93 protein-coding genes, 1 tRNA gene and 2 pseudogenes (2 of these 96 only partly in view) are annotated in these 115,343 nt (G+C 41.9%); 21 read left to right on the top strand and 75 right to left on the bottom strand.

The window, feature by feature from the left end:
- Window positions 1-612, bottom strand: partial view of an ECF transporter S component gene (locus GKZ87_06225; GenBank protein QSI25106.1) — the 5' portion only. The gene continues 21 nt to the left of window position 1, outside the view; 612 of the gene's 633 nt are visible here — the first part of the coding sequence; the start codon lies at window positions 610-612; its stop codon lies beyond the left edge, outside the window.
- Between the two features lie 236 nt (window positions 613-848).
- Here GKZ87_06225 and GKZ87_06220 point away from each other — a divergent pair, with 236 nt between their 5' ends.
- Window positions 849-1,316 carry a GNAT family N-acetyltransferase gene (locus tag GKZ87_06220; protein ID QSI25105.1) on the top strand — a complete coding sequence of 156 codons (468 nt, stop codon included), beginning with the start codon at window positions 849-851 and terminating at the stop codon, window positions 1,314-1,316.
- A gap of 170 nt (window positions 1,317-1,486) precedes the next feature.
- Here GKZ87_06220 and GKZ87_06215 read toward each other — a convergent pair whose 3' ends face one another.
- Window positions 1,487-2,236 (bottom strand): hypothetical protein, encoded by a 750-nt coding sequence (locus GKZ87_06215; GenBank protein QSI25104.1) that lies wholly within the window; start codon window positions 2,234-2,236, stop codon window positions 1,487-1,489.
- Entirely contained in the window at window positions 2,233-3,195 is a 963-nt protein-coding gene (locus GKZ87_06210; protein ID QSI25103.1) for a peptidase S58 family protein, read from the bottom strand. The genes GKZ87_06215 and GKZ87_06210 overlap by 4 nt, the downstream gene beginning before the upstream one ends.
- Before the next feature lie 209 nt (window positions 3,196-3,404).
- Here GKZ87_06210 and GKZ87_06205 point away from each other — a divergent pair, with 209 nt between their 5' ends.
- Window positions 3,405-3,848, top strand: a complete 444-nt coding sequence (locus GKZ87_06205) for a hypothetical protein (GenBank protein QSI25102.1) — start codon at window positions 3,405-3,407, stop codon at window positions 3,846-3,848.
- Between the two features lie 57 nt (window positions 3,849-3,905).
- Here GKZ87_06205 and GKZ87_06200 read toward each other — a convergent pair whose 3' ends face one another.
- The 4 genes from GKZ87_06200 to GKZ87_06185 all read right to left on the bottom strand — a co-directional run bounded on the left by GKZ87_06200 (window position 3,906) and on the right by GKZ87_06185 (window position 10,538).
- Window positions 3,906-6,155: a cell adhesion protein gene (locus GKZ87_06200; protein ID QSI25101.1), complete on the bottom strand. Its 2,250-nt coding sequence runs from the start codon at window positions 6,153-6,155 to the stop codon at window positions 3,906-3,908.
- A 393-nt stretch (window positions 6,156-6,548) separates the two neighbouring features.
- Entirely contained in the window at window positions 6,549-7,673 is a 1,125-nt protein-coding gene (nagA, locus tag GKZ87_06195; protein ID QSI25100.1) for an N-acetylglucosamine-6-phosphate deacetylase, read from the bottom strand.
- Between the two features lie 96 nt (window positions 7,674-7,769).
- Window positions 7,770-9,854, bottom strand: coding sequence for an elongation factor G (locus tag GKZ87_06190; GenBank protein ID QSI25099.1), 2,085 nt, complete (start codon window positions 9,852-9,854; stop codon window positions 7,770-7,772).
- A gap of 12 nt (window positions 9,855-9,866) precedes the next feature.
- Window positions 9,867-10,538, bottom strand: coding sequence for an ankyrin repeat domain-containing protein (locus GKZ87_06185; protein QSI25098.1), 672 nt, complete (start codon window positions 10,536-10,538; stop codon window positions 9,867-9,869).
- Between the two features lie 402 nt (window positions 10,539-10,940).
- Here GKZ87_06185 and GKZ87_06180 point away from each other — a divergent pair, with 402 nt between their 5' ends.
- Genes GKZ87_06180 through ytvI form a run of 5 tightly spaced genes read left to right on the top strand, consistent with a single transcriptional unit; the run spans window position 10,941 to window position 14,483 of the window.
- Window positions 10,941-11,399 carry a MarR family transcriptional regulator gene (locus GKZ87_06180; GenBank protein ID QSI25097.1) on the top strand — a complete coding sequence of 153 codons (459 nt, stop codon included), beginning with the start codon at window positions 10,941-10,943 and terminating at the stop codon, window positions 11,397-11,399.
- A complete protein-coding gene (locus GKZ87_06175; protein ID QSI25096.1) occupies window positions 11,396-12,031 on the top strand; it encodes an HAD-IA family hydrolase in 636 nt (211 codons plus the stop codon). The genes GKZ87_06180 and GKZ87_06175 overlap by 4 nt, the downstream gene beginning before the upstream one ends.
- Before the next feature lie 8 nt (window positions 12,032-12,039).
- The gene (locus GKZ87_06170) at window positions 12,040-12,852 is read left to right on the top strand and encodes a hypothetical protein (GenBank protein QSI25095.1); all 813 of its coding nucleotides are present in this window, start codon (window positions 12,040-12,042) and stop codon (window positions 12,850-12,852) included.
- On the top strand, window positions 12,849-13,391 hold the full coding sequence (locus tag GKZ87_06165) for a CDP-alcohol phosphatidyltransferase family protein (protein QSI25094.1): 543 nt from the start codon (window positions 12,849-12,851) through the stop codon (window positions 13,389-13,391). Before GKZ87_06170 ends, GKZ87_06165 begins: the two co-directional genes overlap by 4 nt.
- 15 nt (window positions 13,392-13,406) lie before the next feature.
- Window positions 13,407-14,483: a sporulation integral membrane protein YtvI gene (gene ytvI / locus GKZ87_06160; GenBank protein ID QSI25093.1), complete on the top strand. Its 1,077-nt coding sequence runs from the start codon at window positions 13,407-13,409 to the stop codon at window positions 14,481-14,483.
- Between the two features lie 907 nt (window positions 14,484-15,390).
- Here ytvI and GKZ87_06155 read toward each other — a convergent pair.
- Window positions 15,391-16,014, bottom strand: a complete 624-nt coding sequence (locus GKZ87_06155; protein QSI25092.1) for a flavin reductase — start codon at window positions 16,012-16,014, stop codon at window positions 15,391-15,393.
- Window positions 16,015-16,273: 259 nt separating this feature from the next.
- Here GKZ87_06155 and GKZ87_06150 point away from each other — a divergent pair, with 259 nt between their 5' ends.
- From GKZ87_06150 to GKZ87_06130, 5 genes are all read left to right on the top strand, one after another.
- The gene (locus GKZ87_06150; GenBank protein ID QSI25091.1) at window positions 16,274-16,765 is read left to right on the top strand and encodes a sigma-70 family RNA polymerase sigma factor; all 492 of its coding nucleotides are present in this window, start codon (window positions 16,274-16,276) and stop codon (window positions 16,763-16,765) included.
- A complete protein-coding gene (locus GKZ87_06145; protein QSI25090.1) occupies window positions 16,762-17,634 on the top strand; it encodes a DUF3298 domain-containing protein in 873 nt (290 codons plus the stop codon). Before GKZ87_06150 ends, GKZ87_06145 begins: the two co-directional genes overlap by 4 nt.
- Window positions 17,634-19,004, top strand: coding sequence for a polysaccharide deacetylase family protein (locus GKZ87_06140; protein ID QSI25089.1), 1,371 nt, complete (start codon window positions 17,634-17,636; stop codon window positions 19,002-19,004). The genes GKZ87_06145 and GKZ87_06140 overlap by 1 nt, the downstream gene beginning before the upstream one ends.
- 466 nt (window positions 19,005-19,470) lie before the next feature.
- Complete coding sequence (locus GKZ87_06135; GenBank protein QSI25088.1) at window positions 19,471-20,838, top strand: polysaccharide deacetylase family protein; 1,368 nt, start codon at window positions 19,471-19,473, stop codon at window positions 20,836-20,838.
- 352 nt (window positions 20,839-21,190) lie between these two features.
- The gene (locus GKZ87_06130; GenBank protein QSI25087.1) at window positions 21,191-21,691 is read left to right on the top strand and encodes a nitroreductase family protein; all 501 of its coding nucleotides are present in this window, start codon (window positions 21,191-21,193) and stop codon (window positions 21,689-21,691) included.
- A gap of 342 nt (window positions 21,692-22,033) precedes the next feature.
- Here the strand turns inward: GKZ87_06130 and GKZ87_06125 are convergent, their stop codons facing one another.
- The 13 genes from GKZ87_06125 to GKZ87_06065 form a co-directional block, all read right to left on the bottom strand.
- Complete coding sequence (locus GKZ87_06125) at window positions 22,034-22,474, bottom strand: glyoxalase (GenBank protein ID QSI27902.1); 441 nt, start codon at window positions 22,472-22,474, stop codon at window positions 22,034-22,036.
- 1 nt (window position 22,475) lies between these two features.
- Window positions 22,476-23,393, bottom strand: coding sequence for a N(4)-(beta-N-acetylglucosaminyl)-L-asparaginase (locus GKZ87_06120; GenBank protein QSI25086.1), 918 nt, complete (start codon window positions 23,391-23,393; stop codon window positions 22,476-22,478).
- Window positions 23,394-24,096: 703 nt separating this feature from the next.
- A complete protein-coding gene (locus GKZ87_06115) occupies window positions 24,097-24,603 on the bottom strand; it encodes a hypothetical protein (protein ID QSI25085.1) in 507 nt (168 codons plus the stop codon).
- A 1,020-nt stretch (window positions 24,604-25,623) separates the two neighbouring features.
- On the bottom strand, window positions 25,624-26,574 hold the full coding sequence (locus tag GKZ87_06110; GenBank protein QSI25084.1) for an L-lactate dehydrogenase: 951 nt from the start codon (window positions 26,572-26,574) through the stop codon (window positions 25,624-25,626).
- Window positions 26,575-26,678: 104 nt separating this feature from the next.
- Window positions 26,679-27,629 (bottom strand): L-lactate dehydrogenase, encoded by a 951-nt coding sequence (locus tag GKZ87_06105; protein QSI25083.1) that lies wholly within the window; start codon window positions 27,627-27,629, stop codon window positions 26,679-26,681.
- Window positions 27,630-27,796: 167 nt separating this feature from the next.
- On the bottom strand, window positions 27,797-28,147 hold the full coding sequence (locus GKZ87_06100) for a nrdI protein (protein QSI25082.1): 351 nt from the start codon (window positions 28,145-28,147) through the stop codon (window positions 27,797-27,799).
- A gap of 444 nt (window positions 28,148-28,591) precedes the next feature.
- The gene (locus GKZ87_06095; GenBank protein QSI25081.1) at window positions 28,592-29,635 is read right to left on the bottom strand and encodes a ribonucleotide-diphosphate reductase subunit beta; all 1,044 of its coding nucleotides are present in this window, start codon (window positions 29,633-29,635) and stop codon (window positions 28,592-28,594) included.
- A gap of 12 nt (window positions 29,636-29,647) precedes the next feature.
- Window positions 29,648-32,164 (bottom strand): ribonucleoside-diphosphate reductase subunit alpha, encoded by a 2,517-nt coding sequence (locus GKZ87_06090; protein QSI25080.1) that lies wholly within the window; start codon window positions 32,162-32,164, stop codon window positions 29,648-29,650.
- 610 nt (window positions 32,165-32,774) lie between these two features.
- Window positions 32,775-33,110 carry a nucleotide pyrophosphohydrolase gene (locus GKZ87_06085; GenBank protein QSI25079.1) on the bottom strand — a complete coding sequence of 112 codons (336 nt, stop codon included), beginning with the start codon at window positions 33,108-33,110 and terminating at the stop codon, window positions 32,775-32,777.
- A gap of 314 nt (window positions 33,111-33,424) precedes the next feature.
- A complete protein-coding gene (locus GKZ87_06080) occupies window positions 33,425-36,859 on the bottom strand; it encodes an EAL domain-containing protein (protein ID QSI27901.1) in 3,435 nt (1,144 codons plus the stop codon).
- A 1,068-nt stretch (window positions 36,860-37,927) separates the two neighbouring features.
- Complete coding sequence (locus GKZ87_06075; GenBank protein QSI25078.1) at window positions 37,928-38,569, bottom strand: hypothetical protein; 642 nt, start codon at window positions 38,567-38,569, stop codon at window positions 37,928-37,930.
- A 191-nt stretch (window positions 38,570-38,760) separates the two neighbouring features.
- Entirely contained in the window at window positions 38,761-41,388 is a 2,628-nt protein-coding gene (locus GKZ87_06070) for a heavy metal translocating P-type ATPase (protein QSI25077.1), read from the bottom strand.
- 16 nt (window positions 41,389-41,404) lie between these two features.
- Window positions 41,405-41,668 (bottom strand): metal-sensing transcriptional repressor, encoded by a 264-nt coding sequence (locus GKZ87_06065; GenBank protein ID QSI25076.1) that lies wholly within the window; start codon window positions 41,666-41,668, stop codon window positions 41,405-41,407.
- A 186-nt stretch (window positions 41,669-41,854) separates the two neighbouring features.
- Here GKZ87_06065 and GKZ87_06060 point away from each other — a divergent pair, with 186 nt between their 5' ends.
- Both GKZ87_06060 and pepF read left to right on the top strand, forming a co-directional pair.
- Entirely contained in the window at window positions 41,855-44,665 is a 2,811-nt protein-coding gene (locus GKZ87_06060) for a cell wall-binding protein (protein ID QSI25075.1), read from the top strand.
- A gap of 95 nt (window positions 44,666-44,760) precedes the next feature.
- Window positions 44,761-46,527 (top strand): oligoendopeptidase F, encoded by a 1,767-nt coding sequence (gene pepF, locus GKZ87_06055; protein QSI25074.1) that lies wholly within the window; start codon window positions 44,761-44,763, stop codon window positions 46,525-46,527.
- 244 nt (window positions 46,528-46,771) lie between these two features.
- Here the strand turns inward: pepF and GKZ87_06050 are convergent, their stop codons facing one another.
- The 3 genes from GKZ87_06050 to GKZ87_06040 form a co-directional block, all read right to left on the bottom strand.
- Window positions 46,772-47,728, bottom strand: a complete 957-nt coding sequence (locus GKZ87_06050; protein ID QSI25073.1) for a phosphoribosylaminoimidazolesuccinocarboxamide synthase — start codon at window positions 47,726-47,728, stop codon at window positions 46,772-46,774.
- A gap of 670 nt (window positions 47,729-48,398) precedes the next feature.
- Window positions 48,399-49,388: a serine hydrolase gene (locus GKZ87_06045; GenBank protein ID QSI25072.1), complete on the bottom strand. Its 990-nt coding sequence runs from the start codon at window positions 49,386-49,388 to the stop codon at window positions 48,399-48,401.
- Window positions 49,389-49,757: 369 nt separating this feature from the next.
- Window positions 49,758-51,203, bottom strand: a complete 1,446-nt coding sequence (locus GKZ87_06040) for a Rab family protein (GenBank protein ID QSI25071.1) — start codon at window positions 51,201-51,203, stop codon at window positions 49,758-49,760.
- Between the two features lie 302 nt (window positions 51,204-51,505).
- Between GKZ87_06040 and GKZ87_06035 the strand changes: the two genes are divergently transcribed.
- Together GKZ87_06035 and GKZ87_06030 are read left to right on the top strand one after the other, a co-directional pair.
- A complete protein-coding gene (locus GKZ87_06035) occupies window positions 51,506-51,706 on the top strand; it encodes a cold-shock protein (GenBank protein ID QSI25070.1) in 201 nt (66 codons plus the stop codon).
- 99 nt (window positions 51,707-51,805) lie between these two features.
- Window positions 51,806-52,285 (top strand): HD domain-containing protein, encoded by a 480-nt coding sequence (locus tag GKZ87_06030; protein ID QSI25069.1) that lies wholly within the window; start codon window positions 51,806-51,808, stop codon window positions 52,283-52,285.
- 35 nt (window positions 52,286-52,320) lie between these two features.
- Here the strand turns inward: GKZ87_06030 and GKZ87_06025 are convergent, their stop codons facing one another.
- Window positions 52,321-53,655, bottom strand: coding sequence for an MATE family efflux transporter (locus GKZ87_06025; protein ID QSI25068.1), 1,335 nt, complete (start codon window positions 53,653-53,655; stop codon window positions 52,321-52,323).
- Window positions 53,656-53,718: 63 nt separating this feature from the next.
- Here GKZ87_06025 and GKZ87_06020 point away from each other — a divergent pair, with 63 nt between their 5' ends.
- On the top strand, window positions 53,719-54,513 hold the full coding sequence (locus GKZ87_06020) for a MerR family transcriptional regulator (protein QSI25067.1): 795 nt from the start codon (window positions 53,719-53,721) through the stop codon (window positions 54,511-54,513).
- Between the two features lie 142 nt (window positions 54,514-54,655).
- Here the strand turns inward: GKZ87_06020 and GKZ87_06015 are convergent, their stop codons facing one another.
- From GKZ87_06015 to GKZ87_05990, 6 genes are all read right to left on the bottom strand, one after another.
- Window positions 54,656-55,111: a hypothetical protein gene (locus tag GKZ87_06015; protein QSI25066.1), complete on the bottom strand. Its 456-nt coding sequence runs from the start codon at window positions 55,109-55,111 to the stop codon at window positions 54,656-54,658.
- Window positions 55,112-55,444: 333 nt separating this feature from the next.
- Window positions 55,445-56,536 (bottom strand): sn-glycerol-3-phosphate ABC transporter ATP-binding protein UgpC, encoded by a 1,092-nt coding sequence (gene ugpC / locus GKZ87_06010; GenBank protein ID QSI25065.1) that lies wholly within the window; start codon window positions 56,534-56,536, stop codon window positions 55,445-55,447.
- A 185-nt stretch (window positions 56,537-56,721) separates the two neighbouring features.
- The gene (gene gnpA, locus GKZ87_06005) at window positions 56,722-58,893 is read right to left on the bottom strand and encodes a 1,3-beta-galactosyl-N-acetylhexosamine phosphorylase (protein ID QSI25064.1); all 2,172 of its coding nucleotides are present in this window, start codon (window positions 58,891-58,893) and stop codon (window positions 56,722-56,724) included.
- Between the two features lie 13 nt (window positions 58,894-58,906).
- A complete protein-coding gene (locus GKZ87_06000; protein QSI25063.1) occupies window positions 58,907-59,773 on the bottom strand; it encodes an ABC transporter permease subunit in 867 nt (288 codons plus the stop codon).
- Between the two features lie 12 nt (window positions 59,774-59,785).
- Complete coding sequence (locus tag GKZ87_05995) at window positions 59,786-60,667, bottom strand: ABC transporter permease subunit (GenBank protein ID QSI25062.1); 882 nt, start codon at window positions 60,665-60,667, stop codon at window positions 59,786-59,788.
- 73 nt (window positions 60,668-60,740) lie between these two features.
- The gene (locus tag GKZ87_05990) at window positions 60,741-62,075 is read right to left on the bottom strand and encodes a carbohydrate ABC transporter substrate-binding protein (GenBank protein ID QSI25061.1); all 1,335 of its coding nucleotides are present in this window, start codon (window positions 62,073-62,075) and stop codon (window positions 60,741-60,743) included.
- Window positions 62,076-62,519: 444 nt separating this feature from the next.
- Here GKZ87_05990 and GKZ87_05985 point away from each other — a divergent pair, with 444 nt between their 5' ends.
- Both GKZ87_05985 and GKZ87_05980 read left to right on the top strand, forming a co-directional pair.
- Complete coding sequence (locus GKZ87_05985; protein QSI25060.1) at window positions 62,520-62,834, top strand: hypothetical protein; 315 nt, start codon at window positions 62,520-62,522, stop codon at window positions 62,832-62,834.
- A 139-nt stretch (window positions 62,835-62,973) separates the two neighbouring features.
- Window positions 62,974-64,431: an arylsulfatase gene (locus tag GKZ87_05980; protein ID QSI25059.1), complete on the top strand. Its 1,458-nt coding sequence runs from the start codon at window positions 62,974-62,976 to the stop codon at window positions 64,429-64,431.
- A 285-nt stretch (window positions 64,432-64,716) separates the two neighbouring features.
- Here the strand turns inward: GKZ87_05980 and GKZ87_05975 are convergent, their stop codons facing one another.
- The 25 genes from GKZ87_05975 to serC form a co-directional block, all read right to left on the bottom strand.
- Window positions 64,717-66,114 carry a HAMP domain-containing protein gene (locus tag GKZ87_05975; protein QSI25058.1) on the bottom strand — a complete coding sequence of 466 codons (1,398 nt, stop codon included), beginning with the start codon at window positions 66,112-66,114 and terminating at the stop codon, window positions 64,717-64,719.
- Complete coding sequence (locus tag GKZ87_05970; GenBank protein ID QSI27900.1) at window positions 66,114-66,773, bottom strand: response regulator; 660 nt, start codon at window positions 66,771-66,773, stop codon at window positions 66,114-66,116. Before GKZ87_05970 ends, GKZ87_05975 begins: the two co-directional genes overlap by 1 nt.
- Before the next feature lie 291 nt (window positions 66,774-67,064).
- Entirely contained in the window at window positions 67,065-68,072 is a 1,008-nt protein-coding gene (locus GKZ87_05965) for an SIS domain-containing protein (protein ID QSI25057.1), read from the bottom strand.
- A 33-nt stretch (window positions 68,073-68,105) separates the two neighbouring features.
- Entirely contained in the window at window positions 68,106-68,594 is a 489-nt protein-coding gene (locus GKZ87_05960) for a hypothetical protein (GenBank protein QSI25056.1), read from the bottom strand.
- On the bottom strand, window positions 68,594-69,004 hold the full coding sequence (locus GKZ87_05955) for a PTS mannose transporter subunit IIC (protein ID QSI25055.1): 411 nt from the start codon (window positions 69,002-69,004) through the stop codon (window positions 68,594-68,596). Before GKZ87_05955 ends, GKZ87_05960 begins: the two co-directional genes overlap by 1 nt.
- Window positions 68,997-69,443 carry a PRD domain-containing protein gene (locus GKZ87_05950; GenBank protein QSI25054.1) on the bottom strand — a complete coding sequence of 149 codons (447 nt, stop codon included), beginning with the start codon at window positions 69,441-69,443 and terminating at the stop codon, window positions 68,997-68,999. The genes GKZ87_05955 and GKZ87_05950 overlap by 8 nt, the downstream gene beginning before the upstream one ends.
- Window positions 69,444-69,599: 156 nt before the next feature.
- A complete protein-coding gene (locus GKZ87_05945; GenBank protein ID QSI25053.1) occupies window positions 69,600-71,666 on the bottom strand; it encodes a hypothetical protein in 2,067 nt (688 codons plus the stop codon).
- Window positions 71,667-71,718: 52 nt separating this feature from the next.
- Complete coding sequence (locus tag GKZ87_05940) at window positions 71,719-72,783, bottom strand: SIS domain-containing protein (protein QSI25052.1); 1,065 nt, start codon at window positions 72,781-72,783, stop codon at window positions 71,719-71,721.
- Window positions 72,780-73,613 carry a PTS mannose transporter subunit IID gene (locus GKZ87_05935; GenBank protein QSI25051.1) on the bottom strand — a complete coding sequence of 278 codons (834 nt, stop codon included), beginning with the start codon at window positions 73,611-73,613 and terminating at the stop codon, window positions 72,780-72,782. The genes GKZ87_05940 and GKZ87_05935 overlap by 4 nt, the downstream gene beginning before the upstream one ends.
- Window positions 73,591-74,397 carry a PTS sugar transporter gene (locus tag GKZ87_05930; protein QSI25050.1) on the bottom strand — a complete coding sequence of 269 codons (807 nt, stop codon included), beginning with the start codon at window positions 74,395-74,397 and terminating at the stop codon, window positions 73,591-73,593. Before GKZ87_05930 ends, GKZ87_05935 begins: the two co-directional genes overlap by 23 nt.
- Window positions 74,394-74,879, bottom strand: a complete 486-nt coding sequence (locus GKZ87_05925; protein QSI25049.1) for a PTS mannose/fructose/sorbose transporter subunit IIB — start codon at window positions 74,877-74,879, stop codon at window positions 74,394-74,396. Before GKZ87_05925 ends, GKZ87_05930 begins: the two co-directional genes overlap by 4 nt.
- A 398-nt stretch (window positions 74,880-75,277) precedes the next feature.
- Window positions 75,278-76,612: a phosphoglucosamine mutase gene (locus GKZ87_05920; GenBank protein QSI25048.1), complete on the bottom strand. Its 1,335-nt coding sequence runs from the start codon at window positions 76,610-76,612 to the stop codon at window positions 75,278-75,280.
- A 23-nt stretch (window positions 76,613-76,635) separates the two neighbouring features.
- Window positions 76,636-78,018 (bottom strand): hypothetical protein, encoded by a 1,383-nt coding sequence (locus tag GKZ87_05915; GenBank protein ID QSI25047.1) that lies wholly within the window; start codon window positions 78,016-78,018, stop codon window positions 76,636-76,638.
- A complete protein-coding gene (locus GKZ87_05910; GenBank protein QSI25046.1) occupies window positions 78,018-79,415 on the bottom strand; it encodes a TIGR00159 family protein in 1,398 nt (465 codons plus the stop codon). Before GKZ87_05910 ends, GKZ87_05915 begins: the two co-directional genes overlap by 1 nt.
- Before the next feature lie 301 nt (window positions 79,416-79,716).
- Window positions 79,717-80,352 (bottom strand): hypothetical protein, encoded by a 636-nt coding sequence (locus GKZ87_05905; GenBank protein ID QSI25045.1) that lies wholly within the window; start codon window positions 80,350-80,352, stop codon window positions 79,717-79,719.
- Window positions 80,345-81,040, bottom strand: a complete 696-nt coding sequence (locus tag GKZ87_05900) for a hypothetical protein (GenBank protein ID QSI25044.1) — start codon at window positions 81,038-81,040, stop codon at window positions 80,345-80,347. The genes GKZ87_05905 and GKZ87_05900 overlap by 8 nt, the downstream gene beginning before the upstream one ends.
- Complete coding sequence (locus tag GKZ87_05895) at window positions 81,027-81,368, bottom strand: PadR family transcriptional regulator (protein ID QSI27899.1); 342 nt, start codon at window positions 81,366-81,368, stop codon at window positions 81,027-81,029. The genes GKZ87_05900 and GKZ87_05895 overlap by 14 nt, the downstream gene beginning before the upstream one ends.
- A gap of 502 nt (window positions 81,369-81,870) precedes the next feature.
- Window positions 81,871-84,294 carry a DUF2207 domain-containing protein gene (locus GKZ87_05890; protein QSI25043.1) on the bottom strand — a complete coding sequence of 808 codons (2,424 nt, stop codon included), beginning with the start codon at window positions 84,292-84,294 and terminating at the stop codon, window positions 81,871-81,873.
- Between the two features lie 385 nt (window positions 84,295-84,679).
- Entirely contained in the window at window positions 84,680-85,471 is a 792-nt protein-coding gene (locus GKZ87_05885; protein QSI25042.1) for an HAD-IIB family hydrolase, read from the bottom strand.
- Between the two features lie 353 nt (window positions 85,472-85,824).
- Window positions 85,825-86,982, bottom strand: a complete 1,158-nt coding sequence (locus GKZ87_05880) for a hypothetical protein (protein ID QSI25041.1) — start codon at window positions 86,980-86,982, stop codon at window positions 85,825-85,827.
- Window positions 86,960-87,472 carry a sigma-70 family RNA polymerase sigma factor gene (locus GKZ87_05875; GenBank protein QSI25040.1) on the bottom strand — a complete coding sequence of 171 codons (513 nt, stop codon included), beginning with the start codon at window positions 87,470-87,472 and terminating at the stop codon, window positions 86,960-86,962. The genes GKZ87_05880 and GKZ87_05875 overlap by 23 nt, the downstream gene beginning before the upstream one ends.
- Window positions 87,473-87,892: 420 nt before the next feature.
- Window positions 87,893-90,061 (bottom strand): DNA topoisomerase III, encoded by a 2,169-nt coding sequence (locus tag GKZ87_05870; protein ID QSI25039.1) that lies wholly within the window; start codon window positions 90,059-90,061, stop codon window positions 87,893-87,895.
- A 470-nt stretch (window positions 90,062-90,531) separates the two neighbouring features.
- Window positions 90,532-90,960 (bottom strand): hypothetical protein, encoded by a 429-nt coding sequence (locus GKZ87_05865; protein ID QSI25038.1) that lies wholly within the window; start codon window positions 90,958-90,960, stop codon window positions 90,532-90,534.
- Between the two features lie 421 nt (window positions 90,961-91,381).
- Window positions 91,382-92,548 carry a 3-phosphoglycerate dehydrogenase gene (locus GKZ87_05860; protein QSI25037.1) on the bottom strand — a complete coding sequence of 389 codons (1,167 nt, stop codon included), beginning with the start codon at window positions 92,546-92,548 and terminating at the stop codon, window positions 91,382-91,384.
- A gap of 16 nt (window positions 92,549-92,564) precedes the next feature.
- Complete coding sequence (gene serC / locus GKZ87_05855; protein ID QSI25036.1) at window positions 92,565-93,650, bottom strand: 3-phosphoserine/phosphohydroxythreonine transaminase; 1,086 nt, start codon at window positions 93,648-93,650, stop codon at window positions 92,565-92,567.
- A gap of 361 nt (window positions 93,651-94,011) precedes the next feature.
- Between serC and GKZ87_05850 the strand changes: the two genes are divergently transcribed.
- The gene (locus GKZ87_05850) at window positions 94,012-94,890 is read left to right on the top strand and encodes a LysR family transcriptional regulator (protein QSI25035.1); all 879 of its coding nucleotides are present in this window, start codon (window positions 94,012-94,014) and stop codon (window positions 94,888-94,890) included.
- 12 nt (window positions 94,891-94,902) lie between these two features.
- Here the strand turns inward: GKZ87_05850 and GKZ87_05845 are convergent, their stop codons facing one another.
- From GKZ87_05845 to GKZ87_05830, 4 genes and pseudogenes are all read right to left on the bottom strand, one after another.
- Complete coding sequence (locus GKZ87_05845; GenBank protein ID QSI27898.1) at window positions 94,903-96,477, bottom strand: asparagine synthase B; 1,575 nt, start codon at window positions 96,475-96,477, stop codon at window positions 94,903-94,905.
- 150 nt (window positions 96,478-96,627) lie between these two features.
- Complete coding sequence (locus GKZ87_05840) at window positions 96,628-96,960, bottom strand: branched-chain amino acid transporter AzlD (GenBank protein ID QSI25034.1); 333 nt, start codon at window positions 96,958-96,960, stop codon at window positions 96,628-96,630.
- Window positions 96,957-97,646, bottom strand: coding sequence for a branched-chain amino acid transporter AzlC (locus GKZ87_05835; GenBank protein ID QSI25033.1), 690 nt, complete (start codon window positions 97,644-97,646; stop codon window positions 96,957-96,959). Before GKZ87_05835 ends, GKZ87_05840 begins: the two co-directional genes overlap by 4 nt.
- Before the next feature lie 399 nt (window positions 97,647-98,045).
- Window positions 98,046-99,055: pseudogene (locus GKZ87_05830) on the bottom strand (Rpn family recombination-promoting nuclease/putative transposase).
- Between the two features lie 230 nt (window positions 99,056-99,285).
- Between GKZ87_05830 and GKZ87_05825 the strand changes: the two are divergent.
- Window positions 99,286-99,361 (top strand) — tRNA-Ala (locus tag GKZ87_05825).
- A gap of 188 nt (window positions 99,362-99,549) precedes the next feature.
- Here GKZ87_05825 and GKZ87_05820 read toward each other — a convergent pair.
- The 15 genes and pseudogenes from GKZ87_05820 to dat all read right to left on the bottom strand — a co-directional run.
- Window positions 99,550-100,605: an ATP-binding cassette domain-containing protein gene (locus tag GKZ87_05820; protein QSI25032.1), complete on the bottom strand. Its 1,056-nt coding sequence runs from the start codon at window positions 100,603-100,605 to the stop codon at window positions 99,550-99,552.
- 686 nt (window positions 100,606-101,291) lie between these two features.
- Window positions 101,292-102,535: pseudogene (locus GKZ87_05815) on the bottom strand (hypothetical protein).
- Between the two features lie 198 nt (window positions 102,536-102,733).
- The gene (locus tag GKZ87_05810) at window positions 102,734-103,564 is read right to left on the bottom strand and encodes a hypothetical protein (protein ID QSI25031.1); all 831 of its coding nucleotides are present in this window, start codon (window positions 103,562-103,564) and stop codon (window positions 102,734-102,736) included.
- Between the two features lie 49 nt (window positions 103,565-103,613).
- Entirely contained in the window at window positions 103,614-104,267 is a 654-nt protein-coding gene (locus GKZ87_05805; protein QSI25030.1) for a hypothetical protein, read from the bottom strand.
- A gap of 169 nt (window positions 104,268-104,436) precedes the next feature.
- Window positions 104,437-106,230 carry a M24 family metallopeptidase gene (locus GKZ87_05800; protein QSI25029.1) on the bottom strand — a complete coding sequence of 598 codons (1,794 nt, stop codon included), beginning with the start codon at window positions 106,228-106,230 and terminating at the stop codon, window positions 104,437-104,439.
- Window positions 106,231-106,342: 112 nt separating this feature from the next.
- Window positions 106,343-106,774 (bottom strand): hypothetical protein, encoded by a 432-nt coding sequence (locus tag GKZ87_05795; protein QSI25028.1) that lies wholly within the window; start codon window positions 106,772-106,774, stop codon window positions 106,343-106,345.
- A 48-nt stretch (window positions 106,775-106,822) separates the two neighbouring features.
- Window positions 106,823-107,647: a signal peptidase I gene (locus tag GKZ87_05790; GenBank protein ID QSI25027.1), complete on the bottom strand. Its 825-nt coding sequence runs from the start codon at window positions 107,645-107,647 to the stop codon at window positions 106,823-106,825.
- A 97-nt stretch (window positions 107,648-107,744) separates the two neighbouring features.
- Window positions 107,745-108,227, bottom strand: coding sequence for a hypothetical protein (locus tag GKZ87_05785; GenBank protein QSI25026.1), 483 nt, complete (start codon window positions 108,225-108,227; stop codon window positions 107,745-107,747).
- A gap of 135 nt (window positions 108,228-108,362) precedes the next feature.
- Window positions 108,363-109,280 (bottom strand): LysR family transcriptional regulator, encoded by a 918-nt coding sequence (locus tag GKZ87_05780; GenBank protein QSI25025.1) that lies wholly within the window; start codon window positions 109,278-109,280, stop codon window positions 108,363-108,365.
- Between the two features lie 93 nt (window positions 109,281-109,373).
- Window positions 109,374-109,814, bottom strand: coding sequence for a PaaI family thioesterase (locus tag GKZ87_05775; protein ID QSI25024.1), 441 nt, complete (start codon window positions 109,812-109,814; stop codon window positions 109,374-109,376).
- Between the two features lie 66 nt (window positions 109,815-109,880).
- Window positions 109,881-112,067 (bottom strand): hypothetical protein, encoded by a 2,187-nt coding sequence (locus GKZ87_05770; protein QSI25023.1) that lies wholly within the window; start codon window positions 112,065-112,067, stop codon window positions 109,881-109,883.
- Between the two features lie 220 nt (window positions 112,068-112,287).
- Window positions 112,288-112,788, bottom strand: coding sequence for a hypothetical protein (locus GKZ87_05765; protein ID QSI25022.1), 501 nt, complete (start codon window positions 112,786-112,788; stop codon window positions 112,288-112,290).
- Between the two features lie 5 nt (window positions 112,789-112,793).
- The gene (locus tag GKZ87_05760; GenBank protein ID QSI25021.1) at window positions 112,794-113,666 is read right to left on the bottom strand and encodes a DUF2179 domain-containing protein; all 873 of its coding nucleotides are present in this window, start codon (window positions 113,664-113,666) and stop codon (window positions 112,794-112,796) included.
- Window positions 113,663-114,802, bottom strand: a complete 1,140-nt coding sequence (alr, locus tag GKZ87_05755; GenBank protein ID QSI27897.1) for an alanine racemase — start codon at window positions 114,800-114,802, stop codon at window positions 113,663-113,665. The genes GKZ87_05760 and alr overlap by 4 nt, the downstream gene beginning before the upstream one ends.
- A gap of 4 nt (window positions 114,803-114,806) precedes the next feature.
- Window positions 114,807-115,343 carry the 3' portion of a D-amino-acid transaminase gene (gene dat / locus GKZ87_05750; GenBank protein QSI25020.1) on the bottom strand. The gene runs 351 nt beyond the window's last position, so the window shows 537 of its 888 coding nt (coding positions 352-888); the start codon falls outside the window, past its right edge; its stop codon occupies window positions 114,807-114,809.

Raw genomic sequence — 115,343 nt, 5'->3', positions numbered from 1 at the left:
TTTTCTTGTAATCGGCTTAATCGCCTTGCATACAAGCAATGTCGCAACAGCCCCCAAAACAGCCTCTGCAATTCCATTGGTCGCCACAACCCCTAATAACACGGCTATCAGAGTATCATAAGCCACCTTTATGGCATCCGCATACGCAGAGCCAAAGAATATATAAATACCACCTAACACCAGCACAGTGTTCGTAATCGCACCTGTTAATGCTCCTGCAACAATTCCAACAGATTCATTTACACCCCGTTTGCATAGCTTTTCATAAACCAGACCTGCCAGGTAGCCAAGCAGTATACGCGGAATAAATGCAATCAGCAGGCTCATCCAGTTTCCCCCGATACCGCCAATGGTTACAAACGGGGAAAAGCAAAAGGAAGTCAGTGTTGGACGAAAGGTCGCATTCAGCACACTTGTTAAACCAAATACAAAGCCAAGCTGAGCACCCGCCTTCTTTCCTAAAGCAATTCCTGCAATGATAACCGGAATATGCATTGTCGTTGCACTGATTGGACCAATGGGAAGATAGCCCAGAGGTGTGACTACCAGGATGATCTGGATAGCCAAAAACATGGCCATAATGGACATGTACTGCGTTTTTTTCGATTTCATATGTGTCCTCCTACTCTCGCTCTCTTACAGATGCGATGTTTATCGAAAGATGTCCATCCATATTGTCCCATTTCTTACAGGTCACAAGCGGATCCTGCAGAAATATCTTCTGTATATGAAGGACGCCTTTATTATAATACAATTCCCAATGTCTGCCAATCAATTTGTGCAATAATTCACATGATACCGATTACATTTTATATGCTATACTGTTTTTGAAACAGGGAGGTTTTTCAATGAATGCAAACGATATTTCTATTATCACTCTGCAGGAGCAGCCACACCTTCTGCATACAGCCGCAACTTGGTTTCATGAAAAATGGGGCATCCCTTTATCTGTCTATGAGGAAAGCATGCAGGCATCTATTGACAGCACCTCTTTACTACCGCGCTGGTACATGCTTGTGGATACTTGCGGAGCGGTGATTGCAGGTGCTGGTTTGATCGCCAACGATTTTCATGAGTGTACGGAATTGACGCCTAATATCTGTGCGTTGTATGTGGAAGCCACCTGGCGGGGAAAGGGGCTGGCAAAAAGGCTGCTGGATTATATCCGAAAGGATGCCGGCTCCTATGATATTTCGCGACTTTATTTAATTACCAGTCATACCCGGTTTTATGAAGCCTGCGGATGGGAGTTTTTTTCAATGATTAAAGAAAATGACGGCACAGTAACGCGTATGTACACCGCCTCTACTCTGTAAATTCGCAAGCAGACGCTCAATACAACTGTCATTCCCGTATGCTTCTGTTTACCTGATGCATCTGTTTTTTCAATCTACACCTTATTCATGCAGCAATCAACAAGTAAAAAAAGGACAGTATCCATTGCATGAAACAAAAAGGATACTGCCTTTATTTAGAAAGTGAATTCCTATATCGTTAACACCTTTTCCATCAGATGCAGACGGGCGTAGCCCTCTAGCTCCTGCAGCAAGCCCAGATCACGATATCCGTGATTTATAAACCATTGCATAGGGCCATTGGGAAATGTACCAAGCTCATCACTGATGACAAGTATTCGCTGATAGCTCTTTTTCAATTCTGCTTCCAGCTGTTTCAAGGGCCAGGATTTATAATCTGCCTGTTCACTGGAATGATATACGCATGTTAGAAATGCAGTATGTGCATCCCTAGGTATCGGATAAGGAACCTTTAAAGACGGCAGCCATTCCACACCGCCCACAACATTTCCATCAATCCGATGCAGTAAGCCAAAGCGTGATACGCCACAGGAGCAAAGAAACGCTGCTTTTTCCTCCATTTGTCCATGCTGTTCACACAAGGTACAGCCCTGCCCTGCCAGCTGTATGGTGTCTTTTGTCAGAGGAATCAGCTCTCCTCTTGCCTCATGATTAGATTGCGATAGTAAAAACGGCTCCTCCTTTATTAGCTTTTTATTTCGAACTGCTTCCAATATTTCTGCATTCACCGGGCCGTACCAGGGGATGGTATCATTAAACACGGTGAGAAACGGATAATACAGCTGCTTCTGTAAGGCGACATCCTCACGCTTTGTAAAATCTATACAGGTTACCATATCCTTCCTATCCTTGTGAAACAGCTCAAGCATTTCCACAATGATTGGACACTGGACGCCCCAATGATAAAACGTTATCTTCATACAATATCCTGATGGGCAGGTAGTCCGTAAGCACTCTGCGCATGCAGAACAGCGCGTTTGATAGCTTTTGCCATCATTTCCGTTGCCAGCATACCGACAGCATCTGCCATAACTTCAACCTCTCCGCTGCTCAATACAAAAATAGAATCTCCATCACTCATGGTATGTACAGGATGAATGGCTCTTGCATAGCCGTTGTGTGCTATTCCTGCGATTTTTGTACACTGCGCCTTATCCAGCTTTGCGTTGGTAACGATGCATCCGATTGTCGTATTTCCCTCCGGCAGCTTACGCATGGCATCCATTTGTTGAAATAATACATCCTCTGCCTTTAACATGGTGTTACTATTCGCATCATAAACACCGGCAAGCAGTTCATTTGTCTCATAATCCACAACATTTCCGCATGCATTCACGGCAACGATTGCAGCAACCTGTAAATCGCCAACCTGGATGCCGCAGGTTCCGATACCACTTTTCATCGCCCGTTCAAAGCCAAGCAGCTTACCAACACTCGCTCCTGTTCCAGCACCATGATTGCCTTCCAAAACCGTATCATTTTCCGCATCCACACATGCCGCATATCCCATTTCCTTATCCGGCCGTATGTGTGCATTTCCAACAGATAAATCAAACAGGCTTGCACCGCAGACAATGGGAACCTTCGCTACCTGCATATCAAAGCCTGCATCGTGCTCCTCGAGATACTGCATAGCACCGCTGGCTGCATCCAACCCATAGGCACTGCCTCCGCTAAGCATAACTGCATGTATTTTTTGAACCATATTGATAGGATGAAGCAGATCTGTTTCTCTTGTCGCAGGGCCGCCGCCACGCACATCCACGCCGGCAACTGCCCCCTCCTTGCATAAAATCACGGTGCATCCGGTTCCTGCCTCCGCATTTTCAGCCTGTCCAACCTGAATCCCCTTGATATCTGTAATTTTTATTTCTTTCATGTTTGCTCACCTCTGCTTTAATTGTAGCATATCCTGCTGTTATTTTTGCAAAAGTTTTAAAGAACAGCAGAATTGGATTCTTTAATTATTATTGTTTGGCATAAGCACTTTCTTGACTCTGACACACTGTCATAGTATATACTTATTGCATAAACAAAGGCGTTTCTGAATTGGATGCCTGCAGTTTTCACAAGACCAGGAGGATACTCATGAAAGAATGTAACGAATGCTATAGCCAACACAGTCGCATAACCCCTCTGCGAAAGCCACGGGAATGTCTGGAAAACCATCTGCAGTACATATGTGGTACCTGTGGCCGCTGTATCTGTGTGAACGCAACGAAAAGCAGCGGTCTGCAGCGATGGAATTTCCCTTTTACAACATTGGAAGTCGCAAAGCTCTATCTGCGCAGTGCAGATGCCACAGAGCATACAAGCTGTGGTATTTATGAAATAACAGACAAAAACGGCAGAAAGTCTTATAAAATTTTTCGTGCAGAAGCCGATTTGCTCATATTTTTACAAAGGAACAAGGACAAGACCTGTTCCAGCCTACAGCCTGTTTACAAGAGAGCATCCTATGAGCAGTTTCCAAATACAGAAATAAGAAGACTGCGTGCTGATGAAGTAGAACGGTATCTAAAGGAGCAGTAGCTTTCGCAATACTACGTATTATAACCATATAAAAACCGGATTGCTCCGGTTTTTAGTTTATTTCATAAGCTGTTTTCTTTTTCGCTGTACAGCAATAATTCCCATGGAAACTAGTCCTAATAACGCAAATGCTGTAAACAGTCCTGCACTTGTCGTATCTCCTGTATCCGGTGTATTCTTATCACTAGACGGTTTTTCCGGTGTAGCTGTAGGTTTTTCCGTAGCTGTAACCTTTTCATATACCGGCTTAACTAACAGATCTTTTGTGACCTTTGAGAAATCCGTATCCCATTTCACAAAACGGTAGCCTTCCACAGCTGGTGCAACAGGTGCTGTAGCTGCACCGTTAGCATTCACCTTTTCGACTTTCAAAACTGCACCGTTCATATCCACGAATACTACATTATATACAGTAGTTTCTAGTTCTGGTGTAGGTTGCGGATTTGGTGTCGGATCAGGATTTGGTGTAGGTTCCGGTTTTGGATCCGGTGTTGGTGTTGGTTCTTCTGCTTTCTTATCTACATATACCAATGCATACGTAGAGAAAAGATTTGTATCAAACGTTAGTGCACTACCATCCTTATTCATGGTAGTATCCAGCATGGTAACCTCGCCATTATGTACGCGCATAACTTTGAATTCTCTTCCTTCTGCCTGCAGCTTTTCCGGAATAGCAATCATAAAGGTTACTTCTTGCGGCAATTTTGTGACATTACCCAATACCTGGGTGTCTGTCTTAATCAATACATTGATATCCAGATACATTGCTACAGAAGCGCTTGCTTTATCTTCTGATACTAATGTTTTCAATTCCTTCTGAATTTTTTCAGCATCAGCTTTGATTTCTGCTTTATTCGTATCTGCTTCTTTTACTTCTGTAGAAACGGTAATGCTTTCTCCTTTGTTTACCGCTTCAGCTACTGCTTTGATAGTTTCAGTAGAAGCAAAGTCCTTTGTGCCTGATACAATCTGATCAGCAACATTTTTCAAAATTTCTCCTGCTTTTTCATCACTTATACCAACAGTAACTTCCTCAACCGGTTTAGAGGTATCAATAGAAGGCAATTCTTCCACTTTTACAGGCTTTGTAACAGTTACCTTACATTCAGCTTTAATGCCACTTTCAGTTTTTGCAGTAATGGTTGCAGTTCCAGCAGCAACTGCTGTAACCTTACCGTCTTTAACGGTAGCAATCTTTTCATCACTTGATGACCAGGAAACTGTTTCAAGTGTATCTGTTGGGGTTAAGGAAGCTACTAGTGTTTTGCTCTGTCCTTCTTCAACTGTTAATTCAGTGTTAGAAAGAGTAACCTTAGAAGCTAATGGAGCTACGGTATAATTACCGTCAGAAGCAAATGCTCTATAGTTATCCTCTACAAAAGCAGATGGATCAGAATCAAAGGTACCACCTGAAACCTTTACATGATCTTTTGCTTCCAGCCATTCAGATGCTGTATCTTTTGACCAAGTATATGCAAGAAGTCCTTCACTATGTGTAGATTTAAAAACCCCACCAGTAATTGTCACACTTGGTACAGAGCTGTAGCCTGCTCTATTGACAACAGATACAGCAGCACCGTCAGGTACTGCACCATCACTGGTTTTACTTGAACGCTCATCTTCCCCTGTTCCTTCAATCACTCCACCACTGATGCTTACTACAGAAAGATTTCCTGCGCATAGCTGAATTCCGAGATCCCCACGAATAATACCACCATTGATTGTGATAGTTCCTGTTTGAGGATGATAGATAGCTGCTCCTGTTCCATCAGGGTCATTATTTAAAACATTACCGCCATTGATTGTAATCTCGGTTCCATTCTGATTTAAACCGTTACCAGAAATACCATACCAAGACCCCTTCAATGTGCCGTTATTCAGAATTAGTTTTGAATTGATAAATACACCTACAGCGCATTGGTGTCCAAAGATTGAACCTGTCCCCACGCTATCATTTACAGTTAATTTTGAGTTATATAACCGTAATGGTGCAGCAGTATTTTTAATAGTTTCATTTAATACCTGAGTTATATTTTTACCATTTAATTCTAATATAAACGCTTTGTCATGTACATCTATATTACCTGTTAAATCCATATTATCAAGTATCTTGATTGTCTGATCATTTTCTACTTCCTGAATAGCCTCAGCCAATGTCGCATATTCTTTGCCGTTGATTTCAGCCACAGCGTTGGAGACTTTTTCCACTGTCTTAGCTGTTTCAGTCTCAGCAGCAAACAACGTGGTTGGTGTTATGCATACAGCTAACAATGCAGCTGATGCAAGTACTTTTACTAATTTTCTCATACAGTATGTATTCCTCCTTTTACCATCTTCCATAACATTTAAACATTAAAAATTTATATTTCTTACCCCTCCCATCTCTAAACGTATACATTTCTGCATATTCAAAAAATGGGCGGTTTTTATGAAAAAGTTAACTTTTTTCGTAAATAACGTCTAAAAAAGCAGGATTTTAAGCCTGCTTTCTGTTATCTCTATTGGTATACGTTTGAATACAACTATAGTATAGCTCTTAAAATGTCACTTTGCAAGAGTTGTTTTATATAAACCATTGTATGATGCCTATATGATATCCTATGTAAATCCTATGATATATAAGGGCTTTGTGACTTCTGTACAATCCGCAATCGCGGTATGCTTTCCCACTCTTTCTCTTCTATCGTAGCTGCTATGTGACTACTGAAAGCACGCTTTCTGCCATACCTGTTTGATACAGAAATTCTCATCCATAAGAATTAAATCTGCATCATAGCCAGGCTCAATCGACCCCTTTTTCCAGCCATACAGCTTTGCCGGATTATACGCAGCCATACGCACAGCACTTTCCATACTGCAGCCGGTAAACGTACACATATTACGCAGCGCTGTATTCATCGCCAATGTACTGCCGGCAATGCGGCCGGTTTCCTTCACTGTCGCTTTTCCGTTTTGAATGATGATATCCTTTCCACTAAACGGATATTCTCCATCAGCTACCGCCTTGTACGGGTTAGCATCACTGATTAAAATAATGCGGTCATCTCCCAACGCACGATATGTCGCATGTACCACATCCGGATGCACATGAAACCCATCCGCAATCAGTTCACACATCAGCGTTGAAATCATTGCACCTGTCACGACCCCCGGATTGCGGTGCTCATGCTGGCTCATTGCATTGTAAAGATGCGTGATTCCCTTAGCACCTGCGTTTTGAGCTTGCAGCACCTGCTTTGCATCTGCCATACTGTGCCCGATATTCATGACAATGCCTTTCTCTGCTCCCTCGGCAATTAACTGCTCTGCATGTAAAAGCTCGCAAGCTATCGTCATAGATGCAATATGGGAAGAAGCCTTCAAAAACTGTGAAAATTCTTCAAAATCGGGCAACCGCAAATATTCTTCCTTCATTACAGCCTTCTGCTTCCTGTTCAGATATGGTCCCTCCAGATGGATACCGAGAAAAGGCTCCTTAACCAGAGAATCCAGTACATGCAGACGCTCCATTGTCGCCTCATGATTTTCCACAACCAGGCTGGAGAGAAAGCCGGTAACCCCCTCTGCCTGCTCCAGACGGATAATTTCTTCCATATCCTCTGCCGCGCAGGTATTAAAATCAAAGCCTCCGATGCCGTGGGTATGCGTATCCATCAGACCAGGCGATAAATACAAGCCACCAGCATCGATCACCCGGTCACACACAGAGGATTCAGATTCATCGCATATGCACTCAATACAGCCATCGCTGATTATAACGGTCCTCTCACAAATCTGACGTTTTGCATTCAATATAACCCTTGCATTTATAATTTTCGTTTTCATACTGCCTCCTTATCTCCTACACCCTGCAGTCTTCTGTATTGCATGACTCAGTTCAATAAAACACGGGAACCTGGTATTCCAGATCCCCGTATATGTCTATTCTTCTGTTTCCTTCTTATGCTGAGCAATGATTCCATCTGCGATATTGGACGGAACCGGTTCATAGCGGTCAAAGCTTTGTGAATACACACCACGTCCCTGTGTCATTGCACGCAGCTCAATTGGATATTTTTGAATCTCTGCCAACGGTACCTGTGCAGTGATTTCCTGATAGCCGTCAACCATATCCATTCCCATGATTGCCCCGCGGCGCTTATTGAAATCACCGATGATCGTTCCGGTAAATTCATCCGGCACCTTTACTGTCACATTCATGATCGGCTCCAGCAGAATCGGCTTTGCCTCCGGAATCCCTGCCTTATAGGAAAGACGGGCAGCCAGCTTAAATGCCATTTCACTGGAATCGACATCGTGATACTTGCCATCCAGCAGCGTAGCCTTAATATTGACAACCTTGTATCCAGCCAACAGACCATGCTGCATACACTCGCGAAGTCCGGTTTCCACAGCCGGGAAATACTGGCGCGGTACAGCTCCTCCGAATACCTTTTCTTCAAATACCATTTCTTCCTCATCCGGATTTGGTGAAAATTCCACAAATACATGACCGAATTGTCCATGACCGCCGGATTGCTTCTTATGACGTCCCTCACCGACAGCCGTTTTACGAATCGTTTCATGATATGGCACCTTCGGCGTTTCCAGGCGTACCTCTACCTTATATTTGTTTTTCAGCTTGTTTAATACGACGTCAATATGCTGATCTCCGATTCCATAGAGAACCGTCTGTTTGGTTTCCTTGTTGTTTTCCAGGCGCAGCGTCGGATCCTCCTCAACCATTCTGGCAAGTGCATTGCTCATTTTGTCCTCATCATTCTTGGAATTCGGGAAGACAGCCATAGCAAGCATCGGCTCTGAGAATTTGATAGGATCTACAAGATAGTGTTTTCCCTTCTCACACAGGGTATCGTTGGTCTGCGTAACCTGCAGCTTAACTACTGCACCGATATCACCGGTAAACAGCTTTCCGACGGCCGTCTGATGCTTACCCTTAACAATGAATATCGTTGAAATTTTTTCGTTTTGTTCCTTTGTTGCATTATAAACAACGGAATCACTGCTCATAACCCCTGTCAGTACCTTAATATAGGAGATACGACCGACAAACGGATCGACAACCGTTTTGAACACCTGGGCGCATAGTGTTTCCTTCTCATTTGTTTCCAGCATAACCGGCTCGTTGCTTTCCGCATCGGTAACCATTACGCTTCCCGCTTCCCCATACGTAGGGAAGTATTTCACAATCAAATCCATTAAGCGCTCAATACCGACACTATGGGTGGCACTTCCACTGTAAACTGGACGGATTTCTCCATTTCGTACACCGAGGCGAACCCCTCTTGTCAGCTCTGCTTCACTAAATTCCTCACCGCTGAAATATTTTTCCATCAGCTCATCGTCACTCATAGCGATAGCCTCTGCAATCTGATTCTTATACTCGGCAACGATATCCTGCATATCCTCCGGTACCGGCTGCGCCTTGTTTGGATCAGCCAGCGGACCTTCAAAATACCAGGCCTTATCACGCAGAATATTTACGGAGCCTATGGTCTTACCATTTTCCATGATAGGAACCTCAAACGGGATAACGCTTTTTCCAAAGGTATCGCGCAATACAGAATACGCTTGATCAAAGGATGCATTTTCCTCATCCAGCTTGTTTACAAAGAAGATGGTTGGAATGGAGCGCTTCTGTGCTGCCTCCCATGCCTTAATGGTACCAGGCTGTACAGCATCCTTCGCATCCACAACAATCAGCGCACTGTCACCTACCGCAATGCCTGCTTCCGCACCACGGATAAAATCTGCATATCCCGGTGTATCAATAAAATTGATTTTGCAGTCCTTCCACTCAATCGGTACAAGCGATGCATAAACGGAAATCCCGCGGCGGATTTCTTCCGGATCATAATCGATCAGCGAGCTTCCCTCACTGGTCACACCAAAGCGGTCACTTGCTTTTGTATAATACAGCATGCTTTCCATAACGGCTGTTTTTCCAACACCGCTATGTCCCAGTACGACTACGTTTCGTACCTCATGGCTCAGATAGTCTCTCATACAGCGACCCTCCTACTTCAGAATCGGCTTCAGCTGAGCCAGACAGTCTTCCCGCACATAGTGAACTGCCTTATGACCTTCCTTATCGATCAAATCCTTATCAGCACCATTTGCCAGAAGATCCTCTACAAGCCCTACATAGCCGCCATATGCTGCACGCATCAGTGCCGTACAGCCATTGTTATCACAGAGATTCACATCCGCATTCCGTTCGATCAGCATACGGATCACATCCTTTTTAAATGCCACACAGGCCTCCATCAACGCACTTCTTCCCACTTCATCCTGCGCATTGATTTCAGCACCGGCATCCAGCAGCACCTCAACACAGCGATCATGTCCCAGAAAAGCCGCACGCATCAGTGCCGTTCTTCCACGATCGTCTGATTTATTTACATCTGCACCGGCCTCGATCAGCTTCTTACAGATAGTTTTATTTCCTTTTTTGGCTGCGCCCATAATGGCTGTCTTTCCTTTATTATCTTCCAGATTTACCTCTGCACCATTATCCAGCAGCACTCTTACGATATCCTTGTAATCACGCTTTGCAGCACGCATCAGACCCGTTCTTCCATCACCGTTCTGATAGTTGATGTCAGCACCCTTTTTGATTTCGGCACATACCGTCGCAAAATCACCGTTTGCACATGCATCCCAGAATGCTTTGTTGAATTTCTGATCCATTTTAATTCCTCCTTTAGTTTACTGAATCATCTGAATAAAAAAACGGACGCAAAGCAATCGCACTTTACATCCATTCTAAGGCCGCGAAGAAACTACGTACATCTTCATCCGGTACGTCAGGAAACGCTCTGTCTACGTCAGGTTTTTTCATGATTCGATTTGCTGTCATAGACAATCGCCCCTTTCCTTCATCATTTCTAGTATAGTTATATTGTATCTTATTTTATGATTTTTGCAAGCGATTTCATACATAATTTTATTGATTTTTTCATTTAACGGAAAATGAAAATTTTTCACAAATTTATCTGCAGGCTTCCTTGCAATACCAAAGCCCATTGACATCACTGTCTGCCGGTTGTAAAATATGTAAATCACATATAATAAAGGAAAGGAAGCGACGCTATGGATATCACACTGTATGAACAACAGATAGAAGAACTGAACCGGAAGCTGATGTTTCAGCGCTCCCGCTATCTGAAGGATGAATATGAACACTATCACATAACAGACATGCAGTATTCCGTGCTCTCTTATATACAGCAGCACCCAGGTATCACGATTGGGGCTGTCGCAAAGGCCCTGCATACCGATGCCGGCAATATGTCCGCACTCTGCAAAAGGCTGGAGCGAAATGGCTATCTCAACCGCAGGAAAAGTGAGCGGGATGAGCGCAGTGTCGAGTTGAGACTGAGTGAGGAAGGAATGCAGTGTGTGCAGGCAATCGTTTGTAAGCTGCAGATACATTATGAGGAGCAGTGGAAACAATACAATTATAAGGATAAGGAAATGATTGGCAAAGGACTGGAAAAGCTGAATCAGTTTCTGGATACGATCATGGGAAAGGAGAAGAACATTCGATGATAAAAAAAGGAATCTTATTTGATATGGATGGAACCCTGATCAACACCTACGAAAATATAAATTTCAAGCAGGCACTGAGTGAGCTGAAAACCGTTCAGAAAACACTCATACTGAAAATACTAAAATCCAGAGTACGCAGCTTTGCGGAAATGGAAGCACGTATTTTGCAGGAGGTGGATGACCCAGTTGAGGGAGAAGAGCTGGTGCGCAGAGTGAGCGACTTTCTGCTGGAGCATTATGACAATGCCCCATTGAAAAAGGATGCGCTGATTTTCCTGCAATATCTGAAGCAGAAAAATTATAAAATCTGTCTCTGCACCAACAATGCAACGGAAATCGTTTCCCATATATTAAAGGAAAAGCATATAGAATCCTATTTTGATTATGTCGTAACCTCTCAGCAGGTGACGCGCTCCAAGCCGGATCCGCAAATGTATCTGGAGGCATTGCACAATATCAGGCTCAGGGCTGAGGATTGCATCGTATTTGAGGATACGGAAAACGGTGTGATGGCAGCACGGAATGCCGGAATTGATGTCATCGTGGTGAATGACAAGGAAAAACGCAAATACAGCGATGCCCGCATGACAATTCGTGATTTCGCTGATGTGCGTTTATATCAGGAGTTTTAAAGGACGCTATGGAAATCATACTATACTTTTTCCTGTACAGCTTTTTCGGCTGGCTCTGTGAATGCATCTACTGCAGTATCCCTGCTCATAAATTTATCAACCGCGGCTTTCTCGCCGGCCCCTATTGTCCGATCTATGGCTGTGGTGCACTCGTGGTTCTGCATATTCTGGATCCCTTCGGCTACAGCGCCTCCCTTATGTTTGTTATGGGAATGATCGTGACAAGTGCATTAGAGTATATAACGAGCTGGGGTATGGAGATTCTCTTTCATACGAAGTGGTGGGATTATTCCACGTATCCGTTTAATATCAATGGGCGCGTCTGCCTGAAAAATTCCCTGCTGTTCGGGTGTATGGCTTTAGTCGTCTACTACCTTGTGCACCCGGCCGTAAGAGACCTTGTGAATTTGTTGTCCCCTCTGTCTCAAAGCATCGTATGCGTGGTGGCAGTGCTCGGCTTTTGCTATGACCTGTTCACAACAGCGCTTGCCTTGTTACGCAAGAACAAGGATTTTCAGGAAATCGAAGAAAGTATCCGCGAGCTGCGACAGGATTTCAGCAATGCCAGTATCTTGTCTTTACAGGATAGTTTAAGCGATGCCCTGACGCGTGTTCTGGATTCCACAAATGCGGATGACATACTGCTGGAGCATATTGATAAGCTGCGGGAGCGGATTTCCCGTTTTCACGACAAACGTAAACGCACCCATAGCCGGTTACAAAAGGCTTTCCCGACAAGAATTGAAGCCATATCGCGTATCAACGCAGAACGTCTGTTTTCGATTATCAATGAACGACGGAAAAAGGAGGATGAGAAATGAAACGTAACGATGTCCTGACGATTCCCAATCTTCTGACAGGAATCCGCATACTTCTCATTCCTTTTTTTCTATACTGTTATTTGAACAGACAGGAAGCAACTGCCGCACTTGTGATTATCATATGCGGTATCACAGATTTTCTGGACGGATTCATTGCCCGAAGATTTCATATGGTATCTGAATTCGGGAAAAAGCTGGATCCGATAGCGGATAAGCTGCTGCAGCTTGCCCTGCTTCTGGCATTGCTGTTTCGTGTAGATCACATGATATGGCTCTTTCTGCTGTTTCTGGTCAAAGAGGCATCCATGCTGATCTGCTGGCTGCGCCTAACACGCAAAGGCGGCTATCTGAATGGTGCTTTATGGTTTGGCAAGGTATCCACAGCAGTCTTCTATGTAGCCATGGCGGCAATGCTTCTGCTTCCGATACAAAATACAATCTGGTCAACCCTGCTCATGCTCGTTACCGGTGCCGCACTTGCGATGAGCTTTCTTATGTATATGGCAACCTATTTCCGCATGTTTCAAGAACACAAATAAAAAGGAGGAATCCTTATGAATACCGAAAAACAGAGAGCCTTTATCATTCATTTTGTTTATATTTGTATCATCATCACATTGCTGTACGTCTTTCTGCGCTATGTCATATATGCCATTATGCCCTTTCTTATCGGTTTTCTGATTGCCTTTATGCTGCGTCCGCTGATTAAAAAGCTGACTGCGATGAGCGGCGGGCATGAACGACTGTGGTCTACAATTGTGATTCTGCTATTTTATACAACGATCGGTGTCTTTGTGACCCTGCTTTCCATGAAGGGCTTTGCCTTTCTAAAGGATTTTGTAGAAAATATACCAAGGCTGTATCAGGAAAATCTGGAGCCGTTTCTCAACGATACGCTTGGAAATGTGGAAAGTGTATGGAAGGAGGTCGATATCACCAGTGCGCAGGCGATTCAGTCCTTCCTGGATGGTCTGCAAAGCTCCTTATACAGTATCATTTCCTCGATATCAAAAAGTCTGGTATCTATGTTTACCGGCGCAGCCGCTTCCCTTCCTAACCTTGTTATCTCCTTCTTCTTCGCTATAATCTCCTCCTTTTTCTTTAATGCAGATTATCAGCGTATCATTTCCTTTATCATACGGCAGTTACCGGAAAAGGGGGCACAGATCGTATTCACCGCCAGACATTACTTCACGGATACGATTGCGAGCTTTGCACTTGCCTATGGGAAAATTATGCTGCTGACCTTTCTGGAGTTGACCATAGGTCTATATGTTCTGGGAATTGAAAATGCCCTGGTCATCGCTTTCTTAATTGCCATTTTTGATGTACTGCCAGTCCTTGGAACCGGTGGTATCATGATTCCCTGGATTCTCATCTGTTTTCTGAATAACCAGATAAAAACGAGTGTCGGGCTGCTGATCCTGTATCTTATCATAACAGTCATACGCAATATTATCGAACCGAAAATCGTCGGTAAACAGATTGGTTTGCATCCCCTGCTGATGCTGCTGTGTATGTATTTGGGAGCGAAGCTGTTCGGCTTTCTTGGTATTTTCATCCTTCCAATCCTTATACTGATACTTCAAAACTTAAATGACAACGGCATCCTTACCATATACAAATCGTAATTCTCATTTTCTGACATCATCCAGCATATTATCAAGAGCATCGTGAGGTGTTCTTTTTTTCATAGATTTTTACTCCATATTTTATTATTCCTTTTATGAATTCTTTCCCTACTTAATATATTTTTCTAATGCATAATTTCCTAATGAGTAACTTTTTCTAATGAATATCTTTTTCTTTCCTTATGAATTATTTTTTCTTATGAATTATTTTCTTAGTATTTCTTCTTCATATAATTTTTTACTTCTCATGAAATATTGCTTTAAATGGATATTTCTTATATAGCTTTTTGCATCTCATGAATATTTGTGTTTATGGAATATTTGCTCTTGCCGGTTTTTGCAACGTATGAATTTCTTCCTTATATATGTAAGGTATCGCAAATGCAAAAGCAATCACGTATCAGAAACACGGTAAATAGAAAAGCCGCTATCCTTGTAACATTATATAATATAGGGAAATTATGAAAAGAAGACGGGATACACCTAATCTAACCTGTATACAGGAAGTTCGTACATAGCAATACGCATATAATATATTTCAAAATACAGCCAACCGCACTTTTCTTTTAAAAAATAACAGCTCATGCAAACAGCACTCATTTCCCTGGAAATAAAAAAGGTAAGCTTACTGCTACAGGATACAAGTAGGATACATGGGAATGCTACTGTATAGATGGATAGCGATTTGCCTTCCCTGTATAGAAAAAAAGAGCCGGTTCATATAGGAACAGACTCTATATTCAGCTAATATCCACACTGCCCTGGATTGATCATCCACATGAGAACGGATATGCTATTCCAAATAAGCAGGAAATTGCATACATCCTGCTTGTATGAAAACCGTAAGCAAAGCCTTTCCCTTATCACTGATTCGGTTCTTTACATTTACCGAATTCAATTCCAGCTGTTACAGCTTTTCAAAGAGAGCAGCCGGCGCTCCGCATAATGGACATACATAGTCTTCCGGAAGCGGATCTCCTTCATAGATGTAACCGCAAATTGTACATCTCCAGCCGCTTTTTTCACTCTTTTCCTGATAGCTTGGCGCATTCTTCGGAGTTGCTCCGTTTTTCACCTGATGATAGTAGGCATAGGTCATAACCTCTTCCTCACTCAGCACCTCGGCCTCCTCTACTTCACCAACAAACATAACATGTGTTCCCAAATCCAGTGTCTGCACAACTCTCAAGCTGTAGCGTGCTGCCATATGCTCCTTTGGATATGGAACACCGTGTGTATCCCTTTGATATACACATTTCTCGAATTTATCGTTATCCCTGCTGGAACAGAATCCAAAATTTTTAATCGTATCCATATCGCAGTACTCTGTCAGTACCACGGCAGCGAAACGTCCTGACTTCTCGATCAGCTGCTCGGTATAGTTATCCTTATTCAGTGTCACTGCAAGCTGTGCAGGTGAAGAAGTCACCTGATGCAGTGTATTTGCAACACAGCCTGCATCCTTTCCTTCAAATGTAGTTGAAATGATGTATAAACCGTAACTCAGTTTGAAAAATGCTGTTTGATCCATAATATTTCCTCCTTTAATATTAAGAATTATTCTCAATTTATAACTATAGTATGCTCCTGTTTCAGACATTTGTAAAGAGAATTGCCTTCTTTTTATTTAAGTTTTTTTAAGAAGTTATCCGTATGCGCAAACGGTCTTTCATGTCATAATACATATGGACAGGATTCGACAAATTTATACAAATTTCTATAAATTTTTCAAACTTTTTTCCTGCAATATGCGTCTAATAACTGAAACAGCAAGATAGGAGACACGGTACATGAAACAGCGATTGCATCCAAAGGATCTAGAGGTTTACTTAAAAGCAAATGAAAAACGCCTGTATCGCCTGGCTTATTCGTATATGCACAGCGATGCGGATTCCAAGGATATGCTGCAAAATGCAATGATCAAGGCATTTACAAATCTTCCCCGCCTGAAGAATAGCGAATACATGGATACCTGGTTCTACCGTATATTGATCAACACCTGTTTGGATCAGCTTCGCCGGATGAGCCGTGAATCCATCTACCCGCTGGAAGAGGATACGATGCTGCAGGAACAGGAAGACATCCTCCTGAGCGAGGAGCTCCATCAGCTGCTGTTTACCCTGGATCCGAAAACCAGAACCATTATCCTCCTGCGCTATTTTGAAGATAGAAAGCTGGAGGAGATTTCGGATATTCTTTCCCTTCCCTTGAGCACAGTGAAGACAAGGCTTTATAAGGGACTGAAGGAGATGCGCATACAGATGGAGGAATATGAGATATGAAAAACATGGATAAGCTACGACAGGAATATGAAGCACTGCCTGTGCCGGATGATCTGGACAGCTTTATGGATTCCTGCATGGAACAGGCACAGAAGAAACAGCACCGCTTTACTCTGCGTAAGGTATGGAAGCCGGCACTCAGCACCGCCTTTCTATTATATCTGATTATGCTGAATACCGTACCGGCATTCGCACAAAGCATATTCGACATTCCACTGCTTGGTGATGTTTCCCGCATTCTCTGTGTCAGGGAATATAAAAAGACAAGTGATGTGGACTCCCTCAGTGTGAAAGTACCAAAGGTGAAAAATACTGGAAATCCGGATATGGAGGAACGTGTAAATAAGCAGATTGAGGAACGTATAAACAAAACAACCCGACAGCTGTATAAGGACAGCGAACAGGTACGAGAAATGATGAAAAAAGAAAATATGAAATCGCTGACGGCCAAAACGGAAGTGACGATTGATTATAAGATCACCTGCAATAAACGCAATCTGTTATCCTTTCAGGTCATGACCAATTATCAGCTGAATACCTCCATGCAGGAATATCAGACCTTTAACCTGGATTTATCCACTGGAAAGGACATCACACTGGAGGAATTGTTTGGATCAGATTATGAGGAGCTTATCAACAGCAGTATTCGTAAGCAGATTAAGGAACGCATGGAGCAGGATGAAAATGCGAGCTATTTTGACGGAGCTATGGGATTTCAGGGGATCCGTAAAAATCAGCCGTTCTATATAGATGACAACGGCAATGTTGTAATCATATTTGAAAAATATTCCATTGCCCCGGGATATATGGGAACACAGGAATTTAAAATTCCGTGCGGGCAGCTTCAGAACTATACAGGAGGAAAGTAATGATGATACAGGAACATAAAACAGACAGACATATACAGCCAAAGCGGCTGATGCTGTTAATACTGATACCGATTCTCTTGCTTGCAGGAGGCTTCGGAGTCTATAAAATCATGGCACAGGATGCATACGCAGCCTACAATACCTATGATGAAACAAACAAAAAGGAAGGAACGATGGAGCATTTCACGGAAGAAAAAGAGGATACCTATTATCTATCCTTCTATTATCCAAAATTTGACGATAAGCAGTTAAATGAATTAGTACAGAGCTATCGCAGCAATAACATCCAGACCAAACGTAAGCACGACGGTATGATGTATGTCGCAATCGATTATGCCAGTGAAAAGCTGTTTGACCAGTATGTGAACCTTACCTTTACACAGAAAATTTACAACGCTGACCAGAAACAGATTGATGAAATCCGCAATCATTATACGTATGATACGAAACAAAAAAAAGTACTCACCCTGCCGGATGCATTGCGTAGAGACTATATCAGTGTTGTAAAGAAGCTGGCAGAGCACTCCGGTATCCACAAGCCCAGTATTTCTCAGATGCAGGTACAGGTGGGGAAAAAGGAATTGCATGTGTATACAGACAAGGAAACAAAGGGCTTTTCCCTTCCCTATCAGGAATATACGAAATACATCCGCCTTGCGAACCGAAACATTCCTTCATTATATCAGAAAGACGCGATCATCCCGGCAGAGCAGAAGGTGGATCCCAATAAAAAAATGATTGCGTTCACCTTTGATGACGGCCCACATTGGAGGAATACACAAATCATTATGAAGGAATTTGAGAAATACAACGGTCGCGCCACCTTCTTTATGCTTGGTCAGAATGTAAAGGATCCGACAACCGGTGTTGATAATACGGATATTGTCCGCGATATGTATAAACGAGGCTTTGAGGTTGGAAATCATTCCTGGGATCATTCCATGAGAATCGCCGCCAGCAAGAGTGATGCTATGAGCAAGGCAGAGGTATCGGATGAAATTTATCGAACACAGGATGCCATTTTTGCGGCATGCGGTGCAGATGCAACGATGTTTCGGCCTCCTTACGGCGCTTTAAATAACAATGTACGTGCAGTTTCTACCCTGGATTTTGCCCTATGGGATCTGGATACTCTGGACTGGAGTAATAAGAATGCCGGTATCATTACACAGAACATTATGAGTAATGTACATGACGGCTCCGTTATCCTGCTGCATGATATCCACGATTTTTCAAGAGATGCCATCCTGCAGGTGCTGCCAAAGCTGGAGGCACAGGGCTATCAGTTTGTTTCCCTTTCCACCCTGCGCAAGTATAAAAACGAGAAGCTGGTGAATGAAAATGTCGTCATTCCAGCTTCTATAAAATAATCGAACGTTTAAAGATTTTTATATGCCTTACCTTATGTTATCAGATTGAGAATATACAGCCATACTGCAGCAGGTATGGCTTTTTCATCTTCATTCTACAAAGCAGCTTTTAATAATTCTTTCTTTACTCATAACAGCAGGCTTCGCCTGATCAGCAGGATTTCCAGCTTTTTTATGTTGAAGTACAGGATGAAGCTATGTATCCAACGGCTTCTGTAGGATTTAAACCATGTGCTTATGGAACTTACTGCATCTGGCTGCAGTATGATTACAGGATGGCCAGCTATGCTATAAGTAAATGATACAGATTTTCATTAAAACAATATTTACAGGATGGCCAAGCTCTGTATTTTTCATATAAGAACCTACCGGAAGCATTTCTAAAGTTTTCATGATTTTGACTATTCTTAGGTAAATATTGTAAAAGAATGCTATAATATTACCAGATAGCTGTTTTGGAGGGATTATGAATACGAAAAGAAAAAAACTGAGAAAAGACCGGTTGGGGATTCTGGTGGGTATTTGTGTTGTGCTGATTGCAACGGCAGGCTTTGGTTTATGGAAGATCAGCGGAATGCTGTTTACAGATCCATATGAGGAATATAAGGCTTACAATACATCCGGTAAGGAGTATGGGGATATTCAGCAGGTCAGTGAAGAATACGAAAATGAAGCATTTGTATCTTTTACATATCCTGCATTTAAAGAAAAAGGTCTCAATGCTGTGGTCAAGGCATATGAGAAAAAAGCAGTGCAGTCAGCTGGTAAAAAAGCAAAGCAAATTACCAGCATTGACTATGACAGCGCACAACTGTTTGACCGCTATGTTACGATTGCATTTCATGAGCGTGTATTTGCGGAGGATGGAACACCAAAGGATACAAGGACAACATGGATTCTGTATGATAAGAGAATAGATAAGCAGCTGACACTGGAGGACGTACTGCGCCGGGACTATCCGGTACTGGTTAAGAAACTTGCGGAAAAGCAGGGCTGGAAAAAAGAAATCAAACAGGATTTTTCTGCGCTGTCCATGACGAAAAATGAGATACAGCTGCATCCTGATCAGAAGCATACCATTTCCATACCGTTTGCGGAGTATAAGAAATATATCCGCTTAAAGGATAAAAACATACCGTCTCTGTATCAGGGAGATGTCCAAAAGGTAAAAGCACAGCCAAAGGTTGATCCTAACAGAAAGATGATTGCCTTCACCTTTGATGATGGGCCGAGTGCCTATACCACACAGGTTATGGATTTATTTGAACAATACGAAGGTAGGGCCACCTTCTTTATGCTGGGACAGAATGTAGAGGCAAATAAGGAAACGGTAAAGGATATGCACAGACGCGGCTTTGAGCTTGGTAATCATTCCTGGGATCACTCCATGGATCTGGCGGCTTCCAAACATGGCTATATGTCTGTTTCTGAAGCTGCGGAAAATGTTTATAAGACACAGGATGCTCTGTATGCTATTTGCGGTGATGAACCGCAGTATTTCCGTCCACCGTATGGCGCAGTGAACAAGAATCTGCTGAAAGCCAATTATCTGGGATATGCTTTCTGGGATATTGATACCAGAGACTGGTCTAGTAAAAATGCTGCCAGTATTACCTCTGCTGCTTTATCCGGAGCGAAAAATGATAACATTGTCATATTGTTTCATGATATATATGAGCCAAGTGTGGAGAGCTTGAAAACGATTTTGCCAAGGCTGAAGGAACAGGGATATCAGTTTGTCACCTACTCCACGTTGATGCAGTACGAAAAGGATTATCTTCTGAAGCTGGATGCCGGTTATAGAGTGCCGAAGGAGTATGCAAACGGGCATTAGCTTTATACGCGTTTTGAAGTAAAGAACATCTACAAAGTCTGAAGCTGTGGGAATATTACAGCTTCAGACTTTCTTTTTATATCCATACGAAAAAGTGACATCGAGCTTTTTCCGGGTGAGAGATATGCAAGTTATGATCAGGAAAGAGGTTCCTGCCAATACATGAACAGGCTGACACCTAACATATTGCCATGATGTGTTGGTTCAAAAGGGAAGCAGTTTCTTTATCCATTCAACCGGCTCTGTAGGCAGCGTAATTTATTTTCTCTCTTATGTTGAATGCCCGTGTTTGCACTAAGTCTATTCCCTGATTTTGTGCTATACTAAAGAAAAGATAAAGGAGGAAGCTTATATGCTGGAAGAATTATGGACAAGACAAAGTATACGGCGGTATGAAGACAAGGCGGTAGAGGATGAAAAACTGGAGGAGCTGCTGCGTGCAGCCATGCATGCACCGACCGCAAGAAATACACAGAGCTGGCGCTTTATAATCATACGCAATCGAAAGGCACTGGATGAAATGACGAAGCTGCAGCCTTATACCGGAATGATGAAAACGGCTCCCTGTGCTATACTCGTGATGGGTGATCGTAATGCTACAGATTTGGAAGAATATCTGTACTGTGATTGCAGTGCTGCGATTGAAAACATATTGATAGAGGCACGGCATCAGGGCTTATCCACCTGCTGGTGTGCAGTCGGCCCCAAAAAGGAGCGCATTGATAATTTTCGCCGATATTATAGGCTGGAGGAACACCTGTTACCGGTGGCTGTTGTCGCTGTCGGCTATGGCTGTGAAGCAAAAGAAATTATAGACCGCTTTGATCCAAAGAAAATCACGTATTTCGACTGATTTTTACATACATGAAAAGTATAGCATCACTCACAATTTCAGGATACTATAAAGGAAGAATCGAATGCATGGAATGTATCCATGTCGCTTGATCCTTCCTTTTGTATGCTATATGTATATCTTCAAGTATATGCTTTTCTAATATATGCCTTTCTGAGTATAGATTTTGCTAAATAAGCCCTATAGATTTTCCCATGTACATTTCCTATTCAAAGCTGCCTCATATTTATGTTATTTCCAGCCATATTCATAAAAAGAATATGGGATGCAGCTACGCATGATATATCAATAATCACATCTTTTCTTTGATATTAAGGGATATAATCAGCAGCGCCTGCCCCCTTAGGGAAAATACTTTTTTCTTTCATAACTAGTAATTTCCAGTTCAATACCCTCGCTGTCCTTGAAAAAAAACGCGTAATAATCTTCACAATATTCCGGATAAAGCCTCGGAGCGTGAACAATCTGCATATCCTGCTGAACGAATTGTTCATACAGTTGATCGACTGTATGTCTATTCTCAACATGAAATGCAATATGATGCATAGCACCGGGCTTCCTTCTATTGATAGATTCCCGCTCGAAACATCTCCGCGGACTGATGAGTCCCAGTGAAAACTGCGCATGATGGTATTCTATGATTTCATATTCATGAGCGTTTACACAATCGTACTCCTTATAACGCAGATCAAACCCCAATAATGGCAGAAGCTTATCATAAAATGTTTCCGATCGTTTCAAGTTACTAACAGTGATATGAATATGATCCAGAACCGGCACCATACTAATCACCCTGATATTGCTTCAGCCATGCAGCGTCTGCAGGGAAACAGCGATGTATTCCATCTTCATAAGCCGCAACCATCAGCGTTACCTTGCCATCCTGTGCCACAACGTAAGGAAATTCCTTCAAATTTGTGACAGCGGCACAATTTCCATGTACGTCCATTGCGATCATAGAAATGGCATCACAGTGATTTCCCGCTTGCTTCATACGCTGCATATGTGCATCCAAAACCTGAATCAAAGCATCCTGGACTGCCACACCGCAACGCATCTGGTCAACAACCCGAATGGACAGGCAGCCACGCATGATATCCTCTCCAAGTCCGGTAGCCGCAGCACTTCCTGCCATCGCGTCACTGTAAAATCCAGAACCGATGATTGGACTGTCTCCTACTCTGCCCGCATGCTTCAAAAATAAGCCGCTTGTCGATACACCCGCTGCCATGTCATTCCCTTTTCCGGCAAGTACACAAACAGTATCATGTCCATCGTATGCTTTTAAATCTACATCCTTCTTCGCCTTTTCATATCGTTTCTTTGAAGCCTTCGTCAGATTATTCGCAAATGCAAAGCCATTTGTTTGTGCATATGCCTCCGCGCCACTTCCTGCCAATAGACAGTTACAGTGCTTACCGCAGAGTGATGCTGCTACTTCAATCGCAGAGGATATGTTTTCTACCTCGATCACACCGCCAAAATTCAAGGTACTACCATCCATATAGGCTGCATCAAGCTGTACATGCCCCTCAATGTTGGGAAGTCCGCCTTTCCCTACAGATACAAATTCCTCACGCTGTTCCACATCTTGAATCGCTGTCACAATTGCTTCCTGTATCCCCTGCTCATGCAACGCCTGCATTCCCTTATGTATACCATCATATGCCATCTTCCATGTCGCAATCATCGTTTCTTTCATATATAATCCTCCATTTCCTTTTTATGTGCAAAACTGCTTCCCTTTTATTATACAGGAAACATGAAGAAATCCCTATAAAATCCTCATTAGAATTATTTTGGAAATCGACCTTTTAAGCAGGAGATTGAAGGAAATGAAAGCTAGAAAAAGAACAATCTAATTGCATGCTTTTACTATCGCTAATATCATGATATTGATTAGGCTCATTTCCACTCTTATCTTTTTCAAAGCTCGTATCACTACGGATTTCCATCCCATAATATTGATCCATCCTTCCATTGTACCTTTCCACTGACGTCCTAACGTTGTACGGCCTTTTAAACTTCTTTGAGTTTTTTGCAAAATTTGTGGAATATCCGCACCCCTTATTCTGTATACGATTTAGGTATGACAAGTATTCAAATATGCTACTAATTAGATTTAGAGCTCTCTTAAATGAAAATCTTAGTGTGATTAAAGAAAATCTATCGAGAGAACTAAATCTTTACATTATGAATCACATTTATGTCTATAGGGATATTCTTTATATAATCGCATAAAGAATGAAGCATCTGCAAACAAAATCATGTTTATGTGGAAAAGGCAATAGATAAAATAAGCGGCAATGAACTAGATTATGTTGGAAACCAAGGAAGCCATAAAATATTGTAAAATAGGAATAACAAAATCATGTGGTTTAGTATATGATTTTGTTATAAATTTTTTATTTGTAATTACGTAGTCCTATATAAAATGGTTTATCTCTCATTACAATGTTATATTGATAATTTTTCAACATTTCTATAATTCTGTCTTTACTAGAATTATTTATTTTGATCACCCGCGTACAATGAAAAGATAGTTTTTGCTTTCTAATAATTAAAAATTGATTTGTGAAAATATATAAAAATTCATCTTTATCAAACAAATGAAGTTTATTTATATATATGCCATTTTCCGTAAATTGGAATGTATTGACTCTATTGATCACACTTTTCACATTTAGCCACATTATAATAAAAAAGCATATAAGAACTAAAATTACAATCAGAGCAGCAGTTGCATATTTCACATCTGACTTATCAAATGCTAAATAAAGAAGCCATACTATATACAAAAAAGAAGCTGGCCATAATAGGTTACCACGATCTGCGATAAAATATTTTTTATATAAAAACCATGAATCTGCTTTAGTGAATTGATTTTTGAATTCTTTCGTAAAATCTTCCATGATAACCTCCATTCCGCCATTCTTATTTGCGGCACAAATAGTAATAAAAACACTACAGTCTAAACGAATGTATTATAATATATAGGTATTAGGCATCTGACATCAGTTTTATACTCACCTATCAGTATGCAGTGCGTCTCTTCTATATAGGTAGAAATATCTAAACTGATTCCAAATGAGCCCTTTTGTATTTTACTTTACACTTATTTAGACTAATTCTCTTTTTTATACTAATCCTCCTCGTATAATATGTAATGTAATCAATGAATGATTCCTTAAATAATTCTTAATTGCATTATCTAATTTTAAGATAATAGTATCGTTTTAAAACAAGGTTTTATTCTCCCTCCTTGCTGCTGCATGCACGTTCGCTATTCATAGATTTTATCCTTTATATCTTAATATTACTTTAGACTCGAATTAGTTTATACAGTAGACCGTTACCCATCTGTCTATTACTTATATATAAATCGGTTACATTGTACCATAAAACGTCTAAGAAATGTATGGGAATCGCATATTAGAATTGAGAAATTGCAAGATTAAGATAATCTAGTATAACATACACATTTGTGCTTTGAATTATTTCAAAAATATTCTTGATGAAGGAGGTGTTAAATGTAGAGGCCACTGCGGAAACAAGGTTCTCATAAATGCGTGTGAAAATCATAAAGTCAACGCATTATATTATGATATTGCAAAAACGTTTTACGATTCAGTAGTAAGCCCCAGGATATCGGTAGTTATATATGTTAATGGAAAATATTTTAAGAAACTCTTTTGGCCTCTTATTAGATACTCGAAGCTGGCGGCTACCATAATGTTAATAATACAAACAAATCAGCATCTTTATAAAATAAATGTTGCTTTGCATTTGCTTTCTTAACATACTGGTATTTATAAAATCCTATGCTTTTTCATAATATACAGCCGGTTATTCAAGGCAAAAAAAAGGAAAACCAACATGGATGCTTCATATCCATGCACATGGCGTTCCTTCAAATCATTTTTTCTTTTGTTTTACAGCAGCGGGTCAACTGCATGGGTATTGATATCCCGAATCGTTTCACAGCTTTGATTGAACTTTGCCTGATCCACTTCATTCAGATCCAGTCTGACGATTTCACGGATTCCCTTACGGTTGACGACAGCAGGCACACCGATATACAAGCCCTCCTGACCATATTCACGATTCTGATAAGCAGATACCGTAAGAATGACATTTTCATCATCCAGAATCGCATGTACCAGACGATTCAGGGAAAGGCCAATACCGTAATAGGTAGAGCGTTTACGCTTCACAATTTCATAACCGGCCTGCTGGACATTCGTATAAATGTCGTGCAGATCGGATAAAGCTCTGCCCTTTTCATCCAGTAAATCCAGCAGATTCTTACACCCGACATACGCGTTTGTCCATGGTACAAAGCTGGAATCTCCATGCTCTCCCATGATATAGGCGTGAATATTGCTTGTTGAAACATTCAGATATTCACTCATCATATAACGCAGACGTGCCGTATCCAAAATTGTTCCGGAGCCGATGACACGCTCCTTTGGCAGCCCGCTTACCTTTTGTGCGACATAGGTCATCGCATCCACCGGATTGGACGCAACGACCAGAATACCGTCAAAGCCGCTGGACATAATTTGTTCGGTAACACTTTTGATGATTACCGTATCTCTTGCGGTAAGATCCAAGCGGGTCTCTGTCGGCTTCTGTGTAACGCCTGCTGTGATGACAACGACAGCCGCATCCTGACACTCCTCATAGCCACCTGCACGAATGCTCATTTTTCCTCTGGCATAAGGCAATCCATGCTGCAAATCCATCGCCTCACCAATGGCCTTTTCCTGATCCACATCGATCAGTACCAGTTCATCGATACCACCGGTATTCAGAAAGCTGTATGCCATGCTCATGCCGACAAAGCCACAGCCAACCAATACGATTTTTCTTTTTTCATTCATAAACAATATAACCTCCAGATATTCTTTTCCTTTTAACTTTACCATAAAAAAGGAGATAAGAAAATGCCAATCATTTCCTTATCCCCTGCAGAAAACTGTCTGAATTAAAGGAGTGGATCTATCACATCACGATTGATACCCTTTAACGTATCGCAGCTGGCATTAAATTTTGCCTGATCAACCTCATTCAGCTTTAAACGGATGACTTCACGAATTCCCTGACGGTTGACAACAGCAGGTACTCCGATATACAGACCCTTCTGTCCATATTCGCCCTCCTGATAGGCAGAAATAGTCAGAATCACATTTTCATCATCCAGGATTGCATGCACAAGACGGTTTAAGGATAACCCGATTCCATAGAAGGTTGCCTTTTTCCGATTGATAATTTCATAAGCCGCCTGCTGGACATTCGTATAAATATCATGCAGATCGGATAACGGCTTTCCCTGTTCATCCAGCAGCTCCAGCAGTGACTTACTGCCTACATAGGCATGTGTCCAGGGTACAAAGCTGGAGTCTCCATGCTCCCCCATAATGTATGCATGGATGTTGGAGCTGGAAACATCTAAATATTCACTCATCATATAGCGTAAACGCGCCGTGTCAAGGATCGTTCCGGAACCGATTACACGCTCCTTTGGCAGTCCGCTCACCTTTTGTGCTAGATAGGTCATACCATCCACCGGATTGCTTGCAACAACAAGGATACCATCGAAGCTACTTGTCATAATACTCTCTACGACACTTTTCATGATTCTTGCATTTTTTGCCGTTAAATCAAGACGTGTTTCCTCCGGCTTCTGTGCTGCACCAGCGGTAATAACAACGACACTGGCATCTCTGCAATCCTCATAATCTCCTGCATAAATATCCATCTTTCCTCTGGCATACGGCAGACCATGCTGTAAATCCATCGCCTCGCCGACTGCTTTTTCCTTCGCTACGTCAATCAGCACCAGTTCATCAATTCCTCCGGTACTCAAAAAGCTATATGCCATGCTCATACCGACAAAGCCGGTACCAACCAGTACGATTTTTCTTTTCTCACTCATTAGAAAGCCTCCTTTGCATGGGTTGTTACTATATGTTACCCAAATCTAACCATAATATACCACGCAAATAAAAAAAGTGAAAGAATGATGACCGCGAAAGATAAAATATGCTCAGTAAGAACAAACTTCCTTTTATTTAAGCGTTCAATCTCATAAGAAAAGCAATCCTATCGGATTACCTTCTTGATATTTACAACATCTTCTTCACTACCTTCGCCATCTACCTTATACAGGCATGGTACATGATATTTCTCAGCAATCACATCTCCTGCCCAGCCAAACGTTGCGGCATGCCGTTCTTTGCTTCCTCCAGCAATAACCCCCTTCAGTCTGCCGCCGTTAAGCTCAAGAAAACTTTCTACAGCTTTTGGAACAATGCCATTTCCATCCGTATAGGTGAACAGGATAAAATCTCCCTCAGCCTTCTCAGTACCGTTTTCTATTTTCATCGCATGAATTGCAAGCTTCTGTATCAATTTTTCTGTTTTCCCCATACGGGATGCATATACATAGTTCATAACATGACCTCCTTGACCTAATGTAACTACAAAAATATTACCATAGGCTAACTGTAGAAACAATTCATTTGCTCACCATATGATTTCATCCTTGTATGTTTATTTTATGTTCAATGGAATTATACCTTATACAATTCATTACAGTGGATGAAATACAGTCATGTAGAAGTCTGTTAGAATAAATTGATTCCAAAAAGCAACAAAAAAGGAGATTGGATATCCCCTTTCTCGTATAGCCTTGTTCTTATACAGTCTAATACAGACCTGTACACCTTCATAAAAATATAACGGTCAGCATCTGTATTTCATTCTAAAATCATAGTTTACGACACGTCGTTTTCATTATCAATCACAGCATATCACTATACAAACACTGCCTGTATTTTTTCTTACACTCACACTTTCATAAGAATGTACAGCTAGGCTGCTTTTGTAAATAACGAATTATAGATCATCCACCAGCGCACTGCTTTTCGCATATGCTGAGGAACGTGCTTCAAAGAAATCCGTTTTAATCAGATTCGCATTCGCATACATTGACACCCACTCCATAGATTTCGGCTCACTTTCAAAGCCCTCATACAGAGGACCGAAGCCCAGTGAATTGCTGCGAAGATTTCCCAGGTAATGAATATAATCAGACACCATCTCCATCGTCAGACCTTCGATGTTATTTCCGATAACATATTCTCCCCAGCGGATTTCCTCCTCCACACCATGGCGCAGCATATCCTTATACTCCTGAATCAGCTCCTCTGTAAACAGGTGCGGTTCTTCCTTCTGCAGTTCTAAAATCATCGAGCGAAACAGCCAGAGATGCGTATTTTCATCCCGGTTGATATAGCGGATTTCCTGTACGGAGCCAGGCATTTTCCCCATTCTTCCCAGATTATAGAAAAACATAAAGCCGGAATAAAAGTAAATACCCTCCAGAATATAATTCGCCATCATCGTTTTCATCAGATGCAGACCGTCTTTATGCTCCTGAAAGTCATTATACAAATCCCCTATGAACTTATTTCTGTTTAACAGACGCTCATCGTCCTTCCACTGATACAAAATATCATTGCGCTCCTGCGGGGAACAGATGGAATCCAGCATATAGCTGTAGCTCTGGGAATGCACAGCCTCCTGAAAAGCCTGTATTGTCAGACACAGATTGACCTCGTTGGCTGTTACATATTCACCGACATTGGGTAAGTTTGCTGTCTGGATGGAATCCAGAAAAATCAGAAAGGACAGCGTTTTGTCATACGCGGTTTTCTCTGCCTCATGCAGCCGGCGATAATCCTTAACATCCTGATTCAGATTGATTTCCTCAGGTATCCAAAAATTATTCATCGCCTGCCGGTACCAGTCCGATACCCAGGTGTATTTCATATTATTAAAATCATTCAGATTGGTTGTATTCCCATTGATCATGCGGCGCTTACCTACCTCGCAGTCCCCATGCTCATTAAATAACGGTTTTCTTAATAAATCACTCATAGCTTCTCCCTTCTAGGATGCACAGGATTCGCATTCCTCAACCTCCAGTGACTTGCTGCGGACATAGTATATCGTTTTCACCCCATATTCCCAGGCATGAATATACAGCATCAGAACCTGCCGCAGTGTAAACTCATTGGTAATGTACAGATTGACAGATTGTGCCTGATCAATATGACGCTGCCGGATTCCAGCTGCGCGCACTACCCATTCCTGATCGATCAGATGTGCATTTTTATACAGCCAGAAGGTCTTTGCATCCAGATCCGGTGCAACACGGGCAATCATACTGCCCTTTTTTTCCTCCAGAAAATACTTATTCATAATCGGATCCACACCGGCCGTAGTACCGGCAATGATGGAGGTGGAACTGGTCGGTGCGATTGCCATGAGCCATGCATTGCGCATTCCCTGCTTTTGCACCAGTGCTTCCAGCTGCTTCCAGGAATCGGACACATAGCTGCGCTTTGTAAAATAGGCACCGCTTTGCCAGTCGCTTCCCGTAAATTCCTGATAGCTTCCCTTTTCCTTTGCCAGCTCACTGCTTGCCTGAATAGCATAGTAATTGATTTTTTCAAATAAGGCATCAGTAAACTGTAAATGCTCTTCTGATTCAAAACGCAATCCCTGCTTCACCAGCATATGATGATAGCCGCTGACACCAAGGCCGATTGGGCGGTATTTTCGATTGGTTATTTTCGCATAGGGAATCGGATAATAATTCAGATCGATGACATTATCCAGCGCACGGACGATGACGTGAATAATATGCGACAGCTCCTCATCCTTATTTACATCGATATTTCCAAGAGACAGACTGGCAAGATTACAAACAACAAAATCCCCCGACTTACTCTCATTCACAACGATCGTTTCACCATTCACTTCCACGATGCGGCTTTCCTCCAGCTCCAGCGCCTTCATGTTTTGTGCAATTTCCGTACAGAGATTGCTGCAGTAAATCATGCCGGCATGAGAATTGGGATTCATACGGTTCACATGATCACGATTAAATGTAAACGGTGTTCCTGTTTCTACAGCGGACTTCAGTATCAAACGCACTAAGTCCTTTAACACCATGGCACGCTTTGGAACGCGGGGATCCTGCACACAGTCAAAATAACGCTCCTCCCATTCCTCACCATAGAAATCCTCCAGGTGATAGCCTTTTATTTTATGAATTTCATGCGGGCACATCAGATACCAGGTCGCATTTAAGTCCTCCTTCGCCATCTTCCAGAATAAATCCGGATAGCACACCGCCGGAAACACATCATGTGCCTTCATACGGTCATCCCCGTTATTTGTGCGCAGATTCAAAAACTCCGGTAAATCCTTATGCCAAGCATCCAGATAGACGGCAACTGCCCCTTGACGCACACCCAGCTGGTCTACTGCTGTTGCGGTATCATTTACCAGCTTGATCCAGCGGATCACACCGCCTGCTGCGCCCTCAAATCCGCGGATATCACTGCCATTGGCACGCACCTTTCCAAAATACAGTCCCATACCGCCGCCGTATTTGGATACCTGTGCAAAATTATCAATGCTCTTGTAAATATTATTTAGCGTATCCTCCACTGTATCGATGAAGCAGCTGGATAGCTGATGATACGGCTTGCGGGCATTGGACATGGTTGGTGTCGCCATGGTCACCTGCAGCTGGGAGAGAATGTCATATATCTGTTTTGCCCAGTATACACGCTCTTTTTCTGGCATTGCCAGATGCATAGCGATACCCATAAACATCTCCTGTGGTGTTTCCAGTACCTCATGGGAATGAGAACACATCAGATAGCGTTTTTTCACAAGCTCCAGGCCGCTATACGTAAACAGGGCATCCCGCTCATCCTTCAGATATGCGCCAAGCTCATCTATTTCAGCATCGCTGTAAGCCTTGCGGATATAATCTCCATAATATCCCTGCTCCTCCAGGTACTTCAGCTTGTTACTGAACCGGGAAAGCTCCAGCTTCTGCATACGGGCACTGATTTCCTCATGCAGCTCATAGGAAAGAAAACGGGAGGCGATATATTCCCATTTCGGTGCTTCCTTGCTGATCAGCTCCACACTGGCCTTGATCAGCATACGCAAACGCTCATCCCTTCTCATATCCTCTTTCAAAAAGGAATGAAATTTCATAAGCAGATTGCGAAGATCATAGACCTCCTCACGATATGTCTGCTGAATATCTGCCAGAACGGTACCAAGCTCCTCCTGCTGTACTGCCTGCACCAGATCATGCAGCACCTGTCTGGATTCATTGCGCTTCTGCCGGTACAAAATATAGCTCTTTGCTTCCTTATAATACTGATGCTGCATCAGCTCTTCTTCCACAAGATCCTGCACGACCTCGACACTGAGCAGCTGCTCATTGGATATGGCTGCCTCTGTTATATCCGCTATGATTTCCTGCAGTACCGCTTCCTCTATTTCTGTATTCGTACTGCGAAATGCCTTTCTAATTGCCTGTGCAATTTTTTCTCCTTCAAATTCCTGAAGCTGTCCATCTCTTTTCTGTATCTTCATATACATACCACCTATCTTATATTAGTATAGGGGAAATCTCAGCTTTTACGCAACTTAAATGACTGAAAACAAAAGTGTGCAAACACAACCGTATCACACGCTGTACAGGTATCGCAGTGATACCTGCGATATCCAATAACAGACATTATAATTCAGCAAAATGGCACTGCCATATGCATTCTATAGCAGTCAGAGCAAGGCCATACTTGCATAGGAAAAAGCGTAAGCCTTTATCCTCACACATCGGATATAAAAAGAACCATGTACCCTTATAAAAAGGATGTCTGCTCTTTTCACACATTTCAGATAGAAAACATACAGATATACATAATAATAAACTATGGAAGAAGCAAAGAACATCAAGGATACATTGTCAACAGCTATCAAAAAATATGACAAGCAATAAAAGATAATGAACATGGAAGAATAGTGAAAAGCTACACCCCATAATCTCAATTATACAAGCATTGAAGTGCAGTTTAAAAATTTAAAAAGTATAATAAAAATCTAAATTTCCTGATTCGTCACCTACATATCGAAATCTGGTTTTACTTACACATGCTTCTTCACATTCCCTCATGTACTTACACATACTTCTTCACATTTCCATTTAATTATTTGATCCAATATCTCCTTTACATTCCTTTCGCTTTTGATACTTACTTAATGCAGCCTTTAATGCTTTCTCTGCCTCTATATTCATTTCACAGCATAATCCCAATAGAGAAAATAAACAATCTCCCATTTCTTCCACACTTGTTTCATTCAAAGCATAATCCTTTTTCCCATAATCTGTTTCTTTCAAAATCTCTTTGCCCAACTCGCCTATTTCACTCACTAAATCAATATACCAAATTTTTTCATTACGCTCCAGTGAATTCTGCATCACGAATCTTTTAACTGTATTTTGCATATAAATGGCCTCCTTATCAAAAAAAGCTGTCATTATATTGATACGTATACAACAATGACAGCTCTTTACTCATATATAATAATATAAGATATGGATTCCTATGTAAATGTAGAAAGCATAAACTTCAAAATTACATATGCCTGTAATACAGCTAATGTATGAATTTTTTTTAATAATCCTTTCATTCGATCCATGACATTATGCAACTGGAAGAAGCTTTTTCCTTGCTCTATGCTTTGTTATATATAGAAAGGTATGAACTCTCATGAGAATTATCACTGTATCCTCCAGAATGTAAAACATCTCAAAGCAACCAGAAACGAAAACAAGAATCCGCAGGAAGGCTGCTATGTTTGATGCAAAATATAATGATCTTCAAACGTATCCACCGGAATCGGCCGGGCAAACAGGTATCCCTGTCCGTTTGGACAATCAAGTGTTTTCAGAATATCCTCCTGACGGCTGGTTTCCACACCCTCCGCAATCATTTCAATATCCAAATCTCTGCACATCTGGATGATATTGCGCAGGATAATACGGCTTCTTTGCTCATTTACCAGCGTTTTAATCAGGCTCTTATCCAGCTTCAGCGTATCAAAATGAATATCATTTAAAACTGACAGATTACTGTAGCGGATACCGAAATCATCCAGCGAGATACGTAAGCCAAGCTGCCGGATTTCCTGTACGGTTTTATAAACCATAGCGGAACAATTTTCCATGGTACTCTCTGTCATTTCGATTTCCAGGCATTGTCTTGGAAAATCATACATATCCAGAATTTTCTTCATACTGTTGATTATATCATCCTCCATCAGTGTGATTCTGGAAAAATTCAGAGATACGACCATATCATCCCGCTGCCATTTCTGTAAGAGCTTGCATACCTCCTCAAAAACGAAAAGATCTATATATCGAATCACCCCGTTGGATTCCAATACAGGGATAAATTCAGAAGGTGGCAGGATACCGAATTCCGGATGCTTTTGACGAATCAATGCTTCTGCACCGATTCCCATATGACTTTTCAAATGATACTTCGGCTGCAGGTAAACCACATACTCACCTTTTTGGATACGCTTTGTCAGATTTCTAAGCAGCTGGCGGTGCTGCATATCATCACTACCGTGCAGCTCATCATAATGACGCTTTTTATTTAGCTTCATCACAGTGTCCGCAGTATGTATCAACGCTGTTACATCACATTCCACGCTGTCCCAGGAAAAGCCCAGAGATACACTGAAATTTTCATTTTTCTCGATTTTCTCCTTCAGCATTTGAACCTTATGCTCCAACACAGCCTTTTCACAATTTATCGCGACAAGCAGAAATTCATCCCCATTAAAACGATAGATATCCGATTGTGTAAAAATCATTTTCATCAAATTAGCCAAATGACGGATATACTGATCACCGGTAACGGTACCGTAATCCTCATTGATTTTTTTAAGATTATCAATATTAGCTACAATCACCCCAAGGGAATGCACCACATCGGATTGATAACGTGATAAATTATTTTCATAGCTGTTTCTATTCAAAACATCTGTCAACAGGTCATAATGATTGGCATGCAGCGTAGCCTGCAGCAGACGGTGCCGTTTGATTTCATTTACGATAAAGCCGGATAAGGATTCCAGAAAGGACACATTCTGAAAGTTGGCATTGGTGTTATTTATGACCAGACAGCCAAACTCCTCACCATGCTCCTCCAGATGTATCCAGTGCTGGTTTTCCACATGATGACTCTGCATCAGCTGATACATATCAAAGGACTCTCCAATCATCGCCTGCGGATTTTCCAGCTTTATCGGCTGGTTCCACTTCTGTGCACTCAGCCATGCACTGAGTACCGCCACCTCCTCCTCACACAACGTCCATACGTCCTTGGAATAGCAGCCGATCCATTCACTTTTTAGCGTGTAAAGACCGCTTTGCTCATCCATTATCCAGATTCCGGCATGATGCGCCTTAAAAAAATGACAGATCGTTTCCAGAATGCTCTGCATCGCATCATCAAAATTCACGCATTCCTGCATATGCTGGATACCGCTGAGCAGAAAATGACTTTCCGTCGCATGGCTTTCCAGAGAATCGACAATGCTTTTATCATTGGAAATATCTACAGCGATTGCCAGCAGCACTACCTGCTGCTTCCACAGTATCAGCTTATTTTTAATAAGAAATTCCTGTTCCAGTGCCGTATTCATATCCTTCCATAAATAAAACTTATCTCTTGACCAGTTCGCCCTTGCACAAAACGGACAGGGAGTTTTCCGCCGATGCATGATTTCATAGCATTTCTTATCACGGCACTGGCTTTTTGTAAGCCCGACGCGATCATAAAAGGCCGTATTCCCCAATAACAGATCATAGGTATCCGGGTCAACGAGATAGGCGATATCGCCCACCTCCCCCAGATAGGTGTCAAAGTCCTTTTTTTCCAGCAATTCCAGATTCTCATAGCTAAGCCCTGTACCCTCTGTCTTTTCTGCAATTCCTTCCCGGATGTCCGGTATGGAGCTGAGCGTTCGGTTATAATACTGGTAAACACCCTTTTGTGAATTTTTCACCTGATACAGTGTCTTATCAGCCTGTGCGAATACAGTTTCATAATCACTGCTGCCTTTTACAAGCGTAATGCCGGCACTAAACTTAATATCGTACAGCTTTTCCTCCTGCAGCTTCTGATAAAGCTTCAATAATGCTTCATCAATCTCCTGATCAGATGCTATCTGCTTCATAAAAACGATGAACTCATCACCGCCAAAGCGTCCAACGATACAGTTCTCATGAAAGACCGCCTTTAGCTGGGAAGCAAACAGTATCAGGATTTCATCCCCTGCCTTATGTCCAAAGCTGTCATTGATCTCTTTAAAATTATCGAGATCCAGAATTAGAAAGGCACGCAAATCCTCCGTTTGCTTGCGCAGACACTGCATGATTTTGGTTTCCGCGCTTTTTTTGTTGTATACGTCGGTAAGCTGATCAAATTCAGATTCATAACGAAGCTGAAAGCTGCTTTTCTTGCGTTCATCGATATCTGTCAAATACATCAGCGCCATCAATTCATTCTGAAGCGGTTCTTTAAACAGCAGAATTTCTATTTCCATCCACATCATTTTATTCTGTTCGATGATTCTTCGAAATTCATATTTCAACCGGGTGATTCCGTTCTCATAGGACTGCGTGAGATTACTGCGGTCCATCAGCTCCATATAGCTTCTTCGATCCTCCGGATGTACAACCTTATGAATAAAGCGTGTATATAATTGTGTATACGTCAGCTTTTCGCTCAGCTCATTGTATAGATTCCAGATTCCTCCCATACCGTAAAACTGATCCTGCGTTATATTGATATGTCCATAGGCCTGCTTCTCTGAAAGCAGCATATGATAAAATTGTGTTTCCTTAAGATACGTTACATATTCCAGCTTTTCTTTGGAGATGTCCTCGATAAAGCCCATGATAACAGCTTCCCCATCCTCTTTTTTCTCATAGCTGCAAAACTGCAAACGAACCCATTCTCCACTTGTCAGCTTCACTTCATTTATGGTACGGACATGCTGCTGCATCGTTTTATGATACGCATGTTGCAATCTGGCATGATCCGCCTCGCTCAACGGCAGCGCTTTATCAGCATATTCAGAAAAGAAAGCAGTGTATGTCAGCATTTCAGGAAAGCCGGCAAGAAATTTTTTCTGATTGACCATATGAACAATCTGATTTTTAACGTCTATTACAAAGGCCTCCTGGCGAAGCTGCTTCAATAAAATATGCAAAAGCTGAAACATATCCTCTTTTCTTGTTTTATTAAGCACAAAATTACTTACATCCAGTGACATACAGCAATACACATCCTCTGCTTCCATCGGCTTTAGCTGTGTATAAAACCTGTGCGTTTCATTATCAATCTCTGCATCATGCAGAAATTCACTGATTTTACTATCACTGCGATATCCCTCGGAAAACTTTTCAGTAGAAAGCAGTGCTGACAGGCTGTTTTTATATTTGTATCGCACATCATCACGGGTTTGCTTCAGCAAAGTGTAAAAAGCGTCATTACCATACAGGATGGTAAGCTCCTTATCCCTTTTCAAGAAATAACAGGCCCATGGCGCATATGCAATCATAGCCTTTAATTGCTCTGTAAGCCCCTCGCATAACATTATATTGTCTTCACCCATATCTATCTCTCCTTCATGCACATCCACATTCCACAATCCTGCAATCATCCTCTACTTTAAACAGCACACAGCCAAAGCCATTCCTATCATAGCGTACCTGTATCAGAAAAGCATGATAAGTGTTAAATGCAAAAGCATTTAAACAGGCTGCAATAACAAAAGACGCTGATCTGTATGGCAAACAGGGATGTAACGCCGCCTAATCCTTATCATACCCTTATGTTGCATACGAACGCAGAATTGAAAGGCTGTAAAAGCGTAATCCTTCTTAACAGAAAGCAGAAGAGATTATTGAGAATAGCTGCACCATCCTGTCCGCATTACGTTCATCATAAGATAAAAGCATTTTATACTACTATTATTTTACACCAGAACCCCTTATTCTGAAAGGATAAAACCGTATTTCTCCCCTATTTATAAGCCTCTTTACACAATTTCCGTTATATCAAGGAATCCGGCTATACGCTGTGCCTGTAAACGCATCCAATTCATGAATGGAGCATGCTCCTTTAATAAGCCTTATCTGACACACGCGAACACTTCATCGCGTCTTACTCCTGCATGATGAAAATCGTTTTGCGGCTGTCATTTCTTGTTGTTTAGCCACAAAAAAAGCAGCATGTCCGATTCTGACATACTGCCTATGCTGGTAAATTTTTGGTGTTACTTCTTTTTCATCAGCTCATTGATTTTCATTTCATACGGTGTTCCCTTGAGATCACGGGAAGCTGCCTGCAGATGCTCCTTCTTCTTCTTTTCATCCTTCAGATAGCTGTACTGCAGAGCGAGCATGTAATGAAACATCCCCTTCTGTGCATCCTGCAGCTCTTCATTTTTCAGCTGTTCTTCCATATCGTCAATATAGCTGGTCTTTTCTTCCAACAGGATATCATAAATCACCTGACATTCCTGTGTAATGCTTTCATCCGCGATGGTTTTCATACGTTCCAGCAGCTTTTTACATTTCACTCTGCTGTCCTCATCCAGATAATAGTAAAATGCCTTAATTACAACATCCAGCTCCTGCTTCTTATTCATGCGCATACCGAGAATCAAATCGAAGCATTCCTCGATTTTCTTCTTGTCCGCTTTCATAATATACCCGTTCAGACGCATGTATTCACGATTAAACGGAGGATAGAAGTACTTACAGCTCAGGGTATCCAGACGCTTGAAATATGCATCGAAATCTCCCTGCTGCATATTTTTCAGCAGCTGCTTTAAAATTCTCTGTTTCCAAACCTGTGTGCCGACAATCAATACGATGGTAATCATCACGGCAAGAATAATAATTTTATAGTCCATAGTACACCTCAATTTTCATTAAGATTATTGTACTATATATCACGGCCTTTTTCACTTAAAATTTTCATTTTCTGCATAAAAAGCACAAATATTTTTTCATCCCCTGCAGTTTCCTGTAGAAATACTGTATAGTCCTGCTGTGCAAGCGTACAGATCTGCTTTTTCTTCACCCTGTTCTATTACTCTGTGCATTATTTGAAATTACGCAGGCGCAGGGCATTGCTGACAACACTGACCGAACTGAAGGCCATCGCAGCACCTGCAAATACCGGAGAGAGCAGCGGCCCGCCAAGCAAATGGAGAACACCTGCCGCGACCGGTATACCAAGGGAATTATAGAAGAAGGCCCAGAACAGATTTTGTTTGATATTGCGTATGACTGCCCTGGACAGACGAATCGCTGTTTCCACATCCTCAATGTTATCCTTAACCAGAACGATATCCGCACTTTCTACTGCAACATCACTGCCGCTGCCGATGGCGATACCGACCTCGCTTTGTGTGAGGGCAACAGCATCATTGATACCGTCTCCTACCATGGCAACGATATTTCCCTGCTCCTGCAGTTTTTTTATTTCTTCTCCCTTCTGGTCAGGAAGCACCTGTGCAATCACATGGGAAATGCCGGCTGTTTCAGCGATTGCCTTCGCTGTAATTTCATTATCTCCCGTCAGCATTACCACATCAATATGCTGGTTACGTAGACGGCGGATGACATCAACGGTCTGCGGCTTCAACTGATCCGCAATAGCGATGATTCCATAGATTTTCTTCGCTGTACCAATCCATACAACGGTTTTCCCCTGCTTCAGCCAGGCAAGCTCCTGCTGCGCATATACATCGCATGCAGCGCCTGCCTCCTCCAGGAATTTCCGGCTGCCTGCATACCAGACCTCATCCTTCCAGAATGCACTTAATCCACGTCCGTTATGTGTTTCAATGCGTCCCAAATCATACGCCGTAAGATCACGCTCCTTCGCTTTTTCCAAAATTGCGACAGCCAGCGGATGCCGGCTTCCTGCCTCCAGGGATGCTCCTATGCGAAGCAGCTTGGACGCATCCTCTGCGGCGATATCCGTAACGACCGGCTTACCAATCGTCAGTGTACCGGTTTTATCGAACACGATCGTATTGATACTGCTTGCTGTTTCCAGTGCTTCCCCGCTTTTCATAAAAATACCAAACTGCGCGGCTTTGCCGGTTCCCACCATGATTGCGGTTGGTGTCGCAAGCCCCAGGGCACAGGGACAGGCAATGACCAGAACACTGACAAAGATTGTCAGCGCAAAGGTGAAATCCTGTGTGGATATATACCAGAGAAGGGCCGCAATACAGGCAATCACCATGACAGTCGGCACGAAATATAAGGATATTCTATCCGCAATACGTGCAATCGGAGCCTTCTTACCCTGTGCATCCTCCACCATGCGGATAATTTTCGCCAGTGTGGTATCCTCCTCTACTGCATTGCATACCATAACGATTCTGGCATCCAGTGCAATCGTTCCCTGTATCAGAGGATCTCCCTGCTGTTTGGCAACCGGCATGCTTTCTCCTGTTAGCATGCTTTCATCCACATTCACATGACCCTCCTGTAGAATGCCATCCACCGGAATATGCTCTCCCGGCTTTACAACAAGGACATCCTGTACACTGATTTCCTCTGCCTGAATTACTACTTCCTTGCCATCCCGCAAAAGTGTGGCAGTTGTCGGACGAAGCTGCAGGAGCGCGGAAATCGCACCTGTTGACTTTTTCTTGGATATGCTTTCCAGATGCTTGCCAAACTGTACCAGCGCCACAACAACACCGGCAGATTCAAAATACAAGCTATGCACCGCATGCATATTTCCCTGCAAAATGGAAAACAGGGAATACAGGGAATACAGATAGGCACTTCCGGTACCCACTGCCACCAGCGTATCCATATTCGGCGCCTTATGAAACAAAGCCTGAAAGCCTCTCGTAAAGAAATGGCGCCCCAAAAGCAGAATCAGCGTCGCAAGGACAAACTGGATGAATGCAAAATTGAATGGATGCGTGTCATAGTGAATGATATCCGGCAGCGGAAGCCGGATATTTCCCAGCATATGCGACATACCGATATACAGTAGCACAAAGGCGAGAACAAGCGTCGTATAAATTTTCACACGCTCGTAATCCTTCTTTACCTCTGTTTCCTGCGTTTCCTCATGCAGTCTTCCCTGATAGCCGGTATTCCTTATAATTTCCAGTATTTCTGAAAGCTTGATGCTATGCGGATCTGCCTCCACAGTCGCTGTATTGGTTACCAGATTGACCGCTACAGAGGAAATGCCCGCTGTCTTCTTTAACGCACGCTCCAATGCCGCACTACAGGAGGAACAGGTCATGCCGTCCACATCGATTACATAGGTTTTTTTCTCCTCATCCAGCAGTGTAAAGCCGGCTTTTTCAACTGCAGTTGCCCAGGCTGTAAAATTCTTTTTTGTATAGGTGATACTGACAGTGTTCATTACCAGATTCACACTCGCCTGCTCGATTTCTTCAAAACGGTTCAGTACACGCTCCACCGCACCGCTGCAGGCAGCACAATGCATTCCCTCCACACGGTAGCTCTGCGTATGCGCCTGCTCGCGGTTCTTCATAAGGAAGCCGCCCTTTTCCACCGCCTGCTTCGCCTTGTTCTCATCAAAGCCATCGCCAAAGGTGACAGAAGCCTCCTCCATCACTAGATTCACACTGGCTGCTTCCACCGCAGGCTGACGCTTTAATATGGTTTCCACTGCGGCAGCACAGGCGGAACAGTGCATACCTTCTATTTTATATATTTTGTTCATATCGTTCTCCTTTACTCTATTTCAACAGAGCTGCAAGTACAGCTTCGATCTCGCTGATTTTTTCCTGTGCATCCTGCTGTTCTATGGCATTTACCACACAGCTGTGCAAATGTCCGCTCAGAATATGCTTATTTGCCTTTTTCAGCAGTGCCGTAGATGCGGATATCTGATTCGATATATCAATGCAATAGCGCCCTTCTTCGATCATTCGGATAATACCGTCGATCTGTCCGCGCGCCGTCTTCAGATTCTGTAGTGCTTTCTTTCGCTCATCGTTCATCGTTTACCTCCCCCAGGGGGTGTCCTGGTACGTTACTATTATAGTAGCTGCTGTTTTTCCTGTCAACTGCTTTACCCTCTGCATTTTTATCTCAATGAAATCTTACAATTTCTATAAAATTATGCACTTTCACATGTCACGCACACGATTGTACGATATAATGAAGCTATTGCGGAGGTTTTGGACATGTTAAAAAAGAAACGATACATCCTGATACTGAGTCTTTTACTGGCTGCCACCCCTGTTGCGGCATATGCGAGGGAGAATTCCCTGCAGGATGATGGAGTCTATCATATCGTCAGTGTGGAAAAGGATGGTTCCTATACTATATTGGAGGATTGTGACACCTATGCGAAGGCCAAGGTGCTGTATACCCTGCGGAAACGAAGCTATGACAATCTCGCCATCACCTATGGCAGCAGCTTTCTCGCTCTGGAGCAGGGGGTGGTGGAATTTGCCACAGCAAAGGACTGTACCGTAAACATCACCTATACAAATGATGAAAACGGGGAAAACGGCTATACCAACGGCTGCTATGGCATCGACGCCGCCTTTCTGGAATACAATCCCGGAACACAGAAGGTGAAATTCCGCCTTTCGGGTGTTACTGGATGGGCGGATGCAGAGGATGTCACCATTCATCCCATCGAGCAGGTAGCCAATGTTTCCTCCTTTACCGTAAAGGATGGTATCCTGCAGCATCACCTGAAGGCAAGCCTCACTACAGCAGCCTATGACAATGTATTGCGGCTGGGCAGCGCACCGCAGCAGCTAACGGAAAACAAGACCTACTATAGCTATGATACCCATTATTTCTATGATGATTACGCGGCGATGATGGAAGACTACCGAAATAACACGCATACCCGTGCAGTAAATGCGAATGCACCCTATTATAATTATTATCAGTATCTGAATCATCGCTCCACCAGCTCCTATACAAAAGAGGATGTGGACGATTATCTGAAAAACACGCTGGCTTTGCAGCACACGATATCAGGCTTTTATGATAAAGATAATTACATTCATGATATACTGACGCAATCTCTGCTGCTGCAGGGGGAAGCAGCCTTCTTTCAGTATCAGAACCAGTTCGGTGCCAACGCACTCATGATGCTGTCGCTGTCACTGAATGAAAGCGCCCTCGGTCGAAGCTATCTGGCGTATACCAGAAACAATCTCTTTGGACATGCCGCATATGATTCCGCAGTAGAGGAGAATGCATCCCGTTATACAAGCATCAGCGGGAGCGTCTACTCTCACGCTCTGCATTATTTATCAAACGCGTATTTGAATCCTGAGCAGTTTCAATTTCATGGCGGCTTCTTTGGCAACAAGGCAGGCGGCATGAATGTATCCTATGCCTCCGATCCCTACTGGGGAGAAAAAGCAGCCCAGTATTTCTATGAAATGGATCATGCCATGGGGGATCAGGATCACAATCGCTATGCATTGGGAATCGTAAAAAGCTCTGGTGTCAGCATCTATAAGAATGCGGATACGAAAAGCGATGTCATTTACCGTATTAAAAAAGGATACGATGCCGCATTGATCCTGCTGGAGAAGGTCGAAAACAAGGATGGAAGCTGGTACCGTGTACAAAGCGATCCTTCCCTTGACAGCAAGCAGAAGCAAAGCGATGGTACCTACAATTTCAAAAACAGCTATGGCTTTATCAAGGCAGAGGATGTAGCCAGCGTGTTGAACAGCAAACGCATACAGGAAAAATCCTATGTTGATATCACCTTCGATGCCAATGGAGGTACCTTCTATCCAACAGATAAAACCATCACCATGCAGGTGGAAACCGGTAAGCTTCCCACCATACAGGCCCCGGTAAAGGAGCATGCCCTGTTTGATTCCTGGGATATCAAGCTGGAGGCTGCCACAGAGCCGCTGACCTACAAAGCCAAATATAAGGAAGTCAAGCAAATCGTTTTCACTCAGAAGCCGCTGACCAGCTATGATATCAATGAATCGCTGGATGTCAGCAAAGGAAAAATCCGTGTGGATTTCGCAGATGGAAGCAGTAAGGAGGTAGCTATGACCACCGACATGGTGGAAGGCTTCTCAAGTAAAAAAACGGGGACAAAGACTTTAAAGGTCACCTATGCGGGCTGTACACTGAATTATGAAATCCAGGTTAGTGATGAGCTTTCCCGAAAGCAGGAAAACATGCAGCAGCGTGCGGCGGCTATCATCAAGCTGTATGATGGAAAAACCGGATTGAATGAGGAAGCACTGCAGGAGCTAACACAGTTTCGAAAGGATGTTACCGCATTTCCGCTGACACCCCTTGCTAATGAACAAATCCGCCTGATTGATCGTATTCTGCAGGAAAATTTAACGCCTCGCTACAGTGTCATCATAAAGGATAGTAAGCATGATTTACAGATATCCGGTCTTTCCACAGCGCGGATACAGGAAACAAGCTTTCTCAATAAGCTGATGCCAAAAACAATCGTCGTTAAGGTGAAGGATACCATTGATGCAGAACGAAAGGAGCTTGCAAGTAAAGTCGCTAAGGCAAACGGCACAATAGTGGAGGAGGCTTTCTCCATTGACGGCACAGATGATTTCTCCTCTTTGAAGCTGAAACAGGAAGCCGTATTCTCCATCAAAAAGCCTAAGGACAGCAAAAACAAGCGCTATCTTATCTATTATGTCGATGATCAGGACGTCTATCAGATTCCTACCGAGCAAAGCAAAAGCAGAATCCGCTTTACAACGGAAAAGCTGGGAAGCTATGTGTTGGTCTCAACCTCCCAGCGCAATCTCAGCGAACAGCAGGATTTCACTGAAGTGAATACGATAGCCCATAACGGTAAGAACTACATTATGCGCTATATCCTGATTCCATGTATCGTTCTGATGCTTCTTCTTGTTCTTATTCTGGCGGTTTTCCTTTATCATAAGCGTCATCCGCAGTTAAGGTTAAAAAAGCCGTGGAAGAAAACAGCACATAGAAAGCCTCCGCACCAGCCAAAAGTGGAGTAAGAGCATACGCCAGGAGAATAACAAAAGCAAAGAAATCACAGGCCTTCTTGTGATTTCTTTTTCTTTGGCATACAATAGAGCTGAGGTGATTATATATGGAACGTAATGAGCTTGATTCGCAACTGACCTGGGATCTTCGTTTTCTTTTTGAAAGTCAAACGGCTTTTGAAGCCCAGCTTGCGGATGCAGAAAAGGAATTGAAGCAGCTATGTGCTTCGCTGCAGGAGCTGGCTGTTGACAAGGCACATTTTATCAGCTTCATGGAGCATCAGGAAACGCTGGAGCGCTATCTTGATAATCTGATCAGCTATGCGAAAATGAGCTGTGATGTTGATCCGAAGAACATGCAGAATCAGGAAAATCTGGCAAGCAGCTATACCCTGTACCAGCAGGTACAAAAAGCGCTGTCCTCTCTGCCGCTGCTTCTGATTGAAAACAGGACACAGATAGAACAGTGGCTGTTGGAGGATGATTGCAGGGACTTTCGCTATCCGATGGAGGAGGTCTTCCGCACCATTCCTCACCGCCTAAGTGAAGATCAGGAAGCCTTACTCGCACAGGCAGGGGAGCTGATCCGCAATCCGCAGGAAACCTTTGAAAGCTTCCGTCTTTTCTTTGCCCCGGTACATGTGGATGGCAAGGAGGAATTTCTAAACGATGGAACGTATCAGCAATTTCTTAAAAACCGCAATCCGGACGTAAGAAAGGAAGCCTTTGAACATTTCTTCACTGCCTATAAGACCTATGAAAATGTATTTATGAATCTGTTGAGCGGTCATGCCCGCGGTCAGATTTTCGAGGCGAAGCTGCGTAAGTTTCCAAGTGCACTGGATGCATCCCTGTTTGAGGACGGAGTGGATAAGGCCTTATTTGATAAGGTTCTGTATATGGCAAATGAAAAATATATCGATGGTATCCATCGCTATTTTGCCGTACGCAAGCAGGTGAGCGGTCTGGGTATCCAGCATGTTTACGATATCCAGATACCACTTGTGGATACGGTGGACATTTCGTATACCATAGATGAAAGCTTTGATATCCTGAAGCAGGCACTGGCACCGCTTGGAAAAGAGTACATCCAGCTGCTTGAACAGGCAAGAACAGAGCGCTGGATTGATTTTCTGCCCTGTGCTGGTAAGCAGGGAGGAGCCTATTCCGGAGGTACATACGACTCCCGTCCATATGTACTGACGAACTTCACAAATGATTATCCTTCTCTCAGCACCCTTGCTCATGAGCTTGGACATTCTATGCATTCCTGGTATTCCCGCCATCATAACCGGTCGATGCTTTCTCAGTATACTATCTTTGTTGCGGAGGTTGCTTCCACCGTGAATGAGGTTTTATTAAACCGCTATTTGCTGGATCACAGTGACAGTGACAAGCAAAAGGCATATTTGCTATCCAACCTGTTAAACCAGCTTGTCGGCACGCTGTACCGTCAGCCAATGTATGCGGAATTTGAAAAACAGCTGTATGAAATGCTGGAAAACGGAGAGGCTGTTTCTTCACAAAAGCTGACCTCACTCTATATGAAGCTGTCAAAGGACTATTATGGAGAAGCAGTGGAGGTGGATGATCTGCAGCGTTATCACTGTTATCATATCCCTCACTTTTATTACAATTTCTATGTATACAAATACACACTCGGCATGTCTGTGGCACTAAGCTTTGCGAAAAAGATTCTGGCTGGTGATACGAAGGAATATCTGGAGTTTCTGAAAAAGGGCGGCAGTGAAGCACCGTTAGAGGAGCTGATTCATGCAGGTGTAGATCCAAGAGAGGACAGCGTGTATGACGATGCCTTTACCTTCTTTGCGAAGACGCTGGATGAATTCTGTGAGCTGATGAAGGTACACTGATACTGCGATATGCAATGATGAGAGTATTTAAACATAATAAGCTCTATTTGATATGAAATTTACTGAATAGTACCCAAAAAAGAAAGAATGCTGACATACACCATATGGATACCGGGTGTACTTGTCCGCATTCTTTTTCGTATAAGGAAATAAATCCTACAATTTCTGTTTATACTCCATACTTCTTCCTCCTTTTTCCCCAATAAGAACAGTGATGAATACTACATGACAATTTGCCATGATTTTATTGAAGGAAATTCATAATCAATGAAATCATGATTTCCTTTTCCTCAGGGTTTGATTCAGCTACCATTAGAGTGATGGCAACTAATGCGCTCTCACTTATGATTTTTTCACCATCATTATGCACCAGGGCATTATTCTTGTTTAAAAATTCAAGAAATAATGCTGCTGATATACGCTTGCAGCCGTCTGCAAAAGGATGATCCTTAATAAGAAAATACAAAAGATTTGCGGCTTTTTCTTCAAGCGTAGGATAAATTTCTTGACCAAATACTTCCTGGTACACAGCTGCCAAAATGCCGGCAACTTTTCCAGGCTCTTTTTCTACTCCGAAAACATCTGAGTCAAAGCTCATTTTGTCAATAAATTCTCTACTTTCTTCATAAGTCAATTGATAAACACATTTGGTTCCATCTGGCCTTTTTAAGCATTGATGATCGTAATCATCCAATAAAGCCAATGCTGCAGTATATTCTTCAACGACCTGGAGTACGGAGTCTGCATCTATGCCAGCCATTCCTGCTATGATCCCAGATTGTAATTGTATCGTTTTATTTAGATATTGCAGTCTTTTTTCATTAACAGCATACCCTTTAAGCATGTAATCCTTTAATATATTTGTAGCCCATTTTCTAAATTGGATTCCGCGTTGCGATTTTACCCTATACCCTACAGATATGATAACATCCAGATTATAGTTATCTACTTGATACACTTTACCATCTGTGGCAGTTGTCGCAAATTTTGCGACAACTGAATCTTTATCCAATTCTTTTTCTTTAAATATATTGTTTATATGCTTACCAATTGTTTTTATATCTCTATCAAATAAAACAGAAATTTGCTGCCTGTTTAACCAAACGGTATTTCCTTTTGGGTTCAAAGTTACATCGATCTGTAATTCTCCATCTTGAAACACCACTACATTAAAATCGCTATCTTCGATATTTTTAACCATTTTCATCTACCTCCTTCTCAAAATCTACTTACTGTATCAATACCAATACCTCTATTTAAAACCTTTGTATATACTTTTTACCTGGCAAATTTCCAGGTAGGGCATTTGTCCTCTTTAATCTTTTAAATTTTACTACGTAATATCACTTTCGTCCATACTTGCATGTTATCAGTCCATCTTATTTTCTTCTTCTTTTTTTGAAATAATATAGTGACAAGTATAAAAATGATAAGCAAAATAAGGAAAAGATAAGTTAGACGGATATGATCATATAAGAATTGTAAGATGATAATGGTTAGAAGGATAAGAACTAGGGCACTGATCGTTATCCATAAAAGATGATGCAGCAACCTCTTTGCATAAAAATGCCATGAAACCAGGCAATTCGTTTTTGATCCTTCCTCATGAAATTTTCAAAATCTTTAGGATCCATAAGACATCACCTTTTTTTCTAAAGCAAAATTATATGCGAGTTCTGTTTCAAGACTGATCCATGCCATATCGTTTTCATTAAGTTTATTTCTATAGGGGAGAGTCGGATCTATTTCCACACGCTTTTTTTAAATATCGTTGATTACGTCATCCTTGACGAAATAATCATCCAAAATAAAACAATTTTTGATGATTCCATAAAATCTCCTTTATAGATATCTAACCGTCTTTTTTATTGCTATTTCTTTTGTGTATCACAATATAACGGTTCAATAAACTGCTTGATTAGCTCCATACTATCCCTGACATTTCGCTCAAAAATGCATACCAGTGAGACGACTAGCTGTTCCTTTGGATTCACATAAATGATGTTGCCTCCATCCCCCATGGCCGCAAAGCTATGCTCTTTCTCATCAATCCACCATAAATAGCCGTAAGGCAAATTCTGCCGCTTCCAGCGGTTATGCTCAGTTGTACTATCCTGTACCCAGTGACGCGATACAAGCTGCTTGCTGTCCCACATGCCGCCATTCAGATACAGCTGTCCCAGCCTTGCCATATCCCGGGCTCTCAGACTCAATCCCCAGCCTGCAGCATGTAAGCCCTGCGCATCCGCAGCCCAGCTGCTTCTATCCGTTGCCTGATTGAACGCCATCTGTTCCTCCTTGCTTTGAAAAACAAGACTGCCCTTTACCTTGATATCCAGCGGCGTAAACAGATTCTCCTGTGCAAAATCCAACACGGATTGCTGTGTTGCCTTTCTCAGGATACCGGTCAGGATATCCGGCCCTATTAAAGGGGTGTAACGAAATGCTCCATCCTTCCCCCTTCCCTTTAGCTGATTCAGTGAAAAGGTAAGCCAGTCATCGCTTGTAAAGTATTTTATATAAGGCGGTATCCGGTATTTATATGCCGCCCGCATGGTCAATATATCCTCCAGCGTCACGTTCTCAATCTGTGAATCCTGCCGTTTTGCAGCATATTCCGGAAAAAAATCCAGTACTCTTTGATTCACATCTTTTATATAGCCCTGATCCATTGCGATTCCAATCAATATGGATACAATGCTTTTGGTGACAGAATATACATGCAATGTGCTTTGTGATGTACAGCCGTTAAAATACTTCTCATATACCAGCTTCCCATTTTTCATAATGTTCATACCGGCAATATTACGATATCTGCTTTCTATGAGCTGATTCAGCTCTGCCATTTTTTTCTGTTCCATCTGCTTCCTCCTTGTTTTTACTATCTCTATTTTACAGCCTTCCCCCAGGACAAGGTCAAGATGGGTAATGGCAGAAGAAGGGTATACCGCCTGTAAATTGCATAACGTGACCGCGATACAACGCCGCTAATAACTGCTGTCACAAATAATACACTTGCGTATTGCATATACATAACCTGTTCAAACATTATACTTAAAACAGCATTGGAAGAACGGCTTGCATTTAACGATCTCTTGCACTGCATTTGTTAAAGACTATGGTATTCATTGACATTTTTAAGGTATACTTAAAAACGCTTATGTACCATATGCAAAGCGTATGAAAAAACCTGTGTCACACATACGATATGTGATACAGGTCTTTTATGATCAATAAGAGAATTTATCGTAGTATTCCATATCCTCTAAAACGGTAATGTCCTCAATCGGATTTTCATCCAGACGAAGCTCATACAGATTCTTCAGCTTCGTTAGCGGTGTCACATCCGTAACATAGTTCGCTTTCAGGGTTAAGGAGCTCAGATAGATGCATTCCTCCAAAGGAGACAGATCCATCACGCCATTGTGATCCAGTCGCAGAGAGCTTAAATTGATCAGCTTTTTCAGTGGTGACAGATCGGTAATGACATTATTATATAAATCAATCGTGCTGAGGTTTGTTAAATCCTTTAATGGTGATAAATCTGAAATATTATTATGCGATAACCCAAGGCATTCCAGATTGATCATATCCTCCAGTGAATCAATATTGCGGATATCATTATTGCCGACATCCAGTGTTGTCATATGCTCACAGCCCTTAAGAACCTCGATATGTGTAATGTGATTGTTGAATACGTTCAGCTCTACCAGATCCTTGGCATTCTTGAGGAAATCAATATCATGCAGGAAACAGCAGCTTGCCTTGAAATAACGCAGCAGCTTCATTTCCTTCAGAATTTCCGTATGCTGTACCCGGTTTTCACTGATATCCAGCTTTTCCATCTGGATTAAACCCTTCAGATTCCGCAGATCACACAAGCCACTTTGTGTTGCCCGCAAATCCTTCAGATTTTTCAGCTTTTTCAGAAATGTGAAATCCTTTATATGGTCAAAGGATATATCAAGAACCTCCAGATTAGGAAATTCCGCTAAAATGCTTAAATCCGTTAAATATTCATTGTTTGAGATATTCAGACTGCGCAGCGTATCCTTCATATACTGCAACGGAGATAAATCAGAAAACAGGTTTGTTGATAAATCCAGTACCTCAATATGCTTGAGATATGTGAGATCGGCAATATCATACAGCCACATCTTATTCATATGAAGCTCTTTTAACTCATCCAGCATTCCAAGAATACTGAGCGGGAACGGCCCGTTTTCGATACCGACATACAGCTTTTTCAGTTTCTTGACATTTTCCAGATAGACAAGGTTATCCACCTTGCTACGCTCCAGATTCAGCTCCTCCAGATTGATCATTCCGGCCAATGCACTGATATCCATCGTATACAGATTGTTGCGTGAGATATCCAGCCGCAGCAGCTGACGGAATTCCCGCAGTGCCTGAATGTCACGCAGCATATTTTTCGACAGATTCAAAACTTCGATTTCACGAAGATCACGGATCGGTGTCAGATCCTCAATAGCATTTCCGCAAAGATCCAGATAACTCAGATTAGTTGCATATTGCAGTCCTTCCAGAGATATAATCCCGCTGCTTCTGGCAGACAGAGTTGTCAGCTCATTCAGCTTTTCCTCTGTGATATCCGCTTCCTCGATCTGCAGGGTTCTGGCGATTGCACACCGCAGCATTTCATCCTGTATGATCATAAACATTCCTCCGTTTCTTTTCTTGTATGCCTATATTATACCCCAAATGGATTAAATCTGAAACAGCTTACACAAAAAAACACGAATCATCAAAAGACTGAAAATAAATCCATACGAATTAGCAAAATAATGATTGACTTTCGGATTTGAAAGTGATATTGTTTAAGGGTAATAAAAAGCAATAATTATGATTTCACAAGTCTGGAATTGTATTTATGTGTTTCAATGTACGAATATCCAGTTTTGTGATTTTTTTATACATTGGAGGGCTTCTTATTGACACACGTATAGGAGGTACTAAAATGAGTACAGGTAAAGTAAAATGGTTTAATGCAGAAAAGGGTTATGGATTCATCACTTCTGATGATGGTAAGGACATCTTCGTTCATTACTCAAGCATCCAGAGCGACGGATTCCGTACACTGGAAGAAGGACAGGCTGTAAACTTCGACGTTGTTGAAAGCGATCGTGGACAGCAGGCTGCTAACGTAACTGTAGCGTAAGAAAAACCGTTCTTGGATCATGACCTTGTGCATGATCCTTTTTTTTGACTGTGCATATCCTGTACGGAAATGATACAATAGAGGAAAGGATGTGATGTCATGGATCGATTAGAGCTTATTCGTGAACAGAGCGACGCTATCATTCAGAAACTCAACAAGGAGGAGGAACGCAAGTTCGCCTATATCCACACATACGGAGTGGCACAGGCAGCTGCCATGCTGGCAACCATTCGAAAGCTGGATGTGGAGCTGTGCTGTATCGCTGCCATGCTGCACGATATTTCACTTTACGCATTGAATTGTCCGCATGCAGGTCATGCACAGCGAAGTGCGGAGTATGCAAAGGGATTGCTGGAAAAGCTGGAGGTATTCAGTGAGGAGGAAATCCGGATACTGACACATATGATTTCCGTGCATTCTGATAAAATGACGCGGCATGACGGGCCGATGTCTGAGCTCCTGAAGGATGCGGATGTCTTACAGCATTATCTGTACAATCCAAAAATTGAATTGTCGGAGAAAGATAAGGTGCGTCTGTTTTATCTTCTGGAGGATTTGAAGTGTGCAGAAGTGGAATAGAAAAGCGGGATTGCCATATAACCCGCTTTTTTAGTTTACACCTGCTGCACTACCTGTTGTGAAGATACCTGTGTTTTTTTCCTGCTGCGAAGCATACATCCGATGCTGACCAGGAGTGTACTGCTTTCACATACCAGCGTCGCATACCAGATTCCCTCTCCCTGAAACAGCTCGCCCATGATCCATATGGAAGCAGCGATAAAGACAAACCCGCGAAGCAGTGAAATCGTGAACGAGTATCTGCTTTTTTCCACAGCCGCAAAATAACCGCTGCATACGATATTGTAGCCGATTACCAGATAACAAAGAGAATATATCCGAAAGGCATGAATGGTATCATTGTACAGGACGGTACGTGAGGAATCAATAAATATGGATACGAGCACAGGTGTCATAATCAGACATACCGCCAATGCTATAATTGACATGACCAGTGTGGAAATCAGGGCATAGTGCAGAAACAGACGGCATACTCGTTCCTCTTTGCGTCCTCTGTAAAAGCTGACAAGCGGCTGCATTCCCTGAGATATACCGGTAAACGTCATCATCACGATATTATAAATATAAGTTATAACCGTATAGGTAACGACCCCGCTATCTCCGATATGCTTTAAAATCGCATGGTTAAACAGAAAAATAATAGTACCTGCAGACAGCTCCGTTATAAAATCTGCTGTGCCAATCGGTATGATCCGCTTGTAGATGGTCAAATCCATCGTAGTTTTACACCAGTGAATGGTTCCCTTTTTTCCCAGGAAATGAAGGGTGAATACAGTGAATGTTAATACCTGTGATAAGCCTGTCGCAATCGCTGCACCACGAATCCCCATTCCAACATGGACAACCAGAATATAATCCATCACAATGTTTGTGATCGCTCCCACCGTTACCGCAGTGGTTGCCAGCTTTGGAAATCCGTCTGTTTTAACAAGCACCTCCATAGAATAGGATACGATAAAGAAAAACGTAAACCAGATGAGAATCCCCAGATAATCATGAACATACGGAAGCGTTGCTTCACTGGCTCCTAGAAACAGTGCCAATTCATTTTGAAATACCAGTGCCAGAAAAGTAATAATCAAGGCACAGACGGTCAGAAAAATCGTATTTCTCGTAAATGTTTCATTTGCGCTTCTCATATTGTTTTCACCACGATAAATGGCTACGACCGTACTCGTTCCAACAGAGAAGAGAATGGAAAAGGCAAAGATAAAATTAACATATGGCATGGAAATATTTACGGCTGACAATGCATGCTCACCGACAAAACGGGCCACATAAATGCCGTCTACCATCGTATACAGATTGAACACCAGCATGGAAACCACGCTGGGAATTACAAATTTGAAAAACTGTTTTTTATGATTCATAATATAACCTCACTTGCATATTTATCTTAAACCCTGGTATAATACCAGAGTCAAGAGGTAATTATGAAAACATACTATAAAATCAACGAAATATCAAAATTATATAATATCGGACAGGATGCTCTGCGATATTATGAGGAGCTTGGTATTCTGCATCCTATGCGTGACAAAAACAATTACCGGCAGTATACAACAAGTGATATACACCGGCTAAATGTGATCCGAGATCTTAGAAACCTGGGATTTTCCATGCAAAGTATTCGGGAATATCTGGAAAATCGAACAATCGCCAACAGCCTGGCATTTATGGAGGAGGAAGAACGCATCATAAATAAAAAAATTGAGGAGCTGTATCAGTTGAAAATTGATATCCTACACCGTTCGGCTTCCTTGAAGGCCTGTCAGCAGCTGCCAATGGAAACGATGGAATTGCTGAAGCTGCCGCAGCGCAAGTGTGTGGCTCTAAAAACAGATACGGTACACGATGATGTGGATTACCAGCTGATGAAGCTCTCTAAGGAATATGAAAAAAACATTTATACGATTGCTAATTTCAACACCGGCTTTTTTCTGAAGATTTCCGACGATAACCAGATTCATGCAACCTCTGTTTTTATTGCCGGTGAATCCTTACAGGAATGGGAATTCACACTGCCTGCAGGAACCTATCTGAATCTGTATTATCAGGGGGCAAGAGATAAATCCTATGAGCATCTGCATAAAATGCTGCAATATTGTAAGGAAAACGGATATGTGACAGGAAACCATATGATGGAATTCTTCGTTATTGATACCCATGAAACACGGATACAGGAGGAGTATATTACACAGCTTCAGATTGAACTCAAGAATATATAATTCATGCGACAGCATACAGAGCAAAGCGGATTATCTGTATACAATCATATCAAACATTATATTCTGCAATACTGTATTTCGAAACGCATCAGTAAGGGATCACAAATAAAAACAGCAGTCTTGCATTGGCTGCTGTTTTCATTTACTTACGAATGAGCGGAGCTCTGTTTCCCTTTACTGTATAGGGAAGCCGAGCTACTGCCTCCAATATTTCCTGCATACTCCTGCGGATTTCTTCCACATCATATCCCTGCTCTTCGCAGTCCGCAAGAAATTCTTCAATAACCTCATCATACCGGTTTTTATGTGCTGTATTGCGTTTTTTCCAGTTGACACCAGCAAATGCCGGTAATATCTTTGTGTTTATTGGAAGTATGCCTTTTTTCATCCAGAGTGCTATTATGGGATAGCCGGGATAATGCTGCCAAACAGTCGCATTATCATTGCTGGAAGCCTCATCATCATAAAATCTGACCGTATACGTCTTTGCATAGTCACTGCTATCTACAAGTGCTTCCTGTTCCTTAAGGATGATGCGATCATCTGCCAGTGCACTGCAGGCCTCATAAACCTTTGCTAATGGGGGTAGTTTTTCCACATAATCACCTTCCTGCTATTAGGATACCATGATATATATCGTTTATAAAGAGGTTTTCCACTTTTCCACACTGTTTTCCACAAATGGTGGAAAAGTAAAAAAATACCGGTATCTGTGATGAAATACCGGTTACTGACGATTTCCAATTCGAGTAGGAGAATGAAATTCCTCCTAAATTCTATACGCATTTCCAACCGCCTCCCTGTCATGCGGCAGCTAGTGCTGTTTTTAAGCATGAGGGAGGCTTTGCCGTTCAACATATCTGAAAGAGGAGGGACGATTGCTTTACGGCAAACAGATGGAATGCCTGCATCCCTTACGGGATGTAAGAACCTAAATAATTGTTTCCTCTGTTTCCTTATCAAAGAAATGAACCTTGCTAAGATCCATAGCCAGCTCAATATCCTCATGTGGTCTTGCTTCAATACGAGCTGCGACCTTTGCCTCCAGACGCTGTTTTCCAAAACGTCCATGCAGGATAAATTCATGACCGAGAAGCTCGCTGACCTCAACATCAAACATAAAATGGGAGGTCGGATATGTTTCCGCAACAATTCCTTCCCCATGCAGATCCTCGGGACGGATACCCATAACAACTGCTTTTCCATCATACGGCTTCATAGCCTCATGGAACATATCCGGAAGCTCTATCCGCTGTCCGTTGCATATAAACGAATCCTTTTCATAGGTTCCCTGCAGGAAATTAGTCGCAGGTGCCCCAAGGAAGCCGGCAACGAACATGTTCTTCGGATTGTTATAGATTTCCTTCGGTGTGCCGATCTGCTGAATATAGCCTGCCTTCATGACAACAATACGATCCGCCATAGTCATCGCTTCCGTCTGGTCATGGGTTACATAAATCGTTGTTGCATTGATACGCTCATGCAGCTTGATAATTTCACTTCTCATCTGTACACGCAGCTTGGCATCCAGATTGGAAAGCGGCTCATCCATCAGGAATACCTTCGCATTTCGCACGATTGCACGTCCCAGCGCAACACGCTGCCGCTGTCCACCGGATAACGCCTTCGGCTTACGATCTAGATAATCCTCAATTTCAAGAATCCGTGCAGCATCACGAACACGCTTGTCAATTTCTTCCTTTGGTGTCTTTTTCAGCTTCAGACCAAATGCCATATTGTCATAGACACTCATATGCGGATACAATGCGTAGGACTGAAAGACCATGGCAATATCACGATCCTTTGGTTCCACATCATTCATCAGCTTGTCATCAATATAAAACTCTCCGGCGGAGATATCCTCCAATCCTGCAATCATACGCAGAGTTGTTGATTTTCCACATCCGGACGGGCCTACGAAAACAATAAACTCCTTATCCTTGATTTCAAGATTGAAATCAAAGACAGCCTGTACATTATTATCATAGATCTTATCGATATGTCTTAATGATAAATCTGCCATTTTACTTCCTCCTTCTTATTTATACTTCCGATTGTAGATATAAAGCTCTGCGAGCAGTCCGGCGAGTCCGGCAATCTCCAATCCCAGATTGCCAAGACCGACACTTTTCTGTCCGATGACGATCATGCCAAGGAACACAAAGAACAGAACTGCCATGATGATATTCCTTACAATATTGGTTTCCATTATTTCATCACCATCCATCGTATTTCCCCAGGCTGCAGTGTCACATGTTTGAGAGTACCCTCTCCGTCATACACACCACTTTCCTGGATTTCATTTGTATTATTTAAAATTGCATACTGCTTTGACTGCGGATATGCATGTACCTCGCAGTACAGATTGTCCGCATACCATTTTTTGAACGCTTCCTCTTTTCCTGCTGCATGATACAGTGCACGCAGGAGGATTCTCGTATTCTGTGTGCTGTAAGGTAGCCCTGCGATATACACACAGCGTCCATTTCCATAGGCATGTGCTGCCAGATTTACTTCACCGTTGTTATAAGCGATGATCTCCGTATCCTCATGCAGGGCATAAATATTTTTCATACCCTCCCCGAAATCCAGAGGCTCCACAACATCCTCTGTTATGAAGTGAGTAGCACACGGTGTATGGAAGTATTTATCTGTATGCAGGGTGAAGCCCAGCTCCTTATCGACACCGAAGGCATCTGCCAGCTGGAAGAAGCGCCCACCATGCTCATAGGCCGTCGGTTCACCGATTCCAACCAGACCATGACCTTCGTAAACCCATGCGCGCAGCATGCTGACCAGCTTTTCATTTTTCCAGATATCACCACCGGAAAAGGCTGTTCCGGCATCCCCAGCATTGATAATCACATCAATATCTGACGGAATCCCCTGCTCCAATAGCTCATCAAAGCTGAGGAACACAACATCGACGCTGGCACCGCTCAGGGATTCCAGCATACCGTTATAAGAATAAATCTGCTTACAGTACAGTCCATGCGCCACCATGTAGGCATGCCAGCTGCGCAGCGCCCCCCAGTGATTGAGTATGGCAACCTTTAGACCGCAATACGGTATCTGATCATGCACGATATCATAAATCTGACGGAATTCCTCACAAACCTTTTCAATGTATTCCACAAATTTCGGAAATTTATAAGCAAGACTCGGATACCCGCCGTATCCAATCCGATCGATTGGCTTACGCATGATGGCACGTCTGGCACTCAACCAGTTATCCACCGCTTCGATCACCGGATCATTGCCTTCATGGAAGGTATCCGGGAAGAAATACGGAAGGAATCTGCCTTCATGGTACTTCACACCAGGGATATCGGAAATCAGGCGCAGAGTTGCACCGCCTCCGACACTGCCAACCACGGCATCCAGACCGATAGAAGGAAAGTATTTTCCATACGGCTCGGTTCCGATCCAGTTATCACCGAGAAACATCATCGCTTCCTTACCGGCTTCATGCACCAGATCTACCAGCTCCTTTGCCCGTTCGCTGACAAAGCGCTGTGTAAAATCGATATATTCCTGATATTCCTTCGTTGGAACACAGAAGGTGGAATTATAATATCCGTTCTGGACAAAGACTTCCGGCCGCAGGCGATAGCCCTTTTCCTGTTCAAATGCAAGAATCGCTTCCGTGGAGACACTAGCACCATAGCCGCACCAGTCTACAAATTTTTCCTTCGCATATTGATTGAAAATCAACGTGAAGTGATAGAAGAAGGTCGTGAAGCGCACAACATCGCAGCGCTTATTCTCTTCCTCCTGCAGCCAGTCTTTCAAGTAATCAACAACATAGCTTCTACTGTACGGCTTGCGGACATCAAACGGTATCTCATGAGGCTTATCTCCCCAGTCGTTGGTAATATGATTGTACATCTGCGTAGGATCCCAGAGAATATAAGCAAGAAAGCTGACCGTATACTCATGAAACGGGTTCGCATGATGTATGATAACTTCATTCTGTTTTTGATCCAGCTCCCAGCTTGCAGGATCAACTACTGTATCACTGGTACGGTCAATGACTTCCCACCACTGTTTGGGATCATGATCATAATCCGGCGTGACCTGCTGGTTGAAGTATTCTGCCGCAAACGCAATGCGGACATCTTCATTTACTGCCAGTGTATAAGCGCTCATCAGGTAGATCTGCTGACATTCCTCCATGTGCTGCTGGGCAAATTCATTGTGCCCTCTGGCTACGAAATATGTGGTATATATCTTCGCATTCAGATTGCGTATTCCTTCATCAAGCTTTGTACCGTCGCTGTCACGAATCGCATCCGCCCCCCAGCGCTCCAGTAAATCTTTTGTTTCTTCCAGAAAATTGCTTTCTCCAGGCAAAGTTACTCTGCCGAATGTTTTTTTCATAGTCGTGTAACTCCTAATCTTTCAGACCTCCAAGGCTCATACCCTGGGTCAGTTTCTTCTGTACACAGATGTACAAAATCAAAGTTGGTACCATGACGATTACAAGACCTGCATACATGACACCGTAGTTTGCCTGCGAGCGCTGATCCGCCATTAGGAATTTCAAGCCGACAGCCAAGGTCGCATTATCCTTATCCATCAGGGTAAAGGCCATGATATACTCATTCCAGAACGCCAGGAACTGAAACAGAATAACGGTGATGATACTCGGTCTTGCCATAGGAATCATGATTTTCGTCATTGTTTTGAAATATCCGCAGCCATCGATCAGCGCTGCTTCCTCATAAGCCTTTGGCAGTGTTTTGAAATATCCGCTTAACAGATAAATCGTAAACGGAAGACTAGTAGCCGCATTGACAAGTGCCAGCATTACCTTGTTGTTCAGGAATACCTCCACACCGAGCAGCTGATCCGCCTGAAACAGCATCAGATAAATCGGTAATACGATATAATTCACATTGACAAACAGACCTGCCATAAATAAAGCATTGAAGAATTTCTTTCCCTTAAACGGATATCTTGCCAGTACATAGGATGCCGGCAGTGCCAGCACGAGCAGGAAAATCAGTCCAAGTACAGTAACGAATACGGAATTGATGAAATACTCTCCCATGCGGGCCTGTTCCATCGCATCAACAAAATTGCTCCACAGAAACTGTGTCGGCATGGACCAGGGGTCTCCAACCAAATCCAGCTGTGACTTCACACTGGACAGGAATACCCAGGCAACCGGAACGATGATACTGATGGCGAATACAATCATTGCCACATAGACGAAGATCTTATACCAGGCATGAGGCGACATTTTTTTCTTATTCATAGCTCATACCTCCTAGAATTCCAGAACATCACGTTCTGTGATTTTGTTCAGTAAACCAGACAGGGCGAAGGAGAAGATAAAGGTAATAACACCGATTGCCATACCATAGGAATAATTTCCTCCAAAGGCCTTGTTATACATATAGTTCAGCGGTACTTCACTTCCAAGATCTCCATTCGTATTGATCTGAATGAACATAAAGCTCAAATTGATCGTGGAAATAACGAAGAAGGTCAGTGTCGTTCGGATATTGTTCCAAATCAGAGGAAGAGTAATCATGAAGAACTGCTTTACCTTTCCTGCCCCTTCCAGAGCAGCCGCTTCGTACAGATTTTCCGGAATGGACGACATACTAGCCATATACATAACCATGTAGTAGCCGATTGCCTGCCATACCAGTGCAAAGATAATGGAATACAATATGATACCGGAATCTCCCATCCATTGCTTTTGCAGCATACCGAGCCCAATCATTTCAAGGAAGCTGTTGAGCAGGCCATTATCCGGAGCATAAATAGCCGAGAAAATACCGGCAATAACAACGATACTGAGAATATTAGGAATATAGAAGATTACACGGAAGAAGTTCTTTCCCTTGAATTCTTCCCTTGTCAGTAAGGTCGCAAACAGAACAGCGAGTACAACGGTGAACAATGTCACCATTACAATGATCAGGATCATGTTCTGCATAGATTCGATAAATCGCGCATCACTAAATAAAATTTTAAAGTTGTTCAATCCTACAAACGAGGCATCACCGACGATACCCGTTTTCCCATACAGAGAGTAACGGAATACGTTGAAGGTAGGAATCACCATAAAGAGAATCACAAGGATGACAGCCGGTGCCAGGCAGGCAAAGACAAACCTTCTCTGTGCTTTCTTTTTATTCATTGCTTAACCCTCCTTTTCTAAAAAGCAGTGAGCGATTCGCTCACTGCTAGTTCAATAAATCATGTTCACAAATTTATTTTACTGGATGCTCACTAATCGTTTTCCAAGTTTTCACTAATTCACTGTTCCACTTTTCAGCAGTAGTCTTACCAGTATTGATATCATCAGCTGTGAAACATAATACCTTCTTCATGTCTACATCAGGGATTGCTGCAGAGTCAAATGGTGCAAATGCGCCGATAACTGCAGTTACGTTCTCGTCATTATAAACATTGTACAGCTCTTTGTTAACGCCTGTCAGCTTGTCTGTGATACCGTTAATAGGTACTACACAGTTGTATTTCAGCATGATGTTTGCGCCTTCTTCAGAATAGATAAATTTCAGGAATGCTTTTGCATCATCCTTGTTCTTTGCTTCAGAAGGAATCCAGCACTGCTCTGTAAATGTAGTGATGGCTTTCTTTCCGTCTTTTGTCAGTGCAGGAACTGCCGTTACGCCCCATTTGAAGTCTTTTGGAGTTGTAGCTTCCATTTCACCAACTACCCAGCTACCGTTTGGCATGAATAAAGCCTTACCATCAATAACAGCCTGCTGGTTCTTTGTGAATCCGTCTTTTACGTTTGCATTAGCAACTGTATTTGGTTCCATGTAGTCTTTTACAAGACGTCCAATCGTATCGGTAACCATCTTACCTTCTTTGCTGCTCCAAGCCGCAGAATCATAGTTCAGCAGTTTGCTTAACAGCTCCTGTCCGCCAGCTTCCTGAATAACAGAGAGAATGGTGTTGTCCAGATAGCCTGCTGTTGCATATGTGAACAGAGATACCTTACCGTCTTTCTTCAGCTCATCGCCCAGTTTAAACATATCGTCCCAGGTCTGAGGAATTTCATATTGCTTTCCTTCACCTACCAGGTTTGCATTGTAATATAAACCACCAGGTGTATACATGATTGGTGCCAGATAGTTTTTGCCGTCACCATAGAACTGAGATACCGGGTTGTTTACGAAATCCGGGTTGATGTTTTTCTTAACGTTTTCATCTGCGAACACATCAGAGATGTCTTCTACCTTTTTGCTGTTTAACTGTGTTTCTGTAAACTGGCTCTGCTGACCCAGGTTGTAATAAACGATATCGGAATATTCCCCTTTACTGTTTTCCTTGTTCAGAACTGCCGGCAGGTCTTTTTCAAAGCGAAGCTCTACCTTTACATCTTTGTTTTTCGCTTCAAATGCCTTTGCCATTTCCTTCCAAACTTCTTCGCCGTTTCCTCCAGAGAACGCATCGAATTTGATGACACGTTTTTCGCCGTCGCTGCCAGAAGACCCGTCATCCTTCTTGCTGCTGCAGCCTGTAACAACGCTTGCGGCCATTAACCCAACGCAAGCAAGTGCTACCATTTTTTTCATAATGAATTTCCTCCTTCATCTGGATATGTTTTCCATACCTAAATATTACTGAATGTAAGCGTTTTATGCAATGCATATATTGTTCTGTTTTTTATAGATATTGCTTTTCAAACAATAAAATGCAATATCTTGAAATTCTTTTCAAAACTCACATTTTTTACATTTGTTTACAATAACAGACAACCATCATTATATAAGATAAATCGAAGAAAATAAATACAAAGTATATGAAATTTCTTTGATTTATAAGATAATTCAATAATTTTCATAGCAAAATACCAACAAACAAATATAATCCATAAAACACATATGATGTATACCATATGTAAAACTAGGCAGTCGATGAACCATCCTTCTATTATCACGTTCTTTTATTATATTTTAAAAGCCCACTATCCTATATAAACGATATCCTTATATGTACCTGTTTTCGTTACATACGATATGCAGCAGACCTATGATTTACACAGCTATCTCTTCGTCTATAGCACAGTCTATCTTGTCATCGGTATTTCTTTATTCTTCCTGCATCATTGCTATCAGCGAATAAATATAACGAATCGCTGCTGTATCGAAGTATTTAACTTTATCATTCTTGCTATATACTTCATGAATTTCATAGGTGGAATACAGATACTTCCGGTATTTTCCAACCTCCTTGTCACAAGCTATGCTCAGGGCATGACGATGATATATACAGGATTCATCCTGTGCGATTTCATCACCATTGCAATCTCAAAATTTCATCCAGTAAAATGATACCATCACTTCCCGTATTCTGATTCATTTTCAGGATACGGTTTTCTTGCCTTGTTTTTTCAGATAATTGTCACAAAAAACGTTTCACATTTCCTTTTTCCACTCTTTCCTATATAATGAACAGGTAGAAGGTGAAATTATGAAACAGAATGTGAACGTACTATTGATTGTCTGTGATCAGTTTCGTGGGGATGCTTTATCCTTTGCGAACCATCCGGATGTTAAAACCCCTTATCTGGATTCTCTGGCTGCGGATGGTGTCTTTTTCTCAAACGCATATTCTGCAACCCCAAGCTGCATACCGGCAAGAGCTGCCCTGCTCACCGGAAGAAGCCAAAAGCGTCATGGACGCGTTGGTTATCTTGACGAGGTGGAGTGGCGTTATCAGCATTACATGGCGGAGGAGTTTTCAAATAGCGGCTATCAGACGCAATGTATAGGCAAGATGCATGTACATCCTCCAAGACTGACCTGCGGGTTTCAGAATCTGCAGCTGCATGACGGCTACCTGGGTTGTTACCGCAATATGCAGATTCCCCACTGGATGCATCAGGATGTAACAGATGATTATTTGTATGATTTACGCAATGCACTGGGTGAGGACGCTGATATCAACGCTACCGGTGCTGAGTGCAACTCCTGGGTAACACATCCATGGATATATGAGGAACGCCTGCATCCGACCAACTGGGTTGCTGATCGCAGTATCCGGTTTCTGAAAACGAGAGATCGGACAAGACCGTTTTTTTTGATGTCCTCTTTCGTCCGACCGCATCAGCCGCTGGATCCGCCGCAAACCTATTTTGATATGTATAAGGATAAGGCTCTGCGATTGCCCGCAGATGGTGACTGGGATCCGCAGGAGGGCTGTGGTACTGCTGGAAGAATATCCGATTCCATCTATGGCTGTTGTGATGAATCTATGCGTTTGGATGCTATGGCCGGCTATTATGCGTCTATCACGCATGTTGATCATCAGCTTGGCCGTATCCTGACAGCGCTGAAGGAGGACGGTGTTTACGATGATACGATTATCCTGTTTACCAGCGATCATGGAGAAATGCTGTTTGATCATCATTTATGGCGTAAGGTTTTTCCATATGAAGGAAGCACTCATATTCCTTTTCTAATGCATATCGGCAAACATATCGCCGATGTTATACCACATACCGTAAATGGTATTACTGAGCTGCGTGATGTCATGCCAACATTGCTGGATCTATGTGAAATTCCTGTACCGGATACCGTGGACGGCTGTTCTTTGAAGAAATGTATTTTTCAGGAAGCCTCCTTTATCAGAAGCTATCTCCATGGGGAACACAGCTTTCATTCACAGCTTTCCAATCATTACATTGTCACAGAGCAGGATAAATTTATCTGGTACAGTGAAACTGGTGTAGAACAATATTTCGATCTGGTACATGATCCCCGGGAAACGCATAATGCCATTGCGGATACAGACAAACAAAAACGAATTGCCAAGCTGCGCCGCATACTTATCGAGGAGCTGCAGGATCGTGAGGAAGGCTATAGTGACGGAACCAGGCTAATCTGCCAAAAGCCGGTTGATCTCTTAAGCAATGTACACGATTACTAACCGCATAGTCTGCGGTTTTTTTCATTATGTCGTTGATACCCAAGTACAGTTAAGATAGCGTACAGCTTTTTTAAACAGCTTTTTATTACTATTCCAGTATCCCTCGTTCCTGACACATATGCGCAAAATGCTTTATTTCCTGTTCTGCATTTGCTGTCACATAACGACAAAAAAATGCAATATCATCCAGAAATTGAACAATATTGCATCCTTTATAGTCTTATGATCCTATCTTATATTTTTATGTTAATTTACGATAGCCATTCGTATTAAGCAGCCATTTTTCTATCTGCCTTTTTTTACAGGCTTTTCCGGCTTATAAATACGGAAGATAACTCCCTCTGCCATATTCTCACCGACAACCTCATAGCCATTGGCACTTACGACCTTTGCCACAATCGACAGTCCTAGACCAAACTTCCCGCCTTTTCCCATCTCATATGGTTTAAACAGTACCTTTAAGCGATCCTCATCCATACATGGACCGTCATTGGAAATTGTCAGACCATCCTCTTCATTCAAGTGAATATCAATCGTCGTCTTTGCGTAACGCAAAGCATTTTCAATGATGTTCTCAACAACAACACGCCATGGCTCTGCCAATCCGTCAAAATAAACCTCCTGTAAATCGGTTTGTATATGGATATCCGAACGGATCACCTTCGTATTTTGTACTACGGTTTCTACAATTTCCTCCATATTGGAGCCGATTCCTTCACAGTCCTGAGAAATCAGATATTCCACACGATTCATAAACAGCAGGGAATGTACCTTCTGTTCAAGACGGTCTGCATTTTCAATTATAACATCGACACTCTTTTCCAAGGTCTCATACGGATAAATACCATCCTTTATGCTTTCCCCATAGCTCTTAATCGTCGCAATCGGCGTTTTCAGATCATGAGAAATATTATGAATCATTTCTTCCTTCGTCTTTTCCTGCTTTCGCAGCTCCTCGCGCATGCTGACAAGGGCATCTGCCAGCTCTCCTATTTCATCGCGGCGATTGACCCGCAGGGTGGCATCCTTACCAACCTTGACACGTTCAATATAGTTTCGTATCTGATTCAGAGGATGAATCAGTGTCAGTACCCACATCATCATGATGATGAAGAAGAAGCCGACCACAATCACGGTAATATAAACGACACTGTTGATTAGGGAATTTTCCAGTTTTCCCATATTATCACTGTACATCTTACTTACAAGCAGCTGACCATCTGCCACCTTATAAATGCTGTAATAGGAATCCCTGTCCCTGCTGACCTTTTTCACAATACCATGGCGAATATCCCCTGCGGCACAATTCTCATTCACCCGGACGATATCCTCTGTTATGGATTTTCCTTCATTGCTGTCCATATTCATATCAGAAGTGTTTTTCCCTGCCAGTGTTACCTGTGTTCTCCCATCCAGCGTCTTGGATACCCGTACCATAAAGCTGTCAATCCCTGCAGCTGAAAAAATAAACTGCCGCTGATCATAGCTGATATCATCACTCGTCGCCCAGCTTTGCAGTGTGGAATCCAGTGTACCATACATCTGTTCCCGTATCACCGTGGTAACATTGCCGTTGATATAGACAAAGAAGAAAACCGCAAAAAATGTCACGAAGAAAAAGATCAGTGCAAACAGCTGCTGTGTCAGAGACAGCCGTTTGACAAATTCATTAAAACGCTTCATTATCCTAAACGGTATCCGTAACCGTAGATGGTATGAATGTTCAGATTTGGAAGCTTTTTACGCAGTCTTCGCAGAGTATCATCCACAACACGGTCACTTCCAAAATAATTTTCCTCCCAGACACTGGTCAGAATTTTATCCCGGTTAAACGCCATTCCCTTGTTTTTGATAAACAGCATCAGCAGATCGAATTCCTTGGTTGTCAGATCGATTTCCACACCATGATCAAATACCTTACGCTGTTCCTCATCCAACTCATAACCGTCCACCATAATACGGTTGTTGTCATCCTTGTAAACACGCTTGATCACATTGTTTACACGCAGCACCAGCTCCTTAGGAGAAAAGGGCTTTGTAATATAGTCATCACTTCCCTTTTCCAGTCCAATGATACGGTCAAATTCCTTATCTCTGGCAGACATGAAAATAACGGGGATATCCCTGCCCTGTAACCGGATTTCCTCTATCAAATCAAAACCGCTCTTATCATCCAGCATGATATCCAGAATCCACAAATGCACATCATCATCCATTACATGTGCGCTTGCTTCTTCATATGTATAATAAGAACGTACCTCATAGCCTTCCTTTTTTAAATACTGATTCACTAGATCGTTGATGGCCTTTTCGTCTTCCACAACGCAGATTACTTTCTTCATTAACATCACCTCATACTCCTATTTTAGACTAAATTATGTGAAAAAAAAAGCTATTTTTCAAAGTAGCTGCTTTTCACATGGATTTCTCACATTTGCCTAGATGTTTCCTGTCAATTTCCGACAATTCCCGACAATTTCTCCGGAAAAGGAAAAGAACCCATCCCGTAAGATGAATAGCATATGATTACAATCCTTTACTCTAAATAATTAACGAATGAATACTTCCTCACTCTCTAATATTATGAAAAAGGACTGTTGTTCGTATTCCAAGCTTTACAGTCCCTGTTTTCTTTAATATTCAAATTTACGATAATAACGGCGATATTTCAAGTCATGCTTTGTATATTTCTCATAATGCTTTTGTAAACGGTCTGACAAAATAGCTGTTAAGATACACGGCGATAACAATACACGGAACTTATCATCAATACCCTCAAATTGATAATCTCTTGTATCAAATACAACAACATTATCCGTAATTTTTTTACAGAATCTTTCCACTCTTTCATCCAGCTGACGGTTATTATCCTCTCCCTTTACTACAAAAACCGGCATGCCAGGCTCCAGCAGCTCCAAAGTACCATGGAAAAATTCAGCGCTAGTTACTGCTTTTGTACGTATCCACTGCATTTCCTCCAGAATACACATGGTGAATAAATAGGTTTCTCCCCAGAGCATTCCGGATCCTGTATATATATTATAAGGCTCCTGATAAAAACGTTTTGCGACATCATCCGCAATCGGATCAAACTCTTCACGAATTCTTACCAAATTCTTATGCAGCTTATGCATTTGTTCAGCAAAACGATCATAATCATCAAATTCTCCACGCAGCTGCAGCAGCTTTAAGACAAAGAGATAAAACATCAAATAGCTGTCTTCACAATCAGCAACATTATTTTGAATGAGATCATCGGCCTGTTTAGCTAACACTGATTTTGGATCGCCTGTGAACACTACTATATGAGAACCGATTTTTTTACAAATATCAATTGCTTCTACAACTTCCTTCGTGTTTCCGGATGTTGATGCGGTTATTACAAGACTGTCCTTTGTTAAACGACGGTTTCCATTTACATTAAATTCAGCGGCATTTTCCAAATAAATATCAGCATCACTATATTTCTTCATCGCATAAACAATCGGATGAAACTGTGCCCATGTACCACCGATTCCTATAAAAAATATATTTGTATAGCCCTTTTCATGGATTTGAACAGCGAGCTCTTTCATGCTGTCCAGCAATGACATGGTATAGGCTCCACCCTTTAAATATTCTTCTTCATTAAATTTTAACATGCTTTCTTCATCCTCTCTTTTCCTATAACTTACTTATGGCTCATACGTAAATAGCTTCTTTTTTGTAAACACTGATTTGCGGCTATCACTAACCTGGCGGATATCAATACTGCAATCCTTGACTAAGAATTCATTCATAGCACAAACATCCTTTTCTGTAACATACACACTATTTGCGATCCTTTTTTTATCCGGCGCATAAATCGTTTCTCCAATATTAAATGATGTGATATGCAAAGCCTCGCACACTTCTATGCATGGTAATATATCACGCAGCAATACCAGACAACGGTATTTCTTATCGCCTGCATGCTTGCGTAGTGCCTGAATGCCCTCTTCAATGGAATGCATTTCCAAATTCACAAACGGAGGTACACATATTTTAAACATTTTCATTTTATATGGCTCGCTCATAAGCTCATCATCTAAGATAAAAATCGTGTTGGAGTTCGTAGATTTTAACCAGGAATGAATGATTTGTCCATGCACCAGTCTGAAATCCACACGTACATGCTGAATCATTAGAAATTCTCATCTTCGGCCAGCGGCGCGGTATTATTTAAAAAAACAATATACTGGCTGCTATTCGCTTTTAAATGTGCAATCAGCTCCTGCATCGTTCCCTGAAATAAAACAGTTTCTATCAATAATGGCAGATTCATTCCTGCAATCAACTCAAAGCTCTTTCTTTCCATACAGGAATAAAATGCAGTGTTCACGCTGCCACCAAACAAGTCTGTAAAAACCAGTATTTCATCATCATAACGATTCAGCATTGTTTCAATTTCTTTTGTTACATTTTGTGTATCCTCCATATAACAATTCAAATATGCAACGTTTGAAAGCTTCTCCTGTCCTAAAATAATACGTAATGCATTATATAAGCCTTCCGCAAGGTTCCCATGACTTGCTAAAATAATATGTCTATCCATGCTGTTCCTCCTCGATATAGATATAGTCGTACAAATATTTTATTTCACTAACTGGAAGCTGAACACTGTAGCTTTCCAGCATATTGTGAAAGCTTTGTTCTGTAATCTGTATAAACCTTTTGTTTTTTTCTAAAAATGCTTCTGTGATATCCTTATCCACATGAATCTCGTTTTTGGTTACTAGTCGCTCAATCAGAAAGCAGATATGTATATAAATACCAATTCTGGTTCTGGCATCTATGCTCTTTTTTAAACTCTGAATCAATTTCTCCACAGAATCGACAACCAGATCCATTAAATTCTTTGCATTCAGTATTGTTAGATTTTCAACAACATTCTCTAAAGAAAAGTTTTTAATTAAGTTCATGTGAAATACAGCTGTTTGCTCTTTTGTAAAATATTGATTCAATACAATATTAAGTTTATCTAAATTTCGCATATAGATTACATCTTCCAAAGAAAGACATGTATATCCCTCTATATCTAGTGCCTCTGGCCGAATCAGCAATACCACTTCATATTCCTTAAAAATAAGAAGCTCTGTTTTTTTCTCCTGCAGTGAAGTAAAATCATATTCGATGATCGTAAACGGATGCTACTCAGGCAGACTGTTTTTAAACAGAGCTGCGATTTTTGATGCTGTTTTCTTTCCCAAATCACTCGTGATAACGATTGCCTTTTTCTTTTGTGCCGGCTGTATAATAGAATACTCATTTTGTATGTTCTCGACTGTATTTTTAATAATTTCAAAGAAATTCTGCCCTTGCTTAATCCGTGAACCAATCTCCAAGGCTAATGCAGTAGACACATTGTTAATGATTCCATAGGTAAAATTGTGTTTCTGATCAATATCGTCCATGATTTCAGTTAAAGAACCCATATCAACTAATATAATTATATAATCATATAGATTATTGAAATCTAGATATTCATTTAATTTTACTGCCATATCCTTACTGTTCATAGACATTGGCATATCCATCGCTGTAAAAATCTTGTTCCCCAACAGGAAATTGGCTGTATCCGCTATCGACGTTGCCGTGGATACTCCATGACTGATGATAACGGCACCGATCTTCTTTTGCTGATTTCCCTGATTGAAAAATTCAATGCATATCGTCGTCATGATCAGTGTCAGCGGATTTATTGAAACATTTCCTTTTTGATTTAGCTGCTTCATAAACCGGTTCGCATAGGTAAATGCATTGGCGCAGTTTGTTTCAAGATAATTTAATAAAACCTGTATACTCTCTTTTTCATTCAACCGCATCAGTTTTTGATATTCATCCTGCAAATACGTAATATCGGAAAATTGACTTATGAAATAGGCAAATCCTGTTGGCAGATAGATATTTAAGGAATCTTCAAATAAGGACAAAATATCTTTCGTAATCTGCATAATGATCGTTTTTTTCATTTCCTTATAGTAATAGGAATCAATCTGATCATTGATATAGGAACGTATGCCATAAAACTGACCTTCACAAAAGGAACGGACATCTCCGGCCTCCTGTATGCATTCTTCTTCGAATTTGTGAAGGAAGGCAGTGCAGAATGCAGATAATGTATAATCACCGGTGAGCTGTAATGCTTCCTGTAAATCAAGATATTCCGTTTTTTGCTTATTGTAGATATGATCTTCTAAATATTCATGACTTGCATCATTTGGCAGATTGTGAATACGTACAATCATTTCCGATTGCTGCAGGCTTTCATGATAGGCACTTGCTATCATTTGCTTAATCATACGCTGCAGTGTAGAGATATTGATTTCCAGAGTGAGATGTTCCAATATATCAAACACCAGAGATTCAATCATAACCCTTTTACAATGTATGGCTGTTTCATTTTCCAGTACATGCAGTATAATGGCATGACGCTCATATATTGGACGCTCCTTCAAGGCAGGAATGTTTGCTAGAATGGGGATTCCTTCAATTATTTTTGAATAGGCTGGCAGATCAGCTTCATTCAACTCTACAATAAAGTTAAAGGGAGTTTTTTTATCCTTTAGCTTCATTAGGTAAGAAATAGCTTTTACACTGTCATTAGGGGAGAGTGAGGAGATATTGTACAAATACAGCAATATATGCTCCGTGTTTTTCAATACTTTATTAAGCTCTATACACAAACCCTTCGCATCTTTATAATCACTGACATATACAGATACAAGCTTCCAGCTGCGCTCTAAAAGACTTTTTCGTTTATTCATGGAAAGCAGATTTCTAATCAGGTATTTCTGACCGGAGCCCTCATAACCGGAAAGCAAAATAGGCAGTCCGTTATCTGTATATAATAAGCCTGTTTGAATCTGCTTTATCGCATACAGAAGAGAACCATTCGATCCTACAATTCCATCGTTTTCATTTACACGCAGAAACCATTCCTTGTATTCATCGATATCTTCAAATTCATATTTGCGGATATGTGTATTTAGCTCTCTTGCAATTTTTTCTACCGATAAATATAGAACAGGACGGGAAATGATTTTCACGATTTTCTCGTGCTTATGCAATTCATTTAGATATTGACTAGCCAGAGTTCGACTGATATTTAACCGTTCTGATATCTCTATCGTACTGTTTTTTGTAATTTTCGGTGAAAAAGGATCTATATCACCCTCTGTCAGCAAATATTTCAGTATATTCTGTTTTGTATCCATTCAATCTCCTCGTTTCTCCTCACCATAAATGAATGTCAATTACCCATAATCTTTAAATTTTTGATTTCATCATCACATCGAAATCAGGATAGGAAGATTTTGATAAATCAACCCTTTTCAACTGTGAGATATACCAGCTAGTTAAATGTGCAACAATATTGAATAGTAGGCAGCTAAGCCTCTCCTCTGTCTGTACAGGGATACAGAGCGATTGATCATCATCCTGCTTATTCAGTGTGAAATAGAAAATATGCATACAATGATTTTGTAAAAAGTTTCTTAACTTAACCATACGCTTTGTCAATTTACCATATGGATCAAATAGAAAGATATAATCATCCTTTTGGATGCCGATGTAAGGCCCGTGCATAAATTCTTCCAGCTCGAAGCCTGCGCTTGGAACACGTACTGTTTCCGTAAACTTCGTTTCAAATTCTTTTGCCGCACCGTAGCTGGCACCATATCCAATACACAAAAACCGCTGTGCCTTGCAAAGCTCTTCCCTTGTTTGGTTAAACCATTCGTCAACAAAGGAAATACATGTAGGAAGCTGTTCAATCAAATAATAGATATTTTTAATCCATTCAACTTCCTCTTGGTCCTGTATGCTTTTCAAGCCCTTTCCCAGATATAAACCAATCATCCAAAGAAATACAATCGTTGCACTTTCTCCTGCAGTAACAAACGGCATATCCTCCTGTATATCAAGCAAAAGAACATGCTTTGATAGCTTTGCCAATGGACTTTGCTTATCTGAGGTAATCACATATACAGATGCATGGTGCTCCTGTATTGCTTTCACAATCTCAATCGTGGATGAGCTGTGTCCTCCCTGTGATATTGCAAAGTACAGTGTTTTTTTATTTAGGTATAAATCGTAGTTTAATGCCATAGAGGGCTCTTTGATCTCTATATTTCTACATGTTACGTTTGATAACAGTGTCTTTGCCGCATGTGCTGCATTTGAGCTGGAGCCTGTCGCAAATATAACAATCTGATCAAAATCATATTCCAGATTTTTTAAAGGCAATGTATTCTCGTGAAATGTATCCATTACGTGTTTTAGAAGCTCCGCTTCCAAGTTCACATAATAAGCCATATCCAGATGCTTCATCATGCTACACCAAGGAATCCGAAATAAGCACCTATGATTCCTACGATTGCTATCAATAAAATAATATATTGCGGTCTTATATTTTTCTTAACGAGATAGAAGCACCCAAATACCGATAATAAAGGAAAGAAATTAGGAATTACTTCATCTGCAATTTGTGATAATGTCTGGGCTGTTTCACCTTCTCCAATCGCATAGGAAACATTCAAAGAGATCAATGAGCCTGCCATGGCGCCGATAACCAGAAGTCCGACAATCGTTGCCCCAAATGTCAGCTTCTGCATAAATCCATTTTCCTGCATGCGATCTACAAAGCCTTCTCCCAGTCGGAAGCTGTATACCAGTCCAAACCAGCGAATCAGTAAGGCAGGAATGTTAAATGCGAGTAAAAACAGAATAGGTCCCAAAATATTGCCCTGTTTTGCAAAGCCGATGGAAAGTCCAGTCGCAATTACTCGCAAGGTTCCCCAAAACATTGAATCTCCAATACCACTAATTGGCCCCATCAATGCAACTTTAATATTGCTGATGGCACTTGCATCGATATGTGCTGTATCTTTGGCACGAGCCTCCTCCATGGCGATTGTTATACCTAAAGGTATGGTAGAAAGCCAAGGTGTAATATTAAAAAATTCAAGATGCCGCTGATATGCATCAATACGGTCTTCTTTTTTCTTATAAACCTTATTAAGGATAGGAATCATTGCATATGCATACCCTAAATTCTGCTGTTTGATATAGTTCCAAGACCATTCTATAGGGAAGGAACGAAAGAAAACGCCAATTAAATCTTTTTTCGTTATTATACTATTATTCAAATTCTTCTGATTCATAATCAATCTCCTCTCCCCTTTGCCCACTGCTGCTCTGCATCATAAGTCCTTCCGGATGTACATAGCCGGTAAGTACCAAGGCAATAAACAGACCTAGAAATGCAACAGCCATTAACGGAAGCTTCAAATATACAACAAGTACAAAGCCTAGCAGAAAGAAAATAATACTTTTTTTGTCCAGCAACGGCTTCAAAAGCAAAGCAAGTCCAAATGCAGGCAAAACACCTGTCGCAATGCTTAGGCCATCCATAACAAATTTCGGTATGCTATTCAATATGGATTGTATAACATCCGCTCCAAAATAGAAACCGAGCCCAACAGGAATCATTTGTGATATCAAAATGTATACAAAGCCTGCGACGATGGAAATCACCATAATCGTTTTATAATTGCCTTTTTCAGCGCTTCGATCCGCTGCAGTTGCAAATGCAGGCATTATGACGACATGAACCAGATTTTTGACAATCAATACCAAGGTTGCAATCGGCAACGCCAGGGGCAGTGCTACCTCTGCTCCCGCATGCATACTGATTGCGAAAGCTGTTCCCAGGATCGTACCGGACACCATATCCGGTGGAATAGCTGCACCAATCGAAAAAGATCCGATGAATGCAAGCTCAATAGCTGCCCCTGTCATGATTCCGGTTTGTAAATCCCCCATAACAAATCCAACAAGTGTCCCTGCAACTACTGGTCTTGCCAGCATACTGCTGCCGATGAAATAATCAAGATTTACAATGAGAGCGACAATGGATAACAATATCGATGTAATCAGTAAATTCATTCTTTCATATCCTCCAATCTTTTATTCACATTCACTTTTGTATCCCCCGGAACGAGCCGATACTCTATTTCAACCCCACTTTCTGCTATTTCTTTTAATTCCTTAATGTCATGTTCATCTAGATTGATCTGTGAAAATACAGGTCTGCTTTTTGAGGTTGCCAGTGTTCCTCCTAAATTGATTGAGGTAATGCCGGATACGCCTTTTACCAGACGATATACGTCATGCACACTTTCAACTACGATAAACAAATGGTATTTATCGGTAAGTCCTGACTGAATCGCATGTATGGAATCATCAATAGATTTCATAACGAGCTTCTTATTTGCGGGCTTTGCCAATCGCAAACCATTCTTTTTTGATTCACTGACTGCTACACTGTCATTTGCTATTAAAATAGTATCGCATACGATTGATTTCAACCAGGAATACAATACTTGACCATGCAGTAGCCGATGATCAATTCTTACAAACTGTATCATTTAAACCGCCTCCTTTTCATACTTCTATTATCGCGATTTCTTCTCTTTATAGGTCACTGTATGGTATTCCTCGTCACAATGAAGCTGATATTATCTCTTTTCGTCACTAAGCTCTCAATTGTAATCCAAACGGATATTTCATTTCACACTGTAATTGTTCCTATTTATAATCTCAAAGCATGACATGAGCACAGGATGTTATAGAAGGTAGTATGACTGCTTTTACAGTAATTCATTACAGGAAAATGTCAGCATCATATAATCTATTTTGAACCGACTATAAAAACAACCTGTATTTTAAAGCACTCCTTTAGAGCATCCCTTTCTCAGATTTCCATATAGGTATGAAAAAAGGTTGTACCAGAATAATCCTCTGGCAAACAGCCCCACATAGTATGCTATAGTCCTTTTTCCTTAATGAAATCCACAATGCGGTTTACATACTCCGCACACAGCTCATCGGTTTTGGCTTCCACCATAACACGAACCAACGGCTCTGTACCACTTGGACGAACAAGGATTCTACCCTCGTCACCAAGCTCCTGCGCTACCGCATCCACCGCCGCAAGCAGTTCCTTATCCTCCAGAGCCGCATGCTTATCCTTCACCGGTGTGTTCACCAATAGCTGTGGATAAATGAACAGATCCTCACACAGCTCCTTTAAAGATTTCTTTGTATCCACCATGATTTCCAGCAGCTTCATGGCAGTAAGCAGCCCGTCTCCGGTATTCGCGTGCGCATTGAAGATAATGTGCCCGCTCTGTTCACCACCGATGGAATAATCGTGCTCCTTCATACATTCAAACACATATTTATCACCGACAGCAGTCTGCTCATATTTTAAACCCTTAGCCTTTAAAGCATGATACAGTCCCAGATTGCTCATCACTGTTGTTACAACAACATCATCATGCAGAATGCCCTTATCAAACATATAGCAGCCACAAATATACATCGTGTGGTCACCATCGATCAGATTGCCGTCTTCATCCACTGCAATCAGGCGATCTGCATCTCCGTCAAAGGCAAAGCCGACATGATAATTGCCTTCCTTCATCATTTTCTGCAGCTCTTCCGGATGCGTAGAGCCGCATTTGGTATTGATATTGATCCCGTTTGGCGCAGAATGGATGACCTCAACGGTTGCCCCCAGCTCGCTTAATGTTTCCGCAGCACAGCTTGTCGCACTTCCGTTTGCCAAATCCAGCAGAATATTCATGCCGGATAGATCCATCGGAACGATTTCCTTCAGCCAGGACTCATACAGCTCCAGACCCTCATCCCATTCGATAACACTTCCGATTTTCTCGTTATGTGCAACTTCGATCTGTACCAATCCATCAATATAGCTCTCTACTTCCAGCTCAACCTCCGGATTCATTTTGCACCCTTCTCCGTTAAACAGCTTAATGCCGTTATCGTGGAATGGATTGTGACTTGCGGAAACCATGATTCCACAGTCAAAATGCTCCTTCTGAATCAGATAGGATACTGCCGGAGTTGGACAGACGCCCAGCAGATATACACTGGCTCCACAGGAGGTGGCACCAGCTGCCAGTCCCATTTCAAACATATCACTGGAAAGACGCGTATCCTTTCCAATCAAAATCTTCGCATGACGCGTTTTCCCGTAGTACCATCCTAAATACTGTCCGATTCTTACCGCCATATCCAGCGTCAACGTGTCATTGGCGCGTCCTCTGGCACCATCCGTTCCAAAATACTTTCCCATATGTGTTTTACATTCCTTTCCTTTTATTCATCGGCTACACTGCCTGTCGCAGTCACCTTAATGCTTCCATTCTTCAATACGTAGGTTGCCAGCTTATTTTTGCCCTCTACGATCAAAGGCTGTTCATACGTACCTGCCTTCTCAATTTTTGAAAGATCGACATATACCTCAATATCACCCTTTTCAATCTTGCTGATAATATCCTTTGCCCCCTTAACAGTCACATCGACCGTAGAGGAGCTTCCCTGCGCTACCGTGAAATTCAAGCCGTCAATACTGTTTTTAAAGGCAATCGGAACATCCTTAATTACTCGTTCCTTCGTATCCGTCAGCTTAATGGATATATTCGCAATGTTGCTGGAAATCTTCGTCACGCCGTTCGGCATGATGATCGGCATAGAGATTTCGCGGTTGCTTGTCAGTGTAGATGCCGGTATCGTAATTGGTATCTCATCGATACTGTCGAGCACGGACTGCTTCGCATAAATTGTCACATGATCCTTATCCAGCTTATAGGATTCTATTGATTTATCATTTGGAATCACACCGGTTGGATTCAGTGTGATTGGTACGTCTTTGCTTGGTTTGGTCACCTTGACACTGGCTTTCAGTGTATCCGGGATAATATCCACCTTCATGAGGTTCCCATCTGCATCATATGCAACGACATTCGCTTTGGTTTCAAAATCCGTCTTTACATCCTTATCCACCTTGATCAGTGCCTTTACAAATGCAATCTTATCCAGCGTATCACTATCGGAACGCACCAGAACCTCTCCCTGCTGCAGCTGCGGCTCTGACAGGTCATAGATGGAATCCATCTGCTGGCGGTTAACAAAGTCATAGCCAACGGTAAAACGCCGAATGGATTTTTTCTTTATCGTGACAACGACGGAGGAAGGCTCTAAAACAACCTCCACGCGGGCAGGCATTGCCTCTGTTGTCAGCTTTACCTCATGGGTGCCCTCAGTCAGATCACTCATATTGGCAATCACCTTGAAATTTTTCTGCTGCTTCACACTTTTGATATCTGTCAGATCGCCAATGATGCGGACCTTTACCGTTTCCGGTACACCGCTTACCTCATATGCCTGATTGGATATGATTTGTGAAACAGGGAAATCGCCAAGATCCTCTGCACTTTTCACATTTTCCAGAAAGTTGGCTCCCTGGGAATTGAAGGTCACATAAAACAGAACAGCCAGAATCAGGGCAACGACCTTACCATGCTTCTGATTAAATAACAGCTTATCCAGCCAGCCGCTGATCCAGCGAAAGAATTTTCCGACCTTGATTTCCACATTTGCATATGTTTTCGCAAAGGTTTGACTTTTTTCAGCAATCGCCTTTGCCAGCTCGGTTTTCCCCTCCGAGCTTAACTGTGTCTTTTTCTTTTTCTTTGCCATCAGGAATCTCTCCTTTCATGATCTTTTTCAGGAGTATCTTCATCATCCGCTTTTTCATAATGCAGAACGATTGCCTCAGGCTCTATGACATCATCAAACAGATCATTTGCCATGTTTGTCATAATGGTACTGCTTTTCTTTTTCGGTACAGCCTCTTCTGTTTTTGTTTCTTTCTTCGTTTTACGGCGCGCTTTCTTCACCGGCTTTTCATCCTCAGCCTCCGGGATTGGCGCTTCCTTAGCTGCAGCCGTTTTTTTCTTCGCTGTTGTTTTGCGTTTTTTTGCCTTTGGCTTCTCCGTATCTGCCTCCGGTTCCTCTTTCTTTTCCGTATCCGTTACGATATTTTCGAACAGGGCATCCAGCTTCTCATCCTGCTTCTGTGTAAGATCCTCTATATGCAGGCGGTCAACCTCCTGTTCAACGACAACAACTTCCTTATCTTTTTTGCCGTGATCCTCATCCTTTTTCTTCTTGGTATAGCGATTATCGGCTGTTTCCTTTTTCACCCGCTTGTTTTTGCCTTTGAAATAATGCGCAAATACACCCGGCTTCTTACCATCAGCGCTCATTGGAACACGTTCCTGCTCCACCGGCTCCTCTTGCTTTTCATGAACGCTTCCGCTTTGCTGCTTACAGACAACATTCATCAAAAATTCCCGCAGGCTCGCTTCGGAAATCACGGTCAGCTTACCGCCCTCAGCTATGGAAATATTTCCCGTTTCCTCACTCACAACAATCGTAATGGAGTCGGTGATTTCACTGATTCCCACCGCAGCGCGATGTCTTGCCCCATAGCTGGTTGGCAGCTCTCTTGTAGTAGGTGGAAAATAGGCAGCCGCACAGGCGATTTTCACACCCTGAATGATAACGGCACCATCATGCAGTGGTGTTCCATATTGAAAGATCGAACAGAGCAGCTCACTGGATACGACAGAATTCATCGGTGTTCCAGTCTTGATATAATCACTGAGGGAATGGCCCTGTTCAATGGAAATCAAAGCGCCAGTCTTGGTCTTTGACATTTCTGCACAGGCCTTGACCAGCTCATCCACCAGATTCTCACGCTCATTGATTGTCAGTGTGGAAATACGGGAGAAAACATTCGTCTTTCCGATCCTTTCCAGAATACTCCGGATTTCCGGCTGGAAAATGATGATAACGGCGACAACTCCCCAGTTCATAATAGAATCCGCTAGTGTTGCGACCGTGTGAAGCCCAAAAAAGCTGGCTGCGGAACGTATAATAACAATCAGCAGTATCCCTTTGAAAATCTGAATGGTACGCGAATTGTTTTTCACAATTTTCAGACAGTAATAGACAAGTGCCCAGACACAGGCGATATCCAGTAGCTGCTGAATCAGTGTCCTTAAATTGTTCAAAGTGAAATAATTGAGCATAAAAACACTCCTCTCGTATTTTATATTATAGCACAAAGTATTTCGTCTACCTATAGTTTTCTATTGAGAAGTCGTGTAAATGTAAAATGTATGCAGTCTCTTTTTTCCAAAAGCCGGGTTCCTGATTACCATGCTCAAAATAAAAAAAGAGCGGCATGCTCTAATTTTACTGTATCTTGAAACATACCACTTTATTAGGAAAGAAAACCGCTATGATCATAAATGCCCTTCCAGCAAAGCTCACCGGAAAAGCTCCATAGCTTTATTATGTGATAATACCGTTATATATGTGTATAGTCGTTTAAGATATTCCAGCCTTGTGATAGCGAATCCATTCACTGCCATAGGCTGCTGCTAAACACAATACGGCAATGACTGCTATCAATATCAACAGCCTTGCGGAAATATAAACCGAGGTTTGTCCCAGATATTGCAGTAGTATGCATGTGATGGCAATTCCTGCAATATACAGGATAAAATAAATAGCAATTTTATGATTGGGATAGCGCAAAATATAGCGGGCTCTCCCATACCATGCAAGAACTATGGCAAGCATTACTGCCAGAGCCTCCAGCAGGGATGCGCCGTGAATGATAAAGGTGTTGTTATACAGCTCATATTGTGGAGACAACCATGCGCCCAGAAGAACACAATATACGAACGCTGCCAGCACGTAGCCAATATATTTGAATAGGCGCTCGGGCATTGTTTGGCGCAGACTGCTCTGTGAAACCGCATCACAGAAGCTCTGATAATCCCCAAAAGCTGCTACTGCAGAAACGCCACGCGTTTGATTGTCCAATGCAATATCCAGAATATCCTCCCGTATTCTTCGCATACACCAGGTATTGATCGCTTTTCCCTGCAGATACATACACATATTCGTATAGACAGTTTTATAGTCAGCATGAAGCCTGCGTCGTGAATTTCTAACCATTGTTTTTCTCCTTTTTCTGTACTCCGAGATATCGCTCATACTGCTTTTTCTGGATGATGGAAAGAGCGATCCATGTGCATACACAGCTAACCGCCAGAATCCAGAACACCCATCGTGGTATCCGTAACACGCCAAGAGAAATATGAAAATATGAAATCAGGATATGTGGAAAAAACATGACTGCCAGACACACGACGCCATAGGCAATCAGATACGTGTACCATGCGCCCAGAATGCGGTGAAAGCTTCGACGGTTGTGCCAGCGAATAAGTACCGTACAGCCCAGAATCGTCACCGCATAAAATGCAACAGCCTTCCAGGATATAATCAACATCCCGTTTTCCACATATTCTCCATCATTTACGCCAAAGCCGATAAGATCAAACAGCACCCATACAACAATGACGGTAGATAGCATTTTCCAGTAGTTTAAAAGCCTTTCTCCCAATGTTTCACAGATTGCATTTTCACATACAGCATCACAGAATTGCTGATAATCTTGAAAAACCTCATCCACCTGCAGCCCGCGCTCCTGACTTTCCAGAGCCATTGCGAGAATATCATCCTGGATATCCTTTTCGACCCGCCGGGATATATTCTTACTGCTGAGATAGCGCAGCATATCATGATATACAAGCTGGTATTCTCGATTCAAATCCTCATCACGGTTTCTCTCATCCCTCATCATGCCTCACACCTCCTTCAAATAATCGCTCGATCGTTTCCGCCAATTTCAACCACTGTTCATAAAATTCCTGCAGATAGGCCATGCCTTCCTTTGTAATCTGATAATATTTCCGCTTTGGGCCGAATGGGGAATCTCTTTTCTCTGCCCGGATATACTGTAGCTTTTCCAGGCGCAAAAGAATCGGATACAGCGTACCCTCAGTTACATCCATCCATCCCGCTTCTCTCATATTCATCAGGATTTCATAGCCATAGGTTGTCTGCTGTTCAATGATTTTCAAAATACAGCCTTCCAGACTTCCACGCATCAGCTGTGTTTTATCATACATGGAATCACCTCTACTTTGTGACACAAGGTACCTCTACAACTATATTGTACCACAAGGTAGCAGACAGTCAATAAGAAAACGCAGATACATAGGATATTTCTTTACAGCGTCTTCCTTATATCTGCGTGAAAGATGAAATGAGACACAATGATGAAGGTATGCAAAATAGCAGGTAGCGGCTTCCAGCATTAACACCCCCATAGTATTTACGGATGATGATAAGATTTATCACGACAGGTTACGGATACGATCAGCAGCCTGCCCTGCATATTTTCGGATAATACTGGAGCTCCCTATGGAAATGCTGGATACGCTCAGAGTGCATACTTTCGGATAATGATGAAGTTAATAATATCGCAAATGACAGATACGATCAGAACAGCTCTGCATATCTTGATGTAAGCGCGCCGTTCCATCAGCTGAATCACAGCGAATTACGGTTCAAGTATACTACCTGCAGGAACAGACACCCTCTAAATATCAGTCCTGTTTCCCCGTACAGTTACCAGCCATGGCTACCACCGCCACCACTTCCGCCGCCGGAAAAGCCGCCATCAGAGAATCCGCCGCCACCGCCGGAATAGCCGGAATCATTGCCACCGGAACCAAAGGAGGAAGAACTGGAAGCAGGAGGAGTTGCCACACTTCTCATATCACGGTCAATTTCATGTACCATATGATAGAACATGATAGAATCCATAGTTTCACTGCTGTCATACCACTGCGGTGCCTGCAGCGTGATATCATGGAATTTATGCTCCCAGATATCGCTGACATGCAAAACCTGCGCATAGGGCAGCACATGATAGTAATATTCCGGATCATCCTTCAGCAACAGCTCCAGCCGTTCCTTTTCCACCGTTTTTATAAAATCCCGAAAGCCCAGCAGCTGAGAAAGCAGTCTTTGCCGATAGGCACTGTCCTTATGAATACCGCTGGACATGCAATATGCTACCAGTGTCAAAGCAATCCCAAAGACGGTATACGGTGCGGAAGCCGTTGTTCCCAGCAGCAGAATCGGACTGATCATCAGCGTGAACCCGCCCAGTATGATGGTCACAGCAACCATTGCCCCCTTTGCCATAGCACCCTTTTTATAATTCCGGTACAGCATCAGAAGAATCATGACAGGAGCCAGAATTGGCAGCAGACCCACACTCATGAGAACCGCAGTAAGCATATCCCCGTAAATCTCATAATGTGCAAGCGCATTAAGCAGAAACAGCGGTACAAGACTTAACAGCATGAGCAGCTTACGCAGAGCTTCCACCTTCTGACTGCGCAATGCATATTCCCCCTGAAAGCCCTGTAACAATTCCTTTCTGGCATCTCGGATATCCATATAGAAGGTATACTTCAAATCCTCCTTACCGACTATCCCCTTTTTCCCATGTGCAAACATGCGCTCAAATAAGTGCTGTTCATACATTGGGGCAGAAGAATCCGGAGCCTGTATTTTTTCAAACGAATAGGAGGAATCGATATTCCTGATTTTGAGATATCCCTTATCTGCCCAGTAAAACAGCAATGCAGTCATATCCGTAACAGACAGGTCGTTATCAATCACATACCCTGCCTCTGCCGGATTCATCCCTTTTGGCGGATAAAAATTCACCGGTATGATCAGCTGCTTTTTCCGAAATATACCAAAGCGCAGAAATGCGAGCAGTCCCATAAAGCCTGCACAAAGCAGACCGCCCAGCTTGATAAGACCACCGCTGTCACGCTTAAAGTATCCGGATTCAACCGGAACCGTAACGACAAAGCTTTCTGCTGCACGTATCTCCTTTGTTGTATGAATCGTTACTGTAGTCCCATCCACTTTCCCTGTCCAGTTATCCTGCTGTATATCGTTATCTCTTCCGGTGCGGACAGCGTATGCAGGAGCATATGGCATATGCAGCCGCAGCGTCATATTCTCCAGCTTGGTGTCTTCACTCTGCTTAAACAGATTCAGGGTAAAGCTGTCCTTTATCAGGCGGTATGGATGAATGGTATAGCGGATCGTATATGAATGCTCTCCCTTCTTCCTTGCATAGGCAGTCAGGGAATCATATTCATTATACTTCATATCCGCATCTGACAGCTCGATATCCTCTATTTTATAATCGCTCTTGTCCCAAAGATCGCATAGCATTGGCAGATAAATCCTCGTATACATATCCAGAGTTTGGATGCTTATCTTCTGTGTCACCTGAATATCCTGTTCAGGAGTTACCGTCACATCCAGTACATTCTTCTTTATCACATAAGGAAACTGATATTCCGGTGCTGCCGAAAATACGCCCTCCTCATATTTCAACTGCAGAGTCACCCCGTGTCTGGCAGGCAGTGTCTTTGTGGATTGTATAACCATAAGGTTATCCTTCACTGTTTCTTTTGTATAGGTATTTGTATGAGAGCCACGGCTGCCCGAGGTTATTTTATAGTCCAGCAGTCGCTCCTTCGCAGGAAAGCTGACTTCTGCCTGAAACTTGCGTACCGCAGTATCATAATCAGTTCCCAGCAAATTCAAATACGCATAATCATATGTCTGATCATAATCCTGATAATGCTTCAGGGTATAGCTCAAAACAATGCGCTTCTTTCCCTGTACCAGCTTGTTCTCATCACCGATCCGTACAGCGATGTTGTTCTGTCTTTCATCCACCTGAAACGGCATTCCTTCCACCTGAATATTCCGAATGGAATACCCTTCCGCATTTCCGCTTTTTGGCAGATCACGGACAATACCGTGCATGGCATCCTCAAAATCGATGTCCATGGTTTCTGTTATCCGATACTCCCTTTTCTCCGTGATATCCACGTTTACTGCAATGTTCTCATATACATAACCGGCATCCTCATCTGCCCGTACCAAGGTGCCGCTCATGCACAGGACGCAGATAAGCATGCAAAGAATTCCCCAAATCTTCAGCTTTTTCATATCATGTTCTCCTCATATATACAATCATTATACGATAGATTCCACACTGTGACCAGCTGTTCAACAGAATTCCTATAAGCCATCTCCTGATTGTAATATGTTCCTTTCCGCAGTGATTGCCAAAACTACAGCCTTTTTTAAAGTGGTGCTTCCCTGTTTTGAAGCAAGGTAAGTCTGTTACAGGAAATAACGTTTATCAAAAAAAGAAGGAGGGAGCCTCCTATATGATGATGGGGAGCCTTCCTTCTTTCTTCACTTATTATACCTGCATCCTTACCCTATTCCTGAACAAGAACCATTCCTGCCATACGTCTGCTCTTGTATGACCTAAACGTTTCCTGCATACCTCATAATCGCACGGATACATATCGGTGGAAGAAGCCTGTTATTTTGCATCTGCTTCTGCGTCCAGCTTCATCAGATAAGCAATGCATTCCTCAATGCTGATAAACACATGCTCCGCTGCCTCTGTGATTGCACTCCTTGCATGCATCATCGCACAGCCGTGAAACTCCTCGATCATCGGTATATCGTTGAAGGAGTCCCCAATGGCATAGATATCTTCATGCTTTAAATCCATATGCTGCTCCATAAAATACAGTCCCTCTGCCTTGGATACCCCTTCCGGTACGATATCCACACAATTTACATTCACATAGGCAACCGCATAGCCCTTGAAATTCGTATTGATATAATGGGCGATTTCCTCTGCCAGAATCGTATCATTCAGCGATACCACCAGCTGGGAAATTTTACCGCGATCCAGAATTTCCTCTTCATGCTCCTTCGTATCCGGCATATTGCCGTATTTGTGATCGATTTGATTTTCATCCACCGAAAACTTAAAACGGTGAAAGCCGTCATTGATTACATAGGACACACAATCCAGTGTCTTAATATAGGAAATAATATCCAGGGCCTTGTTGAAATCCATATACAGCACCTGCAGACGGTTAAAATCACGATCATAAATCACACCGCCGTTATTCGCTACGATAAAATCAAAGGCGATCTGATTTTTCTCGATTTCCATCTGGATGGATTCCATACTCCTGCCTGTTACCAGACCAAACACATTCCCTGCTTTGCGGAATTCCTGTATTGCATGAATATCATTTATATCAACCAGCTCCTCCGTGCGAAGCGTACCATCATAATCACTAGCCAGAATTTTCATACACATATCCTCCATATACTTTCATTTTACCAAGTTTCAATAAAAAAACAATGTTTATGTATAAGATTTCCCGCTTTTCCCATACTAGTATCAGGAGGTGTTAGAAATGGCACAGAAGAAATACCGCCCAGGAATGAACTGCGAAAAAACCGGCAAGTACACATGCTATGACAAAGATGGCAATGAAATGTACGGTGACGTAGACGTTGAAAAGGGCAGACGTTTTCCTCCTTCACAGGAAGAAGGATGCTACTACGAAGAACAGTAGTATCTGTTCATCTCTGTAGAGCTTATACTTTTGTATAAGAAGAAAATTCCCATTCTCTTTATGAGACCGTGGGAATTTTTTTATGTTATTTCTGCTCTGCGATAAAGGCGGATGCTGTTTCCGGCTGCTCCATCAGCTTTTGGAAGGCTTCCTTTGTTGTGGTGACATATATCATATCGCTCTGTATGCCGTTTTTCTGAATGCTGCTTATGATGTCGGGATAAAATGCGGAACGGGTATCACCATCGTCTCCCAGATAAGTACGATATTTAGGCTGGTCATACAGGTATTGCAGCATGCTGATCATATGTGTTTCATAATCCTGTGCGCTGATTTTGCCAAATTCCTTTTTCGGATGTCCCTTTACAGGCTCTGCGTCAAAATCAAGCAGCGGATACTTCTTTTCATCAAATTCCGTCAGTGGATTGGTCCGATTCTTCTGATGAATATCAAAGCCTACTGTTCCTAGGTAATGATCTGTTTCTGTGATATTTCCCTTTGCGTCGATATGGCTATCCGATTCCCCTGCCTTGCCATAAGCAACCGCAACCCATGATAGCCCTATATCGATTCCCTCCTTTTTCATCCGCGTATCCAAATCCAGAATACTTTGCAGCGGATATGCTTTTTTCAGCTTCACATAGGCGCCGACAAGAGAATGGTCTGCGATTTCATCCAGCTTGCTTTTCTTCCATTCCTTCTGCAGAGTGGACATCATGAGCTGCTGCTTGTAGGCATCATAGCGATAGCCTGCGTTTGTTCCTTCCTCATACAATGCACCGCCTCCCCCCAGTGTATTTTTTTTGAAATGTCCCTGTTTTAATGTTTCTGATAACTGATAATAGCCCGCATCATAATATGCCTTCTGAAATCCGAGGCTGCTTGTGCGCATCCAGCTGATTTCATATTCCCCGCTCGGTAAGGATAACGGATACTCATATTTGCTGATATCCGCCTGTAAAAGCCGTGTTTGAGGCTCATGCAATTCATTTTCAATCATGCGGTTATACGCAAACTGCGTACCATCCTCTTTCCCGGTAAGCTCACTTTTCGTAATCGAATACAGCGTCAGACGTTTCCACACATAGCTTGCACAATATAGTATAAGGATAGTGCCAAGCAGGGAAAGCAGGATTTTCATCAGTCTCCTGCGTTTCTTATTACGGATCAATCCCTTTACATTATCATACTCCTTCTGCAGGTCTGCCGCCGTATTGTCTCTAGCTGTCTGTTCTGTTTTCATCACAATCCTCCTCTAGGTATAAACGAAGCATTTCTCTGCCCCGATGCAGTCTTGTTTTCACTGCTCCTTCCTGAATATGCAAAATTTCTGCGGTTTCCTGTATGGAATACTGTGCAAGGTAATAAAGAAGCATGACCTCGCGATATGGCTGCTTCAGCTTCAGAATCATCAGATGCAGCTCATCCTTTTCCTGCTGTCTGCGCATCATGGAGGCACCATCCTCCCCTGTTGACAGGAAATTCTGTGCATGCTCCAGCGCCACTGTACTCCAGCGCTTTTTTTTACGCTGCTGATCAATGAAGCAGTTGCGGCATACACGAAACAGCCATGCGCGTACCTCTGTATAATCCTGTGGCAAAGCCTCGATTGCCTTGAGATAGGTTTCGGAAACCAAATCCTGCGCCTGGCTTTCATTTTGGCAAAGGGAAAGAGCGTAGCGATATACATCATGAAAATAGGTTTTGTATATCTGCTCCAGCTGCGTATGCATAGGTATACCCTCCCTTTTCACTATAACAACGAATCTGTATTCTATAGGTTACCAATTTCAGATCAAATTCATAAAAATACTGTATGTGGGCTTTTTATCTTCTGCAGGTCAGAAAGCGGATAGCACAACCTTAATAAATAAAAAGAATGGAGCTGGTATCCATTCCTTCCATGTGTTTTCCCTCTATATGCTTTTTTCCGTGTGTATACTTCTCTTATTATGATATTATACGAAGGTGACAGAAATGTTACAGGATTGCTTCGCTTTTGGACACAATGATCATTTAGAGGGAGTACCTATCCCTTACGATAAATTTAGAATCCTTTATATTCTATAACTGCCGACAATTCTACAGCATCAGCTGCCTTGTTAGGTATCCTGCCGTTGTATTTTTGAACGCAGCCGCAAGGCATACAATGCCTATGCATTCTCCGCAGCCTTTTTCGGCACATCCACCAGCCGGTAGACAGCACGCCCATTGCGTACACCCAGCTGCAGCACCTTGATGACCTCCTGCTCCTGCTCATGGATTTTCACTAGACAATATTTATCCTTCAACAGCTTTTCTGCCATTGGCAGGGTAAGCTCCTTCTCAATGGACTGGAAAAAGCGATCCTCCTTCCACAATGCGAATTTGCAGCCATTGCGATAATTCACACAGCCAAAGCCCTTACTGTTTTCTACGATTTTATTCCCGCAAACCGGACAGATACCGACCGCCGGACGATCATCGTCAATCTCCACCTCACCCGATACACGCAGGTGGGAGTAATCCTTGTTCAGATGCGGCACAAAGGCCTCCAGCACACTGTCCACCAGTGTTTTCACATCTGCATTGCCTTCCTTGATATCCTCCTGAATCACCCACCACTTTGCCGTCAAATCCGGTTTTTTTATCTCCTCCGGCAGCAGATGGTAAAAATCCTTTCCCAGCTGTGTGGATATGATGTTCTTCCCCTTCATTTCCACATACCGGCGCTTGATCAGTGTTTCCACTATTTGCGATCTTGTCGCACTGGTACCAATGGAGCCATTCTCCCCCTTTTTATCCTTATCCTTCTTTTTCAGAATATCCTTGATTTCCTTATCCTGCACATACTTGGCGATACTGGTCATATCGCGGATCAGACTGGCCTGCGTATACCGCTTGGGCGGATTGGTTTCCTTCTCCTGAATTTCACTGCTGATCAGATTTATCGGATAGGTTCCCTTTGGCAGATCAAAACGGCTGTCATTTTCCTCATCCTCCGCACTATCCTCTTTTTCCGGTGTAAAATATTTTTTATAGCCCTCATCCAGCACATACGTACTTGTCGCACGCAAATCACCGTATTCTGTTTTGATAACAGCACTTAGCTGCCGTTTTCGAATTGGCGGCAGAAACTGCATGATGTAATAACGGCAGATTTCCTCATACACTCTTCGCTCATCCGGCAGCAGCTGGGCGATATTGAAATCGGACAGCGTCGGAATAATGGCATGATGGGCTGTCACATATTTATCGTTAAAGCATTCGGAATGCAGCTTATAATCAACCGGATACGTTTCATTCAGCTTGTTCATGACATGCGGCAGAACCTTGTCTGCCTCTTGAAAATGCTCCTCCTTCAAATACTGGGAATCGCTTCGGTTATAGGTTATTGCCTGATAGCGATCACGCAGCATCTGTGTAATCTGGTCTGTTTTGCTCAGATCAAAGCCATACCGTGCATTCATATGCGCCTGCAGCTTGGCAAGATTAAAGGTCAGCGGTGGCTTCACATCCATGAATTTCTCATCAATTTTCACCTTTTGTTCCGGCTTGGACAGAATTTCGCGTTCGATATCCTCCATGATATTACGGTGCAAAATGTGCTTGCCATCATCCAGAAGCTCACTTTTGGGTTTCAGCTGAAAGGTGATGGTGGTATCCGGCTCCTGTATATGTCCAGCGGTCTGCAGCTCATAATATTTCTGCTTCACATGATTGTCGATTGCTTCATCCCGCATGACGATCAACCCCAGGGTCGGACTCTGCACACGGCCCACGCTCATGCCTTTTCTTCTTAAAAGCAGGGAAAACAGACGGGAATAATTGATTCCCACCACATAATCCGCAACGGCTCTGGCATAGGCACTTCTACCTACCGCACGCAGCTTCTCGTCATTGTCGATGAGAGCATGAAATGCCTTTTTTATATTCGCAGGCGTATTGTCATTGATATAGACACGCTTTACCGGCTTTTCATTCTGCGCATAATCCAGGATTTCATCAATTAGAAACTGTCCCTCATCATCCGGGTCACCAGCGTGAATGATCTGATCACATTCCTGCATCAACGCCATGATCTGTTCCACACGATCCTTTTTATTACCATCCGGTACTAACTTCCAGTTTTCAAAGCAGATTGGTAAATCCTCTTTTTTCCATTTCTTATATCTGGCATCATATTCATCCGGCTCACACAATCTCAAAAGATGACCATAAGCCCAGGTGATGATGACATTCTGTTTACGTATGACGCCGCGGACTTCCTTTCCATTGCCGTCAATGGCTGCAGCGATTGCCCTGCCAAGCTCCGGCTTCTCCGCTATGATTAAAGAACGCATACCATTCCTCCTTTGAACCAGTATAAGCAAATACCTTAGATTATATCAGAAACTGCAGAATTTTTCTAATTTTTTTCATTATCAATCCTTTTGGATAGTGACAGCAGATAGCCTGTATAAATGCAAAAAAACAATACCGCAAGCTACAGATCAAAGGCAGAACAAAGCATATCCCGTAATTTGCAAATATTGCAGGAGAGGATAGACAGCGGATACATTTCATGAAATGTTCTAGGGTGAAGAATATCAGCATTGCTTATATAAGTATGACGCATTATCATAACACAAGCAGCCTTTCTACGCTTTTGCTGGCGTAACAGTTCCCATATGGAGCAGCCTGCATTCGCTTGAATATAATGAAGGGCACATACGTATTGCAATTTACCCCTCCTATCTTTTGGAGACCTGCATCTGCTTGAATATACTGAAGGGGCATATCCTACATCTTCGTTATTCAATGCAAATTGGCTCTAGGATATGAAAAATAAAAAAATCCCCAGAGCCATACAGGCGATGCCTGTTGTAAAGAGCAGTGCAATTCTTCCATTTTTATAAAAATCCTCATCCGGTACATAAAAATCCCGATAGTTATCCGGATTGCAACATAAAACTACACGTTTTCCTTTTGTATAATCATCAGCATAGGGACGTCCGATTTGCCCTTTCACCTGTACAGGTCCTTCTTCCATTTCTATCTCATATACTGGAACATACTGTTTAACTCCACGTACGGATCCTATCCCTTTCGTAACATTTGTTTCTGCAATCACATCACAGCATACTGCATTGACCTTTTTATTACAGCGCTTCTTCTTTTTGTGCTCCTGTGTAAACATGACCACACCAAGCACAAACAATCCTGCACCAATCATCAGCGGGCTCATAGCACCTGTGTCCATACAAACTTCTCCTCATCATTATAAAATAGCTTCTATACCATCATAGCACGTATACATAAAAATTGAAAAATATTTTCCTCCTATCATATATAGGAATTATCAGGCTTCTCCACCGCATAGCTTTGAAAAAATGAAAAGCACCCCTGCGAGTGCTTAACTTGTTGATTTATGCATTTTATTTATGCTTTATTCCTTATATTTATACAGTACAGGTTATGCAATATATACATTTTAGTTTATGCATAATATTTATGCTTTTTACAATATATGCTTTTTATTATGCATTTCGATATGCAGTTTCATACATTTTTTGATATATGTCAATGCATACCTTTTATGTTCTGCAATCTATTATCCTGCATTTCATTCGATGCTTTTCATTTTATACCTTTTATTTCATAGCGATTTATTGTCTTCTATTTTATGCCTTCGCCTTAATCAGACGCGCATTGATAATACCTTCCCTGCTGCGCAAACGCTCCATCAGTTCCTCGCTGACTTCATCATTGGTATCCAGGATCATATAAGCATAGTCCTTTTTTCCCTTGTTCGCCATATTTTCGATATTCACACCGACATTGGCAAGAGCTGTAGTGATGGCACCAACTACATTTGGAACATTCTTATTGATAATGCAAATTCTGTATTTACATTCCTGTGCAAGCTGCATATCCGGAAGATTCACAGAATGCGTGATATTTCCTGTTTCCAGATACTCCATGATTTCATTGGCTGCCATGACTGCACAGTTTTCTTCACTTTCCGGCGTAGATGCACCAAGGTGAGGAACACCGATTACCTGCTCATACTGCAACAGCTCACGTGTTGGGAAATCCGTTACATAAGCACCGATTTTTCCTTCATCCATCGCCTTCATCATCGCTTCATCATCAATCAAACCGCCACGCGCAAAATTCAATACACGCACATCCGGCTTCATTGCCGCAATCGCTTCCGCATCTATGATATTCGCTGTTTTATCACTGTATGGAACGTGTACGGTAATATAGTCGCATTCCTCAAAAATCTGTTTCAGATTCTGTACATGATGCACTCTGGCCTTTAATGTCCAGGCTGCCTTTACGGAAATGAACGGATCATATCCGAAGACCTCCATATCCATAGCAGCTGCAGCATTCGCAACCAGTACACCAATCGCCCCTAAACCAATAACACCTAACTTTTTACCGGCGATTTCCGGCCCGACAAAATTGCTCTTGCCTTTTTCTACAGCCTTGGAAATATCATCACCCTCCAGTGTTTTCACCCATTCGATTCCCTTTGTAATCTTACGGGAAGACATCAGCAGGGCTGCCATCACCAGCTCCTTTACAGCATTGGCATTTGCCCCCGGTGTATTGAATACAACGATTCCCTGCTCACTGCAGCGATCCAGTGGAATATTATTTACACCTGCCCCGGCTCTGGCAATACACTTCAGATCTGCAGGAAATTCCACATCGTGCAGCTTTGCACTTCGTACCATAATGGCATCATACGTATCATAATCCTCAGAAAATTCATATACCTCCGGATCAAACTGGCTGATCCCGGCGTCGGCAATTTTATTAAACAGCTTTATTTTCATAATGATCTCCCTTATCCTATTTATGTTCTGCTTCAAATTTCTTCATGAAAGCAATCAATGTCTGCACACCTTCCAACGGCATTGCATTGTAAATGGATGCACGCATGCCACCAACAGCACGGTGTCCCTTCAGATTGCTCATGCCTGCCGCAGCACTTTCCTTGGCAAACAAAGCATCCAGCTCTGCACTCGGTGAACGGAAGGTAACATTCATCAAAGAACGGTCTTCCTTTCGCACTGTCGTCGTATAGAAATCACTTTGATCCAGATAATCATACAGCAGCTTCGCCTTTTCTTCATTGCGTTTCTGCAGTACCTCAAGTCCTCCCATATTTTCAATCCATTCCAGAACAAGCCCCAGAATATAAATTGCATAGGTAGGCGGAGTATTGTACATGGAATCCTTATCGGCAAGCGGTGCATAATCCATCATCACCGGTGTGAAATCCTTTGCATGTCCGATCAGATCCTCACGCACGATGGCCACAGTCAGACCGGCACAGCCCATATTTTTCTGTGCACCGGCAAAGATGATTCCAAACTTGGACACATCGACCGGCTTAGACAGGATATTGCTGGACATATCCGCAACGATAGGAACACCGTCTGTTTCCGGAACATACTTCCATTCCGTTCCATAGATGGTATTATTGGCACATAAATATACATAATCAGCATCCTTATTTAACTGCAGCTCCTCCTGTGTGGGAATATAGGAATAATCTGCATCCTTGCTGGAGCCTGCCAGAACGATATCTCCGTATTTCTTAGCCTCCGCATACGCCTTGTTTGCGAAATATCCGGTTACAACATAATCTGCCGTACCCTTTTGCAGCAGATTCAGGGGAACCATGGAAAACTGAGAGGTAGCTCCTCCCTGCAGAAACAGCACCTTGTAGTTATCCGGTATATTTAGGATGGAACGCATTCGTTCCTGTGTTTTTGTAATAATCGCATCGTAAGCCTTGGAACGATGACTCATTTCCATAACCGACATGCCACTTTCCTCGTAATTCAGCATTTGCGATTGCGCTTTCTTCAACACCTCCAGTGGCAGCATGGATGGACCAGCTGAAAAGTTGTAAATTCTGTTTTCGGCCATAATCAGGCACCTTCCTTTCCTCTTACTTATTATCCAACAGCTTGTTTTCCTGTTAGTAAGCACTATTATAGCACAAATGAAATAAAATGAAAGACAAAATGAAAAATAAATGTAACATTTATGAAAGAGTTTTCTCTTTGTAAACAAAGTGAGTACATTTGTTCTTGATATAAGAACAACCGTTTTCTTAGTATCCTGCTCGAACATGAGGATCGAAAAGCAGAAGACTTCATGCGCTATGACATACATCAATCATCCGGAAGTCTCTGTTCCAGTTACATCCGGAAGTGAGTAAAAACCTTTTCTTTCGTTCCGCTTTTTTTCGTGATATACTTACTTTACAGAAATTGGAGATGAAAACATGCTGGATTTTCGTTTATATACATTTTTAACATTATCAGAAACATTAAATTATACGAAGGCTGCCGATATCTTATGCATCACACAGCCCGCTGTTTCACAGCATATCAAATATATGGAAAAGGAGTATGACTGCAAGCTGTTTTTTTATGATGGAAAGCAATTAAACCTGACAGCTCAGGGAAAGCTGCTTGCGGAAAAGGTACGAACCATGGTTGCGGATGAAAAAATGATCCGCAGTCTTTTAAAGCAGAATCAGAAAACCCCCTCCCTTCGCTTCGGGGCAACATTAACCATTGGAGAATTTCTTCTGCCGCAGCGCTTGAACACCTATCTTCAGGAGCATTCGCAAACATCTTTAACCATGATTGTCGAAAATACAGCAACCCTGCTGCAAATGCTGAACAGCGGGGATATCGGCTTTGCATTTGTAGAGGGATATTTCCCAAAGCAGACCTATGACTGGCAGCTGTTATCACAGGAGCGCTACATTGCAGTTAAGGGAAAGGATTACAACTTGCAAAATGAGGTTCATTGTTTAAAAGATTTGGTGCAGGAAACACTCATTGTCCGGGAGGAGGGCAGTGGTACCAGAGAGATTCTGGAACGCGGCATGCAGGAAATCAACCTGTCCATCAGTTCCTTTGAACGCATTATTGAAATTGGAAATGTGCAGGCAATCAAAACACTAGTCAGAAACAATCAGGGTATCACCTTCCTGTATGAAGCTGCCGCAAGAGAGGAAATAGAAAAAGGAGAGCTGGAAGTCATTGATCTCTACGATTTCCATATTCTCCATGAATTTAATTACATTACGCTGAAGGATTCTGTATTCAAGCAGCAGTACGATGCCTTCTTCGCATCCGTACAAAGGCCATAATTTTATGGCTTTTTATTTGCCGCTTTCTCCGTAATTGCTTAATACTCTGGCGCTTGGATCCTTTACCTGACAGCCAGCCCATTCCTGATTTGGCATCCAAAAGCCCTTGATCCAGTTTGCCCGCTTCGGATAAAACTGCTCAAACAAGTCACGGTATAAAAGACTTTCCTTGGAAATTGGCGGTTCGTGATAGGCATAGCGCTCTTGCCCTCTTATCAAATCCTCGTCGCTGTACAGCTTTTGTGCATAGGCCTGCAGCTCATTTACCATGGAATGTCCCACTGCATCGGAAAAGGCTGCTTTTTCACGCATCAGAATCGTTTCCGGTAAATACTTGCCGGCAAAGGCTTTGCGAAGAAGATATTTTCCCTTCCCATACGTATTCATTTTCATAGCAGGATCCAGCCGCATAACATGTCTGACAAATGCAAGATCTCCAAACGGAACTCTTGCCTCCAGTGCATTTGCACTGATACAGCGGTCAGCCCGTAACACATCATACATATACAATTCCTTTATGCGCTTTTCACTTTCCCGCTGAAAGCTTTCCGCATCCGGCGCAAAATCTGTATATTTGTATCCGAACAGCTCATCGCTGATTTCACCGGTTAACAGCACCTTGACATCACTGGACGCTTTGATTTTCTCACAGAGCAGATACATTCCAAGTGAGGCACGGATGGTCGTTATATCATAGGTTTCCAATATGCGGATAAGATTTGGCAGCGCTTCTATCACCTCTGTAATCGTCATATGAAACTCATGATGATCGCTTCCTATATAGTCTGCAGCCTCACGGGCATAGCGAAGATCAATTGGATCGCTGTCCATACCGATTGCAAAGGTCTGAATCGGTGTTTTCTGATGACGTGCCGCAATCGCACAAACCAAAGAGCTGTCCAGACCTCCACTCAGCAAAAAGCCGACAGGGACATCTGCATCCAGACGCTTTATAACACCGGCTTCCAGCAGGCTGCGAATTTTGGTTACGGCGGCTGTCATATCCGTTAGCGGTTTTTCCTTTACCTCCCATGGCTTGCAATAGGAAACAAATTTACCGCTATCATAATAGCTTCCCACAGGAAAGGGCAATACCTCAGCACACAGGGTATGCAGTGCCTTTGCCTCACTTGCGAATGCTATCGCACCATTCGTTTTACAGAACCCGTAAAACATGGGACGGATACCGATGGGGTCTCTTGCGGCAATAATTCTTCCGTTTGTACGATCTTCAATTACACAGGCAAATTCCGCATCCAGCATGGAGAACATCGCTGTTCCATAGCACTCATACAATGGAAGCAGCACCTCACAATCACTTTGAGAGGAAAAAGAATAGCCCTTTTTTCGCAGCTCTTCCCGCAGCCTGCGGAAATTATAGACTTCACCATTGCATACCACCTGCTTTCCCTCCAGATGCATCGGCTGCATTCCGCTTTCCTCCACTCCCATAATAGCCAGGCGGTGAAAGCCCATAATGCCGGTGTTACTGACTTCTACCCGATGCATATCCGGTCCGCGGTAGGCAATACGCTCAAATTCCTTTTCAAATACGGACAGCTTCAGTTCGGAATCCGCCACATACATAAATCCACACATTACACGCACTCCCTTTCACAGAAAAAAGGCGTCCCTGCACAGATTATCTCCTGTACAAGAACACCCTTGTCCTTATAGTTAGGTATTATAAGCAATGTTTCAAAAAAAAGCAATAAGTTTCAGAAAAAATTTTCAACATTATACAAAAACCAGTTGTACCAATACCATATAAAGCAGCGTTCCGCCTATGATACTGATCATATTGTTGCGTTTCCACAAATGCAGAACGACAACCCCAGCAATTCCAAGCAGCTCCGGCAAACCATAGGGGTATTGCAAAAATGCCGTATTGCGGACACAGTAAACAATCAGACAGAGCATGATTGCCATGGGGAGCACCTTGCCAAGATATACGATTTTCTTTGGCAGAGCCTCCGCATTCTTAAATATCATAAACGGCAGGGCACGGGTAAGAAAGGTACAGACAGCCGCAACTGCGATAATTATCAGTGTCTCTACAGAAGTAATCATGAAGCATCCCCCTTTCCTTCCACTTTATCCTGAAAAATAACAAGCAGAATTACAAGTAATATCAAAGCAGGCAGCAGGAAATTGGTAAGCTGGAAAACGACTGCAGAGATAAGGATCGCCGCAACCGCCAGGTAGACAGCTCCATGTTTTTTTGCCGACAGCCACTGTTCAACGAAGATAACAGTAAATAAAGCAGTCATGGCAAAGTCGATCCCGGTGGTATCGAAGGAAAGCATAGAACCAATACTCGCTCCCAGAACAGAACCCGCAATCCAGTATAACTGGTCAAAAAGCGATACGCAGAACATTAGCTGCTTTCCCTCCCGACTTTCCCGGTCTGGTATTGCACATAATAGGGAATAGGTTTCATCAGTTAACGAAAACATCATATACCAGCGCTTTTTTCCCATCGCGGGAAAGCATTTCAAAAAGGAAAGACCATAAAACAACTGCCGTGCATTCACGGTCAGGGTCACAAGAGCCACCTCCAGCAGGGAAAAGCCGGCATGGAAAAACGTCAGTAATACAAACTGCATGCTTCCGGCATAAACACTGAGACTGATAAGAAACGCCCAGAGCATTGAGTAGCCCTGCTGCTGACAAAGAATACCGAATGCAATTCCCAAAAAGACATAGCCAACCATGACAGGAAAGCTGAGACGCAGTGCCTCTTTTGCTATTTTCATATACAATCACCCCTCAAAAAAGTTTTCTTATATTTTAGACGATTTCTTAACTGCTTGCAATCCCCTATTCTTTTTACGGACATATATCCTTATAGAATGGCTGTATAAAGCGTCTGCTTTTGGTAGATTTTATATGTGCGAAGTGTATATTTGCAGTCTATTTATCATTCTTTTTCATATGTTAAAAATGCTGATATTAACATGAATGCATATCAGCAGGTTGTTTGATGATTGATTTATATGGCTTATCATGCAAGACATAATCTGAAAAGCAGTATTTCGTATTACATCCTAAACGTGGACTACATATGATAAGCGATTATTGAATAAGTCTGACCTACAGCATGGTAAATGCCAAATCGCTGCATACCTTATGATTTTTGAGACTCAGCTCTTAAATTAAAACATGTCGATTTGTTTTTTTAATTCCTCAAAGGTCTTGCAGTCAAGAATCTTTTTTGAAACGATAGTAAGCTGTTCTATGCTTAGTTTATCAATCCATGCTTGCGCATCAACACCGAACTTCATCTGCACCAATTCCTGTAGCAGCTCTTTTTTACCTTGCTTTAAGCCCTTTACTTCACCTTCCTTTAAACCTTCCTTTAAGCCTTCATCAAAGCTATCAATAATAGCATTTTTCTCGCGCTGTGCCTGGATCTGTGCAGACATTGCTATTGACCAGAGGTCTTTATCATCCTGAAATTTTTTATACTTCTCCACTTGGTACCCTTTGGGCATGACCTTCTTCACCAGCCTTTTATCTGTTTTTAGTATACCATCACTGTCATTATTTTTAAACAAATACCCAGAGGGCAGAACCAAACACAGCTGTTCAAAATCCGTCATATTCGCAAAGCCCTTTTTTCTGGCAATCACATCGATTTCCGGCAGATATATGTAAATTCTTTTCATTAAAGGATGAGAGCTTTCTACTGCTCCCTGCTCATTTCTCATCTGATAGCTGTCAATCAGCCTTCTGGAATGTTCTGCATAAGAATCTATGAAAATAATCTGAAACACCGGAAGCAGATTCTGATACTTACCTCCACTGATTACCTGGTTAGACAGCATCCTAGCTCCATAAAACTCAAAACGCTTCATTTCGGATTTTTTCGAATAGGTTGTTTGCATTTCAATGTCATATTCCCTTCCATCACAATCCTTCACATGAACATCTAAAACAATTTTCTTTCTTCTGAGAATTGCGGGATCCAGATTCGATTCAATACTGTGCTTTCCTTAGGATGAATCCCTATTACGCGTTCAATAATGGTGTTACGGATAAAAGCAGAATCCTCATCCTCTGTACCAAGAGCAAATTTAAAGAACACATCGTTATCATAATCCAGTATTTCGTTCATTTCCTCTTCTTGTACCTTTTTCTTCTCTGTTCCATGATTTACAAGCATATTTTTTACTTTCTTTCACATGTATATGTATGCTTTACGCTTATACATACGTTTCGAAATTGTGAAAATCCTAAATTATATTAAATACAAACTATACATAATATTTATTTCTCATCATATAACGATGAATTGGCATAACCTTCTTAATTCTTTCATTTATTTTATAAAAATCGTAAAAAGTCATTGACAAAATGACCCCCTGCATGGTATATTATTTAAGCATTCGAGATGGGGTGTTAGCTCAGCTGGGAGAGCACCTGCTTTGCACGCAGGGGGTCATCGGTTCGATCCCGATACGCTCCACCATGATAGATCAAAGAAGGTTCCTAAGGGAATCTTTTTTTGTACAAATCAAAAGGAAAGCTATTATCAATAAAGAGGATGCTTATTCCGACATAAAAAACAAGAGATTTCCAATACCATTGTCATTTAAACAAAGTAGTATAAGAAATCTCTTTTTATAGTTGATTAAAAATATAAGAATCACCTATCCTTTAGACTGCTTTATGTATACGCAATTGTGTGTTTGCATCAAACAGAAAAGCATACTCCCATGCAAACCAGAATTGTATAGTATCCATACGTTTATAAATACAGGTAATATCCCCTTTCATTATAACAATCCCATACATACACTGAATATGGTAATATATTTGTTCACCAGACTGTTCAACCAGCATAATATGTCCCAATATCCCGCCATTGCGAACTTCTATAATATGCTCACAGCGCACTGCCAGAATAACGTCACAATCAACAGGCTCAGCTGTCCATGGAATCCTATGCTCCTGAATCATCAGATTTCCTTTCTCTAGTCTGGCACTGAATTCATTGATATCATATAGTCCCAAAAAGGAAGCTGTAAACAAATTGATAGGGTTTTGATATATTTCAACCGGATTACCCAGTTGCTGAATCTTCCCATCCTTCATAATTACCAGGGTATCAGCTAATGTCATAGCCTCCATCTGATCATGGGTTACATATAGAAAGGTTGCATGATTTCGCTGATACAGCTGTGCTATCTCCATTCTAAGCTGCATTTTTAATCTGGCATCCAGTGAGCTTAAAGGTTCATCCATTAAAAACAAAGAGGGCTTTCTCACAAGTGCTCGGGCAATAGCACAACGCTGCCTTTGTCCGCCCGACAATTCCTTTGCCTTACGCTTTAATAAGTCGCGGATTCCAAGCAGCTCACATATCTGTATGACCTCATAATCCATGTCTTGCTGTGACATTCCATTATGAGCAAGGCCAAATGTAATATTTTCATAAACACTCATATGCGGAAACAGTGCAGCTTCATGAAATACCATGGATATATTACGCTCATACGGCGCTTTTTGATTGACAAGCTGATTATCAATATAAATTTCTCCTGTATCCGGAGTAAGGAATCCTGCGACAAGCTGCAGCAGTGTAGTTTTACCGCAGCCTGATGGCCCTGCCAATACAATAAAGCTTTTTTCTTGAAACTCCAAATTAAAATCCTGTACTGCTTTTATTTCACCATAGGACTTTGTTATATTTTTTAATTTGAGTTTACTCATGCGCATCTCTCCATATTCTATATTAGTGTATCTGAAGAATACAAAAAAAGCAACCTTGCCAAGCAAAGCTGCCATTTTTGTAAATCCCCCAACTCGCATCAATTTCGTAAACAGTATCAGTTAATTTACTAAGAGTGTACATGAGAATAAACGGGCTTGGGGAAGACCATTTCCACCATCTCAATTGATACGAAACCCATATATTTGATCACCGAAGTGACCCCCGGTGTCCCGAAGCCCACCCTCTTCAAGACACTCATATGATACTAAAAATAGTACAGTTATTCAATCCTTTTTGTGGAAGTTGACATTTATTAAAAATTTTTGCGATTATCGCCGTTTTTCAAGAAAACCGTCAACTCAGGAATAAAAAGAAAAAAACTTCTTATGAAAAGAAGTAGTTTTCAAGTATTAGATTTTTACATTAACGTACCCGCCACCACTAGCTATCATAGTATTTTTATTTGAATCGGTAGCGAAAAAGAACGCACTTGCTATGCCAAGACTGCATAAACCTGCTATTAATATTTTCTTCATAACTCTTGCCTACATTATCCTAGAGATCATATGCATATCATCGCTGACATGAAAATAATATGATAAACTTTGATTTAACTCAATGAAATAGGCTCAAGTTAACGATAATGTTTAAAAACCGTTATTAGTGTACATTTTAAAAAAAACCATCAACTCCATTTCATGTTTATTGAGTTCTCAAAAAAATGTAGTAGTTTATAATGACCTGTCCGCTCGACTAATCTTGTCAATTCATATCTAAAAATATCTATATCAATCTCATCGTTAACTTTAGGCAAAATCCTTTTAATGATAAAGTTTTGTTTTACAAAATCTGGAACAGATTCATCTAATGTAAAATATTTAAACATTAGTCTAATGCCCATTGGATATCCAATCAATATTTCTTTACTCACTTTTGGTAACTTAATCGGTAAATTCAAATGATTTTGGCAATCGGCTAAATAAATTAAATGTGGAATAAAAATACAATCATAATAATCCAACATCATCTCATAATACTCAATGCTTTCTCAAAATCTTTTTTATGATGATAGTATGAAGCGATATTTGAATACAATTCATATGTTTTTAAATCTGGTAAATCATTTTCCTTTATAACGATATTTACTTTATTTATGATATTATCAATCGGCTTTTTAGAAGCATAACTATATAATATAATTTCATAATTATAGACGTCAGCTAACCTTATATAATTTTTGTTCTTTTTGTATAATTGCTCAAGTTCCCTTATCAACGCACTCATTTCTATGTATTCTTCACTAACAAGATAATAATGTAAAATACTTAATTTTAGACAACTAAGCTTTACATTAAACAAATTCAATTCAGATATAAGTTCATAATATTTATTTAAATTTGTTTTACATTCAATTTTCAATTTAGCAAATAACAATACTTTAAGAATATCTCCCCAAATAAATACATTATTCTTAATTAATGACTTATAGATAAATATGCGTTTATCATCTATTAATATATCGTCTTTATAATAGTCATACAAATCCTTTAGTATAAAATAAATTTCTCTATAATAAGCATATCCTTTAACATTTTCTAAAAGTCTTATACCTCTTTTACATTCATGCGCTAGAGACTGTATATGAAAATATTCAACATCCTTATAAATACTTTGAATAAGTTCATTTATCTTTTCATCAATCACAGGAAACTCGCCAAACTTCAAATCAAGTTTCCCTAAAAGTTCAATGTATACATCCTCAGATCTACTCAAACCACCTGCTTCTATACTCTTCAATGTGTTAATACTGCAAATACCTTCACAAAATTTCTTTAGCGTAAAACCATTTTGTGTATTATTCCGCCGTTCTTCTCTATAAATTCCGATCAGCTTTCCAATAACTGATAATCTGTCTCTACTAACGTTCATATATGTACCCTACCTTTAACTTCACTCATTGTAGTAACACTACTCATATATTATAGAGGTAATTTCCATTATTTGGAAGTAAAAATCACATTATTGTCACATTCTTATGCAAAACACAATAATATATACATAATTACGCTTAATATCCTATAAAAAACAAAAAAGCATCCTTAGATGCCCTTATAATCTAATTTAAAACTATCCTTCTCTCTCATTCTTGACTAGAAAAATATGAAGATACTCCATAGGCTGCACCACCTTGGAAATTATACGATAAATATAACCTGCTTCCTCTAAGCTCCCCTCCAGCAAAAGCCCCTGTGACCCAACCGTATCCATACTCCTATATGTCAGAATATCATACAAATAACCATTCTTCTTTTTCAACAGCGATATCATACTCCTTCCCTGATCCAGATCCTCTGCTTTCATATAATACAAAAATCTTATGAAGCACGAAAAAGAATCCTGTACATGATATTTATCAAGCAATTCTCTGCACGACTCCAATTCCTCAAAATACAAAGCGATACTCATTAAATAATGTCGTACCTGAAACACATCATCCGGATTCAGATTCAAAATCTCATGAAACTGCCTTTGTGCTTTTCTCATATAGCCTGCTTCATACAAAGCTGCTGCATAAGCGAATTTAATATGAAACAGCGGCTTGGCTTCATCAAAAAGAAAAAAATCAGAAGCATCCCTCAGAAAAAAATCTTTTCCAAGATTCATCGTTGCCAGCTCCATTCCTTCCTTCAGAATTTTCAGCTTTTCATATATATTCAGCTCATTAACCCCAAGAATCATAAAAGCCTCTATACAGTCAGGGCATATCCTTAATGCCTCCTGCGCTATCATCTGCTTCTTTTGAGAACTCCGGCAATGTTTAGCTTCCTCCAGCTTTTTCAATGCATCCCGGTACGTATTCTGATTTGTATTTTTCACAGGATGTGTTTCATCCAGGAAAGCATCCAGTGTCATTTGAAAGGTGATTCCGATATCTGTCGTGTCCGAAATATGGTTCATGTTGACTACCTCATTATTGTCCTTATTATATGCCACTTCCCCTAATAACTCAATGACTTTCCTTCGACTCTTTCAGATAATTTACCGCCCAGCTACTATCAATTTCTTCAAACTTCTGTTCCTGCAAAGGCAAATCACCACAAATATCATGATAAGACTGCTTCAGGATCCCGACTACATCCTCACCAGCTTCATGAGAAATCCGAAACCATAACGTATCTGCCTCTGTATCCTGATAAACAATTCGTCTTGGCAGTTGCCCTTTCCTTTTCTCACGCAAAAAAATTTTCAATTTCAATAATTCAATAGCCCGGTCATCCAGCCTGTCCTCCAATATTCTGATTTTCTCAGCAATATGCTTCTGCTGCGATATATAGCGGCGAATACAATTCTTCTCTGACTGAAAAATTGTGAAATCCTTTTCCGCCAGATCGTTTTTCGGTTTAATCAGCAAAACAAAATGATGCTTCTTATCTGCATAAATCAATGTATGAAGAAAGCTGTTGGTTTTTCCACAGCTTGGACAAACCTTTTCAAAATAGGTTTCTTCCAAAAGCTCTTTACGAAACTGCGATTCCATTTCCGGCATAATTAAGGTTTCACTTCTCTTATGTGTTTTATAAAAACAACGAGGACAGTTTATTTCAACTAAAATAGATTTCATAGTATCACCATATGTACCATTATACCTTTCCTTCCACATATTGCAATAATTTCATAGCAGTAACCCTTTTATAGCACCTTTCAAAAGCCTTATATCAATATATTACACAAATCTTCTTCCAGAATCCGCTATAAACACCACGATTAATCCCACAAACAAAATGAAAAAAGCAGAGCTTATCTATACGCTTCACTCTGCCTTATACTTATTAAATTGCTCTTGTTGCGTGCTTCAGCCATTCCTTCTCCGCTTCATTCAGATAAGGAGATACCTTTGCGAAAACCTCAGCATGATAGGCATTCAGCCATTCAATATCATAACGGGTCATCAAAGAGACATCAAGGCCATCAAGATCGAATGGTACAAACGTAATCGTTTCAAAATACATAAACTGACCGTACTCATTCTTTTCACCCTTGCGTACCACCATCTCATTTTCATGGCGAATACCGTGAGAGCCCTCTACATATACACCTGGTTCATTGGACTGTGTCATTCCTTCCTCCAGAACACAGCTGTCATTTCTTTCCGGTACGATTTTCCAGCGGAAACCGTTTGGGCCTTCGTGAACATTCATCAAATGTCCGACACCATGTCCGGTACCGCATTTATAATCAATACCCATTTCCCATAGCGGCCCTCTTGCCAGAATATCCAGATTCATACCACGGCAGCCTTCAAGGAAACGTGCCTTGCTTAACTGAATCATTCCGCGTAAAGCGCTCGTATAATGGATACGAATTTCATCAGAAATAGGGCCTAATACAAAGGTTCTTGTGATATCCGTTGTGCCCTCCAGATATTGTCCACCACTATCTACCAGCAGCATTCCTTCCGGCTTCAACTCTACATTTGTTTCTTCATTGGCACTGTAATGCATCATTGCCGCATGCTCCTTGTATGCAGAAATGGTATTGAAGCTGAGTCCTAGGTTATTCTCCTGCGCACGGCGCAGGCCTTCCAGATAATCGCTTGCACTGATTTCCGTAATTGTTTCCTTACCGATGTTGTTTTTCAGCCAATACATGAATTTAGTCATCGCAACCGCATCCTTAATATGCGCCTTCCGATTGTTTTCCAGCTCAATTTCATTTTTTCTTGCTTTCATGAGCTGCGAAGGGTTTGGACAATCTATAATACGGATTTCCTTGTTTAGATTCTGTGTAATCGCATAGTTTACAACACTTGTATGCAACAGGACTGCCGCATCTGCAGGAATCGTTTTCACAAATTCATAAATATCATCATATGCGTGTACGATAACCATATTGTCCTTGAAATTTGCATGCATCCTTTCGTCCAGCTTATCTTTATTGATAAAGATATGGCTTTCTTTTTCAGTAATTACCAAATAGCAGAGCATAACAGGGAAACAGCTGATATCCCATCCACGCATATTCATGATCCATGCAATATCATCCAGTGATGTGACAATATGATGTGTAGCCTTATGCTCCTTCATGACATCGCGAATATCCGCCAGCTTATCCTTCGTACTTTTTCCACTGTATTTTTCTTCCAGAAAAAATCCTTTTTCCGTTGGAAGTGCAGGACGCTCCTCCCAGATCATTCCAACCAGATCCTCCTGTGCACAGATCGTGATATGCTTATCCTTTAACTGATCCATGATATCTTTCACCTGTTTGGTATTCATAACACGTCCGTCAAAGCCGAATACACCATTCATCTGTATATGCTCATTGATATATTCAGGAATAGAAGGTACTCCCTCCTCACCCTGTTTCATTAAATCAATCGTACTGTCCTTCAACTGATCCGCTGCCTGGATGAAATATCTTCCATCAGTCCATAAAGCCGCACAGTCTTTACATACGATCAGTGTACCTGCAGAGCCTGTAAATCCTGACATAAAGCTTCTTGCCTTAAAATGCTCTCCTACATATTCTGTTTCATGAAAGTCAGAGGTAGGGATCATATAAACATCCATCTTTCTTTCCTTCATTAAAGCTCTTAATTTGTTCAGTTTTTCTACTACAGTCATAAGTTCCTCCTTAAATCATCACTAATAACCATTGTACTGCAAAAGAGGAAAAATGAATATAGATATCACCTTAAATTTCTGCTTTTTCGCTTTGTTCGCTTATTGCCCCAGTCTAGAAGTCTGCCTGCTCCAGTTGTGCTGTTAGCTGAATCATTATTTCTTTCTCATATAGTCTGTTCGCATCCCCCTGCAATATGATACGAATCGGATGTCTGCCCTTTAACTGCATACCTGTATCGTAGATTTGAGTTGTCAGATCCTTATTCACCTCTTTTTTAGTCTGTGCATCATATGCTTTCACTTCCATATCCAGATATGTATTTTCCAGGCTTATATCATCTCCATCTACATGTACACAGGTTGTCCCTACATAAATAACATTGTCATTCAGTCTCTGTTGCAATTCCATATGCAATGCGTCGGTTGTCACACGGATGCTTTCCTTCAGCGTAATGCTGTTTTCCCATAAACGGTACATAGAAAGCATAACCAGAAGTACAGAAAAAGCTGTTGCTATTCTAATATAAATCAAATCTCTTTTCATTTACATATCCTCCCAAAAAAACCAGTCATCTAGAGTATGACCGGTTTCTTATTTTTTATAGCTCAGGATATGAATTTTATAGTATTTTGCCTGTTTCACATCATAGACAGTGTAATCGAATCGCTGATGTTCTCCCGGCTGCATGCGTTCCTTTCCTGTAAGGAACCATTTATCTTTTTTAATGAGCTTCTTTTGTTCATCATACAACTGTATTTCTGCTTTAACAAATCGAACCGCAAACGTTGTATCATTCCGTAATTCACCACACAGCACACAATGCTCCTCCAGGGCTTCAAATTCTACAGCATCCACATAGAGTGTTTTCTGTTTTTTCAATACCTGTTCTTTTTCCGCCCATCTTGTACGTATGGTCTTATTGAACAGCCATATTACTGCAAGCTCTGCGTAGAGAAGTATACCAAACTTACTTTTCAGAAAGAGAAAGATTTTTCCGATAAAAGGGATATGGAATACATAGGTTCCTATGATATCCTTACGGAGCGTTTTATACATATCCAGATTATCCTTACCCTCTGCATTGGTGCGGTATATGGTATTTCCCTGGAAATCTTTTTCTGTTTTATTAAAATGATGCGTTAATAATATATCGTCTCCAAATCGATCTGCTTTAAAGGTGATGATATCGCCTTTTTTCAAATGCAGAGGTTCGTCTGGATCAATCACCCTGGTGCAGACTAGAGAAAAGGTGGGGATGCGGGGTTCCATACTATCGGTTAGTACAGCATAGAGCCGATAGCCGGTAAATCTGGCAGTTTCATCAGGATATTTTGCCATAAGAAAAGTATAGGCTGCCAATAGTAATACCACAGCCACAAACACAATATTTACTATGCGTTTGATTACCTTTCCCATATGCGATCCTACTTTCCTTTTCTATATTTTATAAAATTCTCGGAGAGTTGAAAAGATGTTTTTAAAAAAGCCGTCGGATGACGGCTATTTATCTAGTTTATTTTGTTTCTAGTGTTGCAGCAATTTCAACTACGATTGCTTTATTACCCATTGCTTCTGCAGCAGCTTCAGTATCAGCTGGTACAACCGTTACAGTATAATCATTAGTTGCAGCTACAGATGAATCTCCAGCTGTAACGTCTTCTGCTCCATCTTTAATTTCTAATGTGTAATTTGCTGGATCGACTGTTGTATCATCTACTTTAACACTTGGGACGAATGACAGCTTAGTATTCCCAAGATCAGCTGTACTAATATTTGCTGCGTTAACAGTGAAAGTACCTGTAGCAGTTGGTGCTGCACCTACATTCTTAGTAACAGTCAGCTGTGTAGCTGCTATTGCAGTCACATTAATCTGTTCCATTGTCACTGGTTGGAAACTAACTGTACTCGTTGTATTGTCCCATGCTGCGAATGTTCCTGCGGATGTAGCGATAACAGCCCCTGCTGTTAATAACGATAATAGTGTACTCTTTTTCATATAATTGTTCTCCTTTTCCATAGAATTGATTTCAGGTAATTTTTTCTCTTACCTTTTACACTATTATTGTAATCCTTTCTGCAAACTTTGTATAATACCAATAACCCGCAAGCCGGTTATGCATTTTAGGTATATCTACATATCCGCATAGGTTTCGTGGATAATCTCCAGGAACACCTTTCCCGCCTCACTCAGCACCTCCCGGTTTCGTCGTATGATAACAAAATACTTCTGAATATCACAATTACGTATCCGCATACTGTGTATATGTGAATGCTTCAACTCCTCAATCTGCCATTTATTCCCTAGCATAAACGCATCCGTATGATTCAGCATATTGATAATCGCATGATAATTGCTCATCGTTATTGTCTTTTTAAAGCTAGTCAGCTGCACGCCATCCATCGTCAAGGACATATTCAGATTAGAAAAGAAATCATAAGGCAAATGAATCAATGTAAAATCCAGAAAATCCCTCGCGTCTTTCTCCTCCACCAGCTCATCCAAATTCTTCTCGTTGATATGCACATACAACGGGCCTTCTCCAAGAATACTCAATTCGACTTCCTTAGCATCCGCCATCTTGCGAAAGATACTCAGTTGATAGTCATTCAAAATCGTGATTCCGATTTCAGACTTCATTTCACTCACATTTGACAGTACCTGTTCAGCAGTTGTCTCAATCATGTGAATTTCAGTTGTTGCGGATTGCATATGCTTATAAAACTGCAAAATCAGATCATCCCGCAGAAAAACAGAATCCACGGATACCGTCAGCTTGCTGTAAAGCTTTTCCTCACTGACATCCTTCAGTCTCTCTAACACCTGAAACTGCGACAGGATGGATTGTGCATAATAATACATCAGTCTTCCTGTCGGTGTCAGAGAAACCCCGTGATTGCTGCGGATAATCAATTCCTTCCCCATTTCCTCCTCCAGTGCCTGAATACTTCTGCTCAAACTTGGCTGGCTCACATACAGCTTCTCTGATGCCTTATTGATACTTCCGCTGTCTACCACTTCTACAAAGTAGCGTAATTGCTGTTTTTTCATCGTATGCTCTCCCTAATTGTAAACATTTATACTTGTATATATCATACCATAAAAGACAGAATCCATCTCCTCAGATTCTGCCTTTTCTATGAATTATTTCTTTGTATTCATAACATAGGAGCCATTTGCTGTCGCCACGACCTTTCCGCTGCTCTTTGCTTTGGCAACTGCTCTTGTCTGTGCCATCCGGCTTCCGTCATGATCGCAAATCCCCTCAACCACAAGACAATCTCCCTGCTTTACACCACCGACGAAATTAACCGCCATTTGTATCGTGGGTGTGAAAACAGCCTCACTGCTTATATAAGCAATGCATCCCATTGTGATATCCAGCGCTGTTGCAATCATTCCCCCATGCAGACTCCCCGCCGGATTCATTTGCCACGCGCAAACCGGAAATTCCAAAATAACAGTTTTATTCTCATAATCAGCAGATACCAGCTTCATATCCATCATAGCATTGATCGTGCCTTCATCCTTTAGTCTCTGTGTTAAAAAATACTGCAGCCGTTCTTCAAACAACCGTTGCTTCATATAACCACTTCCTCATCTGCTATTATACTCCATAACGGCCAAAACGCACACAATTTGCATATCACATCATTTCCGTTTATAGCTGATGATCCGTAAGTGATAATCATGAACACCAAATATTTCATAGGCAGTATAAGTAAATTCTCTCGCTTCTCCAGGCTGTAAAAATTCCCTGCTACACAAATACCATTTCATTTTTTTAATTACATAATGGACATCATCGTACAGCTCTATCTCCGCTTTGATATAATGAACTGGATACGGGAAATGATTTACCACTTCACCATGGAGAATCGCAAACCTTCCGCTGAAATCAAACGTTAAATTCCTCAGCAGAAGTTCCTCCTCCTGTGTATCCTCCTTTAATTCCTCCTTCTGTTCCTCCTGTTCCGCCTGCTCTGCTTTCTCTTTTTCATCAGCCTTACTTTTTACTGCGTATTTCCGATCAAAATCCGGATATTCCTGCTCCTCTATTTCCTTTGGAGGCTTTACACCGTGTAATAGCTCCTGTACCTCTCTGCGCACCTCTTCCAGCAGCTCTGGATCTACATCCGATCTGGGCTCAATATCACCCGCCGCATGATCCTGAGGAGAATCAGTTGCTGTATCAGCCTTCACTTCTTCAACCGCTTCCTTACCACAATCCGGATGCTGTTCCTTCTCAAGCGGCTTTATGAGTTCTGCCTCTGCTTCCTGAGAGATTTGCTGAGGCACACCGCTATCATCACATACAGTGGTGTGTGCATCCTGTGGCTGTATACTGTTTACAATGGGCTCTAAAGCATCTATTTTTAAAATATGCAGTTGTAATTCAGAAAATGGTATATTCTTTTCAAATTTTGATGCGTCTGAATTATACAGACCTTCTATATCCTTCGGACAATCCGTTGGATAAACAACAACCTGTGGTACCCGATGCTCCGGTGTATCATATTTGGGATACTGTGTGGAATCGAAAGGTTCCTCAGTACCCTCGCCGCCCTGTACAGCTTCCTTTATTTCTATTTCTTTTGTTTTTGATTCTTTTGTTTTTGTTTCTTTTGTTTCTATTTCTGTTTCTTTTGTTTCTGTTTCTTTTCTCTCTGTTTCCTTTGCTTCTGCTTCCTTTGTTTCTGTTTCTTTTGTTTCTTTTGTCTCTGTATTCTTCGTTACTGCTTCCATCTCCCCCGTTTCCAGTTTTGGTGTAATAGCAGGTCCTTCTTCTATTACTGCTTCCTCTTGCTGCAGGGTTTCAGGAGCCGTTTGTATTACCTTATCCTCCACTTCATCCATCATTACAGCCTGCGTCTCAGATTGTATCTTCTCATCATCCAAAGTTACAGCAGCTTCTTCCAGCCTTGCCGATACAACGCGCTGTTCATGGAGCAATTCCTCCTCCAACAGACTATCAAGCACATCCTCACTTTTTTCAGAAGCAGCTCTCGCAGTCTCCTCAACGACTGTACAGGCAGTACCCTGCTCCGGCTTTGAATTGGCTGATTCCACATTCTCCTCTACAACAATTTCGTCACGCTTTCCCAATGCTTCCCGTATTTCTTTCAGCTGATACGCAGGGATTTCTTCTTTTTTCTGTGTTCCGGCTTCTATTTCCGCAAGAATTTTCTGTTCCAGCTTGTTGACCTGAATATCCAGCGTTTCCCCATGATCCGGCAAAGCCTGCTTTGTTTGAGGTATTTCCTGAAGTTCTTCCTCCTCCTGCCTTGCTTGTTCTGTAATCTTCTCTGCCGTTTTTTTCTTTCGATCACGCCGTAAGGCTGTTATCTGTACATACAGTGATGCTAGGACACAAATAACCGTGATGATTCCATAGGTCAGCTTTCCATAGGTACTTTGCAGAAATTCATATACATTTCCCATATACTGCATATGAAAGAGATATGTCCCGATAAGATCCTCATGTGTTGTCTCATAGGTATCATAATAGCTGCTATCCGGTGCCTGCGTAATATAATATGTTGTTTGGTTTCGGACTTCACTTTTCACAAACATATGTGTCAGGATAACAGACTCTCCAAAGCGGTCTGCCTGAAAGCTGATGAGCGTATTATTTTTGGGCTGCTCTAGCTCAGAAAAGGTTTTAACAAACATCAGCGATCCCTGCTCAATCGCCTTTTCTTTATTTTTATCCGTTACCTGAATCATTTTGATATGCATAATTTGCTCCCCCTGCTGCGGGGCATAGAGCAACAGGGAAACAATCAATACGATGATTAGAAAAAAGCCTTCCAGTATCCATGTCAGTAGTTGTTTCATATAGCATCCTCTCCTGCTTATTCTCTTGTACTGTTCATAGCTTATTCTATCATAGATTCCGGTATATAAAACAATCAAAACCCGCTTATTTATAAGGTTTTTTTAATTTATTTATGTAAATCTCAACGTATATATAAACTAGTTTATTTATGTTTTGTTTTATAAAATCTAGAACACAAAAAGCCTTCGACAATGTCGTAAGGCATGGTGAAACTATCGTTTAAAAATTATATGATTCTGCATTCATAAGCTCAAATATTTCCTCATCCTGAAAGACTGCACAGGGAGCATAAGCAGCTTGCAGTACATCCGTGATCCCCAGCAAATCAATTCCACAGATGTCTGCTCGATCGTGTTGTGTGAGCTGTTCTGAAACCGGTATGTACATATAATCAATTCCACAATAATAACTTGATGCTGTAAATCCGCCCAGAGCTTTCAGCTGCTGTCCCCCCACAATCAGCATACTGCTGTGCTTGCGAAAGCCTTTGTGGTACAGAAAGTGAACAATCGCTTCCATCGCATCAAAGGTGTTCATATGCTGTGATGTCACTGCCATATAGACCACAGCCTGTGGAAACTGATGACAGATTCTGTTTATAACAGGCTCGCATACAGAGGTTTCACAGAGAATCATCATGTTATCTGTTTCAGGTATATATGCTTTCAGCTTTCTTGTGATCCCTCTGCCTGTATATACCCGTTTCTGTGTTTCCGGCATCGTACTCACCCATCCCTTCCCTTTTCTTTCATCAGCTTAGGAAAATAGCCGCTTACCCGCACATGGTCAAAGAAAATCACAAACGCCTGCTCGTCCCGATCATATACGCGCTTTTTCAGGTCACTGTACTGTCCTCTTGTAATTGCCACCATCATAATTTCTTTCTTACGTCCGCTGTACACTCCGCTGCCATCCCATGCCGTAACACCGCGTCCAACCTCTGAAAGAAGCTGCAGCTTCAAGCTTCTGTCCTCTGTGATAATCAATGCTGCAGACTCTGCATTATCCTCATGAATACGATCTACGATAAAGGAAAGGATACAGCTGTGCACAATCGAATACAAAGCAACCTGACTGTCATAGATGATAAAGCAAATCATATAAACAATCGTATTAACGAGTAAATAGATACCTCCAACGCTTCCCTTCCCCGTTTTTGTAAGATACAAGCCAATGATATCAATGCCCCCGCCACTGCCTCGTCCCTTGAAAAAAAGCTTTGTTCCGTAAGCACACAGGATGGAGCCTGTTAACAGGGATATAAAAACATCCTCAACCAGAGGTGTCGATGGGACAGGGATCAGCGAGAGGAATACGGATTGAAACAATATAACAATGGCAGTATGCAGTGCAAAATCCTTTGCCAGCATTCGTACTGCAAGCAGTATCATAAAACTATTCAAAAATAAATTCAGGATTCCGGCAATGTCAAAGGGGATCCGCCAAGGCAGCAGGTATACAAGCAGATCCCGCAGCAGCTGTGCTATTCCCAGAAAGCCGGCGCTGTATATATGCAGTGGTACCAGAAACAGGTTCATGGAAAGTGAAAATATCAAAGCGCCGAGAATGCAATACATCCACAACCGGCAGGATTTCATAGGATATGACGGTTCACCCGTTCCGTAATGCCGACGGTGATTTCCCCTGCTGTTCCCTGTATGATTTTCCCAAGCAGATAGCTGCTGATTGCATCTCTGTCCGCCTGTCCGCATAAGACAGCGTATTCTCCCGTATGAAGCCCTTGAATAGCTGTCACATCCACCATAAGCATATCCATACATACCTTGCCAACCAAAGGGGCACGCTTACCATGCAGCAGGACATAGCTTTGTGGGGATTGTGCGATACAGCGCCGGTAGCCATCCGCAAAGCCTGCCGCCAGCACCGCTATCCGTGTTGGCTTTTCCGCTATAAAGTCATGACCGTATCCGACACCCTCTCCAGCTTTTATTTCTCGCAGTAATACGACTCTGGCTTTCCATAGCAAGGCCTCTTTTAGGGGAATCAGCTCCTGCTCCTGCGCTGATGCCAGACCAAACATATACGCACCGACGCGTACCATATCCATATGCAGCTGTGGATGATGAACGGCAGCCTTACTGTTGCATATATGGCAGATGCCAGGATCGATTCCCAGTTTGCGAAGGGCAGCTATACAATTTTTGAAGCGTCGGTATTGCAGCTGGGTAAAGGCCTGCTCCTGTTCCTGAACACTGCCGGCAAATACAAGATGCGTATAGATTCCCATTATATGAATATTCGGCAAAGCATATAGAGGAAGCAGCTCTTCCATACATTCACTGCTATTTTCACAGCAGGAAATACCCATGCGGTGAAAGCCGGTATCCAGCTTCAGGTGTACAGCAACCTGCAGCCTCTGCTGTACACAGACGGCAGAAATATGCTGCAGAAATGCTGTTGAAACAGCGCTGAGCGTAATAGCATATGCGGCGGCCTGCTTGATTTCCTCATCGGTAACATAGCCAAACACCAGAATCGGCTTCTCTCTGCTGACAGCTCTTACCCGGATGGCCTCCTGCATGGTGGCTGTTGCATACCAGTCACATAAATCATTGATTGCATGAACACACGGCTCAATCCCGTGACCATACGCGTTGCCCTTAACGACAGCCATGAATTTTGTCTTTGGCGACAGATTTTGCTTCAGATGTATCACATTTTCACGAATATATGCAGTATGAATCTCTACATAGGTACGGCTGTTTTCCATCATGATTCTACACGGCTTTGCCGCACTCCTCAATAATAGCCTCCTCATACGCCTTCTGCAGCTGCTTGAGAATTGGCCCCGGTGCTCCATCACCAATCCTTTGCTCATCCACCCTCACGATAGCACAGCATTCGGTATTCGTATCCGCTACGATGACCTCATCCGCCGCATAAAGCTCCTCCAGTGTGAAGCAGCGTTCCTGAAACGGAATCTTTTCCCGCTCACTCAGCACCTCCAAAATCTTCTTTGTGGTACTAGGCAGAATATCTGTCGTTTCCGGATGTGTTATGATACAGCCATCCTTCACAATCAGTATAGAGCCTGATTTTTCCTCTGTCACAATGCCGTCCTTTACAAGAATTGCCTTGCCAGCTCCCCGTTTCTTCGCTTCATAACGCGCCATGCAGTTTGGAATCAGGTTCAGCGTTTTCACATGACAGTATTTCCAGCGAATATCCTCCACCGTGACAGCTGTTGCTCCTGCCTGCAGCTTTTCCACATTCCGCTTGGAATGAACCACAAAGCCGGATATAACAGGCATCTG

Source organism: Erysipelotrichaceae bacterium 66202529, from assembly GCA_017161075.1.
GTDB lineage: Bacteria > Bacillota_I > Bacilli_A > Erysipelotrichales > Erysipelotrichaceae > Clostridium_AQ.
This window is presented reverse-complemented; position numbering and strand designations above follow the sequence as displayed.

What these genes read in the sequence shown, in the direction of transcription:
- GKZ87_06220 (QSI25105.1), top strand. Translation starts at nt 849, where the DNA reads ATGAATGCAAACGATATTTCTATTATCACTCTGCAGGAGCAGCCACAC.
- GKZ87_06215 (QSI25104.1), bottom strand. Translation starts at nt 2,236, where the DNA reads ATGAAGATAACGTTTTATCATTGGGGCGTCCAGTGTCCAATCATTGTG.
- GKZ87_06210 (QSI25103.1), bottom strand. Translation starts at nt 3,195, where the DNA reads ATGAAAGAAATAAAAATTACAGATATCAAGGGGATTCAGGTTGGACAG.
- GKZ87_06205 (QSI25102.1), top strand. Translation starts at nt 3,405, where the DNA reads ATGAAAGAATGTAACGAATGCTATAGCCAACACAGTCGCATAACCCCT.
- GKZ87_06200 (QSI25101.1), bottom strand. Translation starts at nt 6,155, where the DNA reads ATGAGAAAATTAGTAAAAGTACTTGCATCAGCTGCATTGTTAGCTGTA.
- nagA (QSI25100.1), bottom strand. Translation starts at nt 7,673, where the DNA reads ATGAAAACGAAAATTATAAATGCAAGGGTTATATTGAATGCAAAACGT.
- GKZ87_06190 (QSI25099.1), bottom strand. Translation starts at nt 9,854, where the DNA reads ATGAGAGACTATCTGAGCCATGAGGTACGAAACGTAGTCGTACTGGGA.
- GKZ87_06185 (QSI25098.1), bottom strand. Translation starts at nt 10,538, where the DNA reads ATGGATCAGAAATTCAACAAAGCATTCTGGGATGCATGTGCAAACGGT.
- GKZ87_06180 (QSI25097.1), top strand. Translation starts at nt 10,941, where the DNA reads ATGGATATCACACTGTATGAACAACAGATAGAAGAACTGAACCGGAAG.
- GKZ87_06175 (QSI25096.1), top strand. Translation starts at nt 11,396, where the DNA reads ATGATAAAAAAAGGAATCTTATTTGATATGGATGGAACCCTGATCAAC.
- GKZ87_06170 (QSI25095.1), top strand. Translation starts at nt 12,040, where the DNA reads ATGGAAATCATACTATACTTTTTCCTGTACAGCTTTTTCGGCTGGCTC.
- GKZ87_06165 (QSI25094.1), top strand. Translation starts at nt 12,849, where the DNA reads ATGAAACGTAACGATGTCCTGACGATTCCCAATCTTCTGACAGGAATC.
- ytvI (QSI25093.1), top strand. Translation starts at nt 13,407, where the DNA reads ATGAATACCGAAAAACAGAGAGCCTTTATCATTCATTTTGTTTATATT.
- GKZ87_06155 (QSI25092.1), bottom strand. Translation starts at nt 16,014, where the DNA reads ATGGATCAAACAGCATTTTTCAAACTGAGTTACGGTTTATACATCATT.
- GKZ87_06150 (QSI25091.1), top strand. Translation starts at nt 16,274, where the DNA reads ATGAAACAGCGATTGCATCCAAAGGATCTAGAGGTTTACTTAAAAGCA.
- GKZ87_06145 (QSI25090.1), top strand. Translation starts at nt 16,762, where the DNA reads ATGAAAAACATGGATAAGCTACGACAGGAATATGAAGCACTGCCTGTG.
- GKZ87_06140 (QSI25089.1), top strand. Translation starts at nt 17,634, where the DNA reads ATGATGATACAGGAACATAAAACAGACAGACATATACAGCCAAAGCGG.
- GKZ87_06135 (QSI25088.1), top strand. Translation starts at nt 19,471, where the DNA reads ATGAATACGAAAAGAAAAAAACTGAGAAAAGACCGGTTGGGGATTCTG.
- GKZ87_06130 (QSI25087.1), top strand. Translation starts at nt 21,191, where the DNA reads ATGCTGGAAGAATTATGGACAAGACAAAGTATACGGCGGTATGAAGAC.
- GKZ87_06125 (QSI27902.1), bottom strand. Translation starts at nt 22,474, where the DNA reads ATGGTGCCGGTTCTGGATCATATTCATATCACTGTTAGTAACTTGAAA.
- GKZ87_06120 (QSI25086.1), bottom strand. Translation starts at nt 23,393, where the DNA reads ATGAAAGAAACGATGATTGCGACATGGAAGATGGCATATGATGGTATA.
- GKZ87_06115 (QSI25085.1), bottom strand. Translation starts at nt 24,603, where the DNA reads ATGGAAGATTTTACGAAAGAATTCAAAAATCAATTCACTAAAGCAGAT.
- GKZ87_06110 (QSI25084.1), bottom strand. Translation starts at nt 26,574, where the DNA reads ATGAATGAAAAAAGAAAAATCGTATTGGTTGGCTGTGGCTTTGTCGGC.
- GKZ87_06105 (QSI25083.1), bottom strand. Translation starts at nt 27,629, where the DNA reads ATGAGTGAGAAAAGAAAAATCGTACTGGTTGGTACCGGCTTTGTCGGT.
- GKZ87_06100 (QSI25082.1), bottom strand. Translation starts at nt 28,147, where the DNA reads ATGAACTATGTATATGCATCCCGTATGGGGAAAACAGAAAAATTGATA.
- GKZ87_06095 (QSI25081.1), bottom strand. Translation starts at nt 29,635, where the DNA reads ATGAGTGATTTATTAAGAAAACCGTTATTTAATGAGCATGGGGACTGC.
- GKZ87_06090 (QSI25080.1), bottom strand. Translation starts at nt 32,164, where the DNA reads ATGAAGATACAGAAAAGAGATGGACAGCTTCAGGAATTTGAAGGAGAA.
- GKZ87_06085 (QSI25079.1), bottom strand. Translation starts at nt 33,110, where the DNA reads ATGACAGCTTTTTTTGATAAGGAGGCCATTTATATGCAAAATACAGTT.
- GKZ87_06075 (QSI25078.1), bottom strand. Translation starts at nt 38,569, where the DNA reads ATGGACTATAAAATTATTATTCTTGCCGTGATGATTACCATCGTATTG.
- GKZ87_06070 (QSI25077.1), bottom strand. Translation starts at nt 41,388, where the DNA reads ATGAACAAAATATATAAAATAGAAGGTATGCACTGTTCCGCCTGTGCT.
- GKZ87_06065 (QSI25076.1), bottom strand. Translation starts at nt 41,668, where the DNA reads ATGAACGATGAGCGAAAGAAAGCACTACAGAATCTGAAGACGGCGCGC.
- GKZ87_06060 (QSI25075.1), top strand. Translation starts at nt 41,855, where the DNA reads ATGTTAAAAAAGAAACGATACATCCTGATACTGAGTCTTTTACTGGCT.
- pepF (QSI25074.1), top strand. Translation starts at nt 44,761, where the DNA reads ATGGAACGTAATGAGCTTGATTCGCAACTGACCTGGGATCTTCGTTTT.
- GKZ87_06050 (QSI25073.1), bottom strand. Translation starts at nt 47,728, where the DNA reads ATGGTTAAAAATATCGAAGATAGCGATTTTAATGTAGTGGTGTTTCAA.
- GKZ87_06045 (QSI25072.1), bottom strand. Translation starts at nt 49,388, where the DNA reads ATGGAACAGAAAAAAATGGCAGAGCTGAATCAGCTCATAGAAAGCAGA.
- GKZ87_06040 (QSI25071.1), bottom strand. Translation starts at nt 51,203, where the DNA reads ATGATCATACAGGATGAAATGCTGCGGTGTGCAATCGCCAGAACCCTG.
- GKZ87_06035 (QSI25070.1), top strand. Translation starts at nt 51,506, where the DNA reads ATGAGTACAGGTAAAGTAAAATGGTTTAATGCAGAAAAGGGTTATGGA.
- GKZ87_06030 (QSI25069.1), top strand. Translation starts at nt 51,806, where the DNA reads ATGGATCGATTAGAGCTTATTCGTGAACAGAGCGACGCTATCATTCAG.
- GKZ87_06025 (QSI25068.1), bottom strand. Translation starts at nt 53,655, where the DNA reads ATGAATCATAAAAAACAGTTTTTCAAATTTGTAATTCCCAGCGTGGTT.
- GKZ87_06020 (QSI25067.1), top strand. Translation starts at nt 53,719, where the DNA reads ATGAAAACATACTATAAAATCAACGAAATATCAAAATTATATAATATC.
- ugpC (QSI25065.1), bottom strand. Translation starts at nt 56,536, where the DNA reads ATGGCAGATTTATCATTAAGACATATCGATAAGATCTATGATAATAAT.
- gnpA (QSI25064.1), bottom strand. Translation starts at nt 58,893, where the DNA reads ATGAAAAAAACATTCGGCAGAGTAACTTTGCCTGGAGAAAGCAATTTT.
- GKZ87_06000 (QSI25063.1), bottom strand. Translation starts at nt 59,773, where the DNA reads ATGAATAAGAAAAAAATGTCGCCTCATGCCTGGTATAAGATCTTCGTC.
- GKZ87_05995 (QSI25062.1), bottom strand. Translation starts at nt 60,667, where the DNA reads ATGAATAAAAAGAAAGCACAGAGAAGGTTTGTCTTTGCCTGCCTGGCA.
- GKZ87_05990 (QSI25061.1), bottom strand. Translation starts at nt 62,075, where the DNA reads ATGAAAAAAATGGTAGCACTTGCTTGCGTTGGGTTAATGGCCGCAAGC.
- GKZ87_05985 (QSI25060.1), top strand. Translation starts at nt 62,520, where the DNA reads ATGCAGCAGACCTATGATTTACACAGCTATCTCTTCGTCTATAGCACA.
- GKZ87_05980 (QSI25059.1), top strand. Translation starts at nt 62,974, where the DNA reads ATGAAACAGAATGTGAACGTACTATTGATTGTCTGTGATCAGTTTCGT.
- GKZ87_05975 (QSI25058.1), bottom strand. Translation starts at nt 66,114, where the DNA reads ATGAAGCGTTTTAATGAATTTGTCAAACGGCTGTCTCTGACACAGCAG.
- GKZ87_05970 (QSI27900.1), bottom strand. Translation starts at nt 66,773, where the DNA reads ATGAAGAAAGTAATCTGCGTTGTGGAAGACGAAAAGGCCATCAACGAT.
- GKZ87_05965 (QSI25057.1), bottom strand. Translation starts at nt 68,072, where the DNA reads ATGTTAAAATTTAATGAAGAAGAATATTTAAAGGGTGGAGCCTATACC.
- GKZ87_05960 (QSI25056.1), bottom strand. Translation starts at nt 68,594, where the DNA reads ATGATTCAGCATGTACGTGTGGATTTCAGACTGGTGCATGGACAAATC.
- GKZ87_05955 (QSI25055.1), bottom strand. Translation starts at nt 69,004, where the DNA reads ATGGATAGACATATTATTTTAGCAAGTCATGGGAACCTTGCGGAAGGC.
- GKZ87_05950 (QSI25054.1), bottom strand. Translation starts at nt 69,443, where the DNA reads ATGCGAAATTTAGATAAACTTAATATTGTATTGAATCAATATTTTACA.
- GKZ87_05945 (QSI25053.1), bottom strand. Translation starts at nt 71,666, where the DNA reads ATGGATACAAAACAGAATATACTGAAATATTTGCTGACAGAGGGTGAT.
- GKZ87_05940 (QSI25052.1), bottom strand. Translation starts at nt 72,783, where the DNA reads ATGATGAAGCATCTGGATATGGCTTATTATGTGAACTTGGAAGCGGAG.
- GKZ87_05935 (QSI25051.1), bottom strand. Translation starts at nt 73,613, where the DNA reads ATGAATCAGAAGAATTTGAATAATAGTATAATAACGAAAAAAGATTTA.
- GKZ87_05930 (QSI25050.1), bottom strand. Translation starts at nt 74,397, where the DNA reads ATGAATTTACTGATTACATCGATATTGTTATCCATTGTCGCTCTCATT.
- GKZ87_05925 (QSI25049.1), bottom strand. Translation starts at nt 74,879, where the DNA reads ATGATACAGTTTGTAAGAATTGATCATCGGCTACTGCATGGTCAAGTA.
- GKZ87_05920 (QSI25048.1), bottom strand. Translation starts at nt 76,612, where the DNA reads ATGGGAAAGTATTTTGGAACGGATGGTGCCAGAGGACGCGCCAATGAC.
- GKZ87_05915 (QSI25047.1), bottom strand. Translation starts at nt 78,018, where the DNA reads ATGGCAAAGAAAAAGAAAAAGACACAGTTAAGCTCGGAGGGGAAAACC.
- GKZ87_05910 (QSI25046.1), bottom strand. Translation starts at nt 79,415, where the DNA reads ATGCTCAATTATTTCACTTTGAACAATTTAAGGACACTGATTCAGCAG.
- GKZ87_05905 (QSI25045.1), bottom strand. Translation starts at nt 80,352, where the DNA reads ATGGTTAGAAATTCACGACGCAGGCTTCATGCTGACTATAAAACTGTC.
- GKZ87_05900 (QSI25044.1), bottom strand. Translation starts at nt 81,040, where the DNA reads ATGATGAGGGATGAGAGAAACCGTGATGAGGATTTGAATCGAGAATAC.
- GKZ87_05895 (QSI27899.1), bottom strand. Translation starts at nt 81,368, where the DNA reads ATGTATGATAAAACACAGCTGATGCGTGGAAGTCTGGAAGGCTGTATT.
- GKZ87_05890 (QSI25043.1), bottom strand. Translation starts at nt 84,294, where the DNA reads ATGAAAAAGCTGAAGATTTGGGGAATTCTTTGCATGCTTATCTGCGTC.
- GKZ87_05885 (QSI25042.1), bottom strand. Translation starts at nt 85,471, where the DNA reads ATGAAAATTCTGGCTAGTGATTATGATGGTACGCTTCGCACGGAGGAG.
- GKZ87_05880 (QSI25041.1), bottom strand. Translation starts at nt 86,982, where the DNA reads ATGAAAACAGAACAGACAGCTAGAGACAATACGGCGGCAGACCTGCAG.
- GKZ87_05875 (QSI25040.1), bottom strand. Translation starts at nt 87,472, where the DNA reads ATGCATACGCAGCTGGAGCAGATATACAAAACCTATTTTCATGATGTA.
- GKZ87_05870 (QSI25039.1), bottom strand. Translation starts at nt 90,061, where the DNA reads ATGCGTTCTTTAATCATAGCGGAGAAGCCGGAGCTTGGCAGGGCAATC.
- GKZ87_05865 (QSI25038.1), bottom strand. Translation starts at nt 90,960, where the DNA reads ATGGACACAGGTGCTATGAGCCCGCTGATGATTGGTGCAGGATTGTTT.
- GKZ87_05860 (QSI25037.1), bottom strand. Translation starts at nt 92,548, where the DNA reads ATGAAAATAAAGCTGTTTAATAAAATTGCCGACGCCGGGATCAGCCAG.
- serC (QSI25036.1), bottom strand. Translation starts at nt 93,650, where the DNA reads ATGGCCGAAAACAGAATTTACAACTTTTCAGCTGGTCCATCCATGCTG.
- GKZ87_05850 (QSI25035.1), top strand. Translation starts at nt 94,012, where the DNA reads ATGCTGGATTTTCGTTTATATACATTTTTAACATTATCAGAAACATTA.
- GKZ87_05845 (QSI27898.1), bottom strand. Translation starts at nt 96,477, where the DNA reads ATGTATGTGGCGGATTCCGAACTGAAGCTGTCCGTATTTGAAAAGGAA.
- GKZ87_05840 (QSI25034.1), bottom strand. Translation starts at nt 96,960, where the DNA reads ATGATTACTTCTGTAGAGACACTGATAATTATCGCAGTTGCGGCTGTC.
- GKZ87_05835 (QSI25033.1), bottom strand. Translation starts at nt 97,646, where the DNA reads ATGAAAATAGCAAAAGAGGCACTGCGTCTCAGCTTTCCTGTCATGGTT.
- GKZ87_05820 (QSI25032.1), bottom strand. Translation starts at nt 100,605, where the DNA reads ATGAGTAAACTCAAATTAAAAAATATAACAAAGTCCTATGGTGAAATA.
- GKZ87_05810 (QSI25031.1), bottom strand. Translation starts at nt 103,564, where the DNA reads ATGAACCATATTTCGGACACGACAGATATCGGAATCACCTTTCAAATG.
- GKZ87_05805 (QSI25030.1), bottom strand. Translation starts at nt 104,267, where the DNA reads ATGTGGAAGGAAAGGTATAATGGTACATATGGTGATACTATGAAATCT.
- GKZ87_05800 (QSI25029.1), bottom strand. Translation starts at nt 106,230, where the DNA reads ATGACTGTAGTAGAAAAACTGAACAAATTAAGAGCTTTAATGAAGGAA.
- GKZ87_05795 (QSI25028.1), bottom strand. Translation starts at nt 106,774, where the DNA reads ATGAAAAGAGATTTGATTTATATTAGAATAGCAACAGCTTTTTCTGTA.
- GKZ87_05790 (QSI25027.1), bottom strand. Translation starts at nt 107,647, where the DNA reads ATGGGAAAGGTAATCAAACGCATAGTAAATATTGTGTTTGTGGCTGTG.
- GKZ87_05785 (QSI25026.1), bottom strand. Translation starts at nt 108,227, where the DNA reads ATGAAAAAGAGTACACTATTATCGTTATTAACAGCAGGGGCTGTTATC.
- GKZ87_05780 (QSI25025.1), bottom strand. Translation starts at nt 109,280, where the DNA reads ATGAAAAAACAGCAATTACGCTACTTTGTAGAAGTGGTAGACAGCGGA.
- GKZ87_05775 (QSI25024.1), bottom strand. Translation starts at nt 109,814, where the DNA reads ATGAAGCAACGGTTGTTTGAAGAACGGCTGCAGTATTTTTTAACACAG.
- GKZ87_05770 (QSI25023.1), bottom strand. Translation starts at nt 112,067, where the DNA reads ATGAAACAACTACTGACATGGATACTGGAAGGCTTTTTTCTAATCATC.
- GKZ87_05765 (QSI25022.1), bottom strand. Translation starts at nt 112,788, where the DNA reads ATGCCGGAAACACAGAAACGGGTATATACAGGCAGAGGGATCACAAGA.
- GKZ87_05760 (QSI25021.1), bottom strand. Translation starts at nt 113,666, where the DNA reads ATGAAATCCTGCCGGTTGTGGATGTATTGCATTCTCGGCGCTTTGATA.
- alr (QSI27897.1), bottom strand. Translation starts at nt 114,802, where the DNA reads ATGATGGAAAACAGCCGTACCTATGTAGAGATTCATACTGCATATATT.